The 115,343-nt window shown below is 71.6% G+C and carries 56 protein-coding genes and 1 riboswitch (1 of these 57 running past the window's edge); of the genes, 32 read left to right on the top strand and 24 right to left on the bottom strand.

What is annotated here, in order from left to right:
• Together LXT23_RS47035 and LXT23_RS47030 are read left to right on the top strand one after the other, a co-directional pair.
• Positions 1 to 679, top strand: partial view of a serine hydrolase gene (locus LXT23_RS47035; RefSeq protein ID WP_253987090.1) — the 3' portion only. The gene continues 245 nt to the left of window position 1, outside the view; only the last 679 of its 924 coding nucleotides appear in the window; its start codon lies beyond the left edge, outside the window; it ends in the stop codon at positions 677 to 679.
• 579 nt (positions 680 to 1,258) lie between these two features.
• Positions 1,259 to 1,468, top strand: a complete 210-nt coding sequence (locus LXT23_RS47030) for a hypothetical protein (RefSeq protein ID WP_253987089.1) — start codon at positions 1,259 to 1,261, stop codon at positions 1,466 to 1,468.
• Positions 1,469 to 1,725: 257 nt separating this feature from the next.
• Here the strand turns inward: LXT23_RS47030 and LXT23_RS47025 are convergent, their stop codons facing one another.
• The 4 genes from LXT23_RS47025 to LXT23_RS47010 all read right to left on the bottom strand — a co-directional run bounded on the left by LXT23_RS47025 (position 1,726) and on the right by LXT23_RS47010 (position 6,741).
• Complete coding sequence (locus LXT23_RS47025) at positions 1,726 to 4,512, bottom strand: hypothetical protein (RefSeq protein WP_253987088.1); 2,787 nt, start codon at positions 4,510 to 4,512, stop codon at positions 1,726 to 1,728.
• A 104-nt stretch (positions 4,513 to 4,616) separates the two neighbouring features.
• Positions 4,617 to 5,138, bottom strand: a complete 522-nt coding sequence (locus LXT23_RS47020; protein ID WP_253987087.1) for a gamma-glutamylcyclotransferase — start codon at positions 5,136 to 5,138, stop codon at positions 4,617 to 4,619.
• Between the two features lie 11 nt (positions 5,139 to 5,149).
• Positions 5,150 to 5,746, bottom strand: coding sequence for a GbsR/MarR family transcriptional regulator (locus LXT23_RS47015; RefSeq protein ID WP_256561867.1), 597 nt, complete (start codon positions 5,744 to 5,746; stop codon positions 5,150 to 5,152).
• Positions 5,743 to 6,741, bottom strand: coding sequence for a polyprenyl synthetase family protein (locus tag LXT23_RS47010; protein ID WP_253987085.1), 999 nt, complete (start codon positions 6,739 to 6,741; stop codon positions 5,743 to 5,745). Before LXT23_RS47010 ends, LXT23_RS47015 begins: the two co-directional genes overlap by 4 nt.
• A gap of 215 nt (positions 6,742 to 6,956) precedes the next feature.
• Here LXT23_RS47010 and LXT23_RS47005 point away from each other — a divergent pair, with 215 nt between their 5' ends.
• Complete coding sequence (locus LXT23_RS47005; RefSeq protein WP_253987084.1) at positions 6,957 to 8,474, top strand: MFS transporter; 1,518 nt, start codon at positions 6,957 to 6,959, stop codon at positions 8,472 to 8,474.
• A gap of 3 nt (positions 8,475 to 8,477) precedes the next feature.
• Here LXT23_RS47005 and LXT23_RS47000 read toward each other — a convergent pair whose 3' ends face one another.
• Positions 8,478 to 10,010, bottom strand: a complete 1,533-nt coding sequence (locus LXT23_RS47000) for a methyl-accepting chemotaxis protein (RefSeq protein WP_253987083.1) — start codon at positions 10,008 to 10,010, stop codon at positions 8,478 to 8,480.
• Positions 10,011 to 10,261: 251 nt separating this feature from the next.
• On the opposite strand from LXT23_RS47000, the gene LXT23_RS46995 reads away from it, so the two are divergent.
• Together LXT23_RS46995 and LXT23_RS46990 are read left to right on the top strand one after the other, a co-directional pair.
• Positions 10,262 to 11,257 carry an alpha/beta fold hydrolase gene (locus LXT23_RS46995; RefSeq protein WP_253987082.1) on the top strand — a complete coding sequence of 332 codons (996 nt, stop codon included), beginning with the start codon at positions 10,262 to 10,264 and terminating at the stop codon, positions 11,255 to 11,257.
• 255 nt (positions 11,258 to 11,512) lie between these two features.
• Positions 11,513 to 11,860, top strand: a complete 348-nt coding sequence (locus LXT23_RS46990) for a response regulator (RefSeq protein WP_253987081.1) — start codon at positions 11,513 to 11,515, stop codon at positions 11,858 to 11,860.
• An 11-nt stretch (positions 11,861 to 11,871) separates the two neighbouring features.
• On the opposite strand, the gene LXT23_RS46985 is transcribed toward LXT23_RS46990, so the two are convergent.
• The 4 genes from LXT23_RS46985 to LXT23_RS46970 all read right to left on the bottom strand — a co-directional run bounded on the left by LXT23_RS46985 (position 11,872) and on the right by LXT23_RS46970 (position 14,858).
• Positions 11,872 to 12,189, bottom strand: a complete 318-nt coding sequence (locus LXT23_RS46985) for a hypothetical protein (protein ID WP_253987080.1) — start codon at positions 12,187 to 12,189, stop codon at positions 11,872 to 11,874.
• A 141-nt stretch (positions 12,190 to 12,330) separates the two neighbouring features.
• Positions 12,331 to 12,660, bottom strand: coding sequence for a quaternary ammonium compound efflux SMR transporter SugE (gene sugE, locus LXT23_RS46980; RefSeq protein WP_253987079.1), 330 nt, complete (start codon positions 12,658 to 12,660; stop codon positions 12,331 to 12,333).
• A gap of 17 nt (positions 12,661 to 12,677) precedes the next feature.
• Positions 12,678 to 12,737, bottom strand: a riboswitch (guanidine-III (ykkC-III) riboswitch).
• Between the two features lie 55 nt (positions 12,738 to 12,792).
• On the bottom strand, positions 12,793 to 13,818 hold the full coding sequence (locus LXT23_RS46975; protein ID WP_253987078.1) for a D-alanine--D-alanine ligase family protein: 1,026 nt from the start codon (positions 13,816 to 13,818) through the stop codon (positions 12,793 to 12,795).
• Between the two features lie 2 nt (positions 13,819 to 13,820).
• Entirely contained in the window at positions 13,821 to 14,858 is a 1,038-nt protein-coding gene (locus LXT23_RS46970; protein ID WP_253987077.1) for a putative zinc-binding metallopeptidase, read from the bottom strand.
• 232 nt (positions 14,859 to 15,090) lie between these two features.
• On the opposite strand from LXT23_RS46970, the gene LXT23_RS46965 reads away from it, so the two are divergent.
• On the top strand, positions 15,091 to 16,197 hold the full coding sequence (locus tag LXT23_RS46965; RefSeq protein ID WP_253987076.1) for an ornithine cyclodeaminase family protein: 1,107 nt from the start codon (positions 15,091 to 15,093) through the stop codon (positions 16,195 to 16,197).
• 12 nt (positions 16,198 to 16,209) lie between these two features.
• On the opposite strand, the gene LXT23_RS46960 is transcribed toward LXT23_RS46965, so the two are convergent.
• The 5 genes from LXT23_RS46960 to LXT23_RS46940 are packed head-to-tail and all read right to left on the bottom strand — an operon-like array spanning position 16,210 to position 24,494.
• The gene (locus LXT23_RS46960) at positions 16,210 to 17,211 is read right to left on the bottom strand and encodes an NAD(P)H-quinone oxidoreductase (protein ID WP_253987075.1); all 1,002 of its coding nucleotides are present in this window, start codon (positions 17,209 to 17,211) and stop codon (positions 16,210 to 16,212) included.
• The gene (locus tag LXT23_RS46955; protein WP_253987074.1) at positions 17,198 to 17,725 is read right to left on the bottom strand and encodes a MaoC/PaaZ C-terminal domain-containing protein; all 528 of its coding nucleotides are present in this window, start codon (positions 17,723 to 17,725) and stop codon (positions 17,198 to 17,200) included. Before LXT23_RS46955 ends, LXT23_RS46960 begins: the two co-directional genes overlap by 14 nt.
• A complete protein-coding gene (locus LXT23_RS46950) occupies positions 17,722 to 18,609 on the bottom strand; it encodes an aldolase/citrate lyase family protein (protein WP_253987073.1) in 888 nt (295 codons plus the stop codon). The genes LXT23_RS46955 and LXT23_RS46950 overlap by 4 nt, the downstream gene beginning before the upstream one ends.
• A 16-nt stretch (positions 18,610 to 18,625) precedes the next feature.
• Positions 18,626 to 19,840, bottom strand: a complete 1,215-nt coding sequence (locus tag LXT23_RS46945) for an 8-amino-7-oxononanoate synthase family protein (RefSeq protein ID WP_253987072.1) — start codon at positions 19,838 to 19,840, stop codon at positions 18,626 to 18,628.
• A 34-nt stretch (positions 19,841 to 19,874) separates the two neighbouring features.
• Positions 19,875 to 24,494, bottom strand: coding sequence for a non-ribosomal peptide synthetase (locus LXT23_RS46940; RefSeq protein ID WP_253987071.1), 4,620 nt, complete (start codon positions 24,492 to 24,494; stop codon positions 19,875 to 19,877).
• Positions 24,495 to 25,125: 631 nt separating this feature from the next.
• On the opposite strand from LXT23_RS46940, the gene LXT23_RS46935 reads away from it, so the two are divergent.
• Positions 25,126 to 26,112, top strand: a complete 987-nt coding sequence (locus tag LXT23_RS46935) for a malate dehydrogenase (protein ID WP_253987070.1) — start codon at positions 25,126 to 25,128, stop codon at positions 26,110 to 26,112.
• 70 nt (positions 26,113 to 26,182) lie between these two features.
• Here the strand turns inward: LXT23_RS46935 and LXT23_RS46930 are convergent, their stop codons facing one another.
• Positions 26,183 to 26,716 carry an ankyrin repeat domain-containing protein gene (locus tag LXT23_RS46930; RefSeq protein ID WP_253987069.1) on the bottom strand — a complete coding sequence of 178 codons (534 nt, stop codon included), beginning with the start codon at positions 26,714 to 26,716 and terminating at the stop codon, positions 26,183 to 26,185.
• Positions 26,717 to 26,837: 121 nt separating this feature from the next.
• On the opposite strand from LXT23_RS46930, the gene LXT23_RS46925 reads away from it, so the two are divergent.
• Positions 26,838 to 27,944: a 50S ribosomal protein L11 methyltransferase gene (locus LXT23_RS46925; RefSeq protein WP_253987068.1), complete on the top strand. Its 1,107-nt coding sequence runs from the start codon at positions 26,838 to 26,840 to the stop codon at positions 27,942 to 27,944.
• Positions 27,945 to 27,993: 49 nt separating this feature from the next.
• Here LXT23_RS46925 and LXT23_RS46920 read toward each other — a convergent pair whose 3' ends face one another.
• Positions 27,994 to 29,493, bottom strand: a complete 1,500-nt coding sequence (locus LXT23_RS46920) for a hypothetical protein (protein WP_253987067.1) — start codon at positions 29,491 to 29,493, stop codon at positions 27,994 to 27,996.
• A 332-nt stretch (positions 29,494 to 29,825) separates the two neighbouring features.
• Here LXT23_RS46920 and LXT23_RS50570 point away from each other — a divergent pair, with 332 nt between their 5' ends.
• Genes LXT23_RS50570 through LXT23_RS46905 form a run of 3 tightly spaced genes read left to right on the top strand, consistent with a single transcriptional unit; the run spans position 29,826 to position 32,709 of the window.
• Positions 29,826 to 30,098, top strand: coding sequence for an acyl carrier protein (locus LXT23_RS50570; protein ID WP_253987066.1), 273 nt, complete (start codon positions 29,826 to 29,828; stop codon positions 30,096 to 30,098).
• Entirely contained in the window at positions 30,095 to 31,045 is a 951-nt protein-coding gene (locus LXT23_RS46910; protein WP_253987065.1) for an SAM-dependent methyltransferase, read from the top strand. The genes LXT23_RS50570 and LXT23_RS46910 overlap by 4 nt, the downstream gene beginning before the upstream one ends.
• A complete protein-coding gene (locus tag LXT23_RS46905) occupies positions 31,042 to 32,709 on the top strand; it encodes an AMP-binding protein (RefSeq protein WP_253987064.1) in 1,668 nt (555 codons plus the stop codon). Before LXT23_RS46910 ends, LXT23_RS46905 begins: the two co-directional genes overlap by 4 nt.
• Positions 32,710 to 32,759: 50 nt before the next feature.
• Here LXT23_RS46905 and LXT23_RS46900 read toward each other — a convergent pair whose 3' ends face one another.
• Entirely contained in the window at positions 32,760 to 33,509 is a 750-nt protein-coding gene (locus tag LXT23_RS46900) for a lysophospholipid acyltransferase family protein (protein ID WP_253987063.1), read from the bottom strand.
• 108 nt (positions 33,510 to 33,617) lie between these two features.
• Between LXT23_RS46900 and LXT23_RS46895 the strand changes: the two genes are divergently transcribed.
• On the top strand, positions 33,618 to 34,382 hold the full coding sequence (locus tag LXT23_RS46895) for an MBL fold metallo-hydrolase (RefSeq protein WP_253987062.1): 765 nt from the start codon (positions 33,618 to 33,620) through the stop codon (positions 34,380 to 34,382).
• Positions 34,383 to 34,508: 126 nt separating this feature from the next.
• Here LXT23_RS46895 and LXT23_RS46890 read toward each other — a convergent pair whose 3' ends face one another.
• The 3 genes from LXT23_RS46890 to LXT23_RS46880 form a co-directional block, all read right to left on the bottom strand.
• Entirely contained in the window at positions 34,509 to 36,914 is a 2,406-nt protein-coding gene (locus LXT23_RS46890) for an ABC transporter permease (protein WP_253987061.1), read from the bottom strand.
• A gap of 170 nt (positions 36,915 to 37,084) precedes the next feature.
• Positions 37,085 to 37,702, bottom strand: a complete 618-nt coding sequence (locus LXT23_RS46885) for a hypothetical protein (protein ID WP_253987060.1) — start codon at positions 37,700 to 37,702, stop codon at positions 37,085 to 37,087.
• Positions 37,699 to 38,136 (bottom strand): hypothetical protein, encoded by a 438-nt coding sequence (locus LXT23_RS46880; RefSeq protein WP_253987059.1) that lies wholly within the window; start codon positions 38,134 to 38,136, stop codon positions 37,699 to 37,701. The genes LXT23_RS46885 and LXT23_RS46880 overlap by 4 nt, the downstream gene beginning before the upstream one ends.
• 136 nt (positions 38,137 to 38,272) lie before the next feature.
• Here LXT23_RS46880 and LXT23_RS46875 point away from each other — a divergent pair, with 136 nt between their 5' ends.
• The 3 genes from LXT23_RS46875 (at position 38,273) to LXT23_RS46865 (ending at position 41,678) form a co-directional block, all read left to right on the top strand.
• Positions 38,273 to 38,758, top strand: coding sequence for a PH domain-containing protein (locus LXT23_RS46875; RefSeq protein ID WP_253987058.1), 486 nt, complete (start codon positions 38,273 to 38,275; stop codon positions 38,756 to 38,758).
• Positions 38,748 to 40,355: a PH domain-containing protein gene (locus tag LXT23_RS46870; RefSeq protein WP_253987057.1), complete on the top strand. Its 1,608-nt coding sequence runs from the start codon at positions 38,748 to 38,750 to the stop codon at positions 40,353 to 40,355. Before LXT23_RS46875 ends, LXT23_RS46870 begins: the two co-directional genes overlap by 11 nt.
• A 129-nt stretch (positions 40,356 to 40,484) precedes the next feature.
• Positions 40,485 to 41,678, top strand: coding sequence for an OmpP1/FadL family transporter (locus tag LXT23_RS46865; RefSeq protein WP_253987056.1), 1,194 nt, complete (start codon positions 40,485 to 40,487; stop codon positions 41,676 to 41,678).
• Here the strand turns inward: LXT23_RS46865 and LXT23_RS46860 are convergent.
• The 3 genes from LXT23_RS46860 to LXT23_RS46850 form a co-directional block, all read right to left on the bottom strand.
• Positions 41,666 to 45,037, bottom strand: a complete 3,372-nt coding sequence (locus tag LXT23_RS46860; protein ID WP_256561865.1) for an AAA family ATPase — start codon at positions 45,035 to 45,037, stop codon at positions 41,666 to 41,668. The genes LXT23_RS46865 and LXT23_RS46860 overlap by 13 nt on opposite strands.
• A 140-nt stretch (positions 45,038 to 45,177) precedes the next feature.
• Positions 45,178 to 45,960: a cyclic nucleotide-binding domain-containing protein gene (locus LXT23_RS46855; protein WP_253987054.1), complete on the bottom strand. Its 783-nt coding sequence runs from the start codon at positions 45,958 to 45,960 to the stop codon at positions 45,178 to 45,180.
• A gap of 207 nt (positions 45,961 to 46,167) precedes the next feature.
• Positions 46,168 to 46,848: a Crp/Fnr family transcriptional regulator gene (locus tag LXT23_RS46850; RefSeq protein ID WP_253987053.1), complete on the bottom strand. Its 681-nt coding sequence runs from the start codon at positions 46,846 to 46,848 to the stop codon at positions 46,168 to 46,170.
• Positions 46,849 to 47,077: 229 nt separating this feature from the next.
• On the opposite strand from LXT23_RS46850, the gene LXT23_RS46845 reads away from it, so the two are divergent.
• From LXT23_RS46845 to mxcL, 15 genes are all read left to right on the top strand, one after another.
• Complete coding sequence (locus LXT23_RS46845) at positions 47,078 to 47,482, top strand: hypothetical protein (protein ID WP_253987052.1); 405 nt, start codon at positions 47,078 to 47,080, stop codon at positions 47,480 to 47,482.
• A gap of 93 nt (positions 47,483 to 47,575) precedes the next feature.
• Positions 47,576 to 49,174: an adenylate/guanylate cyclase domain-containing protein gene (locus LXT23_RS46840; RefSeq protein ID WP_323379167.1), complete on the top strand. Its 1,599-nt coding sequence runs from the start codon at positions 47,576 to 47,578 to the stop codon at positions 49,172 to 49,174.
• A gap of 130 nt (positions 49,175 to 49,304) precedes the next feature.
• A complete protein-coding gene (locus LXT23_RS46835; RefSeq protein ID WP_253987051.1) occupies positions 49,305 to 50,078 on the top strand; it encodes a 2,3-dihydro-2,3-dihydroxybenzoate dehydrogenase in 774 nt (257 codons plus the stop codon).
• 87 nt (positions 50,079 to 50,165) lie between these two features.
• Complete coding sequence (gene dhbC / locus LXT23_RS46830) at positions 50,166 to 51,389, top strand: isochorismate synthase DhbC (protein ID WP_253987050.1); 1,224 nt, start codon at positions 50,166 to 50,168, stop codon at positions 51,387 to 51,389.
• Positions 51,386 to 53,023: a (2,3-dihydroxybenzoyl)adenylate synthase gene (locus LXT23_RS46825; protein WP_253987049.1), complete on the top strand. Its 1,638-nt coding sequence runs from the start codon at positions 51,386 to 51,388 to the stop codon at positions 53,021 to 53,023. Before dhbC ends, LXT23_RS46825 begins: the two co-directional genes overlap by 4 nt.
• A gap of 18 nt (positions 53,024 to 53,041) precedes the next feature.
• The gene (locus LXT23_RS46820) at positions 53,042 to 53,923 is read left to right on the top strand and encodes an isochorismatase family protein (RefSeq protein ID WP_253987048.1); all 882 of its coding nucleotides are present in this window, start codon (positions 53,042 to 53,044) and stop codon (positions 53,921 to 53,923) included.
• A 17-nt stretch (positions 53,924 to 53,940) separates the two neighbouring features.
• Positions 53,941 to 58,302: a myxochelin non-ribosomal peptide synthetase MxcG gene (mxcG, locus tag LXT23_RS46815; RefSeq protein WP_253987047.1), complete on the top strand. Its 4,362-nt coding sequence runs from the start codon at positions 53,941 to 53,943 to the stop codon at positions 58,300 to 58,302.
• Positions 58,302 to 59,675, top strand: coding sequence for a class II 3-deoxy-7-phosphoheptulonate synthase (locus LXT23_RS46810; RefSeq protein WP_323379166.1), 1,374 nt, complete (start codon positions 58,302 to 58,304; stop codon positions 59,673 to 59,675). The genes mxcG and LXT23_RS46810 overlap by 1 nt, the downstream gene beginning before the upstream one ends.
• A gap of 203 nt (positions 59,676 to 59,878) precedes the next feature.
• A complete protein-coding gene (gene mxcH / locus LXT23_RS46805) occupies positions 59,879 to 62,383 on the top strand; it encodes a TonB-dependent siderophore myxochelin receptor MxcH (protein ID WP_253987045.1) in 2,505 nt (834 codons plus the stop codon).
• Between the two features lie 59 nt (positions 62,384 to 62,442).
• Positions 62,443 to 63,699, top strand: coding sequence for a hypothetical protein (locus tag LXT23_RS46800; RefSeq protein WP_253987044.1), 1,257 nt, complete (start codon positions 62,443 to 62,445; stop codon positions 63,697 to 63,699).
• A gap of 84 nt (positions 63,700 to 63,783) precedes the next feature.
• Entirely contained in the window at positions 63,784 to 64,494 is a 711-nt protein-coding gene (locus tag LXT23_RS46795; RefSeq protein WP_253987043.1) for a MotA/TolQ/ExbB proton channel family protein, read from the top strand.
• A gap of 2 nt (positions 64,495 to 64,496) precedes the next feature.
• The gene (locus LXT23_RS46790; RefSeq protein WP_253987042.1) at positions 64,497 to 64,955 is read left to right on the top strand and encodes an ExbD/TolR family protein; all 459 of its coding nucleotides are present in this window, start codon (positions 64,497 to 64,499) and stop codon (positions 64,953 to 64,955) included.
• Positions 64,942 to 65,748 (top strand): TonB family protein, encoded by an 807-nt coding sequence (locus LXT23_RS50565; protein WP_253987041.1) that lies wholly within the window; start codon positions 64,942 to 64,944, stop codon positions 65,746 to 65,748. The genes LXT23_RS46790 and LXT23_RS50565 overlap by 14 nt, the downstream gene beginning before the upstream one ends.
• A gap of 149 nt (positions 65,749 to 65,897) precedes the next feature.
• Positions 65,898 to 67,139 carry a myxochelin export MFS transporter MxcK gene (gene mxcK / locus LXT23_RS46780; protein WP_253987040.1) on the top strand — a complete coding sequence of 414 codons (1,242 nt, stop codon included), beginning with the start codon at positions 65,898 to 65,900 and terminating at the stop codon, positions 67,137 to 67,139.
• A 29-nt stretch (positions 67,140 to 67,168) separates the two neighbouring features.
• On the top strand, positions 67,169 to 68,446 hold the full coding sequence (gene mxcL, locus LXT23_RS46775; protein WP_253987039.1) for a myxochelin B biosynthesis transaminase MxcL: 1,278 nt from the start codon (positions 67,169 to 67,171) through the stop codon (positions 68,444 to 68,446).
• 88 nt (positions 68,447 to 68,534) lie between these two features.
• On the opposite strand, the gene LXT23_RS46770 is transcribed toward mxcL, so the two are convergent.
• Positions 68,535 to 69,272 carry a hypothetical protein gene (locus LXT23_RS46770; RefSeq protein WP_253987038.1) on the bottom strand — a complete coding sequence of 246 codons (738 nt, stop codon included), beginning with the start codon at positions 69,270 to 69,272 and terminating at the stop codon, positions 68,535 to 68,537.
• Positions 69,273 to 69,721: 449 nt separating this feature from the next.
• Here LXT23_RS46770 and LXT23_RS46765 point away from each other — a divergent pair, with 449 nt between their 5' ends.
• On the top strand, positions 69,722 to 101,305 hold the full coding sequence (locus tag LXT23_RS46765; protein WP_253987037.1) for a non-ribosomal peptide synthase/polyketide synthase: 31,584 nt from the start codon (positions 69,722 to 69,724) through the stop codon (positions 101,303 to 101,305).
• Positions 101,302 to 115,343: non-ribosomal peptide synthetase (locus LXT23_RS46760; protein WP_253987036.1), on the top strand; the 14,042-nt coding region annotated here is incomplete at its 3' end. The genes LXT23_RS46765 and LXT23_RS46760, both read left to right, overlap by 4 nt.

Raw genomic sequence — 115,343 nt, 5'->3', positions numbered from 1 at the left:
CATGGACCAGCGGGTGACGCTCGTCAATCGGTTCGAGTCCATCGTGGACGGCTCCCCGTACGCGCTCGACGCCGCCGACGACGAGGATGCCGGCCTCTACGAACAGCTCGGCAAGCCGGTGGAGGTGCGCGAGCTCATCCAGCGGATGATTACGCGCTCGAGCAACCTGGCGACCAACTCGGTCATCGCCCTGGTGGGCGCGAAGAAGGTCAATGCGACGCTGCGCTCACTGGGGGCTCGGAAGATGACGGTCCTCCGGGGCGTGGAGGATGGGAAGGCCTACGCGAAGGGCCTCAACAATACGGCCACGGCAAGAGATCTCGCCACGCTGATGGCGGCCATCGAGCAGGGGAAGGCCACGTCCGAGACCTCCACGGCGGCCATGCGGAAGATCCTCCTCGCGCAGGAGCTGAACGACCTCATCCCCGCGGGACTCCCTCCGGGCACTCCTGTCGCGCACAAGACGGGGCAGATCACCGCCGTCCTGCACGATGCGGCCATCGTCTATCCACCCGGCCGGGCACCCTACGTCCTCGTCGTCCTCACGAGCGGCATCCCGGACGAGAAGGTGGCCCGCGCGCTCATCACCGACCTCTCCCGCAGCGTCCACGCCCATGCGACCCGGAAGGCTCCTGGGGCTCCTGCTCGCGCTCCGGACGCGGGCACCGGCTCACCGTGAGCACGGCGGTCGTCGCATGACCGTCTACAGGGCATCACGATGGATGGCTTCACGGGCCCCACCGAGCCGCCTGGATGATATGACAATTGATTTAATGACATATCATCCATGTCTAATTTGATATGTTATTGATTGAGTGGTCACAGAAATGCCTGATAGTTCGTTCATGTAGGCATCGTGGATCAGACACCGGCGATCCACTGAACACCCGGCCATGTGGGCATGGCCGATCAGATCGCGACCTCTTTTCTGTTCAAGTGTTCAGGTAGGCATTGCCCTGCTGTGCTCGTCCCCGTTCGTCGGGTGACACGGCTCGACAGGGGTCCGAAATTGACTGAAGGTCCGTTCAGGTAGTTGTTGCGATCGGAAGCGCCTGACTGGACGCTCGTTCATGTAGGCACGGCAGATCAGATCGCTGCCCGACGCTGCTGCCTGCCAGGCAAGCGAGGCAGCAATCCATCGAGCGCGGCTCTCCCACCAGGCACACCACCAGCAGCGTCCCGTCCGTGGGCCGAGCGGCTTGCTGCCCCCTCCCGCCAGCCCCAGCGTTGGGCTTGGCGCTCAACCAGGAGGCAGGTGATGGCGAAGAAGAAGATCACCGAGGGCTACGGAGGGACGAGCGAGCAACGGCAGCGCCACCTCCAGAACGACAACTTCTCGGAGCGGGCTCCTCACACCCCGGACGAGGCGGAGGCCGTGCGCAGCACTCCCGACAAGGATGGGCGTGAGGTCACCGTGCATCCCCTGGGCTCGGAGGACTCGGACGACCTCTGGACCGGAAAGCCGTAGGGCTGACGCCCGCTCCTCAGCTCAACGCATGAAGAGGAAGTAGAGCACCGCGCTCAGGGCCGCCGAGACGAGGATGCTGCCGAAGCAGCCGAGCTTGTTCGAAAAGAAGAGGAACATGGGCGCGCCGAACCTGCGCACGCCCGGCCCCCGGGAAAACCCCTGACGGCCCCACATGTCTGCTGCCGCACGAACGAACGCGGGCAGGGCGCTACCGGTGCGCCCTGCCCCGCCGCCAGCCGCGCTTCAGGCCCGGTGGGCTACGCCGCGGCCTCCTCGAAGGCGACGCCGTCGATGATGCTGCTGAAGTCGCGGAGGAAGTCCGCCGGCGTTCCCTCGAACTCCGCCAGCTCGCGCGACGAGCGGGTGGAGACGGCCGCCGTCACCTCGAGGGAGCCGAGCCCCGGGACGCTGACGGCCTCGCCATCCACCTCGTTGTTGGCATCGCCGTCGGTCCGCTCGGCCGCACTGCCGATGCCCGCGTCGCTCTGGGTGAAGGCCCGCACACTGCCGCTGATGGTCACGTCCTCAGCCAGCGAGCCCAGCGCGCCGCCCAGGTCTCCACTCAGGGCCTTGCTCAGCGCGCTCGCGATATCCCGCGTGTTCGCCGTCGCATGGAGGTCCACGGCGATGCCCTCGTTCTGGCTGAGGTTCACCCCGCCACCCTCCACGCCGATGCCGCTGGAGAACTCGAAGCCGCCGCTGAGCGTCGTCGTAGCGTTGTCGATGGCGTTCTGTCCCGCGTCTTCCAGCGCCCCGACCGGGTCCGAGATGAGCTCCTCCAGGTCCACGTCGATGGGCACCCGCGTCTCCAGGCCGATGTTGGCGGAGCCCTCGACGTTGCCCGGCGCCAGGTTGCCGCCCCCGGGGAGCGTCACCGGCCCGGTGATGTCCAGGCTCCCTTCGACCTCCAGGGACTGGTTGAGCACCAGGGTGGGCGGGCCCTCGCGGGGAATCTCGATGGCGATGGCATTGGCCGCCGAGGCGTTGGCGGAAGCGCCCGGCAGGCCGAGCTTCTCGCCCAGGTCGGCACCGATGGAGGCACGGGCCTCGATTTGAAGCGTCGTGCCCGTGTACGCATCCGTGATGTCGCCAATCTCGTCTCCCGCCGAGGCGATCATCGCGGCCCCGATGGGTGCCAGCGGCCCGCCCGCGACCGTCGCGGCGGCCCCCACGGCCACGCCGGCCACGGTCTCCGCCGCCTCCGTCACCTGATCCACGCTGTCGAACTCGAACTTCATGGTGGCCGACGCCGTCACCTCGCCCTCGAGCTCCGCATCGGCCAGGCCCGGCAGGTTCAGCTTCGCCGCCAGCCCGGCGCTGCCCTCACCGGACAGCTCCATCGAGTAGCCGTCCTCCGTCTTCGTGATCCTCATCTCCACGCCGGCGCCCACCTGCACGCCCAGGAGGCTGCCCTCGACGTTGGCCGTCGCGGAGAAGCTGTCACCCGGCGACTGGAGCTGGTCGATCTGGCTGTCCAGGTTGAGCGCGTCCGCCGCCGCGTTGCGGACCGCGTCTCCCAGCCGGCCCACCACCTCTTCGGACACGAAGCTGTAGACCTCTTCCACGGCCTTCTCCGCCAGGCCGGTGAAGAACTCGGCGACGTCGCCCACCGCACCGGCCACGTCCTCGAAGCGGTCCTCGATGAAGCCGCCCGGGTCCGACAGCAGACTGCCCGCGCCCTTCTTCAGCAGCTCCTCGGCGGCGTCCTCCTTGCCCTGGTGGGCGAGCGCGCCCGCCAGCAGATCGCGGAACTTCGAGTCGCCGCCATTGTCGATGAACTTGCCGAAGCCGTCGTCCACCTGCTCCTGCTCGTACCCGTCCGGGATCTCCTTGGCGAGGGCGTAGGCGAGCTGTGCGGCGGCTTCAGGAGGCGCCGCGTTGCCGATGCGGCTGAAGTTCTCGGACATCCCCTCCACGTCCGACTCGGAGAGGCCTCCCGTCTGCGTGGCCTCGCCGAGCAGCTCCGCGCTGCGCTGGAGCCGGGGGCCCGCCAGCGTGAGCATCGCCTCCACCGTCGCGGGGTCGTCCTGGTGGGCCTCGACCTGCTCCGCCAGTGCCTCGGTGAAGGCGTTCGCGTCCGCGTGGTTCCACTCGTCCACCGGCTTGGTGACCGCGCCCTCCACCTGCTCGCGGAAGACCGCGACCGCCATGTCCTCCGGCGTCGTGTTCGCGGCATCGAGGGGGTCCTGCCCCGACGAGACGCTCCGCGCGAAGTGCTCGTTGGAGACGGTCGCCGCCGCGTCGCCCTCGAGCGTGTTCCCCGCCGTGCGGATGACCTTCGCGAGCGACGCGCGGTCCTGGATGGACGACATCCCCGAGTCCGTGGAGCTCGGGTCGCCGCCCTGGGCCCGGTCCGCCAGCCGCTGACCAAAGGCTCGCAGATCCTGTCCGTTATAGATGTTGAGCGTCCGCAGCGTCTGGGACGACTTCGGGTCCTGGTAAAGCTTCGCGTACTCGCGATCCGCCTTCAGGGTGGCGGCAATGTCGTTCGTCTGGGTGGAGGGAGCCATCCCCAGCACCCGGGCCAGGTCGGTCTGGCGCGCGCCCGAGCCCTGGAAGGCATCGCGGACCTCGTTGGCCCGGAGGCCGGACCGGGCAATCTGGTTCGCGGTGAACGCGGCCGGCTTGTTCGCCCCCGCGGCGATGACGTTCGCCGACTGCATGTCCGTCTCCGCCACCTTCGACGTGCGGGCGACAGTCTCTTCCGCCTGCTGGAGCTGCGCGTTCGCCGTGGTGCGCTGACGGGTGGCCTGGTCCAGCTCGCGACGCGCCGCGTCCACCCGCTCCTGCGCGGGCTGCTTCTCCGGCCCCTTCGCCTTCTGCAGCGCCTGATTCGCCTGGGTCAGCTTCTGCTGGGCCTGCTGCGCCTGCTGCGCGGCTCTCTCCGCCGCCTGCCGGGCGCGCTCCGCCGCCTGCCGAGCCTGCTCGGCGCGCCGCGCCGCCTCTTCCGCTCGACGGCGAGCTGCCGCCAGGGCCTCCTGCTGCGAGGCGACGCTGGTGGTGCTGACTCCTCCAGACGAACCACTGGTACTCGCGACGACCATGCGGCCTCCCACGTGTGGTGATGACAGGGGAGGTACGCAATCCCCCCTTCACTGGTTACACGGGGATTTATTTGTGAAGGGCGGGGGCGCCCCCAGCGCGCGAGCTACGCGCCGCGCTTCAGCCGCTCCACGTAGTCCGCGGGCAGCCCCGCGGACTGGGCGCCGCGCACCAGCGCCTCGACGAAGCGCGGGCTCACCGGGCCGTCTTGCGCGGCGCGGCGTGGGTTTGTGACGAACGCGGTGGCCTCCAGCTCCTGGCCGTCCACGCGCACGCGCACGGGGCGCTCCACGCACATCCCCGTGACGAAGCCTTCCTTGTGCTGGACGATGGGCCAGTCCTGGCCGCGAATCTCGAACAGGCGCCCGTACACCTTCGCGCCCGGAGCATCCGCCAGCCCCGCCACCCGGCCACCCCACCAGCGCGAGGGGAAGTCGTAGACGAGGTCCACGTCCACCGCCTCCGCCAGCTTCCCCTCGGGCAGCTCGAAGAAGCCGTAGCTGTGCTGCTGCTTCCACTCGTCGAAGGCGGCGCGGTCCAGGATGGTGGAGTACGCGAAGTACAGGCGAGTGGCGGACGGGTCCGCCCCCGCGCGAGCCTTCATCACCTGGTCATAGTGCGAGTCCATGTCGCCCTCTCCTACCGCTTCTCGCGGCGAGACGGTGTGCCTTCGTCCCGGAAGACGGCCAGCACTCCGGACACGTCCAGCCGGGACGTCTTGATGAACAGCCGCAGCGCGCGCTCCACGTGCTCGGCCAGCGTGGTCATCTTCTCCAGCCGGGCCAGCCGCTCGCGCGGGATGTCGCTCATGGCCCCGGCCAGCCGCCGCGCCTCCGCGAGGTCCGCGCGGATGCGCGCCACGAAGCCCGCCTCGCGCTCCTCGATGACGTGCGTCACCATCCGCACCAGGTCCGTCTCCGCGGCGTAGCGCCACGCGGTGTCCTGCGGCAGCCTCACCCGCTGGATGACACCCCAGCGCTCCAGGTCCCGGAGCAGCATGGAGACGCCGCCCTTGGACAGGTCCAGCTCGCGCTCGATTTCTCCAGCGGTCAGGGGCTCACCGCGCAGGTACAGCAGGGCCCAGACGCGCCCCTGGTTGCGCTTGAAGCCCCAGAACTCGATGACGTTGCCCACCGCGTCCACCGCGATGGCCTCCCACGGCGCCAGCCTTCCTTCGACGGCCGGCACTTCGGATGCTGGGCTCCCGGGCCCCCCGGTCCACAGGTAGCCCTTCATGCAGCGCGCCCCTGGACCTGCTCGGCGATGCCGGCGGACAGCTTGCGCGCCCAGCCCACCAGCTCCTGTCCGGCGGGCTCCGTCGCGAAGCGGCCCAGCTTGTCGAGCGCCGCTTCAATCTCCACGTTCATCCGCGCCATGGAGGCCTCCACCGCGCCCGTGGCCTCAATCGCGGCGCCAATCTCCTTGGTGCGCTCGGGCGTGATCGTGGAGAAGGCCCACGCGTCCTTCAGCTTGCGGCGCAGGGACTCCTCCTTGGCCACCGCCAGGAGGATGGGCATGGACGGCGTGCGCGAGTGCACGTCCGCGTAACGCGGCTTGCCCACGTCCGTGCCGAGGATGTCGCGGATGTCGTCGGCAATCTGGAAGGCCACGCCCAGGTGACGGCCGAACCCGTCGAAGCGCTCCACCGCCTCGGGGCTCTCCGCGAGGGTGGCGGCGGCGCTGCCGCACCAGCCGAACAGCGAGCCCGTCTTGCCCTCGGCGATGAAGCGCAGCCGGTTGAGCGGCAGGTCCAGGTCACCCCGGGCCTCCACCTCGGCGATAGCGGCGCGCGTCATCTCCGAGACGACCGACAGCGCGCTGCGCGTCAGCCGCGCATCCAGCATGGAGAGCTGGTGCAGGCCGGTGGAGAGGATGAGGTCGCCGCTCATCACCGCCACGATGTTGCCCCAGCGCGCGTTCACCGTGGGCCGGCCGCGGCGGAACATGCCCGCGTCCACCACGTCGTCGTGCAGGAGGCTGGCGGAGTGGATGAGCTCGGACGCCACCGCCACGTCCACCAGCCGCTCCGCGGGGACGCCCACCGCGCCGCCGAACAGGCGCACCAGCATGGGACGGGCGCGCTTGCCGCCGCTGCCGAGGCAGAGGTGACGGGCCGCCTCCATCAGCGTGTCGCCCTTCACGTCCGGACCGGCATTGCCATCCACCAGGGTGCTGCCAAGCCGCTGCTCCACCGCCCCCAGAAAGTCCGTCAGCTCCCGAGCCAGTTCCATGTGCGCCCTCTCCTCGCCCGTTCATATAGTTCAAGACCGCGTGAACTGCACCTGAATCCAGCGTCCCCCTCCAGGCGGGCGGGCGTGTGGGATAGGCGGGGGGTGCCCGGCCGTGGGGCGGGCGTGCGTGGCGGGTTCACCGGGGGGCGCATTGAGGGCCCCCCGTGCGCCGTGCGACAGACCTGGGGCCCCGTCGCTCCCGAAGAAGGACCGCGTTGCGCCCCGCCGGAATCCGCCGTCACGTCCTGAGCAGCTTCGCCTCGCTCGCCTCCGCCGTCCCGCTGTTCCGCCCGGGCACGTCCCTGCCCGGCTCCTCCGCGCCGCTGCTGGGCGCGCCGCCGGTGGATGGGCCGGGGCCTGGTGCCCTGGCCCCTGGCGCCAGGGCGGCCACGGGCCAGCTGCGGCGGACGCTGGGCACGTCCGTGGTGGAGGGCATGTTCGCGGAGGTCTTCACGGCATGCGCGGGCGCCACGGTGCTCACGGCGTGGGCCATTGCCCTGCAACTGGGGCCCTTCCTGGTGGGAGTGATGACCGCCCTGCCCTTCTTCGCCCAGTTCGTGCAGTTCCCAGCGGCGTGGCTGACGTCCACCTTCGGGCACAGGCGGGTGGCGCTCACCTCGGTGTGCCTGTCGCGCCTGGTGATGCTCCCCCTGGCGGTGCTGCCCTGGCTGGGGCTGTCCTTCCACTCGCAGCAGGTGCTGCTCCTGGCGGTGGCCGGCGCCTCGGCCCTGCTGGGCGTGGTGGGCAACAACGCGTGGGTGGCGTGGATGGGCGAATTGGTGCCGCGCTCCGTGCGGGGCCGCTTCTTCGGCCGGCGCACCGCGCTCACCACGCTGGCGGGCACACTGGCGTCGCTCACCGCGGGGCTGCTGATGGACCGGCTGCGCGCCCCCGCGGGCGTGGGGCTGGGGTTGCCGCTGCTCGCCCTGGGCGCGTGTGCCATGGGCGTGGTGACGACGCTGCTGATGGCCGCGCAGCATGACCCGGCCCCGCCGGGCACCACGCCGCGCCTGGAGCTGAAGGGCGCGCTGATTCCGCTGAAGGACCCGCTGGCCCGGCGCGTGCTGCACTACCAGGTGGCGTGGAACGCGGCGGTGGGCGTGTCCGCGCCCTTCTTCGCGCTGCACAGCCTGCAGAACCTCAAGATGACCTTCGTCATCATGGCGCTGCACGCCGCGGCGGTGGCGGGGATGCGCATCCTCACCGCGCCGCTGTGGGGCCGCGTCATCGACAAGGTGGGCGCACAGCCGGTGCTGATGGCGTGCTCGCTGGGCATCAGCGTCATCCCCGTGCTGTGGCTGCTGCCGTCCGCGGGCACGCTGTGGCCGCTGCTGTTCGACGTGGTGCTGGCCGGCGCCCTGTGGAGCGGCCATGGCCTGGCCATCTTCGCGCTGCCCCTCGCGGTGGCCCCGCGCAAGGGGCGCCCCTTCTACCTCGCCGCCTTCGCGACGGCGGGCGGCCTGGCCTACTCGGCGGCCGCCGCGGTGGGAGGCGCCATCGCCGCCGCGCTGCCCGCGCAGTTCGTGCTGGGCAACCACGTCTGGGTGAACCTGCACGTGCTGTTCGTGCTGTCGTCGGTGGCGCGGCTGGGCGCGGGGCTGCTGGCCGCGCGCGTCCCCGAGCCCGGCGCCCGCCCGGTGCAGTCCGTGGGCGCCCTGGTGTCCCGGCTGCTGCCCCGCCTGCGCCCGGCACCCGCGCTGGCCGAGGCCCGCACGGCGGACACCGAGCGCTGACCGTCAGATGCGGTAGGCCCTCACCACCTGGGACACGCGCTCGGACAGCATCTTCAGGGACACCGCCGAGTCGCTGGTGGTGGAGATGCGCTTCACCGTGTCCCCCATCAGCGAGTTGAGCTCGTTGACGGCGGTGAAGATCTGCTCGATGCCCGTGGCCTGCTGGCTCACCGTCTGCGCAATCTGCCGCGCGGCCACGGTGCTGTCGTTGACGATGGCGGTGAGCTGCTTGAGCGTGTCCCCGGACGTGCGCACCTGCGTCAGCCCCGCCTCCATGCGCTGGGTGCCCGCGGCGGTGATCTCCACCGTGCCGGCGATCGCCTCGCTGATGTCGGAGAGGATCTGCCGCACCTGGTTGGTGGCGCGGATGGACTGGTCCGCCAGCGCGCGAATCTCGCGCGCCACCACCGCGAAGCCCTTGCCGTGCTCTCCCGAGCGCGCCGCTTCGATGGCCGCATTCACCGCCAGCAGGTGGGACTGGTCCGCCAGGTCCTTCACCGTCTCGGTGATGCCGCTGATCTGCTGCGTGCGCTCCCCCAGCGACATGATGCGCTCGGTGATCTGCTCCACCTGGGCGCGCAGGTCCACCAGGCCGTCGATGCTCTCGGCCACCGCCTCCTCGCCGGTGCGGCCCAGGGCCTCGGCGCGCTCGGCGACCTGGATGACGGACTCCGCGGAGTCCGACGCCATCATCGCCGTCTGACGGATCTCCTGCGCCGTCACCTGCGTCTCCTGGAGCGCGACGGCGTGACGGGAGACCATCTGGTTCTGCTGCTCGGCGGACTCGTTGAGCCCCGACACCGAGTCGCTCAGCAGCTCCGTGGACGACTGGAGCTGGTGCAGCAGCTCCTTCAGCTTGCCCACCAGCAACGCGACGGCGCGCGCGAGCTGGCCGACCTCGTCCGTGGTGTCGATGCGCACCGTCTCGCGCAGGTCGCCATGCTCGGCGATGCGCTGCACCGCGCTGGTGAGCTGGTTCAGCGGCGCGACAATCCTGCGGCTGAGCGCGTAGGCCGCCCCCGTGAGCAGCAGCAGCGCGGCGACGAGCACGAGGCGCACTTTGGAGAGCACGCCCTCCACCCGGCCCATGGCCTCCGTGCGGTCGAAGCCCACGTGCACCTGCCCCAGGTCGCCAGGCACCGACGCGCTCATGTCCAGCAGCTCCACACCGGACACCCGCACGACGGAGCCATTCTTCGCCTTCGCCAGCCGGTCGCGCTGGTCCCGCAGGGCCTGCGCATGCTTGCCGGCCACCCCCACCAGCGCGCCCTTCGCATCCAGCACCGCGACGTAGGCCAGCTTCCCGTCGCGCGCCACGGCGTCCAGCGAGGTCTGCACCGCCGAGGCATCACCCCTGCGCAGGAGGTCCGCCAGCGTGGACGCCACCACCGTGGGAACCGCCGAGGTCATCTCGCGGCCCTGCGCCTCGAACGACTGGTGCATCCGGGGAATGATGTACGCGAGCGACAGCACGGTGAAGAACAGCGCCACCAGCAGCGGCGCCAGGGTGATCTTCTGGGTCAGGGAGATTCGCATCCGGGCACGGGGAAGGCCTGGCGGGCCCGCACGCTCGGCGCGAGCCGTCCCATTCCAGGCCAAGAACAGGAAATGAAGACCCCCTGGAGAATCCAGAGAGGTCGCCCATTGTGAACACTCCCGCTCAAGCCACGCAACCCTACATGCCGGAGCCGTGGGAGCCCCCACTTTCGAGTCGTGGCAATCCCTTACACGCGCTGAACGCTCCAGGCCTATCCTCCGCTCTGGCTGCACCGTCCAAGGGAGCGTCCATGGCTCGCAGGCGCAAGGTCCTCGTCGGCATCGCAGTGCTACTACTCGGAGTGGGGGTTGCGCTCGCCGCGGGTGTGCGCGCGGACGTGCCGGCCTCGGAGCTGGAGGCCCGCCATGCGACGCCGCCCTCGCGCTTCGTCGACGTGGACGGTCTGCGCGTCCACTACCGGGACCAGGGCCAGGGCCCGGCGCTGGTGCTGCTGCATGGCTCCAATGCCTCTCTCTTCACGTGGGAGGGCTGGGTGCGTGAGCTGTCTGCCCACCACCGCGTCATCACCCTGGACCTGCCGGGCCATGGCCTCACAGGTCCGGACGCGAAGGGGCGCTACACGTATGAAGGCATGGCAGCGGTGGTGGACGCCTTCCGTGCGCGGTTGGGACTGGAGCGCTTCGCGCTGGCCGGCAACTCCATGGGGGGCGCGGTGGCCTGGCACTACGCCCTGCTCTACCCGGAGCGCGTGGAGCGGCTCGTGCTGGTGGACGCGGCCGGCTACCCGCGCGACGAGCCGTCCCCCTGGGTCTTCCGGCTGGCGCGCACGCCGGTGCTCGGAGAAGTGTTCTCCCTGGTGACGCCCCGCTGGGTCATCGACCGGAACGTGCGTGGCGTGTACGGCGACCCCTCGAAGGTGACGGACGAGAGCGTGGACCGGTACCACGCGCTGCTGCTGCGCGAGGGCAACCGTGCCGCCACGCGCCAGCGCCTGCGGGCCGGCGCGGACAATGGGCTGTGGCGCAGGCTGGGCGAGCTGCGCGTCCCCACTCTCATCCTCTGGGGTGGCAGGGATGCGTGGATCCTCCCGAGGTACGGCGAGCGCTTCGACCGCGACATTCCCGACTCCCGCAGCGTCGTCTATCCGGAGCTGGGCCACGTGCCGATGGAGGAGGACCCCGTGCGCACGGCCGCGGAGGTGCGCCAGTTCCTCGCGGAGGGCCAGCGCCCCGCACAGCCCATCCCCGCGCCTCCCCCACCTGCTTCCGACGACGCCACACCGTGAAGAAGGAAGTGCCCACCGGAAAAGGCGCGTGCCGGGCCTTGCGGGAGCCAGCGGTCATGCACGCGCCGCCGCCTGGCCGTGCTCGTCCGCCTGCCATGCGGCGGGAGGACCGAGGCCGCGTGGCCGTGGCTCGCCTCTTGAAATGCCCTCCCTAAATTCGCGGCAGTCGGGGGCGTCGGGGTGGGGGAGAGGAGATGGGGCGCGGGCCGTGCCGTGCTCCGGCCAATCATGAGTCTCAGGTGCGTTCACATTCTGGTGGTCGAAGACAACGAGGACACGCGGGACAGCCTCACGGAGTACTTGAGGGCGAAGGGACACCAGGTCTCCTCCGCCGCCAACGGGCGCGAGGCCCTGCTGGCGCTCAGCCAGCTGCCACGCCCGTGCGTGGTGCTGCTGGACTGGATGATGCCGGTGATGGGAGGCGAGGAGCTGATGCGCCTCCTGCAGCTGCAGGACGCCCTGGAAGGCGTGACGGTGGTGGCCGTGACGGGCCGCCGCAACCTCCCGGACGGCATGCCCCTCCGGGCGGTGCTTCCCAAGCCGCTGGACCTGGGCCGGCTGATGAACGTCGTGGGAGAGTTCGCCCCACGGCCCGCGGCCTGAGGGCCTGAGCTTCAGCTTCCGCGCGACGTCGGCTCTTCCGTTGCGCTGGAGGTGCTCGCGGGCGGGCGGCTCCGCTCGCGGGAGACCTCCAGCAGCTGGATGAGCCGGCGCCGCGAGTCCACCGCGTAGTGGACGGTCAGCCCCTCCACCTGGAAGCTGGGCGTGTCCGACAGGATGCCCTCCCCGGAGGATTGCGCCTGCGCGGCCACCAGCTCCAGCCGTGCCTGGAGGGCACGGTAGGTGTTCGTCGGAAGGTGTGCGACCTGACCCCAGGCCTCAGCCACGATCTCGACGGTGTACGGCCGGTGGATGTTCCTCGGAGACTTCATTCGCGGTTGCTGCCCAAAGCAGTTCGCGTGCCAATCCGCCTCTGAGAGAAATCGGACTGTTGGAGCCGGGGCTCGTTGCCAGGCAGTAGAAAATGAGGGCTCCCGGGCTGAAAAAACCTCCGGCTCCGGAGGCGACTTCCGTCAGTGCTCCGCGCCGCCGCTGGTGGCCTTCAGGCCGACGATGGCGACGAGGAGCAGCGACAGGAAGAAGATGCGCAGCGGCGTGGCGGGCTCGTGGAAGAGCACCATCCCCAGCACGGCCGCGCCCAGGGCCCCGATGCCGACCCACACCGCATAGGCGGTGCCGATGGGCAGCGTCTTCGCGGCGATGCCCAGCAGCACCATGCTGGCGACGATGGCGCCTCCGGTGAGGAGGCTCGGGATGGGGCGGGTGAAGCCCTCGGTGTACTTCAGCCCGATGGCCCAGCAGACCTCGAGCAGCCCGGCGACAACCAGCAGGACCCACGCCATGACGAACGACTCCCGTGAATGCGTCGTCTTGTCCTGACCGGGTACGGCGCACCTCGTCCGGGCCCGGCGCGCTCGTCATGAACACCCGGACGGGTGCGGCTATAACGCCCTGCCCTGCCCTCTTCAACTTCCTCAGTGCACGGGCACGGGCTGGGGCGCGGGGGTGGCCTTCCCGCCCGAATGCAGGCCGTGACGGCGGGCAGCCACCGCCACGATGCGCTGCACGAGCGCCGCGTAGGACAGGCCCCGCTCGCGCGCGCCCATGGCCACCTCGCACTGCGCCTCCAGGTAGGGGTTCGGGTTCGCCTCCAGGAGGTACGGCTCGTTGGTGTGGCTGGACACGCGGAAGTCGATGCGCGCGTAGTCGCGCAGCTTGAGGGCCCGGAAGGCCGTCACGGCCGCGCGCTCGATGCGGCCGCGCAGCTCGTCGGACAGGTCATGGGGCATCACCAGCCTGGGGCTGCCCGCCGTCTCCGGGCCGAACTTCACCTCCCGGTTGGCGATCTTCATCCGCTTGCGGCTCCACTTCTTCCCGAAGTCCAGCTCCACCGGCGGCAGCACCTCCGGCGCGGCGTGGTCCCCGAGCACGCCCACGTAGATCTCCCGCCCCTCGATGAACTCCTCCGCCAGCGCCTCGTCGTCGTACTCCTCGCGAATCAGCCGCACGCGACGCGCCAGCCCCTCCAGGTCCTTCTCCACGCCCAGGCCCATGGAGGCGTCCGAGCGGGCCGGCTTCACGACGAGCGGGAACTTCAGGTCGCCCTTCGTCTGGAAGGAGTCGCCGTCGAACATCGCGAAGCGCGGCGTGAGCACGGAGTGGAACTGGAGGAGCTGCTTGGCGAGGATCTTGTCCTGCGCGAGCAGCAGGCCGGCGGTGCCCGAGCCCGTGAAGGGCACGCGCGCCAGCTCCAGCACCGCGGCCACGTTGACTTCCAGCCGGTAGTCCTCGGCGAACGTCTCGCAGATGTTGAAGACGAGGTCCGCGCCGCTCGAGGTCACCTTGCGCAGCAGGTCGGTGACGCTCTCGTCCACGGCGAGGTCCACCGTCGTGTGGCCACCCTCCTCGAGGGCGGCGCGCACCTGGCCCACGACGGAGTCGGGCGGCTCGCCCTTGGGCTGGTAGTGGAGGACCGCGATGCGCAGGGAGCCAACCGTCATGGTCATTCCTCGTAGAAGCGGTCTGTGTAGAGGTGGTTCATCGCCAGCGCCGTCACCAGCGAGGCGATGCGGACGGCGGCCTCGCGGCTGTCGTCCGGATGGAGCGTGAGGCCCAGCGTTGCGGCGCGCTCGGCGAGGTGGTCCAGCAGCGCCCGCACCACGCTGCGGCTCACGCCGGTGTAGTCGGCCACCGTCGAGAGCAGGCGCTGGCGCTCGGCGCGGACGAGCGTCTCCGCGCGCGCGGAGGCTTCTCCCGGGCCATAGAAGATGTCCTCCAGCGACTGGTCGAAGGCATCCCGCAGCTCCAGGTCCACCTTCTCGTCCAGCTCGCGCTGGCGGTAGTGGTCCAGGACGGTGCCCTCCATCTCCTCGGTGGTCAGGTCCGGCGTGGAGAGCTGGACGGGCGGCGGCTCGCGGCCCAGCCGCGCGACGATGTCCTCCACGTATTGAAGCTTCTTCAGTGCGCCCCAGCCCTGGTAGCGCTTGCGCCAGTCGCCGCCGGGGGTGAGCCACACGGCGAACGTCTCCGCGAAGTCCTCGTCCGGGTGTTTCTGCGCGTACCAGCCTGAGATGTGGTGGACGTAGCGCCGCGAGAAGGGCCGCGCCTTGTAGTCGTCACGGTAGGGGCGCGAGTAGTCGCCGAAGACCTTCCGCCACTCGTCCGTGTCGTAGAGGCGGTACGCGTAGTTGAAGGCGTGGCCGGCCTCGTGGCGGAGGTACATGAGAATCTCCGCCTCCGTCTCCGCGCCGCCTCCGAGCTCCTCCTCGATGGAGTGCAGGTCGGCGTCCGCCAGGTAGAACGGGACGCCGATGACGGGGACGCCGGAGGGGCAGCCCCACTCGTCGGACAGGTAGCACTGCGGCTTGAAGGAGATGCCGCGCGCCTCCAGCTCCGCGTGCAGCTGGGCAATCTGCCGCTCCAGCTGCGTGCCCGCGAGGCGGAGCGCCAGGTCCTTGATGCGTGCCTGCAGGAGCCGCTCGCGGTGCGGAGGCAGCCGTCCTCGCCCATCTCCCTGCTGGGCGGGATGCTTCTCGCGCATCGGCAAGCCAGGGTGAGAAGGCGGAGTCAGCATGCCGTCTTCTAGATAAGGAGCGCGGCGGCGCGCGGACAGCCCGCTCTGGGATGCGGAGCAGCCAGGCGGGCGGGCCCCCGCCCACCACCCCATACTTGTCCAGATGTTTCAGTCTCACGGTATCAACATGAGTTTCACGCTTCCCGGGGCACCGCGTGATAGTCTCGAAAAAGGCGAATCAACCGGGAGCGACTCCAAAGTGAAGACCGACGCGACGCGGACGCTGCTGGTCACGCAGTCCGACCTGCGCGCCATCGTAGACGCCATGGGTCTGGATGCACTCATGGACGAGCTCATCCACGCACTGGCCGAGGCCCTGCGCACCTACGACGCGAGCACCACCGAGGTGCGCAAGCGCGAGGGCTTCCTGCTGGACCACCCCGTCCAGCCCGGCGTGCTCGAGTGGATGCCCGTCATGCACCGCGGCCACACCGTGACGGTGAAGATGGTGGGCTACAGCCCCCTCAACCCCGACCAGCAGGCGCTCCCCACCATCATCGCCACCAACAGCCTGTATGACGTGCGGACGGGCCACCTGCTGGCCCTGATGGACGGCGTCTTCGCCACGGCGCTGCGCACGGGCGCGGCCTCCGCGGTGGCCACCCGCTGCCTCGCCTCGCCCCGGAGCACCGTGCTGGGCCTGGTGGGCGCCGGAGCCCAGGCCGTCACGCAGCTGCACGCCATCAGCCGCCTCTTCCCGCTGAAGCAGGTGCTGGCCTACGACACCAACCCGGCGGCCCTGCAGTCCTTCGCGAGCCGCGCGGCCTTCCTGGGCCTGGACGTGCGCCCCGCGACGCTGGCCGAGGTGGAAGCCCACTCCGACATCATCTGCACGGCCACCACCGTCGGCGTGGGCGCCGGCCCCGTCATCTCCGGCCATGAGCTGAAGCCCCACGTCCACATCAACGCGGTGGGCTCGGACCTGCCGGGCAAGACGGAGCTGCCCCGCGCCCTCCTGGAGCGCAGCCTCGTGTGCCCCGACTACCTGGAGCAGGCGCGCGTCGAGGGCGAGTGCCAGCAGCTCGCCCCCGAGCTCATCGGTCCGGACCTCGTCACGCTGATGAAGCACCCGGACCGCTACGAGGCCTGGCGCCACAAGAGCACGGTGTTCGACTCCACCGGCTACGCGCTCGAGGACCAGGTCGTCACCGCGCTGCTGCTGAAGCACGCGGAGCACCTGGGCCTGGGCACGCCCGTGGCCCTGGAGACCATCGGCGGCGACGCGCTGGACCCGTACGCGCTCCTGCGCGGCCCCCCTCAGGCGCCGGCGCAGCGGCTCGAAGTCCGCCGCGCCGTCAGCGCCTGACGGCCGCCTCACCTACACCTCCAGGACGATCTTCCCGAAGCTGGCGTTGGACTCCATCCGCCGGTGCGCGTCCGCGACGCGCTCCATCGGGAAGGTGGAGTCGACGACGGCGCGCACGCGTCCGGCCACCAGCTCCGGCAGCCACCGCTCGCGGAAGCGCCGCGTGAGGGCCACCTTCTCCGCCAGCGGCAGCGGCCGGATGGCCATGCCCTTGAGCTGAAGCCGCCGCAGCACCACCTGCCGCATGTCCAGGTCCGCGCTCTGCCCGTCCATCAGCCCCACCAGCAGCTGGCACCCGCCGAACTTCAGGATGGACAGGTTGCGCGCCAGCGCCGCGCCACCGACGAAGTCCTCCACCACGTCCACCCCGGCCCCGTCCGTCAGGGCCCGCAGCTCCGTGGCGAAGTCCCGCTCCGTGCGCAGCACGCCGGCCTCCGCGCCCAGCGCCAGGCACCCGCGCAGCTTCTCCTGGGTGCTCACGGTGAAGAACGCCCGCGCCCCCACCGCGCGCGCAATCTGGATGCACGCGGTGCCGATGCCGCTGCCTCCCGCGTGGATGAGCACCGACTGGCCCGCCCGCAGGCCGCCCAGCTCCAGCAGGGACTCGTGCGCCGTGAAGTAGGCCTCTGGCGTGGCCGCGGCCTCCACGAAGGACCAGCCGTCCGGCATGGGAATGGCCATCCCCTCCTCGATGAGGCACGCCTCCGCGTAGCCCCCGCCGTCCACCAGCCCGAAGACGCGCTGGCCCGGCTCCACGCCCCGCACCTCCTCGCCACAGGCCTCCACCTCTCCCGCCACCTCCACGCCCAGGCTCGGGAAGACGACGCCGGGTGGCAGGGGGAAGCCCCCGCTGCGCAGCACCGTGTCACCCCGGTTGAGGGCGGAGGCGCGCACCCGCACGCGCACCTGCCGGGGCCCCGGCACCGGACGCGGCAGCTCCCGGATGCGCAGCACCTCGGGGCCGCCGAAGGACTCCTGCACCACGGCTCGCATCGGCGCGTCAGTAGTTCGCATCGGCGTCCACGCTGTGCTTGCGCAGCGGCACGAGGAAGGTGCGCTCGAAGGTCATGAAGACGGTGCCGTCCGCCTTCACGCCCTTCGTCTCCACGGAGACCACGCCCTGCGTCTTGCGCGACTTCGACATGCGCTTGGCGAGCACGCGGCTCTCCGCGTAGATGGTGTCACCCACGAAGACCGGGGCGGTGAGGCGGATCTTGTCCCAGCCCAGGTTGGCCACTCCCTTGGCGCTGGTGCTGTTGAGGCTCATGCCCCCCACGATGGCCAGCGTCACCAGGCTGGACATCAGCGGCTGCTTCCACTCCGTCTTGCCCGCGTAGACGGCGTCGATGTGGAGCGGGTGCGTGTTGAGGCTCAGCAGCGACTGCCAGATGTTGTCCACGTCCGTGAGGGTGCGTCCGGGCCGGTGCTCGAACACGTCGCCCACCTCGAAGTCCTCGAAGTACAGGCCGTGCGTCTCGCGGTAGCGCTGCTTGCCCACCTTCTTGTGGGCGGTAACCATCTTCTTCATGTGTCTCCACTCCCGGTCCGCGTCCGCAGGGGGACGGGCGCTGCTTCGAGCTGCACGCTGGCCAGCACGCGCCGCGCCGCGGCGACCAGCGGCGGGCCAATCATGTTGCCGCCCACGACGTGGATGCCGCCCTTGCCGTCATCCGCCTGGGCCAGCACGCGGCGCGCGTGGTCCACCATGAGGGCGCTGGGGCGCAGCGCCTCGTGGATGGTGTCCACCTGGTCCGGGTGGATGACGATCTTCCCGGTGAAGCCCACCGTGCGCGCGCGGCGCGTCTCCTCCTCGAGGCCCGCGAGGTCCTCCAGGTCGAAGAAGGGCGAGTCGATGGCGGACAGCCCGGCGAGGTGCGCCGCCATGGCGATGCGCGAGCGCGCGTACAGCATGGGCTCCCAGGTGAGCGGCACCCCCATCTGTGACGACAGGTCCGCGGCGCCGAAGATGAGGCCGTGGAGCCGCGGCGTCGCGCTGGCGATGCTGTCCACCGCCGACACGCCGCGTGGCGTCTCGATGATGGCCAGCAGCACCGCGTCCGGGATGCGCGTGCCGAGCAGCTCGTCCAGCTGCTGCAGCTCCATGGCGGACTCCACCTTGGGCAGGAGGATGGCGTCGGGTTGGACTCCGGCCTCCAGCAGGGCCAGGACGTCCCGCAGGCCGTGCTCGGTGCGCAGGCTGTTGATGCGCAAGGCCATGGGGCCGTGCAGGCGACGGAACCGGTGGAGGTGTTCAATCGCGAGCTGGCGTGCCTCGGACTTGAGGGCCGCGGGCACGCCGTCCTCCAGGTCGAGCAGCCCGACATCGGCACCGACCGACGCCGCCTTGTCGAAGCGCGACGGGTCCAGCGCGGGCGTCACCAGGAAGGTCCTGCAGGGAATGGGCAACGACATGGCGCCTCCGCTCTCTTCAAACCTGGGGCACGGACACTTCCCGCACGGCGTCACACAGCCGCTGCAGGTCGGACGAAGACAGGTTCGAGCGCAGCATGATGCGCAGGCCCGCCCGGCCTTTCGGGACGATGGGGAAGAACACCGCGGACGAGTAGAAGCCCCGCTCCAGCAGCCGGCGCGAGCGCTCCACCGCGGCGGACTCGGGGCCCACGTCGATGATCTTGATGGGGAAGTCCTCGCCCCGGGTGCGCGTGGGGACGCGCTCGTCGAAGAAGCGGACGTTGGCGCGCAGGGCCTGCTGCCGCTTCGTCAGCTCCGGCGTCCCGTGCAGGCGCGCGGAGGCCAGGCTGGCGCCGATGGCCGGAATGCACAGGCTCTGGGACCAGCCCAGCGGCCCCGCGAAGCGTCCCACCAGGTCCGTGTGGTGCCCGGCACCCAGCATGACGGCGCCGCCCGCGGTGCCGAAGCCCTTGCCCAGCGAGCCGATGATGATGGTGCGCGGGCTCACGTCGCCCGGGATGAGCGTGCGCACGAAGCCCTCGCCCGACTCGCCGTAGACGGAGAAGGAGTGCGAGTCATCGAAGTAGAGGAAGAGGCCGTAGCGGTCCTGCAGCGCGAGCAGGTCCTTCACCACCGCCGCGCCCCCCATGGAGTAGAAGCCGTCCGCGACGTACGCCACGCGGGCGTGCTTGCGGCAGACGTCCTCCAGGAAGTCCAGGTCATTGTGCGGACACGTGAGGACCTCCGTCTCGTCCGCGCAGATGGGCTTGATGAGGTTCATCGAGAAGTGCGCCGACTTGTCGAACACCAGGACCGGCTTGCGGCCCTCGGGCAGCAGGTGGCCGGAGGCGATGAGCGGCAGCAGACCCGCGCTGGCGGCGCTGGCGGAGTTGGTGACGATGACCTTCGTGCGCCAGCGCTGGGACAGCTCCTCCTCCAGCCGGTCCAGGATGGCCACGCGCACGCGGAGCCGGGAGATGGCCATGTCCATCGTCCCCTCGCTCCGGAGGGCCTGGATGGCGCCCTCGAGGATGTCCGGGTGCGAGTCCAGGCCCAGGTACGAGCACGAGCACATGTTGATGAACTCGCGTCCGTCCGGCAGCTCCAGCGTGCCGCGCCCGGTGTTGCGCACCGACAGGTCCAGCAGGCCCGCCTCCTTGGCCGCCTGGAAGGACGGGTTGCCGTGGACGATCATCGACTCCGTGTTGCGGTAGCGGTTCTTCTCTTCCATGGGAGCACCCGTCGCGCGCTGCGGTGGGACCACCTCACTGCTGTTGCTGGAAACCACGGGAAGCCTCCTCCAGCCCTGCGGCCACATCGGGATTCGCGAGGACCCGGTCCAGGAGCGCGACCAACTCATCGCGCAGGCGCTCCATGGTGACGGACTCGAACAGGTCGGTGTTGAACTCGAGCTCGCCGCTGAACCCGTCCTCCCGCTCGAACAGCGAGAGTGCAAGCTCGTAGACGGAGGCGCCGCGGTCCGTGGCCTCCATGGGCAGCGGCTTCAGACCGGGGAGCTCCACCGGGTCCATGGGCGCGTTCTGCAGGGCGAACATGGCCTGGAAGAGCGGCGTCCGGTTGGGCAGGCGCTGGACGCCGATGGCATCCACCACCTGCTCGAAGGGCACCTCCTGGTGGGCATACGCGCCCAGCGTCACGTCACGCACACGCGAGAGGAGCTGACGGAAGGTGGGGCCTCCGCGCAGGTCCACCCGCAGCGCCACGCCATTCACGAACAGGCCGATGAGCGACTCCAGCTCTGGGAGGGTGCGGTTGGCGATGGGCGAGCCGATGACGACCTCCTCCTGGCCCGCGCGGTGGCAGAGCACCGTGCCGAACAGCGCCAGCAGCGCCATGAAGGGCGTCACCCGCTCCTGCTGGCAGAGGGCGTTGAGCGCCTCGCTGCGGGCCCGGCCGAGCACCACCCGGTGGGACGTGCCGTTGAAGGTGCGCGTCGCGGGCCGGGGCTTGTCCGTGGGGAAGTCCAGCAGCGTGGGCGCGCCGGCCAGGGCCACCCGCCAGTAGCCGAGCCGCGTCTCCAGCTCGCGTCCGGTGAGCCAGCCGCGCTGCCAGGCCGCGAAGTCCGGGTACTGCACCTTCAGCGGAGGCAGCGCCGGAGTCGCGCCCGTGGAGAAGGCCGTGTAGAGCAGCCCCACCTCGCGGGTGAGGATGCCCTCGGACCAGCCGTCCGACAGGATGTGGTGCTTGCTGAAGAGCAGCAGGTGCTCGTCGTCCTCCAGGCAGAAGAGCGTGCTGCGGATGAGCGGCCCCCGGGTGAGGTCGAACGGCCGGCGCGCCTCCTCGGCCAGCCGCCGGAGCACCTCGACCCGGCCATCCGCCCGTCCCCGCAGGTCCACCCGTCCCAGGTCGAACCGGAGGGTCGGCGCCACCTTCTGCACCGGACGTCCCGCCTCCTCGGTGAAGGTGGTGCGCAGCGAGTCGTGCCGGTCCACCAGCGCCTGGAGCGCGGCGTGGAGCGCGTCCACGTCCAGCGCCCCCGAGAAGCGGTAGGCCCCCGGCTGGTTGTAGGCCGTGGAGGTGGGGTTCAGCTTGAACAGCTTCCACAGCCGCTCCTGCGAGTACGAGAGCGGGATGGGCGCGTCGCGTGACACCCGCGTCAGCGCGGGCACCGAGCGCGAGGGCTCATGCCGCACCCCCTCGATGCGCCGCGCGAGGTCGGCCACGGTGGGCCCCTCGAAGAGGGCGCGCAGCGGCAGCTCCACGCCCAGCTCGTGGTGGATGCGAGAGAGCAGCTGGGTGGCGAGCAGCGAGTGGCCTCCCAGCTCGAAGAAGCCGTCATGGACGCCCACGCGCTGCACGCGGAGCACCTGGCCCACCAGCACGGCCAGCTGCGCCTCGACGGGCGTACGCGGTGCGACGTGCTCTTCGCGCCGCGCCACGGCGCCCACCGAGTCCGGATGCGGCAGGGCCCGGCGGTCCACCTTCCCGTTGGGGGTGAGGGGCAGCGCGCCCAGCACCACGAAGGCGGAGGGCACCATGTACTCGGGCAGGCTGTCGCGGAGGAAGGCGCGCAGGGCGTGCGGCTCCAGCGAAGCTTCCGAGCGCGAGGACACATAGGCCACCAGCGCCCTGCCCCCGGGCATGTCGTCGCGGGCCAGCACCACCACCTCGCGGACCGCCGGGTGGCGGGAGAGGACGCCCTCCACCTCGCCCGGCTCGATGCGGAAGCCGCGCACCTTCACCTGCGCGTCGCGCCGGCCGAGGAACTGGAGCCTGCCATTTGCCAGCCAGCGGGCCACGTCTCCGGAGCGATACAGCCGGGCGCCGAGTGCGGCGCTGAACGGGTCGGGGATGAAGCGCTCCGCCGTCAGCTCCGGCCGCCCCAGGTAGCCCCAGGCCAGGCCGTCTCCCGCGATGTACAGCTCGCCCGGCACGCCCAGGGGCACCGGCCGCAGGTTCGCGTCCAGCAGGTACACGCGCGTGTTGGCGATGGGCTGACCGATGGAGACCGAGTGGCCCACCTCGGCGGGGTCCGTCATCACGTGACAGCACGTGAAGGTGGTGCCCTCGGTGGGGCCATAGCCGTTCACCAGCCGCCCACCCCGGGCCAGGTGCTCAGGCTCGAGAGCCTGTGCGCGAGCCAGATGCTCGCGCACGCGCTCCGGAGGCAGCACGTCGCCGCCGGCGAGCACCTGCCGCACCCGTCCCAGCGGCTCGGGCTGGCCGGCCACCATCTGCTCGAACAGCGCGGCGGTCAGCCACAGGGTGGTGACGCGGTGCTGGTCCAGGGCGCGGCCCAGTTCCTCCAGCGAGAGCGTCCCGGGCGGCGGCACCACCAGCCGCGCGCCATGGAGCAGGCAGCCCCACAGCTCGAAGGTGGAGGCATCGAAGGCCAGCGGCGCGAGCTGCAGGAAGACCTCGTCCGGCCCGAGCCGCGCGAAGCGGCTGCCCACCACCAGCCGGATGACGGCGCGGTGCGGGACGCAGACGCCCTTGGGCCGGCCGGTGGAGCCGGAGGTGTACATGACGTACGCCAGGTCGGCGCCCGTGACGTCCACGCGCGGCGGGGTGGCGGGCGCGGCGGCGAGGCGTGCGCCCTCCAGGTCCAGCACCAGCCGCGCCGGGCCCTCCGGGGGCAGGTTCCCATCCGCGCCCGCCTGCGTGAGCACGCGCACGGCCCCGGTGTCCTCCAGCATGAAGGCCAGCCGCTCGCGGGGGGCCGCCGGGTCCAGCGGCACGTACGCGGCGCCCGCCTTGAGGATGCCCAGCACCGACACCACACCCTCCAGCGAGCGCTCCACACACAGCGCCACCCGGTCCCCGGCGCGCACGCCCTCCGCGCCCAGGACGTGGGCGAGCTGGTTGGCGCGGCGTTCCAGCTCCGCGTACGTGAGCGACTGGCCGCCGGACTCCACCGCTACGGCGTCCGGAGTGCTCGCGGCGCGGGCCGCGAAGAGCGCGTGCACGGCCGCATCGCGCGGGTAGTCCACGGCGGTGGCGTTCCACTCCACCAGCACCCGGCGGCGCTCGACGGTGGGCTGGAGCGACAGCTCCGCCAGGTGCCGCCCGGGCCACGCGACGGCGCTCGCCAGCAGCGTGCGCAGGTGCTCCATCATCCGCTTCGCGGTGGACGCGTCGAACAGGTCCGTCCGGTACTCCAGCGTGCCGCGGAGGCCCTCGGGCGACTCGGTCAGGGTGAGGGTGAAGTCGAACTTGGACGTGCCGCTGTCCACCGCTCCCAGTGGCGTGAGGCTCAGCCCGCGCACGTCCAGGTCCATGGACGGCGTGTTGACGAGGACGAGCGCGACCTGGAAGAACGGCGTGTGGCCGAGCTGGCGCTCCGGCTTGAGGACCTCCACCAGCTTCTCGAAGGGCATGTCCTGGTGGGAGTACGCCCCCAGCGTGACGGCCTTCACCCGGTTGAGCAGCTCGCGGAAGGTGGGGTTGCCGTCCAGCCGCGTGCGCAGCACCAGCGTGTTGACGAAGAAGCCGATGAGCCCCTCCGTCTCCGCCTGCCGGCGCCCCGCGATGGGCGCGCCCACGGTGATGTCGTGCTGGCCGGAGTAGCGCGACAGCAGCGCCTGGAGCCCCGCCAGCAGCCCCATGAACAGCGTGGCGCCCTCGCCGCGACACAGGTGCGAGAGCGAGCGGGTCAGCTCCCGCGGCAGCTCGACGGCCAGCACCGCGCCGGGGTTGCGCGAGCTGGCGGTGCGCGGCCGGTCCGTCGGCAGCTCCAGCAGCGGCGGCGCTCCGTCGAGCTGGCGCTTCCAGTACGCGAGCTGGCCCGCCAGCACGTCGCCCCGCAGCCACTCGCGCTGCTGGCTGGCGTAGTCCGCGTACTGGATGGGCAGCTCCGGCAGCGGCGAGGGCCGCCCCGCGGAGAAGGCCTCGTACAGCGTGGCCACCTCGCGGATGAGCACCGACAGCGACCAGGCGTCGGAGACGATGTGGTGCATCGTCACCAGCAGCACGTGCTCCTGCTCGCCCAGGCGGAGCAGCCCGGTGCGCAGCAGCGGCCCGCGCACCAGGTCGAAGGGCTGCCGCGCCTCCTCCCGCGCCAGCCGCAGCGCCTCCCCTTCCCGCTCCAGCTCGGGCAGGTGCCGCAGGTCCGTCACCTCCAGCGAGGTGTCCGACGCGGGATGGATGGCCTGGATGGGCCTGCCCTCCAGCGCCCGGAAGGTGGTGCGCAGCGACTGATGGCGGCGCACCAGCTCCGAGAAGGCCCGCTCCAGCGCGGCCACGTCGAGCAGGCCCTTCAGCCGCAGCGCGGCCGGGATGTTGTAGAGCGCGGTGCCCGGATGGAACTGGTCGACCAGCCACAGGCGGAGCTGCGCGAAGGACAGCTCCGCCTCCTCCGTGCGCGCCACCAGCACCGGCGTGCGCGGCCTGTCCATCATGAGAGAGGCCTGATTCGATGAGGTCATGGGTCGATTCCCGTCGATACGGCGGGCCAGGACGGCAGCAGTGGACGACTCGCACGGCGCCCCCGATGTCCGCTCCGCGTCACGGTGCGCGTGACGCTTTGCCCCCCTCGAGGACGCCGGAGAAACCGCAGTGCCGGGTCGCGATTAAACGGTAAGTACCGCCGTTCAAGGCAAGCAGTCCAGACCGGTCAATCCCGACACCCCTGCCAGCTTTTGACACCCCCCGCAGTGCACACGCCCAGTAGAAACTTGGAATTTCAGTGCAGGCTTTGAGGCGCATTCCCTACTGAGGCCTGCCTGACCCGCCATGAAACACGTACGTGGCAGGGCCAGACCCAAAGACAAATCAGTGGCAGGTGTTTTGTTGAAACAATTGTTGAAGGTGTTGCGAGTCACGGGGCGCGCGGACCGGCAGGCCGCCGCGGACGCTCCTCCGGTTCCGCCGGCGGGGTCGATGAGCGCCACGTAGCCCTCCTATTAGAAGGGCTCGGGTCCTCTCGGTGAGATACGCCACGAGCCGAGTGTCCCCTGGTGGAACACTTGAACCGCACCCGGGACTTTGTGGCCGGATTGTCGTAGTTACCACCCCGATCCGGTCGCTGGATCCCCGTTCCAAATCAGGAGCCTCCCGATGAAGACCCCCGTTCGTGTCGCCGTTACCGGTGCTGCCGGTCAGATCGGCTATTCGCTCGTCTTTCGCATCGCCTCTGGCGAGATGCTGGGCAAGGACCAGCCGGTCATCCTGCAGATGCTCGAGCTGCCCGTGGACAAGGCCCAGGCCGCGCTCAAGGGCGTGATGATGGAGCTGGAGGACTGTGCCTTCCCGCTGCTCGCCGGCATGGTCGGCACGGACGACCCGAAGGTCGCGTTCAAGGACGCGGACATCGCCCTGCTGGTCGGCGCGCGGCCCCGCGGTCCGGGCATGGAGCGCAAGGACCTGCTGATGGAGAACGCCAAGATCTTCACCGCCCAGGGCGCCGCGCTGGACGCGGTCGCCAAGCGTGACGTGAAGGTGCTGGTGGTCGGCAACCCGGCCAACACCAACGCGTACATCGCCATGAAGTCGGCGAAGAACCTGGACCCGAAGAACTTCACGGCCATGCTCCGGCTGGACCACAACCGCGCGCTGTCCCAGCTGGCCAAGAAGAGCGGCAAGCCGGTGGGCGACATCCAGAAGCTCGTGGTGTGGGGCAACCACAGCCCGACGATGTACCCGGACTACCGGTTCGCCACCGTCGGCGGCAAGGCGCTCAAGGAGCTCATCAACGACGAGGCGTGGATCCGCGACACGTTCATCCCCACCGTCGCCAAGCGCGGCGCGGCCATCATCGAGGCGCGTGGCCTGTCCTCGGCGGCCTCCGCGGCGAACGCCGCCATCGACCACGTGCGTGACTGGGTGCTCGGCACCAACGGCGCGTGGGTCACCATGGGCATCCCGTCGGACGGCAGCTACGGCATTCCCAAGGACGTGATGTACGGCTTCCCCGTCACCTGCAAGGGCGGCAAGTACGAGATCGTCCAGGGCCTGGACATCGACGAGTTCAGCCGCGAGCGGATGAACAAGACGCTGGCCGAGCTCGAGGAAGAGCGCGCCGCCGTCGCCAGCCTGCTGAGCTGAGCCCCACGCGGCCAGGCGGCGCCCCGGGACGCTTCCGGAGCTGGCGCCGCCCGGCCGTGCGTCGTGGACGCTACTTCCCGCCGGCCGCGAGTGCCTCCAGCCGGGCGGCGGTGCGCTGGGCCCCCATCATCCGCGCGGCCTGCAGCGCCGTGGCCCCGCCCGCGTCCGCGTGGGTGTGTGAGGCGCCGCGCGCCAGGAACAGCTCCACCATCTCCAGCCGGTCGAACATGGCCGCGTACATGAGCGGCGTGCGCCCGTCCGGCCCTGCCCCGTCCACCAGCGCGCCGCGCTCCAGCAGCAGCTCCGCCAGGGGCATGCTGCCCTTGAAGGCCACGCCCGCGAGCGGCGTCTGCCCCTTGTCGTTGGGCTGCTCCGGGTCCGCGCCGCGCTCCAGCAGCAGCCGCGCCGCGTCCTGGTGGCCGTGGTAGCAGGCGAGCATCAGCAGCGTGTCCCCGTTCTCGTTGGAGAGGTTGGGCGACACCCCGGAGTCCAGCAGCGAGGTGAGCGCGGCCACGTCCCCCGTGCGGGCGTGTCCGAAGGCGCTGCGCGCCCGCTCGAGGGCGGACTTGAAGTCGGGGGGAGGCTTCGGAGCGTCGGAGCTCATGTCGGTGACTCCAGCAGGAGGAACGAAGAGAGGGTACGACGCAGGCGCGTGGACGTGCTACCCCAGCGTCATGACCCCTCCCCGCCGACCCGCTGCCCCCCAGGAAGGAGCGCCCCCCGCCATGCCGTCCGGAGTGGCTCCAAGCGCCGCGTTCACCTGGCACTCGGAGAGTGGCGAGCCCCCGCCCGCGCGCCTGGCCCCCGTGGATGACCGGCTCAAGGCCGACACCGCGCTCAAGCGCGTCCGCCGCGGCGAGTTCCTCCTGTACACGGGCGACTTCAACAACGCGAAGCAGCTGCTCAGCGCGATAGGCCGGAGGCTCGCCCACCCCGCGACTGCGCGCTCACCGCTGGAGGCGTTCCGGGCGGAGCGGCGGGCCCGGCAGCTCGAGCACGAGACGCTGTCCCGCATCGTGGTCGCGCTCGACGCCGACTACAAACTCGGCCTCTCTCGGGCGCCGGAAGTGGCCCAGGCCTGCCGTCAGGTGTGGGGCGAGCCCGTGGCCGCCACCACCGTCGTCCCCCTCAAACAGCTCCTCGGCATGCTCGGGGCCGCGGAGTGGCGGCGCAAGGGCCTGGCCGTGCCTGGCCTCACGGGTCAGCTCCATCCGCACTACGGCGTCTACCTGCCGACCCGCACGGACTACGTGGAGCTGCTGCTGGCCGTCCCCGACGTGAAGGGCAAGCGCATCTTCGACGTGGGCACCGGGACGGGAGTGCTGTCGTTCCTCCTCCTGCAGCGCGGCGCGGCCTCCGCGTCGGCCACCGACTGCGACTCGCGGGCCGTGGCCTGTGCGCGGGAGAACGCGGAGCGGCTGGGCCTCGCGAAGCGCTTCCAGGTGACGGAGGCGGACCTCTTCCCGGAGGGGAAGGCGGACCTCGTGGTCTGCAACCCGCCGTGGATTCCCGAGCCGCCCAAGAACCGGGTGGACCGCGCGGTGTTCGACGAGGACAGCCGCTTCCTGCTGCGCTTCCTGGAAGGGCTCCCCGCGGCGCTCGCCCCGGGTGGCGAGGGGCTGCTCATCCTGTCCGACCTCGCGGTGCTGCTGGGCCTGCGCCCGTCCGGGTGGCTGGAGGAGCAGTTCACGCGGTGCGGGCTGAAGGTGAAGTGGGCCCGCTCGACGCCCGCGCGGCACTCGAAGGCCCAGGACAAGTCGGACCCGCTGCACGCCGCCCGCTCGCGGGAGGTCACCACCCTCTACTGCCTGGTGCCAGCCACTTCCACGTAGGCCGCGGGCCCGGCGGCCTCCCCACGCGAGGAGGCCGCCAGCGGCCGGACTACGGGCAGTCCACCGGGCAGACCGACGTCGTCTCCCACGGCTGGCAGATGCTGTCGCCGCACGACGAGTTGAGGAACGTCTCAATCACGGCCTTGCGGTGCGGCAGGAACACGGCGTTGAGCGCGGGCGAGATGCGGAAGCGCGGCCCGAAGGGACCTGGGTCGAGCTGCTCCTCCACGTGGGCGAAGCCCAGGGACGGTGGCCAGATGATGCCGCCGCCCAGGTTGGCGCCGTTGCTGAACTGGTGGCAGCCGGCGCAGGAGAGCGCCAGCGAGCGGGCCACCACCTCGTCGGGCGTCAGCGTGCTGCCGAGGAACGTCAGCTCGGTCTGGATGTTGTTGCGGAAGATGCTGGGGCCGGGGGTGAACTGGAAGAGGTACTGGTTCTCCGGGCCCTGCGCGTTGCTCTGGCCGCTGTTGGACGCGTTCGAGATGGCCATGTTGAACAGGTTGATGTCGTTGACGGCCAGGCTCGGCACCTGCGACGGCAGCTCCACGTTCTGGAAGTTGAACGTCAGCGGGTGGGTGGAGGCGGGGTTGAAGAGCGTCCCGCCCGGGTTGGTCTTCACCGTCACCGGGTTGAAGGTCAGGGCACAGGGCACGGAGCCGCACATGGTGCGCTTCACCTGGAACTCGCGCAGCGTCCACGGCGGCTGCATGAACTGGTTGCTGCGCACCTGTCCGGTGGCCGGCGGGCCCACGCGGTTGCCGTAGTTGTCGATGTGGATGACGGGCATGAAGCCCGTCAGGCCCGTGAAGTAGAAGTTCTGCAGCATCGTCGCGCGGGTGGCGGGGTTGGGTGTGGCGGTCAGCTGCGCCCAGAACTTCGCCACCGCCGTGCAGCCCGCGAGCCCGGCGCCCGGGGTGGGGTTGGGCAGCACCGCCTCGAAGATGATGAGGTTGCGCTGGCCCGGGTTGGTGAAGCCGGAGCGCTTCCCGAAGATGATGCGGTACTCGCCGCAGTCATCACCGGTGAGCGGCGCCAGGTCGAAGCGGTTGATGAGCGCGAGGGCCACGTACTCATCCGGGTTCACCCCCGGGTTGATGAAGGGATTGACGCCGGCCTGGGCGCCCTCGGCGCGCGGACATTGATACGGGAAGCCGTTGAACGTCGGCGTACACGAGGGCGGGTTCGCCGTGCTCCACCACTGGTTGAAGAGCGCCAGCGGCGTGAGCCCCGCGACCGCGGACTGGCTGACGAGCTGGTTCATCACCTTCTGGAACAGGAACGTCTTCACGATGACGTCATCGGTGACGATGAGCGACATCCGCGGGTCCACGGTGACGGCCTGCGCCGAGGGACCTCGCGGCGGCAGCTCCACGGCGCCGATGCCGCGACGCTCGGGGTGCGCCGCGGGCTGCGCGGTCACCACTTCCGGTGGTGCCGCGGGGGAATGGGCCTCGGGGGAGACGTCGCCACAGCCAGCCCCCAGGACCCACGCGATGCCCCCCAGCGCGAGACGCCAGGGGAGGTGCTTCTTCTCGTTCACTCGATTCACGCGTGACCTCTGACCGCGCGGAAGGGCCGCGCCCCCCTGCCGGAGGATGGACGCCCGGACCCACCACCGCCCGAGGCTCGGAATCGGCAGGTAATTCCGCGAATTCAGAACTGTACGATATTCACCACTCGTAAAGCCAGACGCGCGGAGACACTCCTGACACACGAGACACGCTGTCTCGACTCGAAGTTGGTGGCCGCCTACATCGGTCCACCTTCAATCGGGTTGCGCTTGAGCCTAGCGTTGGGGGTCACAACGACACGCGGCTTCGGAGCTGGACGGTGGGCCGGCCGCTCCTCGCTACCGGGGCCCGTGCAACACGGGAGAGCAACGTGTCAAACGAAGTCATCGGTCAGGAGGTCCGCGCCATCATTGCGGGCACCCTCAGACGTCCGCTGGAGCAGGTGCCCCTCACCGCCTCGCTGGAGGGCGGGCTCGGCATCGACTCCATGGCGATGATCGAGATCAACATCGGCCTGGAGGAGCGCTTCCGCTTCGCCATGCCGGAGATGGCGTCCCCCTCCGAGGCCAACCTCAAGACGGTGGAGGACCTGGCGCGCTTCGTCGCCCGGCAGTTGGAGCTCCAGAAGGTGAGCGTTCCATGACTGCGCCCGCCCTGGAGCTGAGACACCCGGACGAGCGCGCCGCCGCACAGCGCACGCCGGAGGAACAGCGGGCCCACGAGGCGCGCGAGGTCGCCCAGCACTACGAGCACCACCCGGAGATCTTCAGCCTGGTGCTCGACCAGCGGCTGGCCTACTCCACCGGCGTCTTCGCGTCCCCGGAGGAGGACCTGGAGACGGGCCAGGCGCGCAAGTTCGCCCGCGTGGCGGCCAAGCTGAACATCCAGCCCGGGGAGAAGGTGCTGGACGTGGGCTGCGGCTGGGGGAGCCTGCTCCTCTACCTCGCGCAGCACACGCAGGGGGACTTCCACGGCATCACCCTGAGCGGGAAGCAGCGCGAGGTGGCGCTCCAGCGCGCGAAGGACTGGGGCGTGGCGGACCGCGTGCGGGTGGACCTGACGCACGTGGAGGAGCTGGCGCCCGCGCCGGAGAGCTACGACGTGGTGCTCTTCTCCGGAAGCATCGTCCACATGCACAACCGGGAGGCCATCCACCAGCTCGTCGCGCGCACGCTGAAGCCGGGCGGCCGGCTGTTCATCTCCGACTGCTACTTCCCGGAGCAGTCGCGAGGAGACCGGGACAGCAGCGCCACGCGCTACATCTTCGTCACCGCGATGGGCTACTGCCGGCTGCTCAGCCTGTCCGAGGAGCTGGGCCTCATCGGGCGCGCGGGGCTGGACATCCTGCACGTGGAGGACCTGTCCAGCTCGTACGTGCAGACGCTGGGGCACTGGATCGACAACGTGCGGAAGAACCGCGACCGCATCGAGGCGCTGGCGCCGGGCTTCGCGCGGGTGCTGCAGGGCTACATGACGGTGGCGAAGCTGTCCTTCGCGCGGCGCACGGCGCTGGAGTACATGCTCCTGGCCACCAAGGGCCCGCCGAAGGTGCACGTGGCCGGCTGGCCCATCCCGGGGGACGCGAAGTGAACGGCGCGAGGACCCTGGCCGGGCTGCTGAGTGCCCGGGCCGAGGCTCGCCCCGACACGCTGGCCCTCCGCTACAAGACGGCGGAGGGCTGGGTGTCGCGCACCTGGAGCGAGACGTGGGAGGAGGCCCGGGCCGTGGCCGCCACGCTCCACTCCCGGGGCGTGCGCCCCGGGGACGGGGTGATGCTGCTGGTGCCGGAGGTGCACGCCGCCGTCAGCACCCTGTTCGGGGTGTGGGCGCTGGGCGCGGTGCCGAGCATCCTGGGCGTGCCCTACCGGCTGTCGGACCTGGACGCGTACCTGGCGCAGCTGCGGAGCACGGCGCGCAAGCTGGACGCGCGCGCGCTGGTGCTGTCCGGCGCGCTGGCGGACCTGGCGGCTCCGGACGGGGACACGCGGCTCATCGTCGCCGACACGCTGGTGGAGGAAGGCCGGGGTGCGCCGTTCCAGCCCGAGCCTGAGGCAGCGCCGGGCCCCTGCCTAGTGCAGCTCACCAGCGGCAGCACCAGCCATCCGCGCGGCGTGGTGCTGTCACATGACCGGGTGATGCTGCACATGGCGGCGATGAGCGAGGCGCTCCCCTCCCCCGCCCACGCGGTGGCGGTGTCCTGGCTGCCGCTGCACCACGACATGGGGCTGCTGGGTGGGTTGCTGTTCCCGCTCTTCAACGACTTCCCGGCGCACCTGATGTCGCCGCTGGACTTCCGGCAGCGGCCCTTCTCGTGGCTGGAGGCGATGAGCGAGACACGGGCCACCATCTGCGCGGCGCCACCTTCCGCGTATGCCCTCTGCCTGCAGCTGGCGAACCGGGCGAGGGAGGCGGGGCTGGACCTGAGCGCCTGGGAGGTGGCGATGATTGGCGCGGAGCCCGTCTCTCCGGAGCTGCTGCGGCGCTTCTCGGACGGCTTCGCGCCGTGCGGGTTCCGGCCGGAGGCCTTCTTCCCCGTGTACGGCCTGGCCGAGGCCACGGTGGCGGTGACCTTCCCGGAGAAGCTGGCGCCCACCGTGGTGGACCGGGTGGACCGGGCCACCCTGGAGCGCGAGGGCCGCGCGGTGCCGTCCGCGGCTGACATGGGGGCGCTGGAGCTGACGGGCGTGGGCCGGCCGATTCCGTACACCGAGGTGCGCCTCGTGGACGCGGAGGACCTGCCCGTCCCTGATCGGACCCAGGGCGAGGTCCTGGTGCGCTCCGCGACGCTGATGCGGGGCTATCACGGCGAGCCGGAGCTGACGGCATCCGTCCTCCACGAGGGCTGGCTGCGCACGGGAGACCTGGGCTACCGGGCGGACGGGACGCTCTTCATCACCGGGCGGAAGAAGGAGCTCATCATCAAGGGGGGGCACAACCTGATTCCGTCCATCCTCGAGGAGCTCGCCTCCGAGGTATACGGCGTCCGGCCCGGCTGCGTGGCGGCGGTCGGCGTGCGCTCCGAGCACCGGCACACGGAGCTGGCGTACGTGCTGGCGGAGACGAAGCTGGAGCCGGCGGAGCACGGCGTGCTGGGTGAGCGCATCCGGGAGCGGCTGCGCGCGCACGGCATCGCCATCGACCACGTGCTGCTCGTGCCGCCGGGCACGCTGCCCAAGACGACCAGCGGGAAGCTGAAGCGCCGGGCCATCTCGCAGGCCATTGCCTCCGGGCAGCTCACCGGCACGCTGGCGTGAGCACCGGGCGCTGAGCACGGCCTCCGGGGACACCGCCCCGGGGGCCGTCGTCAGCCGGTGCGCGGCAGGGCCGCCTCGACGATGCGGTGGCAGGCCACCGCTGCCGCCAGCGCCGCGTCGTGCGTGTCCTCCAGCGGGCCCATGGGCGGGTGGAGGGTGACGTGGACCGCGCCTCCCCGAAACGGAACCGTGCGGTGTGGAGGCAGGATGTCGAACGTGCCGGTGAGGGTGACGGGCACCACGCGCACGCCCCCGCGCGCGGCGATGTGGAAGGCGCTGTTGTAGAACGGCCGCATCCGCCCATCCGGGCTGTAGTCGCCCTCCGGGAAGAAGACGACGGACGCGCGCCGCGCCACCTTCCGCTGGGCCTGCTGGAGCCCGGGCAGCGAGTCGCGGATGCTGTGCCGGTCCACGGAGATGTGACCGAACAGGCGCATGCCCCACCCGATGAGCGGAATCCGGAAGGCGTTGCGCCGGGCGACCATGCGCACGGAGGTGAGCGGCTGGAGCACGGCCACCATCACCGCCGCGTCCAGCAGGCTCTGGTGATTGGCGACGATGACGTAGCGCTCGTCCCGCGAGACGTGCTCCGCGCCCCGCACCACCAGCCGTATCCCGAGCAGCGCCAGGATGCCGCGTGCCCAGAGGATGGAGCACACGTCGTGTACGCGCTGCTGGCGGTCGAACGGCAGCGCCACCAACGCCACGGGGATGAAGACCCCCAGCGAGAGCATGGACCAGCTCGCGGCCAGCGCCGTTCTCAGGAGCTGGACGGCGCGATGGGGAACGCTCTCGGACATGGACGCATCATGCGACGTCCGGCCTCCTACGCTCCACAGGTCCGGGACTTCATTGACTTGCGAAGGTGGAAGCCCCCACGCTCCCGGCTCTTGACGACTCGAGGGCCCATGTCCTTCACGGTGACTCATATCGGCACAGCGACGCTGCTCCTCGAAGTCGGCTCGCTCCGCCTGCTGACCGACCCCGCGTTCGACCCTCCGGGACGCACGTATGGCTTCGGCTGGGGCACGAGTTCGCGGCGCACGTCAGGCCCGGCCCTCCCGGTAGAGCGCCTGGGCCGCATCGACGCGGTGCTCCTCTCGCATGACCACCACGCCGACAACCTCGACGATGCCGGACGCGCGCTCCTGCCCCAGGCACCCCGGGTGGTGACGACCCGTGCGGGAGCGCGCCGGCTGGGCCACCCGGGCGCGGTGGGACTCCGCCCCTTCGAGACGACGACGGTGGGAGACCTGCGCATCACCGCCACGCCCGCGCGCCATGGCCCTCCGGGCTCACTGCCCGTCGCCGGGCATGTGGTGGGCTTCATGCTGGAGGGCGAGGCCCTTCCCGGCCCTGTCTACATCTCCGGCGACACGGTCTGGTTCGACGGAGTCGCGGAGGTGTCCCGGAGGTTCCGCGTCCACACGGCTTTCCTCCATCTGGGGAGCGTCGCGTTCCCGCTCACCGGCCCCCTTCGCTACACCTTCAACGCGAAGGAGGCGGTGCAGGCCGCGCAGGCGCTGGCAGCCCGCTGCATCATCCCGGTGCACTACGACGGGTGGACGCACTTCCGCCAGGGCCCCGACGAAGCCAGGAAGGCGTTCTCCCAGGCAGGGCTCGCGGACCGGGTGACTTGGCTCACTCCCGGTGAACGCACACCGCTCGCCTGATGCGTAGACTCGGGAGGGCCAGGACAAGCCGCGCCAGGCGGTCATCTGCATCCGGGTCATCCGCGAGCTCCAGGTCGGCTGGATGCGCACCGGGCGGACGCGATACCCCCTCCTGAAGTCCCGCGCTCAGCCGTCTCCGCGAAGTGCCTCGTGGGGCGGCACGCGCAGGGCGCGGCGGGCGGGTAGCCAGCTCGCGAGCAGCGCCACCGTCCCCAGCAGCGCGGGCACCACGACGAACGTGAAGGCGTCGAACTCGCCCACGCCGTGGAGCATGCCGGACAGGCTCCGCGCGAGCACCCCAGCGCCCACCAGGCCCAGGGCCACGCCCACCGCCGCGAGCCGCAGGCCCTGTCCCACCACCAGTCGCACCAACTGCGCGTCCGTGGCGCCCAGCGCGATGCGGATGCCCAGCTCCCGGGTGCGCTGGCTCACCGAGTAGGCCAGCACTCCGTACAGCCCGACTCCCGCCAGCACGAGTCCCAGCACGGCCAGGGCCGACAGCAGCAGGCCCAGCACCCGGGTGTTGCCCATGCTCCCCTCCACCACCTCCACCATGGAGCGGACCTGGGTCAGCGGCAGGTCGGGGTCCACCGCCCGGAGCTGCTCGCGCAGCGCGGGCGCCAGCGCGGCCGAGTCACCCTCGGTGCGCACGGTCAGCAGCATGTGCATCGCAGAGAACTGGTGCATGGACATGAACACCTCGGCGTCCGGCGCGTCACCCAGGCTGTCGCGGTGCACGTCGCCCACCACGCCGACAATCTCCCGGAAGGGCTCGCCGTCGAGCACCAACTGCATCCGCTGCCCCACCGCGCTGCGACCCGGGAAGTAGCGGCGGGCGAAGGTCTCGTTGACGACCACCACGGGGACCGAGCCCGTCCGGTCGACCGGCCCGATGATCCTCCCGTCCTTCAGGGGAATGCCCATGGTGGCGAAGTAGTCCTCGCTGATGGCGCGGAAGTTGGTGAGCTCCCGCGTCTCCGCCACCGCGGCGGGCTCCCCCGGCAGCAGCACCGACGTCATGCCATTGCGAGGCCAGAGCGGCACCGTGCTGGCCAGGCCCGCGGACTTCACGCCCGGAAGCGCCTGCACGCGCTCCAGCACCGACGTGAGGACGGAAAGGCGGGCCGCGTCCTCGCGGTACTTGTGGGCTGGCAGGGACAGGTCCGCGACGGTGACGCCGCGCGGCTCGAAGCCCAGTGGCACCGTGTGCAGCGCATGGAGGGTGCGCAGCATCAGCCCGGCGCCCACCAACGGGACGAGCGCCAGCGCAACCTGCGCCACCACCAGCACGGCGCGCGCCCCACCCCGCCCCGTGGCGCCCCGGCCTCCGCGCAGCGCTCCCAGCGCGCCCCGTCCATCGGCTTGAGCCGCCCGCAGCGCCGGCACCAGTCCGAACAGGATGCTGGTGGTCAGGGATAGGCTCAGGGCGATGGCCAGGACATGCGGCTCCAGCCGGACGGCTTCCGGGGCCAGCACCTCGCTCGGCATCAGCACGCGCATCAGGTCCATGCCCCACAGCGCCAGCAGCAGGCCCGACGCGCCTCCCGCAAATGCGAGCAGCCCGCTCTCCACCAGGAACTGCCTCATCAGCTGCGCGCGCCCCGCGCCCAGGGCGGCTCGCACCGACACCTCGCGCTCGCGAGCGCTGGCCCGGGCCAGCAGCAGATTCGCCACGTTGGCGCAGGCCACGAGCAGCACCAAAGCCACCACCCCCGCCAGCAGCCAGAGCCTGTCCCTCGCGCCCTCCACCACCTGTGCATGCAGCGGCAGCAGGCGGATGCCCGCGGGCTCCTTCGCATGGGCGGGCTCATTGACCAGGGCCGCGGCCACGCCCTCCAGCTCCGTCCGCGCCTGCTCCACCGACACGCCGGGCCGCAGGCGCCCCACACCTCGCATGAAGATGGACTGGGGCTCCTCTCCGGCGGCGTGGTTCACCGCCAGCGGCTTCCACAGCTGGGCGTCCGGGGCGAACCGGAAGTCGGAGGGCAGCACGCCCACCACCGTGTGGAGCTGTCCGTTGAGGAGCAGCGTGCGCCCGAGGACGTCCTGGCGCCCGCCGAAGCGGCCCTGCCACATCGCGTGGGAGATGAGGACGACGAGGTCCCGTCCGGCCACCTCCGCCTCGGCCCCGAACGCCTGCCCGAGCACGGGCCGCACGCCAAGCAGCGGCAGCAGCCCCGCCGTCACGCGCGCCGCCGTCACCCGCTCCGCCTGCCCATCGCCGGTGAGCGTGACGTCGCGCAGGGACATGCCCTCCAGCGACTGGAAGGAACGGGTCCGCTCACGCCAGGCCTGGAGGGACAGGTACGACACGCCCAGTCGCTCCCGCTGCGGCGTCGACTGGAACAGGCGCACCAGCTGCTCCGGCTCGGGATACGGGAGCGGTCGCAGCAGCACTTGGTACACCACGCTGAAGACGGCCGTGGTGGCGCCAATGGCCAGCGCCAGCGTGGCCACGACCACCAGCGTGAAGGCGAGCTCGCGCCGCATCCGGCGCAGGGAGAGACGGACGTCCTGGAGGAGCTGGGACATGGGGGGGCCGAAGCGAGTGCAACTCTAGCGCCAGTCGAGGGGCGCGACCCGGTGCCCCGGGCTCGGCCCTGGACGCGCGCCCTGGACGCGGAGTCGTGCTCGGACGTGGTACCGACGTATCCCAGAAGCGGACAGCCTGGCAGGGGGCCGTCTCACCTGCCCCCCACGCCTCAATCCTGAGGCTTCGCAGGTGGAAACGTGCGAGTCGCGAGCACCACGTACGCGTAGGCCAGCTCCGTGCACTTCCACCGATGATCGAAGAACCCCCGGAAGCAGGCGTAGGACAGGACTCCGCACCCGATGGCCTCGAGCGGTCGTCCCGCGACGAGCATGAACGGCACGGCGAGCCCGAACATCACCGTGAGACTCCGGAAGAACTTCGAGCTCGCCTCGAGCTGATCCACCTCGGCTCGTGCCGCCGGGGCCTGGAGCTGAAGCACGCCTTTCGACCATTTGAAGGGGCTGAAGAGAGAGCCCGCCAGCTCTGGGCTGAGCTCTTCCATCATCGTCTTCGCGGCCAGGAAGGTCTTGTCCCCCTCCTTCGGCCTCATCCGTCGGCGCCGGATGTCGTAGAGCGGGTCGAGGCTCGATCCAAGCAGGAAGATGATCTGCCCGAGGAGATAGGCCATGAACGCGATACTGACGTTCTGATGCCAGCCCTCGACTCCATTCACGAGGCTCGTGAGCCAGCCTCCTGTCATGCCGAGCAGAAAGAACGTGGCGACGGCTCCAGGCAGCAGTACCGCGAGGAAGTCGATGATGCCGATAAAGAAATCGCTCGGCTTCACTTTCGTCCTCCAGACCCTTGCGAGTCAGGCGACTTCGCGGATTGAGAAGAGCCCTTGTCTGGTACGAGCTCGCGAAGCGTTCTGAACTCGTTCAGCAGCGCTTCCCGCACGATCTTCGCAGCATCGAGCTCATTCGCTAGCAAGCTGTTCCTGGTTTTGAGGAGCTCGATTTCCTTGCCATCGTTGGAGGCGGACCTACTTCTTTCCCATTGAGTGCTTTCCTCTCTTGCCCTGGCCTCGTCGGAGTACCAGACGAACAGCAGCGGCCCCGCCAGCGCGAGCAATGCGGCTCCGAACAGCCACGGAGCAACGCTCTCTGGTGTGGAAGCGTAGGGGGGGCAGGCTGTGACTGACTTGCAGAACAACACCCAGATCGCGAAAGCGAGCGCGCACCCCGGGACGGCGGCAAGGACACCAGGCCATGCACACTTCATGATTTCTTCCCCCACTCGCGGTGTTCCCGGCGCTTCGGAGACCCGACGGGCAACTGTAGCGCCAGAGAGCTCGAACGGCGAGGACGTAGCGCTGGTGCACCGGTGTACACTCGCGCGCGTCTCTCGGAGGCCATCCATGTCCGACACGCAGCCCACGCTCGAACGCCTGCCTCCCGCCGCGCTGACGCTGTTCCGTCTCGCGGGGCTCATCCGCATCGGCGTGTACGGCCTGCTGACCCTGGTCGCCGGCTTCATCCTGTCGCGGACGGACGTGGGCGCGTGGGCGTGGCTCCTCCCCCTGGTGGCGGTGCTGCTCTGCGCCTTCATGCTCATCTGGTATCCGCCACGCGCGCACCAGCGCTGGGGCTGGGCCCTGCGCGAGCATGACCTGCTCATCGCCCACGGCGTCCTGGTGCAGCAGCTCGTGTCCATCCCCGCGGGCCGCATCCAGCATGTGGACGTCCACCAGGGCCCCATCGAGCGGGCGCTCGGCCTGGCCCGGCTCCAGGTCTACACCGCCTCCGGTGGCGGCGCGGACGGCGAGATTCCCGGCCTCGCCCGCGAAACGGCGGATGCCCTGCGCGAGAAGCTCGTGCGGCGTGAGGCCGAAGATGTCGTCTGAGTCCCCGGCGGCCTCACCCCCGGCGCCGGACGAGGTGCCGTGGAAGTCACTCAGCCCGCGTGCCCCCCTCGCGGCCCTGTTTCCCATCCTCGGGCTGGTGGCACGTCCGCTCCTGGGCGCCATCCTGCCCATGTTCTTCGTGCGGGAGCGGGGCCTGCCGCTCTTCGTCTGGGGCATCATCCTCCTGGTGATGGCGGTCAGCGTCGCCGCGCTGCTCTACGACGTGGCCACCCTGCGCTACCGCATGGTGGGCTCCCAGCTGGAGATCCGCTCCGGCCTCTTCTCCAAGACGTCGCGCTTCATCGACGCGGCGCGAGTGCAGAACACGGAGGTCCTCCAGCCCTTCGTCTCGAAGCTGCTCGGCCTGGTGGAGCTCAAGGTGGAGACGGCCTCCGGGCAGAAGGCCGAGGGCCACCTGCGCGGGCTCACGCCCCAGGACGCCCAGGCCCTCATCGACGCGCTGCACTCGGCGCGGGGACGGAACGCCCCCGCGCTCGCGCCGGTGAGCGCCACGGGCGCGCCCCAGGGAGAGGTGCTGGCCCAGATGCGGCTGGGCGACCTGCTCCGCTACGGCGCGACGGCCACCGGCCTGGGCGTGCTCGCCGTGGTGATGGGCGGCATCGGCGAGCTGATGGAGGCCTTCCACCAGCTGCTGCTGCCCTGGATGCAGGCGCGCTGGGAGGCCCTGGCCCGCCCCGGCATGGGCTGGCTCTCCGCCGTCCTGGCCGGAGTCGCCGGGCTGCTCGCCATCTGGCTGGTCAACGTCGTCCTCGCCATCCTCCGCTTCCATGGCTTCCGCCTCGTCGACACCGGGACGCACTTCCGGGCCGCCGGCGGCCTCATCACCCGGCGCCAGGTGACGGTGCGACGCGAGCGCATCCAGCAGGTGGTGCTGGACGAGCCCCTGCTGCGCCGGGGGCTCGGCTTCGGCTCCGTGGAGGTGGAGACCGCCGGCGTCCGTGCCGGCCGCGAGCCCGCCGAGCGCGCCGAGCTGGTGGTGCCCGTGGTCCCCACCGCCCGCCTGGAGGAGCTCGTGCGGCGGCTCATCCCCGGACTGCCGGCCGCGCTGGAGGACCTGCCCCTGCGCCCCGCCCACCCCAAGGCGCTCCTGCGCGCGCGGATCCGCGCCGTGGTGCTCAGCGTCCTGGTGGCCATTCCGGCGACGGTGTTCCTCTGGCCCTGGGGACTGCTCGCCTGGGCGATGCTCCCGCTGCAGCTCGTGGGCGCCTGGTTCGACTGGCGCTTCCAGGGCTGGCTCGTCACGGACACGCACATCGTCGTCCGCCTGGGCTTCTGGCGCAGGCGCACCACGGTGCTGCACCGCTCGCGCATCCAGTCGGTGAAGGCCGTCCAGGGGCCGCTCGAGCGGGGCTACGGAATCGGCCATGTCCAGGTGGCCGTCGCGGGGGCGCAGACCGTCCTGCCCTGCGTGGCCTGGGAGGAAGCCCGGACGCTCCTCGACGCCATCCCACTTCCGAGACACGCCCGGCAGCCGACACAGGGAGTACGGGCGGAGGAAGCGGTGCCGGAAGAAGGCGACGTGCCCGCTCCTGGGACGGAGTCACCGGCTGCAAGCGGCAGCCCCTTCCGCCTATAGTCGTGCAATCACGGGTGACTCGCGCCCGTACGGATGTACGCTCTCCCGCCGCGACGCCTGGACACCCCGCTTCGGCACCACTGGAACCGTGACGGCGCCGACAGGGCCCGGCAAGACGACATGCACACCATGAAGAAGACGCTCTCCCTTGTGACGCTGCTCGCCGCTGGTGCCAGCCAGGCCGCGGGCTTCCAGATCGACACCCACAGTGCGCGCTCCACGGGCATGGGCAACGCGTCCACCGCCGCGCTGGACGACTCGTCGGCCATCTACTCCAACGCCGCCAACATCCTCGGGGTGGAGAAGCTGGACATCACGGTGGGCGACACCGGCATCCTGCCCAGCCTCCGCTTCACCCCGACGGGCGGCGAGTCCCAGGGCCAGAAGCTGACGCTGTCGCCCCCGCCGCATGCGTTCGTCGTCGTCCGGCCGTTCGAGAAATGGGCCTTCGGCGTGGGTGCGTACACGCCGTACGGCGCGCGCAGCCGCTGGGAGGAGGGCTTCGTGGGCCGCTTCAAGGGCCGCGAGTCCAGCCTGGCCACGTACTACATCAACCCCACCGTCGCGTTTCAGCCCCACGAGTACATCCGGATTGGCGCGGGCGTGGACGTGGTGCGCACCACGGTGGAGCTCAAGCGGGCGCTGAACTTCGTGGAGAGCGAGGGCGCCATCCACCTGGGCGGCGCGGCCTGGGGCGTGGGCTTCAACGCGGGCATCCAGGCGGTGCTGCTGCCCAAGGAGCTCACGGTCGGCTTGCACTACCGCAGCGCCGTGTCCACCACGTTCAAGGGCAGCGCGGACTTCCAGAACGTGCCGCTGGAGTTCGAGCGCCGGCTCATCGACCAGCGGGTGGAGGCGGACGTGAAGTTCCCCGCGACGCTGTCGCTCGGCATGGCGTTGACGCCCATGGAGCGGCTGACGCTCGCGCTGGACATCCAGCTGGTGGACTGGGCCAGCTTCCAGTCGCTGACCATCCGCTTCCCGGACAACCCCTCCCTGGACAACCCGGTGGCCAAGCAGTGGGTGGGGAAGGCGAAGTACCACCTGGGCGCGGAGTACGGCGTGACGCCGGAGCTGCAGGTGCGCGCCGGCTTCGTGGCGGACCTGTCACCCAGCCCGCCGGAGACGCTGACGCCGGACCTGCCGGATGCGGACCGCTACAAGTTCTCCGTGGGCGCGGGCTACCGGTTCGGCAACCTGCGGGCGGATGCGGCGTACCAGCTCGTCCTCCTCGCGGACACGGAGAGCACCGCGCCGGGCATCGACGGCACGTACTCCGGCACCGCGCACGTGCTCGGCGTGACGCTGGGCTACTCGCTGTAGCGTCTGGCGGACTCCAGGCGCTCCAGGAGCCTGCGTGCCTCGCGGTAGTCACGGGTGCGCTCTCCCCCGTGAATCCTGCACAGGGCGCTGGCAATCAGCTCCCGTGCCCGCGCGGTTTCGCCCCGCATCTCCAGCAGGACGGCGAGGCTCTTCGCCGCCTTCAGCTCGAGCCAGGAGGCGCCGGAGTCCCGCGCGTGGGCGACGGCCTTCTCCAGCCACTCCAGGACCTCGACCGTGCGGGCTCCACTCGCCTGGAGCAGCTCCCCCTTCAGTCTGTACAGCTCTGGCAGATAGAAGCGGTCCAGGTTCGTTGCCGCGCAGGCGAGCGCCTGGTCGATGCGGGCCAGTCCCCGCTCGAAGTCACCGGTCGCCAGGTGCACGTCCGCCGGCAGTGACAGGTAGTACGTCAGCGGGAGCTGCTGCTGGATGGCCGTGAAGAAGGACAAGCCTTCCTCTATCTCCCGAACTCCCTCCTGGACCGCGCCCAGCTTCGCGTGCGACCAGCCGCTCATCATCCGGCTGCGTGCCAGCCAGAAGGAGAAGCCCTGCTCGAGGCAGATGGCCTTGGAGCGCTCGGAGAACTCGCGGACCTTCTCCGGCTCGCCCAGCAGCAGGTACAGGACACTGGCGTAGTTGCACGCCAGGGCCTGGGCGAGCGGGTCCTCCAGGTGTTCCGCCAGGACGAGCGTCTGCGTCATGAGCACGCGCGCGCGGTCCACCTGCCCTGTCAGCAGGTGCAGCCATTCCAGGAAGACCTGGGCATAGAGCCCGTGGTCATCACCGTAGGTACGCACCAGGGCGGGGTGTAGCTCCGGCGAGTAGTGCTGCAAGGCGCGGTGGAGCTCGATGCGGGCCTCGTCGAACCGCCCCAGGAAGAAGAGCGTGGTGCCATTCGCGCAGAACACAGGCACCTCCCGCAGCGCGCCGGGGTGGGTGCGGACCGCTTCCAGCAACTTCCGGGCATAGGCCTGCGCGGGCTCCCTCCTGCTGGCCGTCAGGTTGACCAGCCACAGGTTGAAGAGGACGGGCACCCGCTCCGGCGGGTTCCCCAGCCGCTCGCACAGGTCGCGGGCACGCATCACGTTCTGCTCCACCTCGGGCGCGCAGTACCCGTGGGTGACCAGCAGGGCACCGCCCTTCGAGGTGCGAAGCTCCAGCTCCAGCTTGTCCCGGCCCGGCGCGGCCTCGAGCACCGACACCAGGGTGAGCGCATGGTCGAAGGCGGCGAGCGCCTCGGCATAGGCCGCCCGCTCCATTGCCTGCTGGCCGGCCCGATGAAGGTAGCGTGCGGCCTTCTCGCCCTGCCCCGCTTCTTCGAGGTGCCGGGCGAACAGCTCCGGGCGACTCTCCACGACCTCGGGGAACTCAAGCTCCAGGGCCTGGGCAATCCGCTCGTGCATCTCCCTGCGCCGCGTCTTGAGGATGGACTCGTACGCGGCCTCCTGGATGAGCACGTGCTTGAACTTGTAGACCTGCAGGGGGCCGGAGGCTTCCTCCATCAGGACCAGCCCGGCCTCCTGGAGCTGATCCAGGTGCCTGCGCAGGAACAACGGCTCCATGGCGGAGACGGCCGACAGCAGGGCATGCGAGAAGCGCCGCCCGATGGCCGAGGCGAGCTGCGCCAGCTCCTTGACCGGACCGAGCCGGTCCAGCCGTGCCACCAGCGAGTCGCGCAACGTGGCGGGGATGGAGAGGAAGCCGAGCGGCCTGGCCGACTCCAGCGTGGCCCGCGTGAGCTCCTCGAGGAACAGCGGGATGCCATCCGCCTTGTCCAGGATCTGCCGGACCAGCGGCTCCGGAAGCTGGCGGCTCCCCGCCATCTCGCTGATGAGCCTGCGCGCCTCCTCGTCGTCGATTCGAGACAGGGGCAAGGCGGTGAAATAGGGCCGATGCTTCCAGGGGACCTGGAACGTGGGGCGGGCCGTGAGGACCGTCAGGATGGGCGCGGAGGAAGCCGCCTCGACGAGCTCGTCCAGGAAATCCAACGTCGAGGCATCCGCCCAGTGCAGGTCTTCGACCACGAGGACCAGGGGCTTCTTTCGTGCCTGAAGCAAGAGCAGGAGCACGAGCAGCCGTCGGGTCTGCTCGCGCAGCTTCCGCGGAGAGAGGTCCACCGGCTCGTGACCGGCGGGAAGGGGAAGCGAGAAGAACGCGGCCATCAGCGGCACGGCCAGCCCGTCCGCGGTGACCTCATGGGTGAGGAACGCCATGAGCTTCTCGAGCTTCTGCTCCTTCGTCGCCCCACGCTCGAAGCCCACCAATGACTGGAACAGCTCCACCATGGGCAGCAGCGCACGTGTCTGCCCATACGGCAGGCACCGGCCGATGAGCGTCTGCGCCTCGCCGTGGACGCGCTGCTCCAGCGTGCGCACCAGGCGGGACTTCCCCACCCCCGCTTCCGCGACGAGCAGCAGCACCTGCCCGACGCCCCGATGGCTGCGCTCGATGCGCTCATGGATGACCGCCAGCTCTTCCTGGCGCCCGACCAGCGGGGAGACCTTCTGCCGCCGCGCTGCCTCGGAGCGCTCGCGAGGCCCCGCCTCCCGGCTCACCCGCAGGACCTCGATTGGCTTCTCGATGCCCTTGAGCGTCTGCAGCCCCATCGACTCCAGGATGAAGCATCCCTCCACGAGCCTTCGGGTCTCTTCGCTGATGACCAGCGTATCCGGCTCCGCCAGCCCTTGCAGCCTCGCGGCGATGTTCGGAGTGCGGCCAATCACCAGCTGCTCGCGCTTCCCCGGCCCGCCCACATCCCCTGCGACACCGACGCCCGTGTGGATTCCGAGCCGCACGGCCAGCGGCAGCGCCAGCAAGAACCGCCCGTTCAATGCCTTGACGGCTTCAATGATCTCCAATCCGGCGGAGACGGCCCTTCGTGCATCATCCTCGTGCGCTTGCGGATAGCCGAAGTAGATGAGCAGTCCATCTCCCAGATACTGGGCGACGTGGCCGTCGTAGCGCGCGATGACCTCCCCCGCGACGCCCTGGTACTTGCGGACGACCTCCCGCAGCTCCTCCGGATCCAACGTGTCCGACAGCTGGGTGGAGCCGACCAGGTCACAGAACAGGACCGTGACCTGCCGGAGCTCCGCATCGGTGCCACGCTCGACCGAGAGGGAGGGCTCGTGGCCGGTGCGCGAAGTGCCTTCGAGCGGCGCGGCGCATTGGCCACAGAAGCGGAAGCCAGGCGGATTCTCTACGCCGCAGTCAGGACAGCCATTCGACAACGGGCTGCCGCAGCCCCCACAGAAGCGCATCCCTTCTGGATTCCAGAACTCACAACGAGAACAACAACAGGCAGCCCGGGCTTGCAAGCAGACCTCCCCTCGACGGGGGATGGGTAGGACAAAGACACGCATGGGGCCGGCACTCGTTTGACGACGTCCCATGATTCAGGTAACGCGCCACGAGTTGCCAACTTCCCCAAAGACTATCAGGAGCTGAATGGAGCTGCCGGGCGGGGGGCTCCATGTCTCATGACGCGCTTTGTCTCGCTCGCTCAGTCACTGCACATCGAATACGGGGAGCGAACCATGACCTGCAATGTACGGGTCATCCGCTCCAACCCCAGGCGCACCAGCGCGCGACGCAGCGCGGGCTCACCCAGGAAGAACTTCCTGAAGACGTCGCGCTCCACCCGCAGCAGCGTGCAGGGCGTCGCCGCCTTCACCGTCGCGCTAGCGGGCCGGCCGCGCAGCAGGGACACCTCTCCGAAGACGGCCCCCTCCTCGAGGTCCGGATAGGGGGTGGTGTGGCCGTCATTGTGGGTGTGGAACACGGCACATCGCCCTCGCAGCAACACGTACAGCGCGGTGCCTGGCTTGCCCCGGGTGAGGAGGAGCTCGCCCTGTTCGACGGCGCAGGGCACGAAGGCGGAGCCGAGCTCCAGCTTCAGCTCCGGTGACAGCTCGGCGAGCAGCGGGGTGTCACGGAAGGCGTCGGCCAGCAGCCGCTCCTGACACGTCATCCGCACCACCGCCTCCTGGATTCCGTGCCGGGCCCCCGCCTCCTCCAGGCCGGCCCGGGAGAACTCCAGCAGCACCGTCCGCTCCACCGCCACCACGCTCGCCGTGCGCCGGCAGTCCGTCACCAGCGCCAGCTCGCCGAAGAAGTCTCCAGTCGACAGCTCCCGCACCGTCGTCCCGGAGCCGGCGTCGGGCTGACGCATCACCGCCACCCTCCCCTCGACGATGACGAACATCGAGTCGCCGATGTCTCCCTCGCGCACCACCGTCCGGCCCGCCGGGTAGAACCGCGTCCACACAGGCATCGATGCCGCCATGGAAAGCCCTCCTGCCGCGGTGACAGGTCTCTCCCCGGAGGCACGCGGGATGCCAGTCGGGGAAGCCGGTTGGGTTCGGGTGAACAAGGCGCGGAGTTGGCGGGCCAGACGCGACATGACCTCTCCCATGGTGGAGCAGTGATGCAGGATGATCGTACGTCTGCCGTTGCCCGCGCGCAGTGAAGCGCTTCACATGCGTGGCAGGCGTTACTCCGCTTCCCGGAACAGCCGCTCCGGTGAGACGAGGGTGATGCGGCCGCCCTCGTAGGCGAGCAGCCCCTCGCGGACGTAGAAGCGCAGCCACTTGTTGGTGCTCTCGCGGGTGAGTCCGCACAGGTTGGCCAGCTCCGTCTGGGTGAGCCGCTGCGGAATCACCACGCCCTCGGAGCCCGTCTGTCCCAGGCTCCGCGCCAGGTCGAGCAGGACACGCACCAGGCGCGCCCGCGCATCCAGGAACGTGGTGTCATGCACCAGCTGCGTGACGTGCCGCACCATCCGGCTCAGCGTGGCCAGCAACCCGAGCGCCACTTTCGGACGCGCATCCAGGAAGTAGCGGAAGTCCTCACGCTGGATGGACAGCAGGTCCGTCTCCTCCCTCGCGACGGCGTCCGTGGAGCGCGGCTCTCCGTCCAGCAACGCCAGCTCTCCGAAGAAGTCTCCCCGGTCCAGCAGCGCCAGGATGACCTCCTTCCCATCCGGCGAGGCGAGGCGGATGGCCACCTCTCCCTTGCGGATGATGTAGAGCGCCGTGCCCACATCCCCCTGGTGGAAGATGACCTCTCCCTTCGCATAGCGCCGGGTGCGCAGGAGCGCGGAGAGGTGCTCGAGGTCCTCGCTGCCGAGCTGCTCGAAGATGGAGACCTGGGCCAGAAGCTGCGAGTAGGACACGGTGGCACCCTCGAACACGCGCGCCGGAGCGTTCCCGCTCCGGCTGTTCTGTCGTCTTATCCGGGCTGGGCAAGTAGCTGCCAGGGTATGAGAGTAAAACGCAACGGGTTGGAATCCATACATCGCCTGTATTCCGTTTCATTTCCTGAGAGTGAGCTGCTTCACAGCCATCCCCCGTGACAGTCCCTACCGTGGTGGCAGACCCGACGTCAGTGAACGGGACGGCCCCATGCTCCTGCTGACAGACCTCCACGTCACCCCGGACGACGCCCTGCGAGACGCACGGAGGCGCGCCGCCGAGCTGCTTGCATCGGGGTTCCCGGAGAAGGCACTCGCGGCCTTCCAGGGGGTGTTGAAGATGACCCCCGAGGACCTCCCCTGCCGCCAGAAGGTCGCCGAAATCCTGCGGGCCCTGGGCAGGACGCGTGAGGCCGTCCTCGAGTTCGAGACCGCGGCCCGGCTGTCCCTGAGACAGGCCTCGCTGCTGCGCACCATCGCGCTGTGTGAGGACGTCCTCCAGCTGGACCCGGACCATGAGCGCACCCGGGCGCTACTGTCAGAGCTCCGGGCGCATCGCGGGCTGCCCCGCACGGACGCGGCGCCAACGACAGACGTCTCGCGTCACGCCGCGTGACACGCCGGCCCGGCGTCCAGGGCAGCGCTCATGGTAGACAGGGAGGAAGAGGCCGGAGTCCAGCGGCCGCGCAGTCGTCGTGGGGGTGGTGCGGTGCGAGTCCTCCAGGTCGTCATGAATCCGGGGCTGTCCGACGAGCAGGTCTTCCCGCTCCGGGAAGGCGTCACCTTCATCGGGCGCGACATGGAGAACCAGATTGCCGTCCTCCACCGGAGCCTGTCCCGCCAGCACGCCCGGCTCGACACCGCCGACGGCGGCAAGGTCGTCCTGACCGACCTGCAGAGCAAGAATGGCACCTTCGTCGGAGGCGTCCGCATCACCCGCGGGGAGCTCCAGGCCGGGGACACCTTCACCTGCGGCGCGGTCAACTTCCGCCTGCTCGGTGACAACACGGAGGACATCGTCAGCCCCAGCCTCACCCACGACGCGCGGATGCTGTCGCAGGTCTCCATGCAGGAGCTGCTGGCCGCCCCGGACCAGCGGACCTCCGCGCTCAAGCTGGGCCCCTCCTCGGTGGCGGAGCGGGACAGGGACAAGCTGCAGATCCTCCTCAAGGTCAGCCAGTTCCTGTCCTCGCCCGGCACCATCGACAGCCTGATGGAGCGCTCGCTGGAGCTGGTCTTCCAGGTGCTCGAGGTGGACCGCGCCGTCATCCTCCTGGTGGAGCCCGGCTCCGGCGTCCTGCGCCCCCGCGTGGCCCGCACCGCGGATGGCTCCAAGGAGCTGGCCCACATCTACAGCCGGCACATCGCCTCCTACGTGCAGCGGCATGGCGTGGCGGCGCTCTTCTCCGACGCCCGGTTGGATCCGCGCCTGGAGACGGCCGAGTCCGTCGTGCAGCAGTCCATCTACGCGGCCATGTGCGCCCCGCTGAAGGCCCGCGAGGAGCTGCTCGGCGTCCTCTACCTCGACAACCTCCGGCGCCCGGAGCGCTTCTCGCAGGAGGACCTGGAGTTCCTGTCGTCCTTCGCCAACCAGGTGGGCATCGCGCTGGAGAACTCGATGCTGTACCGGCGAATCGAGCAGGAGGCCATCCGCCGCAACAACTACCAGCGCTTCTTCCCGCCCAGCGCCCTGGCGCGGCTGGAGGAGTCGACCTCGGGCATGGACCTGGGCGCCCGTGAAGCCGAGGTGACGACGCTCTTCTCGGACATCTGCGGCTTCACCCAGCTGTCCTCGCGCATGCGGCCCACCGAGGTGGTGGACGTGCTCAACGCGTACTTCCCCATCATGGCGGACATCGTGTTCGAGCAGGAGGGAACCCTGGAGAAGTACATCGGCGATGCGCTGATGGCGACGTGGGGCGCGCCCTTCTCCCACCCGGACGACGCCGACCGCGCGCTGCGCGCGGCCGTGCGGATGCAGCAGGCCCTCCTGAAGCTCAACGAGGCGCTGCGCACGCGCCAGCAGATGGAGCTGCGAATCCACATCGGCCTGAACAGCGGCACCGTGGCGGCGGGCAACATCGGCTCCAAGCGCTTCCTCCAGTACGCCACCATCGGCGACACCACCAACGTCGCCAGCCGCGTGTGCACCGTGGCCGGCCCGGGCGAGGTCCTCATCACCCAGAGCACCCGCGAGCGGCTGACGGACCCGCGCTGGTCTCTGGAGCCGCTGCCGCCCACCCCCGTCAAGGGGAAGGACGCGCCGCTCACCCTCTACCGAGTGGGCTGGAACGCCGCGACGACCTGACGTCGCGCACGTGTCACGACAGCACCGCGAAACATGCAGACCCTTGACACTGCTGCCACCCCATGGCACTTACGTCGCCCTCAGTCTTGATAATGAGAACCATTCTCACTATCGAACACGGAAGGCACCCATGGGAACGACGACCAGAGTGGCGCTGGTGACAGGCGCCGCGCAGGGCATCGGTGCCGCGGTCGCACGGGCGCTGGCGGGCGGCGCCACCATCGCCGCGCTCGACAGGAACGAAGTGGGGCTGGGGTCGCTCGTCTCGGAGCTGCGCGAGCGCGGCTGCCAGGCCGCGGCCTTCCCCGTGGACGTGAGTGACAGCGCCGCGGTGGACGCGGCCGTGGAGAGCATCGAGCGCGAGCTGGGGCCCATCGAAGTCCTCGCCAACGTGGCGGGAGTGCTGCGCATGGCGCCCGCCGTGTCCCTGAGCGACGCGGACTGGGCGGCCACCTTCGCCGTCAACACCCACGGCGTGTTCCATGTCTCGCGCGCCGTCGCGCGGCGCATGGTGCCCCGGAAGAAGGGCGTCATCGTCACTGTCGGCTCCAACGCCGCCAGCATGCCCCGGATGCAGATGGCCGCCTACGCGGCGTCCAAGGCCGCCTCCACCATGTTCACCAAGTGCCTGGGCCTGGAGCTGGCGCAGCACGGCATCCGCTGCAACGTCGTGTCGCCCGGCTCCACGGACACCGCCATGCAGCGCGCGCTCTGGAGCGACGAGCGCGGCGAGCAGGCAGTGATTGCCGGCGCGCCCGAGGCCTTCCGCGTGGGCATCCCGCTGCGCCGGATTGCCTCCCCCGCCGACATCGCGGACGCCGTCGCGTTCCTCGTCTCCGACAAGGCCCGCCACATCACCCTCCACGACCTCTGCGTCGACGGCGGGGCGACGCTGGGCGCGTAGTCCCCTGCCGCCCCCCGTCCCCCGAAACACCTCTGTTCGGATTTTGAGAATGATTTCTAATTCTATTGTCACAGGAGGCTGGCAGTGATGCCCGAGCGCCCCATGGCCCCACAGAAGCTCGCCGCGCGGTTGCTGGAGAGCTACGAGGCGGGTTCTTCGTTCTTCTTCGCGACGCCCCGGCGGACGCTGCTGGCACGCGGCACCTTCGCCACCGTGCCGCACACCGCCGGGCCGGGCGCGCTGGAGCGGCTGCCCCAGCGCGTGGCGGCGGTGCTCGCGGACGCACGCGAGGCCGACCACGACATCCCGGTGGCCGTGGGCGCGGTGCCCTTCGACGGCGCCGTCCCCGCCCAGCTGGTGGTGCCGATGACCATCCAGCGCGCGGGGCCGCTGGTGTTCGACACGGACATCCAGGTGCACCGGCCGCTGGGGGCGCGCTTCACCGTGCGGCCCGTGCCGGAGCCCGCCGCCTACCTGGACGGCGTGGCCCAGGCGCTGACGCTGATGCGCAGCGGGCCGCTGCGCAAGGTGGTGCTGTCCCGCTCGCTGCACCTGAGCGCCGCGGCGCCCATCGACCTCCAGCAGCTGCTGTGCAACCTGGCCTGGCGCAACCCCTCCGGCTACACGTTCGCGGTGGACCTGCCGGCGCGGGACGGCGCGCCCGGCGAGGGCGCCCGCACGCTGATTGGCGCGAGCCCCGAGCTGCTCGTCTCGCGCTCCGGCCTCCAGGTGCTGGCCAATCCGCTGGCGGGCTCGGCCGCGCGCAGCCCGGACCCGCTGGAGGACCAGGCGCGGGCCGCGGCGCTGCTCACGTCGCCCAAGGACCTGCACGAGCACGCGGTGGTGATTGACGCCGTGGCGGAGGCGCTGCGGCCGTTCTGCAAGACGCTGGACGTCCCCGCGAAGCCGTCGCTCGTCAGCACCGCCACCATGTGGCACCTGTCCAGCCGCATCACCGGCGAGCTGGCGGACCCGTCCATCTCCTCGCTCGCGCTGGCCGCCGCGCTGCACCCCACCCCGGCCGTGTGTGGCTACCCGACGCGGCTGGCCCACGAGGCCATCGGCTCCATCGAGCCCTTCGACCGCGGCTACTACACCGGCGCGGTCGGCTGGTGCGACGCGAGCGGCGACGGCCAGTGGGCGGTGACCATCCGCTGCGCCGAGGCCGACGCGCACACGCTGCGGCTGTTCGCGGGCGCGGGCATCGTGGTGGGCTCCACGCCCGAGTCCGAGCTGGCGGAGACCGAGGCGAAGTTCCGCACCATGCTCCAGGCCATGGGCCTGGGCCAGGGCGCCGAGGTGCAGTCGTGAGCACGCTGGCGGGCTGCACCGGATGGCCGGAGGACCTTGCCAGCCGCTACCGGGAGGCGGGCTACTGGCGAGGGGAGACGTTCGGCCAGCTCCTGCGGGAGCGGGCGCAGCGCCACGGTGAGCGCACCGCGCTCGTCTCCGGAGAGCAGCGCTGGAGCTACGCGGAGCTCGACAATCGCGCGGACCGGCTCGCCGCCGGCTTCCACGCGCTGGGCATCCGGGCCGGAGACCGGGTGGTGGTGCAGCTGCCCAACGTCGCCGCCTTCTTCGAGGTCATCTTCGCCCTGTTCCGCCTGGGCGCGCTGCCCGTGTTCGCGCTGCCCGCCCACCGCAGCGCGGAGATCAACTACTTCTGCGAGTTCACCGAGGCCGTCGCCTACGTCATCCCGGACAAGCATGGCGGGTTCGACTACCGCCCCCTGGCCACGCAGGTCCGCGGCGCAGTGCCCTCGCTGCGCCACGTCATCGTCGTCGGCGAGCCGGGCCCCTTCACCCCGCTGAGCGCGCTGCCCGCCACGCCCGTCGTGCTGCCGTCGCCCCGGCCCGGTGACGTGGCGTTCTTCCAGCTCTCCGGCGGCAGCACCGGCGCCCCCAAGCTGATTCCCCGCACGCACGACGACTACATCTACAGCCTGCGCGTCAGCGCGGAGGTCTGCCAGCTCGACGCGTCGAGCGTGTACCTCTGCGCGCTCCCCGCCGCGCACAACTTCCCGATGAGCTCGCCGGGTGTGCTGGGCACCTTCTACGCGGGCGGCACCGCCGTGCTGGCGCTCCACCCCAGCCCCGACGTGGCCTTCCCGCTCATCGAGCGCGAGCGCGTCACCCTCACCGCGCTGGTTCCCCCGCTGGCGATGATCTGGATGGACTCCGCCAAGGCACGCCGGCACGACCTGTCCAGCCTGCGCGTGCTCCAGGTGGGCGGTGCCCGGCTCAGCAACGAGGCCGCCCGCAAGGTGCGCCCCACGCTGGGCTGCATGCTGCAGCAGGTCTTCGGCATGGCCGAGGGCCTGGTCAACTACACCCGGCTAGACGACCCCGAGGAGCTCATCATCTCCACCCAGGGGCGACCCATGTCTCCCGCCGACGAGCTGCGCGTGGTGGACGACGAGGACCACGACGTGGCCCCCGGCGAGACGGGGCATCTGCTGACGCGCGGCCCCTACACCATCCGCGGCTACTACAAGGCCGAGGCCCACAACGCGCGGGCCTTCACGTCAGATGGCTTCTACCGCACTGGCGACCTCGTCCGCATGACGCCCGAGGGCTACCTGGTGGTGGAGGGCCGCGCGAAGGACCAGATCAACCGCGGCGGAGACAAGGTCGCGGCCGAGGAGGTGGAGAACCACCTGCTGGCCCACCCCTCCGTCCATGACGCCGCCGTGGTGGCCCTGCCCGACCCGTTCCTGGGCGAGCGCACCTGCGCGTTCGTCATCCCCCGGGGCACGCCGCCGGCGACCACCGCGCTCACCGCCTTCCTGCGCGAGCGCGGCCTGGCCGCCTTCAAGATTCCCGACCGGGTCGAGTTCGTCGAAGCCTTCCCCCAGACCGGCGTCGGCAAGGTCAGCAAGAAGGCGCTGCGCGAGGCCCTCACCCGCGCGCCCTCCGCCAACGCCTCTCCCCCCTCCTCGCGCTGAGCTGAAAGGAATCCCCCCATGGCGCTCCCCGCCATCGCCCCCTACCCCATGCCCGGCCCGGCAGACCTGCCCAAGAACAAGGTCTCCTGGACGCCCGAGCCCCGCCGCGCGGCGCTGCTGATCCACGACATGCAGCGCTACTTCGTCGACGTCTTCGCGGCCGGCCAGTCTCCGGTGACGGAGCTGGTGGCCAACATCCAGCGGCTCCGGCAGCACTGCCGCGCGCTGGGCATCCCCGTCGTCTACTCGGCCCAGCCCGGAGGGCAGACGCCCGAGCAGCGCGGGCTGCTGCTGGACTTCTGGGGCGCCGGCATCAACGGGGGCACCGAGCAGAAGCAGATCATCGACGCGCTGGCCCCGGCCGAAGACGACATCCGCCTCACCAAGTGGCGCTACAGCGCGTTCCGGAAGACCGAGCTCCACGACCTCATGCGCGAGCGCGGGAGGGATCAGCTGCTCATCTGCGGCATCTACGCCCACATCGGCTGCCTCCAGACGGCCAGCGACGCGTTCATGAGCGACGTGAGGCCGTTCCTCGTCGCGGATGCGCTGGGCGACTTCTCCCTGGCCCACCACCAGCTGGCCCTCAGCTACGCGGCGCAGCTGTGCGCCGTCACCCCCACCACGCAGCAGGTCATCGACGCGCTGGGCCCCGCCCCGGTGCAGGCGGGCCCCAAGCCACTGAGCCGCAACCGCATCCGCGAAGAGGTGGGGGAGCTGCTGCAGGTGCCCCTGGCGGAGCTGGGTGAAGAGGAGAACCTGCTCGAGCGGGGGCTCGACTCCATCCGCATCATGACGCTGGTCGAGCGGTGGCGGAACGCCGGCGCGGAGCTGACCTTCGTGGACCTGGCCGAGCGCCCCACCCTCAAAGAGTGGTTCGCGCTGCTGTCCGACGCCTGACCCTGGAGCCTCCGTCCATGCGCGACCCCATGGCAGCACCCTGGCCGTTGTCCGCGGCCCAGCACGGCATCTGGGTGGGACAGCAGTTCGACCTCAAGAGCCCCGTGTACAACGCCGGTGAGTGCATCGAGATCCGCGGGCCCGTGGACCCGAGCAGCTTCGAGCCCGCGCTGCGCCAGGCGGTGGGCGAGGCGGAGGCGCTGCACTCGCGCTTCGTGTCCGCGGCGGGAGGGCCCGTGCAGTTCATCGAGCCCCGGACGGACTGGCCCCTGCACGTGGTCGACGTCAGCGAGGCGTCCGACCCGTGGGCGGCCGCGCGCGCCTGGATGCAGGAGGACCTGACGCGGACCGTGGAGCTGGCCCGCGGGCCGCTCTTCGCGGAGGCGCTGTTCAAGGCCGCGCCGGACCGCTTCTTCTGGTTCCAGCGCGTGCACCACATCGCCCTGGACGGGTACGGCTTCTCGCTGGTGGCCCGGCGGGTGGCGGACCTCTACACGGCCCGGGTGACGGGGCGTCCCGCCACCGGGGGCTTCGGCTCGCTGCGCGCAGTGCTGGACGAGGACGCGGCCTACCGGGCGGGCCCCCAGCCGGAGCTGGACCGCGCCTTCTGGACGGGGCGCTTCGCCAACGGCCCCACGCCGGTCAGCCTTTCAGAGCCCGCGCCCATGTCGGCCACCTTCGTGCGCCGGACGCAGCACCTGCTCCCCGCCGAGCTGGAGCGGCTGCAGGCGGCCGCGCGTCAGGCGGGGCTGACCTGGCCGGACCTGGTGCTGGCGACCACCGCCGCGTGGCTGCACCGCCTGACGGACGCCCCCGAGGTGGTGCTGGGCCTGCCGGTGATGTCGCGGCTGGGCTCGGCCGCCCTGCGCGTGCCGTGCATGGCGATGAACATCGTGCCGCTGCGCGTGGCGGTGCGGCCGGAGCAGGGGCTGCTCGCGCTCGCCCGTGAAGTGGCGACGGAGCTGCGCGCCATGCGGCCCCACCTGCGCTACCGGTATGAGCAGCTGCGCCGGGACTTGCGGCGGGTGGGCGGACAGCGCCGGCTGTTCGGCCCCGTCGTCAACATCATGCCGTTCGACTACGCCCTGCGCTTCGCCGGGATGCCGGCCGTCGCGCACAACCTCTCCGCAGGTCCCGTGGAGGACCTGTCGATTGGCATGTACGCCCGGTCCGACGGCGGCGGCATCCGCGTCGACTTCGACGCCAATCCCGTGTGCTACGGCGTCGAAACGCTGGGCGCGCATCAGCGCGACTTCCTCCAGTTCCTGGAGACGTCGGTCAACGAGCCCGAGCAGGCGGTGGGCCGGACCTTGCCGCGCCGGAGTCGCGCTCCCTTCGAAGAGGGGCGCACGTCCATGCTCGACGGCGGGCCGCTTCCCGGGCCCGCGCGCTCCGTGCTGGGGCTCTTTCTCGAGCGCGCCCTGGCGCGCCCCGATACCATCGCCCTGGAGCACGGGGCGCATCGGCTGACCTATGGCCAGGTCCTGACGGCAGCCCAGCACCTGGCGGACCGGCTCATCGCCGAGGGCGTGCGGCCCAACACCCCCGTGGCCGTCATGCTCCCCCGGAGCCTGGACGCCATCGTCGCGGCGCTGGGTGTGCTCTTCGCCGGCGCGGGCTACCTGCCCATCGACCCGTTCGGCCCGGCCTCCAGGACGGCGGCCATCCTCGCCGACGCCGCCCCCGACTTGATGATCACCACAGAGGGCGCGGCCCCGGTGCAGGGCGCGGGCCCGACGGCTCCCGGCAACCTCGCGGTGCGGAGGACGGAGCTGCCCCAGGGGCCGACGCCCCCGTCGTCCCGGAGCGAGGACGAGCAGCTCGCGTATGTCATCTACACCTCGGGCTCGACGGGCCAGCCCAACGGCGTGCAGATCGACCGGGGCGCGCTGGCCCACTTCGTCGCGGGCGCCACGCAGCGGTACGGAATCACCGGTGCAGACACCGTGCTGCAGTTCGCCCCGCTGCACTTCGATGCCAGCGTGGAGGAGATCTTCCTCACCCTGTGCGCCGGGGCGCGGCTGGTACTGCGCACCGATGAGATGCTCCAGTCCGTGCCGAGGCTGCTCGAGGCCTGCGCCGAGCACCGCATCACCGTGCTCGACCTGCCCACGGCCTTCTGGCACGAGCTGGCCTACAGCGTGTCGACGGGCTCGGCCCGCCTGCCCTCCACCCTGCGGACGGTCATCATCGGCGGAGAGGCCGCGCTGCCCGAGCGCGTCTCCCGCTGGTGCGCCGCCGTCGGCCCCGCCGTGCAGCTGCTCAACACCTACGGCCCCACCGAGGCCACGGTGGTCGCCACCGTCGCCACGCTCAGCGGCAGCACCGAGGCCACCGACGAGGTCCCCATCGGCCGGCCGCTTCCCGGCGTGTTCGCGGTGCTCGTCGACGCGCAGGGCAACGTCTCCGCACCGGGCGACGAGGGAGAGCTGTACCTGCTGGGCCGGGGCCTGTCCCGTGGCTACCTGCGGCGCCCGGAGCTGGACGCGGCGCGGTTCGTCAGCCTCGACGCGCTGCCCGGCTCGCCTCGCGCCTACCGGACGGGTGACCGGGCCCGGCTGCGCGAGGACGGACAGCTCGTGTTCGTCGGCCGGGTCGACGACGAGTTCAAGATCAGCGGTCACCGCATCGACCCGTCCGAGGTCGAGACCGTGCTGCTCGGCCTGCCACGTGTGCGCGAGGCCGCGGTGGTCGGGCAGGTGCTGCCGGGAGGCTCGCGGCGGCTGTGCGCGTTCCTGGTGGCCGAGGCCCCGGCGCCGTCGGTGGCGGAGCTGCGCGCGCAGCTGCTCACCCGCCTGCCCGCGCCCATGGTGCCCGGCACCTTCGTCTTCTCCGAGCGGCTGCCCCGGACGCCCACCGGGAAGCTCGACCGGTCCTCGCTGCGCCGCACCCTGCCCGCGGAGGAGCCCACGCCGGTGAGCCAGGCGGCCTCGGGGCTGGAAGGCCTGGTGCTGCGCGTCTGGGAGCAGGTGCTCGGCGTGAGCGGCGTGTCGGCCCGGGACGACTTCTTCGACCTGGGCGGCCAGTCGCTCCAGAGCATCCAGGTGGCGAACCGGCTCAGCGTCGAGCTGGGCCGCGAGGTGGCCGTCGCCACGGTGTTCCGTCACCCCACCGCCGCCGGACTGGCGCGGGCCCTGGAGCAGGGCAGCGAAGCAGCACCGGAGGCCGGCGGGCTCACCGCCGCCATGCTCGCGGATGCCGAGCTGCCCGAGGACGTCGTCCCGCAGCTGAAGGCCGCCGAGCCGCACCCGGTGCGCATGCGGCAGGTCGTGCTCACCGGCGCCACGGGCTTCGTCGGCGCCCACCTGCTGCACCAGCTCCTCCGGCAGACGGACGCCCGCGTGGTCTGCCCGGTGCGCGCCCGCGACGAGGCGCATGCGATGGAGCGGATCCGCGAGGCCCTCGCGGGCCAGCAGCTTCCGGTGGTGGACCTCGCCACGCGAGTCGTGGCGCTCCCCGCGGACCTGACCCAGCCGTGGCTGGGCCTCGGCGCCGCGCGCTTCCACGGGCTGGCGTCCGAGTGCGACGCCATCTTCCACAACGCCGCGGTGGTCAGCGTCGTGCGCGAGTACGGCAGCCTCCAGGCGGTGAACGTGCGAGGCACCCGCGAGCTGCTGAAGCTGGCCGCCGCCGTGCGCCCCAAGCCCTTCCACTACGTCTCCACGCTCGCGGTGGCCCCGCAGGCGAACCTCCATCCAGACGTCCCCGAGGACTTCGTGCCGGCCCACACGGGCCTGCGTGACGGCTACCAGCAGAGCAAGTGGGTGGCGGAGAGACTGGTCCAGCAGGCCGGAGAGCGCGGCCTGCCGGTGACGGTGTACCGGCTGGGCCGTGTCGTCGGAGCGCCCGACACCGGCATCGTGAACCCGCAGGACCTGGTCTGGCGCATCCTGCTGGCCGGCATCCCCGTGGGCGCCCTGCCCCACCTGGACGTGGGCGAGACGTGGACGCCGGTGGACTATGTCGCCGGAGCGCTCGTGCGCCTCGCGCGCGAGGCCCATCCCGGCACCGTCTTCAACCTCTCGCCCACGGCGGAGGTGCGGCTCCCCCGGCTGTTCCAGTGGGTCCAGGACTTCGGCTACCCCGTCGAGCTGACGCCCCTCGACGCATGGCGCACGCGCGTCGCGGAGCAGGCCGGCGGTGGAGACACCGGCACCACGCTGGCGTTCTTCGACCTGCGCTCCGGCGCGTCCGAGCCGGTGTTCGGCCTGGGCCCCATCCGATGCGAGCGCGTCCTCCAGGCGCTCGACGGCACCGGCATCTCCTGCCCGCCGACGGACCGCGCCCTCCTCTTCCGTTACCTCGAGTACTGCGTTGCCAAGGGACTGCTGCCTCCCCCGTCAGCATCCCGCCCCCACACCGAAACGGCCCCTCTGTGATGACCCGAGATTGGACCCCTCGTTCCTGGCGGGAAAAACCCGTCAGGTGCATGCCGGATGACTATCCGGACCCGCATACGCTCGCCCGCGTCGAGGGCGAGCTGTCGCGCCTGCCTCCGCTGGTGTTCGCGGCGGAGACACGGCGTCTCACCGCCGGGCTCGCGCAGGTCGCCGAGGGCAAGGCGTTCCTGCTGCAGGGCGGCGACTGCGCGGAGAGCTTCAAGGAGTTCACCTCCGACAACATCCGCGACACCTTCCGCCTCCTCCTCCAGATGGCGGTGGTGCTGACGTTCGCCGGAGGCCGGCCGGTGGTGAAGGTGGGCCGCATCGCCGGCCAGTTCGCCAAGCCGCGCTCCAGCGCCATGGAGACGGTGGGCGGCATCACGCTGCCCAGCTACCGCGGCGACATCATCAACGGCATGGACTTCGATGCCCGCGAGCGCACGCCCGACCCGCGGCGCCTGCTCATGGCCTACCACCAGTCCTCCGCCACCCTGAACCTGCTGCGCTCCTACGCCCAGGGCGGCTACGCGGACCTCTGCAACCTCCACCGGTGGACGCTCGACTTCGTCGCGAGCAGCCCCCAGGGAGACCTCTACCGCGGGCTGGCGGACAAGATCTTCCAGTCGCTGTGCTTCATGCATGCCCTCCACGGCGCCCCCGCGCCGCAGCCCGGCCCCGGCCCGGTGGACTTCTTCACCAGCCACGAGGCCCTGCTCCTCAACTACGAGGAGGCGCTCACCCGCGCCGAGCCCCACACCGGAGGCTGGCTCGACACCTCCGGGCACATGCTCTGGATTGGCGAGCGCACCCGGCAGCTCGACGGCGGCCATGTGGAGTTCATGCGCGGCATCGAGAACCCCATCGGCCTCAAGTGCGGCCCCACCATGGAGCCGGACGAGCTGCTGCGGCTGGTGGATGTCCTGAACCCGAAGGGCATTCCCGGGAGGCTGACGCTCATCGGCAGGTTCGGCGCGGACAAGGTCTCCGAGAGCCTGCCCCGGCTGATGGCCGCCACCCGGAAGGATGGCCGTCCCGTCATCTGGTCCATCGACCCGATGCACGGCAACACCCACAAGGCGAGCAACGGCTACAAGACGCGCTCCTTCGACCGCATCCTCTCGGAGGTGCGCGCCTTCCTGCAGATTGCCTCCGCCGAGGGCGTCTACCCCGGAGGCCTGCACCTGGAGATGACGGGACAGCACGTCACCGAGTGCCTGGGCGGCTCGTTCCCCGTGTCGGAAGACGAGCTGTCCAGCCGCTACCACACGCACTGCGACCCGCGCCTCAACGCGGACCAGGCCCTCCAGCTCGCGTTCATGGTGGCCGAGTCACTCCAGCTCCCACACACGCCACGCGCTCGCGCCGCCTGAAATTCCAGAGCGTTCTTGACAGTGCCGGCCCTGGACAACTACACGTCCATCCCCACGCGATGAAAATGAGAACCATTCTCATAATCATGTCACCGGCCGCTTGCCGGGTACGTGCGTGGGGCCGCGGGCTTTCCGCCACTGCGTTGCTGGGTGGATTGCTGCTCACCGGAGCGGCGCGGGCCGGAAGTGAGGCACCTCCGCCCGTGCAGCAGGAGGCCGGCCCCGCGGCACCGCCGGCCCTGGAGCCGCCGAAGCTCCTGGAGTTCTTCGCGGCGACCTACCCGGCCGAGGCGGAGCGCGCGCGACTGGAGGCGACGGTGCTGCTGCGCCTCACGCTGGACGCGCGAGGCCAGGTCACGGAGGCAGAGGTGCTGGCGCCCGCGGGGCACGGCTTCGACGAGGCCGCCCGCGAGGCCGCGCTCCGCTTCCGCTTCGAGCCCGCGAAGCGCAACGGGACGCCGATGCCTTCGCGCATCGCGTACAGCTACGAGTTCCGGTTACCCACAGCGGAGGCCTCCGTGCAGACGGTGGCCCCTCCAAGGCACACGGAGGCCTCCGCCGGGGTAGCGCCCGCGCCAGAGCGCACCGAGCCCGCAGCCCAGGCGGCGCCCGAGCCCGCGCGCACCGCAGTCCCCGCCGAGGGGAGCGCCGCACCGGCCAGTACCGAGGAGGCCATCGAGGTCACCGTCGAGGGCGAGTCCGAAGCGGAGCGCCGGCGGCAGTCCGCCGAAGCGGTGCAGGTCATCGAGACCGAGAACCTGCAGCGCGAGGCCGTGGACCTGGGACAGGCGCTGGCGCGCACGCAGGGCATCAACGTCCAGCGCGCCGGAGGGCTCGGCAGCCGGGCCCGCTTCTCCCTGGCCGGACTCACGGACGAGCAGGTCCGCTTCTTCATCGACGGCGTCCCCCTGGAGCTGGCCGGCTTCGGGCCCGACTTCGCCAGCGTCCCGGTCAACCTCATCCAGCGCGTGGAGCTCTACCAGGGCGTCGTCCCCATCCGCTTCGGCGCGGATGCGCTGGGAGGCGCGGTCCAGCTCGTCACCATCGACGACATCCAGGGGACGCGGGCCTCCGCGTCCTACGAGCTCGGCTCCTTCGACACGCACCGGCTCACGGTGAGCGGGCGGCACCTGGTCGAGTCCCGGGGCCTCTTCGTCCGCGCCAGCGGCTTCTTCGACTCCAGCCCGAACGACTACCTCATCGACGTGACGGTGGACGACTCGCAGGGCCGGCCCGTTCCCGCCACCCTGCCCCGCTTCCACGATGCCTACCGTGCGCTCGGCGGCGGCGTCGAGGCCGGCTTCGTGGACCGCCCCTGGGCGCGGCGCCTGCTGCTGCGCGCCTTCGCCAGCGACGCCGCGAAGGAGATCCAGCACGACACCGCGATGAAGGCGAAGTACGGCGAAGTGGACTCCGGCAACACCTCCGCGGGCGCCACCCTCCGCTACGAGCACACCTTCGGCGCGTCGCTGCTCGTCGACGCGGTGGGCGGCTACGTGGCGCGCGAGGCGCGCTTCGCGGACCTGGGCCGCTGCGCCTACGACTGGTACGGCCGCTGCATCCGCGAGCTGCCCCAGCAGGGGGAGACGGAGTCGCGCGCCATCGACAGGTCGGTGAACCAGGGCACGGGCTTCGCGCGCCTCAACCTCGCCTGGAACCTCGCCACCGACCACGCGCTGCGCTTCTCGCTCGCGCCCACGCTGGTGACGCGGACGGGTGAGGACCGCCAGCTCAGGGCCCGGGGAGAGCTGGACCCGCTGTCCGGGAAGCGCGCCATCTCCACCCTCGTCGGTGGCGCCGAGTACGAGCTGGACGCCTTCGACGGGCGCCTGGAGAACATCGCGTTCCTCAAGCTGTACGGCCAGCTGCTGCGCGTGGACCGGCTCCTGCCGAGCAACACCTTCGTGCCCTTCAACAAGGACACCTTCGAGCCCGGCTTCGGCGACAGCCTCCGCTTCCGCCTGTCACGCCAGCTGTCCGCCAAGGCCTCCTACGAGTGGGCCACGCGCCTTCCGCGCGCGGACGAGCTGCTGGGCGACGGCATCCTCACCGGCGAGAACCTGGACCTGGAGCGGGAGACCAGCCACAACGTCAACCTCGAGCTGACGCTGGACCTGCCGGAGACCCGCGCGGGCGCGTTCCGGGGCAGCGTGGCGGGGTTCGGCCGGCTCGCGGACCAGCTCATCATCCGCCTGGGCGAGCAGGGCTACTTCACCTACCAGAACGTCATCACCGCGCGCGCCCTGGGCACCACTGGCGCGGCCGGGTGGACGTCTCCGGAGGGGCTCCTCTCGCTCGACGGCAACGTCACCTGGCTGGACCTCCGCAACGTCTCCAGCGACGGCCCCTTCGGCGACTTCGAGGGCCAGCGCATCCCGAACCAGCCGCACGTGCTGGGCAATGGCAGCGCGCGGCTCCAGCTCGACGACGTCCTCAGCCCGCGCGACGCGCTGTCGCTGACCTGGCACACGCGCTACGTCCACTCGTTCTTCCGCGCGTGGGAGAAGCTGGGCCGCGAGGACACCAAGACGGTCATCTCGTCCCAGTTCCTGCACTCGCTGGCCCTCACCTACGTCATCCGCAGCGGGCCCACCACGCTGAGCTGGACGCTCGACGCGCAGAACCTCACCGACGCACGCGCCTTCGACTTCTACGGCGTGCAGCGCCCCGGAAGGACGCTGTCCGCCAAGGTGGTCGCCGAGCTGTGAACGCCTCTGCACCGAACACGCAGCACCGAACACCCCCCGCCAAAAGGAACGCCTTCTTCATGAGACCCTCGCCTCGCTCCCGCGTACCCAGCCTCCTCGTCACCCTGCTCGCCACGTGCTTCCTCGCCGCCTGCAGCGACGACACCGACCCGAACCCGACGCCGGACGCCGGCACGCAGGTCCCGGACGCGGGCGAGCAGAAGCCCATGTACGCCGTCATCACGCAGGTGAACACGTCGGGCGAGTCGCAGAGCTACGTCCAGCTGACGGACACGGTGGAGCTGACCGAGCCGCTGTCGCTGGAGGATGCCATCGAGGTCCCCGGGCGCGCCCTGGGCTCGGGCATCCCGAAGTCGGGCTCGCTGTACGTGAGCAGCAGCGAGGGCGCCCAGGTCACCCGCTACAACCTGACGGCCGGCGGCGAGCTGGAGGAGGCCGGGCGCGTGAGCTTCGAGGGCCGCGGCGTGGCCTCGATTGGCGAGTACCAGAACCAGTTCCAGTTCGTCTCCGCCACCAAGGCCTACTACTTCGACGGCCGCACCGCGCAGGCCATCGTCTGGAACCCGACCGAGATGACGGTCACCAACGCCATCAGCCTGCCCCAGCTCACCGTCGCGGGCGCCATCACCACCTTCGCCACGCACCCGGTGCGCGTGGGCAACCTCGTCATCATGCCCGTGGGCTGGCGCCCGTCCGCCGGTGTGGGCATCACCAAGCAGGCCGGCGTCGTCGTCGTCGACACGACCAACGACTCGGCGGTCGTGGAGACGGACACCCGCTGCGGCTACGTCCGTGACGGCGTGGTGGGCCCGGATGGCATGGTCTACCTGGCCACCGAGGTGTACGGCGCCGCGGTGTTCCGCGTCGCTGGCGGCGAGACGCCCGTGCCCTGCCTGCTCCGGTTCGACCCCACGACGAAGAAGTTCGACGCGAGCTTCCAGCGGGACCTGAGCGCGCTGACGGCCGGCGCCACGACGGGCTCGCTGCTCCCCGGCCCGCAGGGCAGCGCGTACCTGCGCGTGCTGGATGAGACTGTCTACACGGTCGCCCCGGGGACCCACCCCCGCGTGGTGGCGAGCGCCCAGGCGTGGACGTGGTGGCAGCTGAACCTGAGCACGCTGGTGGCCACGAAGGTCGCCGGGCTCCCCGCGAGCACCGGTAGCACGTTCATCCACGAGGTCGCCGGCGGCCGGAGCCTGTTCACCGAGTTCACGAACAGCTCCACCACGACGAACTTCCGCGAGCTGTCGAACGGCCAGGGCCAGGTGCGGTTCTCCACCCAGGGCCTGGCGTTCTCCTTCGTGCAGGTGCGCTGAGCAGGACCTCCCAGGCGCCGGGGGTGGCTCTGGCCCCTCCCGGCGCCGTGACCTTCACGACGACCCTGAGACGGAAACACGCCCATGCCCATCGTGGATGTCATCAAGAACCTCTTCGTGCAGTGGGGGGCCAACTGGGTCCTCTGGCTGCTGTTCGCCCTGTCCCTGGTCAGCATCGGCATCATCGTCGAGCGCTGGGTCGTGTTCCGCGGCAAGCAGGACACCCTGCGTGAGCTGTCCGCCGTGCTGGACCGGACGCTCGCGAGCGGTGACTTTCCCCAGGCGCTCGCGGCGCTGGAGAAGCAAACGTCCGTGGGCGCCATGGTGGCGCGCGCGGGCATCCGGCTGGCGCCCCGGGGCATGACGGCGGCCGAGAAGGGCATGCAGAGCGCGCTCGCCATCGAGCGCTCGACGCTGGAGCACCGCCTCGCGTTCCTCGGCACGCTCGGCAACAACGCGCCGTTCCTCGGGCTGTTCGGCACGGTCATCGGCGTGCTCCTGGCCTTCGAGGAGCTGAGCCAGGGCGCGGGCATGGGGGGCCGCACGAGCCAGGTCGCGTCGAACGCGGTGATGGGCAGCATCGCGGAGGCCCTGGTGGCGACGGCCATCGGCATCGGCGTCGCCCTGCCCGCCGTGGCCGCGTACAACTACTTCCAGCGGCGCATCGCGCAGATCCTCTCGGACACCGAGGCGCTGACGAACCTGGTGCTGGCGTACCTGTCCGTGCGTGAGCGCGGAGACGCCTCGCCTTCCGACACAGCCCGGGGCCATGGGCCGGCCGTGGGAGGGCTCTAGCCATGGCCGGAGGAACCCAGCCCCGAGGCGGGCTCATCGAGGGCATCAACGTCACGCCGCTCGTCGACATCATGCTGGTGCTGCTCATCATCTTCATGGTCACCGCCAGGCTGGTGGACAGCCCCGCCGTGCCGCTCGACCTGCCCCAGGCGTCGCAGAGCGAGGACGTGCAGACCGTCTTTGCTGTCTCCATCACCGCGGACGGCCGGCTCTTCGTGGACGGAGTGCCCATGGACGACGCGGTGCTGAAGGACCGGGCCCGCCAGGCGCGGGCGAAGGACCCCGAGCTGCGCGCCGTCATCCAGGCGGACGGCGCGGTGCCCCACCGCCGGGTCATCGCGGTGCTGGACCAGCTGAAGGAGTCCGGCCTCACGCGGGTGGCCTTCGGCACGGTGCATCCGGAGCCGGCCGCCCCGGCGCCTGGCGAAGCACCCGCGGAGGACGGGCGTGCCACTCCCTGAGCCCGCGAGCCTCGCGGACATCATCCTCCGCGCCGGAGGCCCGAAGAAGTCCGGCGGCGCCGCGTGGGCGGTGCTGGCCACCGTCGCGCTCCATGGCGCCGCGGGGGCGTTTGCCTGGCGGGCCTGGAAGGACAACGCACGCCCCGACGTGGTGACCGCGCCCAAGCGGACCCTCCAGATCGACCACGTGGTGGAGCTGCCTCCGCCGCCCGCGCCAGCGCCAGCGCCAGCGCCGAAGGAGCCGCCGCGCGCGGCCCGGAGCGAGACCGTTCCGAGTCGCCCTCGCGCCTCCCGTCCGTCGAATCGCGAGTCTCCGCCTCCCGCGCCCGCGCAGGCCGCGGAGGTGGTCGCCGCGAAGGAGGCGGAGCCGCTCGACTTCACCGGCTTCGACATCGCCACGGGCAACGCCCCTCGCTATGCCGGTGGCGTGACGGCTTCCAAGGGGACGTCCACCCAGGCCGTGCACGGCCCGGCCGATGTGGCTGGCGAGGCGGAGGGTGAAGGCACGAGCCGCGCACGGCCCGTCCAGCTGCCCGCGCGCAACTGGAGCTGCCCCTGGCCCCGCGAGGCGGACGCGCTCCGCGTGGACGAGCAGACGGTGGTGCTGCGCGTCGTCGTGGACACCGGCGGCCGGGTGACCTCCAGCGAGCTGGTGTCCGACCCGGGCCACGGCTTTGGCGCCGCCGCGCTCGAGTGTGCTCGCAATGCACGCTTCGACCCCGCCCTGGACCGCGGTGGCCAGCCCTACGTGGCCACCTCACCGCCCATCCGCGTCCGCTTCAAGCGGCGCTGAGCGCAGCACCTTCTCTTCCTCGAGGCCCACAGAGGCCCGCCGGTCCCGGAGCCTCTCGTGACGCCCTCATCCCCTCTGCGGCAGCAACGCCTGAGGGTGCCCCCTGCCTCGGTCCCAGCGCTTCTGCCCCTCCGGTCCTGGTGTCTCTCGTGACGTCCTCATCCCCTCCGCGTCAGGAACGCCTGCGTGTGCTGCTGCTGGCCTGCGTGCAGTTCACGCACCTGATGGACTTCATGATCATCATGCCGCTGGGGCCGGAGTTCATCCGGCTGTTCAGCCTGTCCACGGCCCAGTTCGGCGCCCTGGTCTCCGCGTACACGCTGGCCTCGGCGGCCATGGGCGTGCTGGGCGTCTTCTGGGTGGATCGGTTCGACCGCAAGCGCACGCTGCTCGTCATCTACGCGGGGTTCATCGCCGCCACGCTGGCCTGCGGCGCGGCGCAGAGCCACCTCTGGCTGCTGGCGGCGAGGACGCTGGCGGGAGCGTGCGCGGGGCTGATGTCGGCCGTCATCATGGCCATCGTCGCGGACGTGGTGCCGCCGGAGCGCCGGGGCCGGGCCATCGGCACGGTGCTGTCCACCCTGGGCCTGTCCGCGGTCGCGGGCGTACCGCTGGGCCTGGGGCTCGCGAGCGTACTGGGCTGGCGCATGCCCTTCTGGGTCATCTGCGGCCTCGCCGCCATCGCGTGGCTCGGCCTCGCACGCCTCCTGCCCGCGCTCGACCAGCACCTCACCGCCGCGCCCGGGAAGCGTCAGGAGAATCCGCTGGCGGCGCTGGTGTCACCGCAGCTCGTGCTGGGCTGGGCGCTGACGTTCAGCGTGGTGTTCTCCAGCTTCCTGCTGATTCCATACCTGAGCGCGTACATGGTCGGAAACGTCGGCCTCACGCAGACGGACCTGCCCTGGGTGTACCTGGCGGGTGGTGCCGCCACGCTGTTCACGGCGCGCAAGATGGGCCAGCTGGCGGACCGCCACGGCGCGGCCCGGGTGCTCGCGTGGCTGCTCATCGGCACGGTGGGACCCCATCTCGTCTTCACGCACCTGCCGCCGTCACCGCTGCCGGTGGTGATGGGCGTGTTCGTCGTCTTCATGGCCCTGACGTCCACTCGGGCCATTCCCGCCATCGCGCTCATCTCCGCGAAGGTGCCACCGGCGCTGCGCGGACGCTTCATGGCCGTCAACATGGCCGCGAGCGATGCGGCTTCCGGCCTGTCCGCCTGGGTCAGTGGGCTGATGCTCGCCACGGCGCCGGGCGGAGCGCTCATCGGCTTTGGCGCGGCGGGCTGGCTGGCCGTCGCGGTAACCACCCTCTCCCTCTCCATTCTCTGGGCCTTCACCAGGAGCGCCGTTCGAGCGCCGCAAGGCACCGAACCGAGACAGTCCCTGACGTGAAGCGCAGTCCCATCCAAAGGAAACCCCCCATGGATACCCCCGTACGGAAGCACCCCTCCCTTCCCCGCCCCATCCAGGGCGAGCTCCGGCTCGACCGCTCCAACCAACTCCTGGAGGAGGCCAGGCGGCTGGTCCCCGGCGTCACCCAGTCGATGATGAAGAAGCCGGAGCACTTCGCGCCCGGCGCGTTCCCCGTCTTCCTCGTCAAGGGCCAGGGCACGCTGGTGGAGGACGCCGATGGTCAGGAGTACATCGACTTCATCAGCGGCCTGGGCGCCAACATGCTGGGCCACAACCACCCGGCCGTGGTGGACACCATCCGCAAGCACCTGGAGGAAGGCATCCTCCACTCGCTGCCCACGCCCGTGGAGGTCAGCTCGGTGCAGGCGCTGATCGACGTCATCCCCGGCGCGGAGATGGCGCGGTTCTTCAAGACGGGCGCGGATGCCACGTCCGCGGCGGTGCGCCTGGCGCGCCACGTCACCGGCAAGGAGAAGATCATCACCGTCGGCTACAACGGCTGGCACGACCACTTCATGTACGACACGCCGGGAGTGCCCGCGGCGCTGGCGTCGCTGACGACGCGCATGCCCCTGTTCACCCCGCCGGATGAGCCGGCGCTGCTGGCCGCCATCGAGAAGAACGCGAGCCAGCTGGCCGCCGTGCTCCTGTCCGTGCCCTACAACCGGCCGGTGACGCCGGAGTTCATGAAGCAGGTGCGAGAGACCTGCACCGCCCACGGCGTCCTGCTGGTGATGGACGAGGTGGTGACGGGCTTCCGCCTGGCGCTCGGCGGTGGCCAGGAGTTCTTCGGCGTGCGGGCGGACATCGTGTGTCTGTCCAAGAGCATCGCCGCGGGCATGCCGCTGTCCGCCATCGCCGGCCCGGCCCGGCACATGAGCCGGCTGAGCGAGCTGCAGGTGTCCACCACCTTCGGCGGCGAGCTGCTGTCGCTGGCGGTGTGTGAGGCGGTCATCGCGCACTACCGGAAGAGCGACTACATCCAGCACATCGCCAAGCTGGGCCGCAGGCTGCGCGAGGGCATCAACGCCCACGCCGAGCAGCTGGGCTCCACCCTGCGCGTGTCCGGGTACGACGCGATTCCCTTCTTCCTCTTCGCGAAGGACCCGGCGGAGCACGCGAAGAAGATGCTGCCGTTCCAGGCCGGCATGGCCCGGCGCGGCGTGCTGCTGCGCCGCGACGTCAACTTCCTCTGCGCGGTGCACACCGAGGAGCAGATCGAGCACACCATCGAGATGGCCGCCGAGGTGATGCGCTCGCTCCAGGCGGTCAGCAGCGCCGCCTGAGGAGGCGGCGGCGGGCGGGGTGTGACTGGTGGCGCCCCGCCCGACGGCGCTCCGTCTCGAGCATCGCGAGCAGCGCGCGTGGCTGGAGTCAGGAGTGCCCGGCCAGGCTCCCGGTGGAGGTCGAGCCGGGCGGGCCCTGCCGCAGCAGCCACACCAGCACCGCGCCGTGGACGGCGCCCACCGCCGCGCCCGCGAGGCAGAGCAGCACCACCGGCACCGCCAGCTTTGCCGGCGTCAGCGGCCACGGCGTGGAGCCCGCGGCCTGGAACACCAGCACCATCCCCACCGCCCACGCCGCCGAGTTCGCCGGCACCCACCAGCCCGCCCTCGCCACGTAGCGCCGGAGCACGCGCCACTGCGGCACGGCGAGGAAGGGGCCCAGCACCACGCCCATGCTGGCCGCCATCACGACCTGCAGCGCCTCGCTGATGACGGGCGGGGACGCAGCCGGCTGTGCGCCGCCTGAGTCCATCACCAGCTGCATGACGGAGCTGGGAAGCATGCCCAGCGTCCACGCGATGCCCGCCCCCAGCGCGGTGGCCCCCACCCAGGCCTTCACCGGCATCGCCGGCAGGGCGCGCCGCAGCACCCCGCCTTGCAGCAACCCCACCAGCACGCCCTCCAGGAAGGTGCCGATGGCAATCATCGCCAGCGCCATCAGCACGACGCCGGGCACGCCCATCCGGTCGGTGGTGGAGGCCAGCCCCACCGCCACGACGGCCGAGCCTCCCAGGCCCACCAGCTCCGCCACGGTGTTGGCGGCCACCCAGCGCCTCCACAGGGGCCACGGCGACGCCGCCTCGGGTGACGGGCTCGGGATGCTCATGGCCAGGCATCCAAGCACGCACCCGGGTGGAAGTGACGGGCGCCGGTGAAGCGACGGCGCACCTGCTGGCAGGCTCCTGGGGCGCGGGCTGCACGGGGCCGAAGCCGAAGTGCTCCCCTGGCTGCCCTCCTGGCGGGAGGCGAACCGTCGGCCTCCGTCTTCATTGTCAAGAGGATTCGAACGCTCTGCCCCCATATTGCCGTGTGATATGAGGTGGCGGACTTTTCAATCCGACGCTGGGCTTTGAGACTTCAACTTTCGACAGGTTCTGCCCCGTCCATCCGACGGAGCTGTTGTGGGGCGCTGACCGCGGAACCGCGCTGATGCGGTGACCGTCGCCGACTCCGCCTCCCATCCCTGCATCCCATGTCCAGTCTCGCGTCGCGCGCTTCCACTTTCGTCAAAGCATTCCAGGTGGCCTTCCTGGCCGCACACAGAGGTATCAGGTGATGAACCGCCCCTCACCCGCCCCATGGTCCACGCTCGTCGAGCTGCTCGAGGCGAGGGCCTCCGCGGACGCAGCCGCGCGCCTCTACTCCTTCGTCGAGGACGCCGAGAGCGAGGAAGGTGAGCTGAACCGGGGCGCGCTCCAGCAACGCGCGCGCATCATCGGCGGCGCGCTCCAGTCACTCGGAGCCAGGGGCGAGCGCGCCGTCCTGCTGTATCCGCCGGGCCTGGAGTACATCTCCGGCTTCTTCGGCTGCCTCTACGCGGGCGCCGTCGCCGTGCCCGCGTACCCGCCAGACCCGACGCGGCTGGAGCGCACCCTGCCGCGGCTGCTGTCCATCATCCAGGACTCGCAGGCCACCGTGGTGCTCACCACGTCGTGGCTGCTGTCCATGGCCGAGTTCCTGTTCGAGCAGGCGCCGTCCCTCAAGACGCTGCGCTGGGTGGCCACCGACACGCTCACGGAAGACGCCGCCAGCGCGTGGCGGCCTCCGGACGTCGGCGCGGACTCGCTCGCGTTCCTCCAGTACACCTCCGGCTCCACCGGCACCCCCAAGGGGGTGATGCTCAGCCACGGCAACCTGCTGCACAACCTGGGGCTGATCTCCCACGCCTTCCAGGCGGACGCCCACAGCGTGGGCACCATCTGGCTGCCGCCGTACCACGACATGGGGCTCATCGGCGGCATCCTCCAGCCGCTGTACGGGGGCTTCCCCGTGGCGCTGATGTCGCCGCTCACCTTCCTCAAGCGGCCGCTGCTGTGGCTGCAGACGGTGTCCAAGCACAAGGCCAGCATCAGCGGAGGCCCCAACTTCGCGTATGACCTGTGCGTCCGGAAGATCGCGCCCGAGGAGCGCGAGGGCCTGGACCTGAGCCACTGGCGCGTCGCCTTCTCGGGGGCCGAGCCCATCCGCCCGGAGACGCTGGACCGCTTCGTGACGGCCTTTGGCCCCCAGGGCTTCCGGCGCGAGTTCTTCTATCCCTGCTACGGCCTGGCCGAGGGCACCCTCATCGTGTCGGGTGGACTCCCCGCGGAGCCCCCGGTGCTGCGCACGCTGGACTCCGCCGCCCTGGAGCAGAACCGCGCGGTGGAGCCCACCGACGGCGTGACGGCGCGCACGCTCGTGGGCTGCGGCCGCAACCTGCCCGACCAGGAAGTCCTCGTCGTCCACCCCGAGAGCCTGGAGCCGCTCGCGCAAGGGCAGGTGGGCGAGGTGTGGGTGCGTGGCCCCAGCGTGGCCCTGGGCTACTGGCAGCGCGCCGAGGAGACGCGGCACGCGTTCCAGGCACGCCCCGCGAGCGGCGGCGAGCACCGCTACCTGCGCACGGGAGACCTCGGCTTCTTCCAGCAGGGGGAGCTCTTCGTCACCGGCCGCCTCAAGGACCTCATCATCCTTCGTGGCCGCAACCACTACCCGCAGGACCTGGAGCTGACGGCGGACCAGAGCCACCCCGCCATCCGTCCGGGCTGCAGCGCCGCCTTCGCCCTTGAGGTAGAGGGCGAGGAGCGGCTCGCCGTCGTGCTGGAGGTGGATGCACGCCGCATGGCCGACCCCACCGAGGTCATCGGTGCCCTGCGCCAGCGGCTCGCCGAGACGCACGAGGTGCAGCCCCACACGCTGCTGCTCATCGAGCCGGGCGCCCTTCCGAAGACGTCGAGCGGCAAGGTGCAGCGCCGCGCCTGCCGTCAGGCGCTGCTCGACGGCCAGCTGGCCGTGGTGCACGCCTGGTCGGAGTCCGCCGCGTCCGAGCCGGCGTCGACGCCCGGTCAGGCCGTGCCCGCCCCGCTTCCCGCCGTCGAGGAGGAGCGCGTCACCTGGCTGCGCGCCCGCCTCGCACCGCGCCTGCACGTGCGCCCCGAGGAGCTGGACGCGGCGGCGCCCCTCACCCGCTACGGCCTGGACTCGCTCGCGGCCGTGGAGCTGGCGCACTTCTTCGAGAAGGAGCTGGGCGTCGCGGTGCCCATGCAGACGCTGCTCGCCGGCTGCACGCTGGAGGAGCTCGCGCGCGCCCTGCCCACCGCGGCCCCCCAGCCGGCGCGCGTGGAGGAGGTCTCCACCGGCCCCGGCCCCTTCCCGCTCTCTCCCGCGCAGGAGCGACTGTGGTTCCTGGAGCAGCTCCAGCCGGGTGGCGCCGTGTACCACCTGCCGGTGGGCCTGCGCCTGGAGGGCCGTCTCGAGGTCGCCTCGCTCGAGGCCAGCCTCCAGGCGCTCGTCCAGCGTCACGAGTCGCTGCGCACCGTCTTCCAGTCCGACGAGGGCCGGCCGTCGCAGTCCATCCTCCCCGAGGGCCGCACACGGCTGGAGCGAGAGGACCTGACGGGACTGCCCGAGGCCCAGCGCGAGGCCGAGGCGCTGCGCCGCGCCCGCGAGGAAGCGCGGCGTCCCTTCGAGCTGTCCCGTGGCCCCCTGCTGCGCGCGGTGCTGCTGCGCCTGGGCGAGGAGCGCCACGTGCTGGTGCTCACCGTGCACCACCTCGTCTCCGACGGCACGTCCCTGGGTGTGCTCGCGCGTGAGCTGGCAGCGCTGTACGCCGCTCATGCCGCGGGCCGCGAGCCCCGCCTGCCTCCGCCTCCGGCGCGCTACGTGGACCAGGCCGCCGCCCAGCGGGCCCGCCTGGAGCGCGGGGAGCTGGAGGGTCAGCTCGAGTACTGGAAGCACCTGCGCGGCGCGCCGCCGCTGCTGGAGCTGCCCGCCGATGCACCCCGCCCCGCCGTGGAGAGCCACCGGGGCGCCCGCCATGCCTTCCAGCTCGAGGCCGGGCTGTGGCGGCAGGTGCAGGCGCTCGCGCGGCGCGAGGGCACGACGCCCTTCGCCGTGCTGCTCGCCGGCTACCAGGTGCTGCTGTCCCGACTGTCGGGACAGCCGGATGTCTGCGTGGGCACTCCCGTCGCCGGCCGTGGCCGCGCCGGTCAGGCTGACGTCATCGGCCTCTTCGTCAACACGCTCGTGTTCCGGGCCGAGCTCTCCGGCGCGCCGTCCTTCCTCGGCCTGCTGGGTCAGGTGCGTGAGCGGGTGCTCGGCGCGCTCGCCCACCAGGACGTGCCCTTCGAGCGCGTCGTCGAGGCCGTGCAGCCCGTCCGCAGCCAGAGCCACGCTCCGTTGTTCCAGGCCATGCTCGTCCTCCAGGACGACCCGGCCCTGGCGCTGGAGCTGGAGGGCCTGCGCTGGGAGCGCCTGGAGGTGGACACCGGCGCGTCGATGTTCGACCTCACGCTCTTCCTCTTCGAGGGGCAAGAGGGCGGGCTGGACGCGTCCTTCGAGTACGCCACGGACCTCTTCACCGCCTCCACCGTGGAGCGCGTGGCCGGCCACCTCCGCACGCTGCTGCACGCGGCCGTCACCACGCCCGAGCGGAGCATCGCCGAGCTGCCCCTGCTGAGCCCCGAGGAGCGGAACCAGCTCCTGGTGGCGTGGAACGACACGCGCTCCTCCGAGGCGCCCGAGGACAACGTCCCCCTGCTGGTGGAAGCGCAGACACGGCGCACGCCCGGGGCGGTGGCGCTCATCGCCGGGGACGCGCGGTGGACGTACGCGGAGCTGGAGTCGCGGGTGCTCCGGCTGGCGCACCACCTCCGGACGCTGGGGGTGGTCGCCGAGTCGCGCGTCGGCGTGTGCATCGGGCGCTCCGCCGAGCTGGTGGTGGCGCTGATGGCCGTGCAGCGCGCCGGCGGTGCCTACGTGCCGCTGGATCCGAGCTGGCCGCGGGAGCGGCTGGCCCTGGTGGTGGAGGACGCGGCGCCCGGCGTGCTCCTCACGACGCAGGCGCTCTCCGAGCGGCTGGGCACTCCGCGTGGACAGGTGGTGTGTCTGGACACGGCGGCACTCGGCGCGCTTCCGGTGGCGCCACTGCCGTGCCCGGCCTCGCCCGACAACGTCTGCGCCATCCTCTACACGTCCGGCTCCACGGGCCGCCCCAAGGGCGTGGCGCTGACCCATCGCGGCGCCGTGGCCTTCCTGCGCTGGGCGGGCCGGACGTTCTCCGCCGAGCAGCTCTCGCGCGTCCTCTTCGCGACCTCCATCAACTTCGACCTGTCGGTCTTCGAGCTGTTCGCGCCCCTGACTCGCGGCGGCGCCGTGGTGGTGGCCGAGGACGCGCTGGCCCTGCCGTCGCTGCCCGCCGCGAGCGAGGTGACGCTCGTCAACACCGTGCCCTCCGCCATGGCGGAGCTGGTGCGGGCCCGGGCCGTGCCGGCCTCCGTGCGCACCGTCAACCTCGCGGGCGAGGCGCTCCCGCGGCCCCTGGTGGACGCGCTCTACGCCCTGGGCACCGTGGCGGACGTCTTCAACCTCTACGGCCCCACCGAGGACACCACCTACTCCACCCATGCCCGCGTGCCGCCCGGCGCCGAACCGACCATCGGCCGGCCCCTGTCGGACACGGCGGTGTACCTGGTCGATGAGCGCCTGCAGCCCGTGCCCATTGGCGTCGCCGGAGAGCTGTACCTCAGCGGCGAGGGCCTGGCGCGCGGCTACCTGGGCCGGCCGGACCTGACGGCCGAGCGCTTCCTGCCCGATCCCTTCAGCGCCACCCCGGGCGCGCGCATGTACCGCACGGGCGACCTGGCCCGCTACCTGCCGGATGGCCGCATCGCCTACCTGGGCCGCGCCGACTTCCAGGTGAAGGTGCGCGGCTTCCGCATCGAGCTGGGCGAGGTGGAGGCGGCTCTGGCCGCTCATGCCGGCGTGCGCGAGAGCGTGGTGCTGGCCCGTGAGGACTCGCCCGGCCACAAGCGGCTGGTCGCGTACGTGGTGCCCGGCGAGTCGTCTCCCTCCGTGGAGGAGCTGCGCTCGGCGCTCGGTGCGCGGCTGCCGGGGTACATGGTGCCTTCGGCCTTCGTCGTGCTGCCGGCCCTGCCGCGCACGCCGAACGGCAAGGTGGACCGGCGCGCGCTGCCGGCTCCGGACTCTTCCGGGGCCGAGAGGACGCAGGCCTACGTCGCGCCGCGCACGCCCGGTGAGCAGCTACTGGCGGGCCTGTGGCGCGAGGTGCTGGGTGTGGAGCAGGTCGGTGTTCACGACGACTTCTTCGCGCTCGGCGGCCACTCGCTGCTGGCCACCCGGCTCATCTCCCGCGTGCGCAACGCGCTGCACGTGGACCTGCCCCTGCGCACCCTGTTCGAGGCGCCCACCCTGGCGCTCCTGGCCGAGCGACTGGAGGCGGCGGGCAGGCCCGTCGGCGCACCCCGGCCCCCGCTGGTGGCCACGCCGCGCACGGGCGACACCGCGCTGTCCTTCGCGCAGCAGCGCCTGTGGTTCCTCGACAGGCTGCGGCCCGACAGCGCCTTCTACAACCTCCCCGCCGCCGTCCGGCTGGACGGGCCGCTGGACGTGGAGGCCCTGGAGCGCGCCCTGGCAGAGCTGGTCCGCCGGCACGAGGTGCTGCGCGCCACCTTCCATGACAACGGCGGCGAGCCCGTGCAGCGCGTCTCCGCCGACGCGTCCCTCGTGCTGGAGCGCACGGACCTGTCAGGCCCGCCCGAGGAGCGCCGCGAGGCCGAGGCCCGGCGCCTGGCCGACGCGGAGGCCCGGCGTCCCTTCCAGCTGGAGCGCGGCCCGGTGCTGCGCGCGGGACTGCTGAAGCTGGATGCAGGGCACCACGTCCTGTTGCTCACGCTGCACCACATCGTCGCGGACGGCTGGTCCATGGAGGTGCTGGTGCGCGAGGTGGGCGCGCTCTACGGCGCCTTCACCGAGGGCCGGCCCTCGCCGCTGCCGGCGCTGGCGCTCCAGTACTCGGACTACGCGCTGTGGCAGCGCTCGTGGCTGGATGGTGAGGCCCGCGAGTCGCAGCTCGAATACTGGCGCCGACAGCTCGCCGAGCTGCCCGCGTCGCTGGAGCTGCCCACGGACCGGCCGCGTCCGGCCGTGCAGAGCTTCCGGGGTGCCACCTTCACGCGGGTGCTGCCTCGCGCGCTGGCGGACGGCGTGGTGGCGCTGGGTCAGCGTGAGGGCGCGACGCCCTTCATGGTGGTTCTCGCGGCCTTCCAGGCCGTGCTGCACCGCTACACCGGGCAGACGGACCTCGCCATTGGCACGGACATCGCCAACCGGCACCACGTGGAGACCGAGGGCCTCATCGGCTTCTTCGTCAACCAGCTGGTGCTGCGCACGCGCCTGGAGGGACAGCTCTCCTTCCAGGAGCTGCTGGGCCGCGCTCGCGAGACGACCCTGGGCGCGTCCGCGCATCAGGACCTGCCCTTCGAGGAGCTGGTGCGCGCGCTCAACCCCGAGCGCAGCCTCTCCCACGCCCCGCTCTTCCAGCTCAAGCTGACGTATCAGGACGCCGTGGCCCTGGAGGGTGTGGAGCTGCCCGGGGTGAAGTGGAGCCGCCTGCCCGCGGAGGCCGGAGCCGCCAAGTTCGACCTCACGCTGTCCGTGACGCGCACCGCGCGGGGACTGGAGTGCCTGTGCGAGTACAGCACGGACCTCTTCGATGAGCGCACCCTGCAGGGCCTGCTGGGACACCTGTCCACCCTGCTGTCCGCGGCGCTGGAGCGCCCCGAGACGCGCCTTTGCGAGCTGCCTCTGATGGCGCCGGCGGAGCGCCAGCGCGCGCTGGTGGAGTGGAATGACACCGCCGAGCCCCTGCCGGAGCTGGCTCGCGCCCAGGCGCTCTTCGAGGCGCATGCGGCCCAGACGGCGGATGCGTTCGCCGTCACCTTCGAGGGGCAGGCGCTGACCTATGGCGAGCTGGAGCGCCGGGCCAACCAGCTCGCGCACCACCTGCGCGGACTGGGCGTGGGCCCGGAGGTCCGGGTGGCGCTGTGCCTGGACCGGAGCCTGGACCTGGTGGTGGGCCTGCTGGGCGTGCTCAAGGCGGGCGGCGCCTTCGTCCCGCTGGACCCGAGCTACCCGGCTGAGCGACTGGCCTACATGCTCGCGGACTGCGCCGCACCGGTGCTGCTGTCGGTGGAGCGCATCGCCGACGAGCTGCCCTCGCGCGGTGAGCAGGTGGTGTGCCTGGATGCCGACGCCGCGGTGATTGGCGCAAGCCCCGTCGAGCCCCCGCGCCCGCTCGGTGGCGGCGCGCAGGCCGCGTACGTCATCTACACCTCCGGCTCCACGGGCCGGCCCAAGGGCACGGTGCTCACGCATCGCGGCCTCTACAACACGTCGCGCGCGGTGGCGCGGCTGCATGGCTACCGTCCCGAGAGCCGCGTCCTGCAGTTCGCGAGCCTGAGCTTCGACGCGGCGGTCTGCGAGATCTTCGGCACCCTGGCCGCCGGAGCCCGTGTGTGCCTGGCCCCGAGGGAGCGGCTGCTCCCAGACGCGCCGCTGCGCGCGCTCATCGAGGAGCAGGGCATCACCGCGGCCACCCTCACCCCGGCCGTGTTGTCCCGGCTGGAGGCGCACGGACTTGCGTCACTGGAGACGCTCATCTCCGCGGGCGAGGCGTGCCCTCCGGAGCTGGCGGCCCGGTGGAAGGGCCGCGTGGCGCGCTTCATCAACGCCTACGGCCCCACCGAGGTGACCATCTGCGCCACGCTCGATGCGGACGTGGACGTGGAGCAGCCGACCATCGGCCGCCCGCTGCCGAACGTGCGCACCTACGTGCTGGACGCGCGCATGCAGCCGGTGCCCGTGGGCGTGCCGGGTGAGCTGTACGTGGGCGGCGCGGGCGTGGCCCGGGGCTACCATCAGCGTCCCGACCTCACCGCCGAGCGCTTCGTGCCGGATGCCTTCGGCGCCGAGCCCGGAGGCCGGCTGTACCGCACGGGAGACCGCGTGCGGCTGCGCGCGGACGGACGGCTCGAGTTCCTCGGTCGCACGGACAGCCAGCTCAAGCTGCGCGGGTTCCGTATCGAGCCAGGGGAAATAGAGGCCGTGCTCGCCGAGCACCGCTCCGTGCGCGAGGCCGTGGTGGTGCTGCGCGAGGACTCCCCGGGAGCGCGGCGGTTGGTGGCCTACGTGGCCGGCGAGGAGGGCTCGACGGAGGCGCTCCAGGCCTTCATGCGCGAGCGGCTCCCCGAGCACATGGTGCCGGCCGCGTTCGTGGTGCTGGAGAGCCTGCCTCTGACTCCCGCGGGCAAGGTGGACCGCAAGGCCCTGCCCGCGCCGGAGAGCACGCAGTCCGCGCAGGAGCGCGAGTTCGCCGCGCCCCGCACGCCCGTGGAGGAGAAGCTCGCCGCCATCTGGGCGCAGCTGCTGGGTGCGCAGCGCGTGGACATCCACGAGAACTTCTTCGAGCGCGGCGGTGACTCCATCACCGGCATCCAGATGGTGGCCCGCGCCCGGCAGGTCGGACTCGAGTTCACCCCGGCCCAGCTCTTCGAGAACCAGACCATCGCCTCCCTGGCATGCGTGGTGCGCAGCACCACGACCACGGTGGAGGAGCAGGGGCCGGTGAGCGGTGACGCGCCCCTCACGCCCATCCAGCACCTGTTCTTCGAGCGGGAGCTGCCCCAGGCACACCACTACAACCAGTCCCTGCTGCTGGTGCTGCGCCGCCGCCTGGAGCCTTCCGTGCTCCAGCAGGCATTGCTCTCCCTCGTCGTTCATCACGACGCCCTGCGCCTGCGCTTCTCTCGCTCCTCGCAGGGAGCCTGGGAGCAGTCCTTCGCCGCGCCTCCGGACGCCTTCTCGCTGCGCTCGGTGGACCTGGCCTCCGCTTCCCAGGACGCGCTGCCTACTCTCGTCGAGGCCGCCTGCTCCGACGTGCAGCGCAGCCTTCGCCTGGACGAAGGCGTGCTGCTGCGCGCTGCCCTCCTCGACGCCGGGCCCGGACGCCCTCAGCGCCTCTTCCTCGCCGCCCACCACCTCGTCGTGGATGCCGTCTCCTGGCGCATCCTCCTGGAGGACCTGGAGCTGGCCGTCTCCCAGTTGCTGGAGGCGCGTCCCGTCTCCCTTCCTCCCAAGTCTTCCTCCCTGAAGTCCTGGGCCGAGCGGCTTCAGGCCCATGCGCGCTCCAACGAAATGGAGCGGGAGTTGGCGCTTTGGACGAGGCTGGCTTCGCCTCCTCCTCCCGCCTTCCCCACCGACGCTTCCGGGACCAACGCTGTCGCCTCCGCGCGCAGTCTCGCCGTCTCCCTGGAGGCCGACACCACCCGCCTGCTTCTCCAGGACGCCGCCACTTCCTGGCGGGCCCGGCCGGATGAGCTGCTGCTGGCCGCTCTTGGCGTCGCCGTCTCCCGCTGCTTCGGCCTGTCCTCTCTCCTCGTCGATGTGGAAGGCCATGGCCGTGAGGCCGTCTTCCCGGGCATGGACCTGTCTCGCACCGTCGGCTGGTTCACCTCCGTGGCGCCCGTGCGCCTGTCGGTACCGTCTTCCGCTTCGCTGGGCGACCACCTGCGCTCGGCGCGCGACGGCCTGCGCGCACTGCCTCTTCGCGGCATCGGCTTCGGCCTGCTTCGCTACCTGGGCCAGCCCGGGGTGCAGGAGGCGCTTCGTGCGCTGCCCCGGGCTTCCGTGGCCTTCAACTACCTGGGCCAGCTCGACGCCTCCGCCGCTGCTTCGTCCCTGTTTGCGCTTTCCTCCGAGGCCGCCGGCCCCGTCGAGGGCGAGGGCGGCCTGCGCTCGCACCTGCTGGAGCTCAACGCCCTGGTGCTGGAGGGCCGCCTCCAGCTCGACTTCAAGTACTCGCCCCACCTGCACTCCGCCGCTCGCGTCCAGGCCCTCGCCGACGCCTGCCTCGACGTGCTTCGCCAGCTCGTCTCCCTGCGCGCCTCTCCGGACTCGCTGCGCTACACGCCCACCGACTTCCCGCTCGCCTCGCTCGACGCGGACGCCCTCGCGCGACTGGTGCCCCAGGGCACCCCCGTCGAAGACCTCTACCCGCTCTCTCCCACGCAGCAGGGCATGCTCTTCCATGCCCTGATGACGCCGGGCTCGGGCGAGTACTTCGAGCAGCTCACCCTCACCTTCCGCACTCCCCTGGACCTGGTCGCCTTCCGCCGCGCGTGGGAGACCCTGCTGGCCCGTCACCCGGTGCTGCGCTCGCGCTTCCTGTGGGAAGGCCTCACCGAGCCGCTCCAGCTCGTCCAGCCTCGGGTGGACCTGCCCTGGGGGCAGCTCGACTGGCGGGGGCTGTCCGGCGAGGAGCAGCGTGCTCGCGTCGACGCGTTCCTCGCCGAGGACCGGGCCCAGGGCTTCGACCTTTCCCGCGCGCCGCTGATGCGCGTGACGCTCATCCAGCTGGATGGGGTGCAGCGGCTCGTCTGGAGCCATCACCACCTGCTGATGGACGGCTGGAGCCAGGGCCGCCTCTTCCAGGAGCTGTTCGTCCTCTACGACGCCTTCCTCCAGGGCCGCGCGCCGCGCCTCGAGGAAGCGCCGCCCTACCGCAACTACATCGCCTGGCTGCGCCGCCAGGACTACACCCAGGCCGAGCGCTTCTGGCGTGAGCGGCTGGCCGGCTTCTCCACGCCGACGCCCCTGCCCGGAGACCGCGAGCCCGGCTCCAAGCAGGCGCTGTCCTCGCTGGAGATTCGCAAGGTGCTCCTGTCGCCCCAGGCCACGTCGGCGCTGGGCGCGCTGAGCCGTGCGCACTCCGTCACCTTGAGCACCCTGGTGCAGGCGGCGTGGGCGCTGGTGCTGGGACGCTCCTCCGACGAGAGCGACGTCGTCTTCGGTGCCACCGTCTCCGGCCGTCCCCCCGCGCTGCCTGGCGTGGAGGAGATGGTGGGCCTCTTCATCGGCTCGCTGCCGGTGCGCGTGCGGCTGGCCGAGCGCGACTCCGTCCTGTCGTGGCTGAAGGGACTCCAGGAGCAGCAGCACGCGCTCCGCCAGTTCGAGCACAGCCCGCTGGCACAGGTGCAGGGCTGGAGCGCCGTGCCGCGCGGCACGTCCCTCTTCCAGAGCCTGCTCGTCTTCGAGAACTACCCCATCGATGCCTCGGTCCGCGAGCGGGCCAGCGGGCTCGAGGTGCGCGACATCGAGGTCTTCGAGCGCTCCAACTACCCGCTCACGGCCACCATCGTCCCCGGCGAGCAGCTGCTGCTGAAGTTCTCCTATGACACCGGGCGCTTCGACGCGGCCACGGTGGAGCGGCTGCTGCGGCAGTGGAGCACCGTGCTGGAGTCCTTCGCCTCCGCGCCCGAGCGGCCGGTGGCCGAGGTCAGCCTGCTCGACGCGCAGGAGCGGCACCGCGTGCTGGTGGAGTGGAACGCCACCCGCGTGGACTTCCCTGGCGAGTCCACCCTCCACGCGCTCTTCGCGGAGCACGTGGCGCTGCGCCCGGACGCCGTGGCGCTCGAGTCCGCCACCGAGAAGCTCACCTACCTCCAGCTCGACGCGCGCGCCAACCAGCTGGCGCACGCGCTGCGGCGCATGGGCGTGGGACCGGATGCTCGCGTGGCGCTCTGCCTGGAGCGCTCGGTGGAGCTCGTCGTCGCCGTGCTCGGCATCCTCAAGGCCGGCGGCGCCTACGTGCCGCTGGATGCGTCGTACCCTCGGGAGCGCCTGGCCCTCATGGTCGAGGACGCCCGGCCCGAGGTGCTGGTGACGACGCGCGAGCTGCTCGCGCGGCTGCCCGCTGGCTCCATGCAGGTGCTGCTGCTGGAAGAGGCTCGCGCCTCACTGGAGCGTGAGCCCACGTCCGCGCCGCGCGACGGCGCCACCGCGCGTGGCCTCGCGTACATCGACTTCACCTCCGGCTCCACAGGCCGGCCCAAGGGCGTCTGCATCGAGCACCGCTCCGTGGCCCGACTGGTCAAGGGCGTCGACTACGCGGAGCTGGGCCCCCAGCACACCTTCCTGCTCATCGCCCCCATCTCCTTCGACGCGTCCACGGTGGAGATCTGGGGCTGCCTCCTCAATGGCGGCCGGCTGGTGGTCTACCCGCCCCAGGCCCCCAGTGACGTGCGCGAGCTGCGGGAGGTCCTCACCCGCCACGCCGTCACCACGCTGCACCTGACGGCGGGCCTCTTCAGCCAGATGGTCGACGCCGACATCCAGGGCCTGGCCTCCGTGCGCCAGCTCCTCACGGGTGGCGACGTCGTGTCCGCGCCCCACGTGCGCCGCGTGCTCACCGAGCTGAAGATTCCGGTGACGGCCTGCTACGGCCCCACCGAGAGCACCACCTTCACGAGCTGCTTCCGGATGACGGAGCCCTCGCAGCCGGGCGACTCCGTGCCCATTGGGCGGCCCATCGCGAACACGCAGGTGTACCTGCTGGACGGCAACGGCCAGCCCGTTCCCGCCGGTGTGCCCGGGGAGCTGTTCGTCGGCGGCGACGGCCTGGCGCGCGGCTACCTGGACGCGGCGCTGACGGCGGAGCGCTTCGTGCCGGACCCGTTCGGCACCGAGCCCGGAGGCCGGCTGTACCGCACCGGAGACCTGGCGCGGTGGCGGCCGGACGGCGTGCTGGAGTTCCTCGGCCGCCGCGACACGCAGGTGAAGGTGCGTGGCTACCGCATCGAGGTCGGTGAGCTCGAAGCCGTGCTGCTGCGCGCGCCCCAGGTGCGCGAGGCCGTAGTGGTGGCCCGCGAGGACGTGCCGGGCGTGAAGCGCCTGGTGGCCTACGTCGTGACGGCACCGGGTGAGACCGTGGATACCGGTGCCCTGCGCGAGGCCGTGAAGGACGCGCTGCCCGAGTACATGGTGCCGGCCGCCTTCGTGGTGCTGGACGCGCTGCCCCTCACGCCCAATGGCAAGGTGGACCGCAAGGCGCTGCCGGCGCCCACGGGCGAGCGGCCCACGCTGGAGCACGCGTTCGTCGCTCCTCGCAACTCCGTGGAGGAGAAGCTCGCGGCCCTGTGGACGCGCGCCCTGGGCGTGCAGCAGGTCGGCATCCACGACAACTTCTTCGAGCTGGGGGGTGACTCCATCATCATCCTCCAGGTGGTGGCCCGCGCCCGGCAGGTCGGGCTGCAGCTCTCACCGAGGCAGCTCTTCGAGCAGCAGACCATCGCGAAGCTGGCCGCGGTGCTCGCTCCCGATTCCGCTGCCGTGTCCGTGGAGGAGCAGGGGCCGGTGACCGGTGAGGCGCCCCTCACGCCCATCCAGCACCTGTTCTTCGAGCGGGAGCTGCCCCAGGCCCACCACTTCAATCAGTCCCTGCTGCTGGTGCTGCGCCGCCGTCTGGAGCCCTCCGTGCTCCAGCAGGCACTGCTCTCCCTTGTCGTCCATCACGACGCCCTGCGCCTGCGCTTCTCTCGCGCCTCGCACGGGGCCTGGGAGCAGTCCTTCGCTGCTCCTCCGGACGCTTTCTCGCTTCGCTCCGTGGACCTGGCCTCCGCTTCCCAGGACGCGCTGCCTTCTCTCGTCGAGGCCGCCTGCGCCGACGTGCAGCGCAGCCTCCGCCTGGATGAGGGCGTGCTGCTGCGCGCCGCACTCCTCGACGCCGGGCCCGGACGCCCTCAGCGCCTCTTCCTCGCCGCCCACCACCTCGTCGTGGATGCCGTCTCCTGGCGCATCCTCCTGGAGGACCTGGAGCTGGCCGTCTCCCAGTTGCTGGAGGCGCGTCCCGTCTCCCTTCCTCCCAAGTCCTCCTCCCTGAAGTCCTGGGCCGAGCGCCTCCAGGCCCATGCCCGCTCCAACGAAATGGAGCGGGAGTTGGCGCTTTGGACAGGGCTGGCTTCGCCTCCTCCTCCCGCCTTCCCCACTGATTCTTCCGGCACCAACTCCGTTGCTTCCGCGCGCAGTCTCGCCGTCTCCCTGGAGGCCGACACCACACGCCTGCTTCTCCAGGACGCCGCGACTGCATGGCGTGCCCGGCCGGATGAGCTGCTGCTGGCCTCGCTCGGCGTCGCCGTCTCCCGCTGCTTCGGCCTGTCCTCCCTCCTCGTCGATGTGGAAGGCCATGGCCGTGAGGCCGTCTTCCCGGACGTGGACCTGTCCCGCACCGTCGGCTGGTTCACCTCCGTGGCGCCCGTGCGCTTGTCGGTACCGTCTTCCGCTTCGCTGGGTGACCACCTGCGCTCGGCGCGTGACGGCCTGCGCGCGCTGCCTCTTCGTGGCATCGGCTTCGGCCTGCTTCGCTACCTGGGCAACTCGCACGCCGTGGAGGCGCTTCGCGCGCTGCCCCAGGCCCCTGTGGCCTTCAACTACCTGGGCCAGCTCGACGCTTCCGCCGCGGCTTCGTCCCTGTTCGCGCTCTCCTCCGAGGCCGCTGGCCCCGCCGAGGGTGAGGGCGGCCTGCGCTCGCACCTGCTGGAGCTCAACGCCCTCGTGCTGGAGGGCCGCCTCCAGCTCGACTTCAAGTACTCGCCTCACCTGCACTCCGCCGCTCGCGTCCAGGCCCTCGCTGACGCCTGCCTCGACGTGCTTCGCCAGCTCGTCTCCCTGCGCGCCTCTCCGGACTCGCTGCGCTACACGCCCACCGACTTCCCGCTCGCCTCGCTGGATGCGGACTCCCTCGCGCGGCTGGTGCCCCAGGGCACTCCCGTCGAAGACCTCTACCCGCTCTCTTCCATGCAGCAGGGCATGCTCTTCCACGCCCTGCACGACCCATCGGAGAGCGAGTACTTCGAGCAGCTCACGTGGCATGTCGGCACGTCGCTGGACCTGTCCGCCTTCCGCCGTGCGTGGGAGGGGCTGGTGGCACGCCACGCAGTGCTCCGCACCGGCTTCTTCTGGGAAGGCCTCACCGAGCCGCTCCAGCGCGTCCAGCCTCGGGCCGATCTGCCCTGGCAGGAGCTGGACTGGCGCGAGGTTCCCTCTCATGAGCTGACCGCGCGGCTCGAGGAGTTCCTGCGCGCGGACCGTGCTCGCGGCTTCGACCTGTCACGCCCGCCACTCGCGCGCGTGACGGCCATGCGCCTGGGCGACGGCACCTGGCGCTTCGTCTTCAGCCACCACCACCTGCTGCTCGACGGCTGGAGCCAGGGCCGCCTCTTCCAGGAGCTCTTCGCCCTCTACGACGCCTTCTCCCAGGGCGAGAGCCCCCGGCTGCCTCCGGCACCGCACTACCGCGACGCCATCGCGTGGCTGCGCAAGCAGGACGCGGGGCGCACCGAGCGCTTCTGGCGCGAGGCCCTGGCCGGCGTGGACTCGCCGACTCCGCTCCCCGCCGCGAGCCCCGCCTCCACGCGGACCGGCGCGCGCGTGCTGCATGAGCGCGAGGTCCACCTCTCCCGCGCGTCCACCACCGGCCTCCAGGCGCTCGTCCGTCAGCACCAGCTCACCCTGGGCACCGTGCTGCAAGGCGCCTGGGCCCTGCTGCTCAACCGCTACGCGGGCCAGGACGACGTCGTCTTCGGCGCCACCGTGTCCGGCCGCCCGGCCGAGCTGCCCGGCGTGGAGGAGATGGTCGGCCTCTTCATCAACACCCTCCCGGTGCGCATCCACGTGCCCGGCCACCAGTCCGTCCTCCCCTGGCTGAAGCACCTCCAGGCCCGGCAGACCGAGCTGCGCCAGCAGGAGCACAGCCCCCTGTCCCAGGTGCAGGGCTGGAGCGGCGTCCCGCGCGGCACGCCGCTCTTCGAGACCCTCCTCGTCGTCGAGAACTACCCCGTGGACGCCGCCGTCCGCGAGCGCGCGAAGCGCGTGGAGGTGGGCGACGTCCGTGCCCTCGAGCGCACCACCTATCCGCTCACCGCCGTCGTGGTCCCCGGCGCCGAGCTGCTGCTGCGCCTGTCCGGTGACGCCCACCGCTTCGAGCCCTCCGCCCTGGAGCGCCTGCTGGGCCACTGGCGCACCCTGCTCGAGGGGCTCGCTGCCCGCCCCGAGCAGAAGCTCGCCGACCTCGCCTGCCTCAGCGCTGGGGAGCGCCACCAGCTCCTCGTCGAGTGGAACGCCACCCGCACCGAGACGCCTCGCGTGGCCGGCCTCCACGCGCTCGTCGAAGCCCAGGCCGCGCGCACTCCCGACGCGCTCGCCGTCGTCTCCCAGCAGGGGCAGCTCACCTACCGCGAGCTGATGCAGCGCTCCGGCCGGCTTGCCCGGCAGCTGCGGACGCTTGGCGTGGGCCCCGACGTCCGGGTGGGCCTGTTCCTGGAGCGCTCCACCGATACCGCCGTGGCGCTGCTCGCCATCCTGCGCTCCGGTGGCGCGTACGTGCCGTTGGACCCGTCCTACCCGCGTGAGCGCCTGGGCCACATCCTGGAGGACGCCAGCCCGCGCATCCTCCTCACCCACAGTGCCCTGCGCTCGCGCCTGCCTCGACAGGCGCCCACCACCCTGTGCCTCGACGTGGCGGAGGACCTGGGGCCCGACACGGACGCTCCGCTGTCCCCCGCGGCCGTGCTGCCCGAGCACCTGGCGTACGTCCTCTACACGTCCGGATCCACCGGCCGCCCCAAGGGCGTGGCCGTCTCCCACGGCGCCATCGTCAATCACATGGCGTGGATCGTCTCCGCCTTCGGACTCGGCGCGGAGGACAGGCTGCTGCAGAAGACGTCGCTCGGCTTCGATGCCTCCGTGTGGGAGTGCTGGGCGCCGCTCATGACGGGCGGCTGCCTGGTCATGGCCTCGCCCACGGCCCACCAGGACGCGGACATCCTGCTGGACGAGCTGCTCCAGCACCGCATCACCTTGCTGCAGGTGGTGCCCTCGATGCTGGGGGCCCTGGTGGACCTCGCGCGGGGCCGGCGGGTGGACAGCGTCCGCTGGCTCTTCTGCGGCGGCGAGGCGCTGCCCGTGGAGCTGGCGCGGCGCGCCGGGGCGCTCTTCCCCGAAGCTCGCGTGGTCAACCTCTACGGCCCCACCGAGACGACCATCGACGCCACCTTCGCGGTGTACCCGTCGGAGGGCTCCGGCGTCACCGTGCCCATCGGCCGCCCCGTGTCCAACATGCGCGCCTACGTGCTGGACGCGCACCTGGCGCCCGTGCCCGTCGGCGTTGCGGGCGAGCTGTACCTCTCCGGTGACGGCCTGGCGCGCGGCTACCTCGCGCGGCCGGACCTCACGGCGGAGCGCTTCCTGGCGGACCCGTTCTCCCCGGCGCCGGGCGGGCGCATGTACCGGACCGGAGACCGCGCGCGGTACCTCGCGGATGGACGGCTGGAGTACCTCGGCCGCGCCGACTTCCAGGTGAAGCTGCGCGGCTTCCGCATCGAACTGGAGGAGATCGAGGCCGTGCTGGCCCGTCACCCGGCGCTGTCGCGCGCGGTGGTGGTGCCTCGCGAAGAGGGTGGACGCACGCACCTGGTGGCGTACGTGGTGCCGCGCGAGGGACAGGCCGCGGATGCGGGCGAGCTGCGCGGCATGCTGCGCGACGTGCTGCCCGAGTACATGGTGCCGGCGGCCTTCGTGGTGCTCGACACGCTGCCGCTCACGCCGAGCGGCAAGGTGGACCGCAAGGCGCTCCCGGCGCCGCGCACGCGCAAGCAGGACGAGGACCGCGCGTATGCCGCCCCGAGGACGGCGCTGGAGACGCAGCTCGCGGCCATCTGGGCGCAGGTCCTCGGCGTGGAGCGCGTCGGCCTGCACGATGACTTCTTCGAGCTGGGCGGCGACTCCATCGTCAGCCTCCAGGTGGTGGCGCGCGCGCGGCAGGCCGGGCTCGCGCTCAGCCCGCGGCAGCTCTTCGAGCGCCCGACGGTGGCCGCCCTGGCCGAGGTCGTCGGCGCGCTGGAGGGACGGCAGGCCCCCCAGGGCCCCGTGAGCGGCCCCGTGCCGCTGACGCCCATCCAGCACGACTTCCTCGCGCGCGGGCTGGCCGCTCCCGAGCGCTTCACGCAGACGGTGCTGCTGGAGCTGGACGGGGCGACGTCCCCCGAGCACCTGGAGCAGGCGCTGCGGGCGCTCGTCGAGCACCACGATGCGCTGCGGCTGCGGCTGGTGCGTGGCGACGCGGGCTGGGAGCAGACGAACGCGGCCCCGGAGGCGCCGGTGTACCTGCGCCGGGAGTCGCTGGCCACGTTGGCGCCCGAGCAGCATGCGTCCGCCCTGGCGGCGCTGGCCCATGAGCTGGAGGCCAGCCTGCGCCTGGACGAGGGCCTGTTGCTGCGCGCCGCATGGGTGGAGCGCGGCGCGGGACGCAGCGGTCGCCTGTTGATTGCCGTGCATCACCTGGGCGTGGACGCGGTGTCGTGGCGCGCGCTGCTGGAGGACCTGGAGACGACGCTCGGCCGGCTCGCGCGTGGTGAGGCCGTGGCGCTGCCTCCGAAGACGACCTCCTTCCAGGAGTGGGCGCGGCGGATGGCGGAGCGCGCGCTCACGCCCGAGGTGGAAGCAGAGCTGCCCGTGTGGAAGGAGCTGGCCCTGCGCCCGGTGCCCGCGCTGCCCACCGCGGGCGCGGCGACCGGAGCCGCCCACGAGGTGCGGGTGGGGCTGGACGCGGGTGAGACGGCCCTGCTGCTGGCCGAGGTGCCCACGGCTTACCGGGCCCGTATCGACGAGGTGCTGCTGGCCGCGGTGGCGCAGGCGCTGTCGCGCTGGAGCGGCCATGGCCGGCTGCGCGTGGACCTGGAGGGGCATGGACGCGAGGACGTCTTCGCGGACGTGGACCTCTCCCGCACGGTGGGCTGGTTCACCGCCCTGCACCCGCTGGTGCTGGAGGTGTCCTCCGGGGCGAGCCCTGGCGAGGCCGTGCGCGCGGTGCGTGATGCCCGGCGCGACGTGCCAGGACAGGGCCTGGGCTACGGGCTGCTGCGCTACCTGGGACGCCCGGAGGCGCGCGCGGCGCTGAAGGCCGCGCCGGGGGCCTCCGTCCTCTTCAACTACGTGGGCACGGTGGACGCGTCGGCCGTCCGCTCGCAGCTCCTGCGCCTGGCGCCCGAGCCGCTGCCGCCCTCCGAGGACAGCTCCGCCCGGGCGCACCTGCTCGAGGTGAATGGCCAGGTGCGCGGAGGCCAGCTCGAGGTGGCATGGACGTACCGCGAGGGCGCACTCTCGCGCGCCACCGTGGAGGCCATCGCGCGTGGCACCCTGGAGGCGCTGCGGGCCGTCATCGCCTCGCGGGCCAGTGACGATGCGCGCCGCCGGTCGACGGGGGACTTCCCGCTGGCCCGACTGGAGGCGCCCGTCCTCCAGGCACTGCTCTCCGACGCGGGTGACGTGGAGGAGCTCTACCCGCTGGCCCCGTTGCAGCAGGGCATGCTCTTCCACACGCTGCTCGCCACGGGCTCGGGTGAGTACCTGCAGCAGCTCACCTGGACGGTGCACTCGCCGCTGGAGCTGCCCGTGCTGCGACGGGCCTGGGAGTGGGTCGTGGCGCGACACTCCGCGCTGCGCTCCTCCTTCCGCTGGCAGGGGCTGCCGAAGGCGCTCCAGGTGGTGCACGCGCGCCCCGACGTCCCCTGGAGCGAGCAGGACTGGAGCGCGCTGCCGGCCGATGCCGTGCAGCAGCGACTGGACGCGTTCTTCGAGGAGGACCGGACGCGCGGCTTCGACGTGTCGCGGCCTCCGCTCATGCGGGTGATGGCGCTGAAGCTGGAGGGCGGTGTCCACCGCTTCGTCTGGAGCTTCCACCACATGCTGCTCGACGGGTGGAGCCTGGGCCTCTTCTTCCGGGACCTCTTCTCCGCCTACGACGCCCTGCACCGCGGCCACGCACCCCAGGCCCCCCCGGCGCCTCGCTACGGGGAGTACATCTCCTGGCTGGCGAAGCAGGAGCTGCCTCGCTCCGAGTCCTTCTGGCGGAAGACGCTGGCCGGCATCCAGGCGCCCACGCCGCTTCCCGGGCGGCGGACGGCGACGCGCGCGCAGCAGGCGCTGCCTCGCGGCGAGCACGTCCTGGTGCTGTCGGCGACCACGTCCTCGGCCCTGCAGGAGCTGGCGCGCGAGCACCAGCTCACCCTCAACACGCTGCTGCAGGGCACCTTCGCCCTGCTGCTGGGCCGCCACGCGGGGGTGGACGACGTCGTCTTCGGCGCCACCGTCTCGGGCCGTCCGCCGGAGCTGCCGGGCATCGAAGCGATGATGGGGTTGTTCATCAACTCGCTGCCCGTGCGCGTGCGCCTGCCGGCCGACGCGCCGGCGATGACGTGGCTGCGCGGACTCCAGTCCTCGCAGGTGGAGGTGCGCCAGCACGAGCACAGCCCGCTGGTGGAGGTGCAGGGCTGGAGCCAGGTGCCTCGCGGACAGCCGCTCTTCGAGAGCCTGCTCGTCTTCGAGAACTACCCGGTGGACGCCTGGGTGCAGGAGCGGGCCAGCGGCGTGGACGTGCGCGGCGTGCGCTTCATCGAGCGCACCACGTACCCGCTCAGCGTCAACGTCATCCCCACCGCGCAGCTCACCTTCCAGGTGTCCTACGAGCAGCCGCGGCTGGACGCGGGCACCGTGGAGCGCCTGCTGGGGCACTGGCGCAACCTGCTGGAGGGCCTGCTGGCCCGGCCCGACGCGCGCGTGGGTGAGCTGCCGCTGCTGGGCGCGGAGGAGCGCCGGCAGCTCGTGGTGGAGTGGAACCGCACCGAGGCGCCGTACTCCGAGGAGGCGACGGTCCACTCCCTGTTCAGTCAGGCGGCGGCGCGGACTCCCGAGGCCGTTGCGGTGGTGGCGGGAGAGCGCACCCTCACCTTCGGTGAGCTGGAGCGGCGCGCCAACCAGCTCGCGTGGCACCTGCGCACGCTGGGCGTGGGGCCCGAGGTCCGGGTGGGCCTGTTCCTGGAGCGCTCCGTGGAGCTGGTGGTGGGCCTGCTGGGCATCCTCAAGGCCGGCGGCGCCTATGTGCCCATGGATGCGACCTATCCGGCGGAGCGGCTCGCCTTCCTCGCGAGGGACGCGGGCGTGCCCGTGCTGGTGACGCGCGAGGCGCTGGCGGACCTGCTGCCGTCGCAGGGTGAGCTGCTGGTGTGCCTGGACTCCGAGGAGGCGGCGCTGTCGAAGCTGCCCACGCACGCGCCGGAGACAGGCGTGCACGGCGAGTGCCTGGCCTACGTCATCTACACGTCCGGCTCCACCGGCCGTCCCAAGGGCGCGATGCTGCCGCACCGGGGCGTGGTGAACTACCTGGCGTGGTGCCTGGAGGCGTACCGCGTCGCGGAGGGCCAGGGCGCTCCGGTGCACTCGTCCGTGTCGTTCGACCTGACGGTGACGAGCTTGCTGGCGCCGCTGGTGGCGGGCCGGCCGGTGGTGCTGGCCCGTGAGGACGACGCGGTGTCGGCGCTCGCGGAGGCGCTGCGAGCGGGCAGGGACTTCAGCCTGGTGAAGCTGACGCCCACGCACTTGAAGCTGCTGGCCGAGCAGCTGCGGCCCGAGGAGCTGGCGGGCCGGGCCCGGGCGCTCGTCATTGGCGGTGAGGCGCTCACGGCGGAGGCGATCCGCCCGTGGCGCGAGCATGCGCCCGCCACGCGCCTCATCAACGAGTACGGCCCCACCGAGACGGTGGTGGGCTGCTGCATCCACGAGGTGGGTGCGGAGGAGAGCATCGACGGCGCGGTGTCCATCGGCCGGCCCATCGCCAACACGCGGCTGTACGTGCTGGACGCGCGTGGCGAGCCGGTGCCCGTGGGCGTACCGGGCGAGCTGTACGTCGGCGGCGATGGCGTGGGCCGGGGCTACCTGGGCCGTCCGGAGCTGACGGCGGAGCGCTTCGTGCCGGATGCGTTCAGCCCGAAGCCGGGAGCCCGCCTGTACCGCACGGGTGACCGCGCGGTGTACGGGGCGGACGGACGGCTGGACTACCTGGGCCGCCTGGATGAGCAGGTGAAGATCCGCGGCTTCCGCATCGAGCCGGGTGAGGTGGAGGCCGAGCTGCTGCGCTTCCCCGCCGTCGCCGAGGCCGTGGTGGTGGCGCGCGAGGACGTGGCGGGCGACAAGCGCCTGGTGGCCTACGTCGTGGCCCGCTCCGAGCAGGCCACGGTGGCGGAGCTGCGCCGTCACCTGGAGAAGTCGCTGCCCGAGCACCTGGTGCCGTCGGCCTTCGTCCTGCTGGACGCGCTGCCGCTGACGCCCAACGGCAAGGTGGACAAGCAGGCCCTGCCCGCGCCGGAGGCCGGGGCGGACGAGGCGTCCTTCGTCGCGCCTCGCACTCCGAACGAGGAGCTGCTGGCCGGCATCTGGGCGGACATCCTCCACGTGGAGCGCGTGGGGCTGCGCGATGACTTCTTCGAGCTGGGAGGCCATTCACTGCTGGCCACGCAGCTCGTGTCGCGGCTCCGCTCCGTCTTCGGCGTGGAGCTGCCGCTGGCGGACATCTTCGACGCCCCCACGGTGGAGAAGATGGCGGAGCGGCTGGCGCGCGCGTCGGCCGAGCGCGGCGTGGTGGCTCCGCCGCTCGTCGCGGCGAACCGCTCCGAGCGACTGCCGCTGTCCTTCGCGCAGCAGCGCCTGTGGTTCCTGGATCAGCTCGAGCCGGGCAATGCGACGTACAACGTCCCCACGGCCCTGCGGCTGGAAGGGGCTCTGGATGCCTCCGCCCTGGAGAGGGCGTTCGCCGAGCTGGTGCGCCGTCACGAGTCGCTGCGCACCACCTTCCCCGCCGAGGCCGGCCAGGCCGTGCAGCGCATCGCTGCTCCGGGCCCGCTGCCGCTGCCGTGCGTGGACCTGTCCTCGCTGCCCGCGCCCGAGCGTGAGGTCGAGGCGCGACGGCTCGCCGCCGAGGAGGCTCGCAAGCCCTTCTCACTCGTCGAGGGCCCGCTGCTCCGCACCTCGCTGGTTCGCCTGGGTGACGAGGAGCACGTCCTGCTGCTGACGATGCACCACATCGTCTCCGACGGCTGGTCCGTGGGCGTGCTGGTGCGAGAGATGGCGGCCCTCTACGCGGCCTTCCGCGAGGGTCAGGACTCTCCGCTGCCCGAGCTGGCGGTGCAGTACGCCGACTACGCGGCCTGGCAGCAGCAGTGGCTGCAGGGTGAGGTGCTCGAGTCCCAGCTCGACTGGTGGAGAGAGCAGCTCACCGGGGCTCCGGCGGTGCTGGAGCTGCCCACGGACTTCCCGCGTCCGGCCGTGCGCTCCTTCAAGGGCGCTTCGCTCACCACTACCTTCCCGCCCGAAGTCGCCGCCGCTGTGCGTGCCTTCAGCCAGCGCGAGGGTGTCACTCCTTTCATGACGCTGCTGGCCGCCTTCCAGCTGCTCATGGCCCGCTACTCCGGCCAGGACGACATCGTCGTCGGCACCGACATCGCCAACCGCAACCGCTCCGAGACGGAGGGCCTCATCGGCTTCTTCGTCAACCAGCTGGTGCTGCGCTCGCGCTTGAGTGAAGCCTCCAGCTTCCGTGCCCTGCTGGCCCAGGTGCGCCGCACCACCCTGGGCGCCTACGCACGGCAGGATTTGCCCTTCGAGGAGCTGGTCAAGGCCCTCAACCCCGAGCGCAGCCTGGGCCATGCGCCCCTCTTCCAGGTGAAGCTGGTGCTGCAGAACGCGCCCACCTCTCGCCTGGAAGTGCCCGGCCTGGCCCTCAGCGGATTGGAGGGCAGCACCGGCGTCGCCCGCTTCGACATGACGCTCGCCGTCTCCGAGGCCCCCGAGGGACTCGCCTGGCTTTGCGAGTACAGCACCGAGCTCTTCGAGGCCGAGACGATTGGCCGCATGTTCGGCCACCTGCGCACCCTGCTGGAGGCCGCGGTGGCGCGGCCTGACGCGTCTCTGCACTCGCTGCCCCTGCTCACCGAGGCGGAGCAGCAGGCCGTGCTGCGCGAGTGGAGCACCGGGCCCGTGGCGCCTGAAGCTGCTGTCGCCCATGTCCTCTTCGCGGCCCAGGCCTCGCGCACTCCGGACGCTGTCGCCGTCTCCTTCGGTGACTCGCACCTCACCTACCGGCAGCTCGACTCGCGCGCCAACCAGCTTGCCCGTTACCTCCAGGCTCGTGGCGTCGGCCCGGACATGCGCGTGGCGCTGTGCCTGGGACGCTCGCTCGACTTCGTCGTCTCGTTGCTGGGTGTCCTCAAGGCCGGTGGCGCGTGGCTGCCGTTGGACCCGGCGCTGCCTCGCGAGCGACTGGCCTTCATGCTCCAGGATGCGGCGCCTCCCGTGCTGCTCACCTGGGAGCACTTGGCTGACGAGCTGCCCTCGCGTGGCGAGCTGCTGGTGTGCGTCGACTCCGAGGCCGAGGCCATTGCCCGTGAATCCACGGAGGCTCCGCGTGTGGCAGTGGGTCCCGAGCATCTGGCGTACGTCATCTACACGTCCGGCTCCACGGGCCGGCCCAAGGGCACGCTGCTGACGCACCGCGGCCTGTGCAACACCGCTCGCGCCGCCTCCGAGTTGCTGCACCTGGGCCCCGGCCGCACTGCCCTGCAGTTCGCCGCTCCTGGCTTCGACGCCTCCGTGTGGGAAGCCTTCTCCGCCCTGCTCTCCGGCGCTCGCCTCCTGCTGGCCGACTCCGACTCGCTGCTGCCGGGCGAGCCGCTGCACTCGCTGCTGTCGCGTGAGGCCGTCACCACCGTCACCCTCACGCCCTCCACCCTCGCGCGCCTCGCCCCCGAGGGCCTGCCTTCCCTCCAGACGGTGGCCGCCGCCGGTGAGGCCGTCTCGCCCGAGCTGGTCCGCCGCTGGAGTCCGGGCCGTCGCTTCCTCAACGCCTACGGCCCCACCGAAGTCGCCGTCTGCGCCACCGTCAGCGACGCCGTCTCCGCAGAGCGTCCCTCCATCGGCCGGCCCCTTCCCGGCGTCCAGGTGTACGTCCTCGACTCGCGCCTGCTTCCCGTCCCCGTCGGCATTCCTGGTGAGTTGCTCGTCGGTGGCCCCGGCCTCGCCCGCGCCTACCTCGGCCGCCCGGAGCTCACCGCCGAGCGCTTCGTCCCCAATGCCTTCAGTACCACCCCTGGCGCTCGCCTCTACCGCACCGGCGACCGCGTCCGCTGGCTCAAGGACGGCACCCTCGAGTTCCTCGGCCGCGCTGACTCCCAGGTGAAGCTGCGTGGCTTCCGCATCGAGCTGGGCGAAGTCGAGTCTCTCCTCGACTCCCACCCCGCCGTCTCCCAGTCCGTCGCCATGCTGCGCGAGGACGTCGCGGGCGAGCCGCGTCTCGTTGCGTACCTCGTCCCTCACGAGGGCCAGTCCGTCGACGCGCCCACCCTGCGCACCTTCCTGCAGCAGCGGCTGCCGGACTACATGGTGCCTTCCGCATTCGTCTCCATGGAGCGCTTCCCCCTCTCCTCCAGCGACAAGGTCGACCGCAAGGCCCTCCCAGTCCCCGAGCGCTCCGTCTCCGAGGATGGAGATTCCTCCACGCTCCTCAGCCCGACCGAAGAGCTCCTCACCGGCATCTGGTCCGAGGTGCTCCATGTGGAGCGCGTCGGCCTGCACGAGGACTTCTTCGACCTGGGTGGTCACTCGCTGCTGGCCACGCAGTTGCTCTCACGCGTCCGCGCTGCCTTCGGCGTGGAGCTGGCCCTGCGTGAGCTCTTCGAGGCGCCGACGCTCGCGGCACTGGCCTCTCGCGTGGACGCCGCTGTCCAGGAGGGGAACGGACTCCAGCTCCCGCCCATCACCGTGGCGGACCGCTCCGGGTCACTGCCCCTGTCCTTCGCCCAGCAGCGACTCTGGTTCCTCGATCAACTCGAGCCGGGCAGCTCGACCTACAATGTTCCCGTCGCGCTTCGGCTGCATGGCGAGGTGGATGCCTCCGCCCTGGAGAGGGCCTTCGCCGAGCTGGTGCGCCGCCACGAATCGCTGCGCACCACCTTCCCCTCCGTGGCAGGCCAGGCCGTTCAGCGCATCGCTGCTCCGGGTCCGCTGCCGTTGCCGTGCATCGACCTGTCCTCGCTGCCCGCGCCCGAGCGTGAGACAGAGGCCCACCGCTTCGCCGCCGAGGAGGCTCGCAAGTCCTTCTCGCTGGCCGAGGGCCCTCTGCTCCGCACCACCCTGCTCCGCCTGGACGCGGGAGACCACGTCCTGCTGCTGACGATGCACCACATCGTCTCCGACGGCTGGTCCACCGGTGTCCTCGTGCGCGAGCTCGTCGCCCTCTACGCGGCCTTCCGTGAGGGCCGTCCCTCGCCGCTGCCCGAGCTGGCGCTCCAGTACGCCGACTACGCCGTGTGGCAGCAGCGCTGGCTCGCTGGCGAGCCCATGAAGCAGCAGCTCGACTGGTGGAGAGAGCAGCTCACCGGGGCTCCGGCCGTGCTGGAGCTGCCCACGGACTTCCCGCGTCCGGCTGTGCGCTCCTTCAAGGGTGCTTCGCTCACCACCACCTTCCCGCCCGAAGTCGCTGCCGCCGTGCGTGCCTTCAGCCAGCGCGAGGGTGTCACTCCTTTCATGACGCTGCTGGCCGCCTTCCAGCTGCTCATGGCCCGCTACTCCGGCCAGGACGACATCGTCGTCGGCACCGACATCGCCAACCGCAACCGCTCCGAGACCGAAGGCCTCATCGGCTTCTTCGTCAACCAGCTGGTGCTGCGCTCGCGCTTGAGTGAAGCCTCCAGCTTCCGTGCCCTGCTGGCCCAGGTGCGCCGCACCACCCTGGGCGCCTACGCACGGCAGGACTTGCCCTTCGAGGAGCTGGTCAAGGCTCTCAACCCCGAGCGCAGCCTGGGCCACGCGCCCCTCTTCCAGGTGAAGCTGGTGCTGCAGAACGCGCCTACTTCCCGGCTGGAAGTGCCCGGACTCGCTCTCAGCGGATTGGAGGGCAGCACCGGCGTCGCCCGCTTCGACATGACGCTCGCCGTCTCCGAAGCCCCCGAGGGACTCGCCTGGCTCTGCGAGTACAGCACCGAGCTCTTCGAGGCCGAAACCGTGGGCCGCATGTTCGGCCACCTGCGCACCCTGCTGGAGGCCGCCGTTGCGCGGCCTGACGCGTCCCTGCACTCGCTGCCCCTGCTCACCGAGGCGGAGCAGCAGGCTGTGCTTCGCGAGTGGAGCACCGGGCCCGTGGCTCCGGAGGCCGCTGTCGCCCACGTTCTCTTCGAGGCCCAGGCCTCGCGCACTCCGGACGCTGTCGCTGTCTCCTTCGGTGATGCGCACCTGACCTACCGGCAGCTCGACTCGCGCGCCAACCAGCTGGCCCGCTACCTCCAGGCTCGCGGCGTGGGCCCCGACATGCGCGTGGCGCTGTGCCTGGGCCGCTCGCTCGACTTCGTCGTCTCGCTGCTGGGTGTCCTCAAGGCCGGCGGCGCGTGGCTGCCGCTGGACCCGTCGCTGCCTCGTGAGCGGCTGGCCTTCATGCTCCAGGATGCGACGCCTCCCGTGCTGCTCACCTGGGAGCACCTTGCCGACGAGCTGCCCTCGCGCGGTGAGCTGCTGGTGTGCGTGGATTCCGAAGCTGCCGCCATCGCGCAGCAGAGCGAAGAGCCACTGCCTGTCACCGTCGGCCCCGAGCATCTGGCGTACGTCATCTACACGTCCGGCTCCACCGGCCGGCCCAAGGGCACGCTGCTGACGCATCGGGGCCTGTGCAACACCGCTCGCGCCGCCTCCGAGTTGCTGCACCTGGGCCCCGGCCGCACCGCCCTCCAGTTCGCCGCTCCCGGTTTCGACGCCTCCGTGTGGGAAGCCTTCTCCGCCCTCCTCTCCGGTGCTCGCCTCCTGCTGGCTGACTCCGACTCCCTGCTTCCCGGCGAGCCGCTGCACTCGCTGCTGGCCCGTGAGGCCGTCACCACCGTCACCCTCACTCCCTCTACGCTTGCGCGCCTTGCCCCCGAGGGCCTGCCTTCCCTCCAGACGGTAGCCGCCGCTGGTGAGGCCGTCTCCCCTGAGCTGGTCCGCCGCTGGAGTCCGGGCCGTCGCTTCCTCAACGCCTACGGCCCCACCGAAGTCGCCGTCTGCGCCACCGTCAGTACCTCCGTCTCCGCAGAGCGTCCCTCCATCGGCCGGCCCCTTCCCGGCGTCCAGGTGTACGTCCTCGACTCGCTGCTGCGGCCCCTTCCCGTTGGCATCCCCGGTGAGCTGCTCGTCGGTGGCCCCGGCCTCGCCCGCGCCTACCTCGGCCGCCCCGAGCTCACCGCCGAGCGCTTCGTTCCCGACGCCTTCAGCACCACCCCCGGCGCTCGCCTCTACCGCACCGGTGACCGCGTCCGCTGGCTCAAGGACGGCACCCTCGAGTTCCTCGGCCGCGCCGACTCCCAGGTGAAGCTGCGCGGCTTCCGCATCGAGCTGGGCGAAGTCGAGTCTCTCCTCGACTCCCACCCCGCCGTCTCCCAGTCCGTCGCCATGCTGCGCGAGGACGTCGCGGGTGAGCCGCGTCTCGTCGCCTACCTCGTCCCGCACGAGGGCCAGTCCATCGACGCGCCCACCCTGCGCACCTTCCTCCAGCAGCGACTGCCGGACTACATGGTGCCTTCCGCCTTCGTCGCCATGGAGCGCTTCCCCCTCTCCTCCAGCGACAAGGTCGACCGCAAGGCTCTTCCCGTCCCCGAGCGCTCCGTCTCCGAGCCAGGGGCCGAATCGTCGCCGCGCACGCCCACCGAGGAGGTCCTCGCCGGAATCTGGTGCGACATCCTGCACCTCGACTCCGTCTCCACCCGAGAGGACTTCTTCGACCTGGGCGGGCACTCGCTGCTGGCCACGCAGCTGCTCTCACGCGTCCGCGCCGCCTTTGGCGTGGAGCTGGCCCTGCGCGAGCTCTTCGAGTCCCCGACCATCGCCGCGCTCGCCTCCCGCGTGGACTCCGCGGTCAAGACGGGTCACGGCGTCCAGCTCCCGCCCATCACCGCGGCGGACCGCTCCGGGCCGCTGCCCCTGTCCTTCGCCCAGCAGCGACTGTGGTTCCTCGACCAGCTCGCGCCCGGTGGAACGGGCTTCAACATCCTCACCGCCCTGCGCCTGGGCGGCCCCCTCGACACGGACGCGCTCCAGCGCGCCTTCGCGGAGCTGGTGCGCCGGCACGAGTCGCTGCGCACCACCTTCCCCACCGTGGCCGGCCAGGCCATGCAGCACATCGCGCCTCCGGGCCCACTGCCCCTGCCGTGCATCGACCTGTCCTCGCTGCCCGCGCCCGAGCGCGAGGCCGAGGCTCGTCGCCTCGCCGCCGAGGACGCCCGCAAGCCCTTCTCGCTCGCCGAGGGCCCGCTGCTCCGCACCGCCCTGCTGCGCCTGGACGCGGGTGACCACGTCCTGCTGCTGACCATGCACCACGTCGTCACCGACGGCTGGTCCAGCAGCATCCTCGTGCGCGAGCTCGTCGCCCTCTACAGCGCGTTCCGCCAAGGCCAGCCGTCGCCGCTGCCCGAGCTGACGCTGCAGTACGCGGACTACGCCGTGTGGCAGCAGCGCTGGCTCGCCGGTGAGCCCATGAAGCAGCAGCTCGACTGGTGGAGAGAGCAGCTCGCCGACGCGCCCGCCTACCTCGAAATCCCCACGGACAGGCCCCGCCCGGCGCAGGCCTCATTCCGCGGCGACTACATCAACGTCTCCCTTCCGGCGGAGCTGACCCAGGCCCTCAACGCGCTCTGTCGCCGTGAGGGCACCACGCTCTTCTCCGTCCTCCTCGCCGCCTTCCAGGCGTGGCTGGGGCGCTACACCGGACAGCAGGACATCGTCATCGGCACCGTCATCGCCAACCGCAATCGCGCCGAGACGGAGGGCCTCATCGGCTTCTTCGTCAACCAGCTCGCCCTGCGCGGCCGGTTCCACGACGACCCGTCCGTCCGGGAGATGGTGACGCGGAGCCACCAGACGGTGCTCGCGGCGCATGCCCACCAGGACCTGCCCTTCGAGGAGCTGGTCAAGGCCCTCAACCCCCAGCGCAGCCGCGCGCACGCGGCCTTCGGCCAGGTACACCTCATCCTGCAGAACCTCCCGGCCGTCGAGCTCACCGCCGACAACCTCACAGTCAATCCGCTCAAGCTCGACACGGGCAGCACCCAGACGGACCTGCGCATCTCCACCACGCAGTCCGAGCACGGCCTGAGCAGCCAGTGGGAGTACAGCGTCGACCTCTTCGACGCCGACACCGTGGTCCGCATGGCCGCGTCCTTCCAGCGCGTGCTAGAGGCCTTCGTCGCTCACCCGGACCTGCCGTTCTCCCGCCTCCAGCTCCTGCCCGACGCGGAGCGGAACCGCGTGCTGGTGGAGTGGAACGACACCGCCCGGCCCCTGGCGCCCGAGGGCTGCCTGCACCAGCTCTTCGAGTCCCAGGCCGCGCGGACGCCGGACGCCCTCGCGCTCGTCTCCGGCGACCAGCAGCTCACCTACCGGCAGCTCGACGCGCGCGCCAACCAGCTCGCCCGCTACCTCCAGGCCCGCGGCGCCCGCCAGGAGACCTGCGTCGCGCTCTGCGTGGGTCGCTCCCTCGAGTACGTGGTCGGTCTGCTCGCCATCCTCAAGACGGGCGCCGCGTGGATGCCGCTCGACGTGGGCCTGCCCCGCGAGCGCCTGGGCGCCATGCTCCAGACGGCGGCGCCTTCGCTGCTCGTCACCCTGGAGCACCTGACCAGGGACCTGCCGTCCACGGGCGCGGCGCGGGTGTGCCTCGATACCGAAGCCGCCAGCATCGCCCTGGAGAGCGCGGAGCCACCGCGCGTCTCCGTCGACCCCGCGAACCTCGCCTACTTCATCTTCACCTCGGGCTCGTCCGGTGAGCCCAAGGGCATCATGGCGGAGCACCGCGGCGCGGTGAACACAGTGCAGCAGTCGGCGCGGGAGCTGGGCATTGGCCCGGGCCGCCGCGTCCTCCAGGTCGTCTCCATGGCGTTCGACGTCTCGGTGCTGGAGATCTTCTCCACCCTGGGCTTCGGAGGCACCCTGGTCGTCGCGCCCCAGGACCAGCTCCTGCCCGGGCTGCAGCTCCAGGCGCTGCTGCGCGACTCGCACATCCACGTCGCGACGCTCGTCCCCGCGACGCTCGCGGTGCTCCCGCCGGACGGGCTGCCGGACCTCCAGACGGTGCTCACCGGTGGTGAGTCCTGCGCGCCGGAGCTGGCGGACCGCTGGGCCACGGGCCGTCGGCTCGTGAACCAGTACGGCCCCACCGAGACGAGCATCGCCGCCACCAGCGTAGAGTACGTGCCGGGCCAGGGCCGCATGACGATTGGCCGGCCCTACCCCAACACCCGCGTCTACGTGCTCGACGCGGGGCTGGAGCCGGTGCCCGTGGGCGTCCCGGGCGAGCTCTATATCGGCGGCGCGGGCGTCACCCGGGGCTACCTGCGCCGGCCGGCGCTCACCGCCGAGCGCTTCGTGCCGGATCCGTTCTCCGCCACGCCGGGCGCCCGCCTCTACCGCACGGGTGACCGCGTGCGGTACCGCCCGGACGGCGAGCTGGAGTTCCTGGGCCGCTTCGACTTCCAGGTGAAGCTGCGCGGCTTCCGCATCGAGCTGGGCGAAATCGAAGCCGCGCTCGGCCTGCACCCCGCCGTGGAGCAGGCGGTGGTGGTGCTGCGCGAGGACCTGCCCGGCGAGCCCCGGCTGGTGGCCTACGCCCGGCTGCGCGAAGGAACGCCGGCGGATGCCACGCTGCTCCGCGGCTTCCTGAAGGAGCGGCTGCCCGGCTACATGGTCCCCGCGGCCTTCGTCCTGCTCGACGTCCTGCCGCTCACGTCCACGGGCAAGGTGGACCGCGCGGCCCTGCCCGCGCCGGAAGCAGGCGCCGTTCCCGCCAGCACCTTCGTGGCCCCTCGCAATGAGACGGAGCGGCAGCTCGCCTCCCTGCTCTCCGAGCTGCTCGGCACTCCCCAGGTGGGAGTGCACGACGACTTCTTCGACCTTGGCGGACACTCCCTCCTCGCGACCCGGGCCGTGGCCCGCATCCGAACGCTCCTGGAAGTGGACCTGCCCGTACAAGACCTCTTCGAGCACTCCACCGTGGAGCGCCTCGCGCTCCGCATCCTCCAGCTCCAGGCCGAGCAGCTCGATCTCGGCCGCCTGGAAGAGCTGCTCGCCAACCTTGACGAGGACGACACGTCCTCCTCTCTTTCGCCGCCCTCGGACGACGACACCTTATGAGCAACGACCTGTACAAGCGGCTGCAGTCCCTCCCCCCCGAGAAGCGCGAGCAGCTGCTGCGCCAGCTCCGGAAGGAGGCGCCCAACACGGTCCGCACCGCCATCGCCCGCGTGCCCCGTACCGGCGGCCCGCTGCCCACCTCGTTCGCGCAGCAGCGCCTGTGGTTCCTCGACCAGCTCGAGCCCGGCAGCGCCGCCTACAACGTGCCCACCGTCGTCCGCCTCCGCGGGCGCATGGATGCCGCCGTCCTGGAGCGAAGCCTGGGGCTGCTCGTCGAGCGGCATGAGGCCCTGCGCACGCGCTTCCACGTCGAGGAAGGTGTCCCCGTCCAGGTCATCGCGCCGACGGCCGACGTCCCCCTCACCCGCGTGGACATCAGCGCGGTGCCCGAGGCAAGCCGCGAGGACGAGGCGAAGCGCCTGGCGCGCGAGGAGATCCGCCGCCCCTTCAACCTGGCCCAGGGCCCGCTCCTTCGCGCCACCCTGCTGCGGCTGGGTGACACGGACCACGTGCTGTTGATGACGATGCACCACATCGTCACCGACGGCTGGTCCATGGGCGTGCTGCTGCGCGAGCTGGTGATGCTGTACGCGACGCTGGGCGCCGGGAAGACTCCCGTGCTGCCGGAGCTGTCGGTGCAGTACGCGGACCACGCCGCGTGGCAGCGGGAGCGACTGTCGGGCGAGGCACTGGAGAAGGAGCTGGGCTGGTGGCGCGAGCGGCTGGCCGGCGCGCCCGCCGTGCTGGAGCTGCCGACGGACCGGCCCCGGCCCGCGGTGCAGACGTATCGGGGCACGCAGCGGCTGCTGCCCTTCTCCAAGGAGCTGTGGGAGTCCTTCAGCGCGCTCTGCCAGCGCGAAGGCGTCACCCGTTTCATGGCGTTGATGGCGGCCTTCCAGTCGCTGCTCGCCCGCTACACCGGCCAGGATGAGATCTGCGTCGGCGTGCCCATCGCCGGCCGCACCCGCTCGGAGCTGGAGGGCGTGGTCGGCTACTTCGTCAACACGCTCGTCATCCGCACGAGGCTGGACGGCAACCCCACCTTCCGCGAGCTGCTGGCCCGCGTGAAGGAGGCGGCCGTGGGCGCGTTCGCCCACCAGGAGCTGCCCTTCGAGCGACTGGTGGAGGCGCTCCAGCCCGAGCGCAGCATGAGCCACCCGCCGCTCTTCCAGGTGATGCTGGTGCATCAGGAAGGCACCACCCAGCCCATGGAGATTCCCGGCCTCCGCTTGGAGTCGCTGGAGTCCGACCTGGGCGTGGCGAAGTTCGACTGGACGCTCACCGTCCAGGACACGCCGGGCGGCTTCGCCGGAGCGCTCGAGTACAACACCGACCTCTTCGAGCCGGAGACCATCGACAGGGCGCTCGGCCACCTGCGCATGCTGATGGAGGCGGCCACGGCCAACCCCGAGCAGCGCCTGCACGACCTGCCGCTGCTGACGTCCGGGGAGCGCCACCGCCTGGTGGCCGAGTGGAACGCCACCCGCACGGAGCAGGGCGCCCCCGCCTGCGTGCACCACCTCATGGAGGCCCAGGCGGCGCGCACGCCGGACGCCGTGGCGCTGGTGTACGAGGAGCAGGCGCTCACCTACCGCGAGCTGGACGCGCGGGCCAACCAGCTCGCGTGGCACCTGCGCGCGCTGGGCGTGGGCCCCGAGACGCGCGTGGGCGTGTGCCTGGAGCGCTCGGTGGAGCTGGTGGTGTCGCTGCTGGCCGTACTGAAGGCGGGCGGCGCCTACGTGCCGTTCGACCCGGGCTACCCGCGTGAGCGGCTCGCCGCCATGCTCGAGGACGCCGCGCCGCGCGTGCTGCTCACGCAGGAGTCCCTGCGCGAGCGCCTCCCGCCGAACGACGTTCCCGCCGTCATCCTGGACGCGGAGGCCGCGCGGCTCGCGGCCCTGCCGGCCACGCCTCCGCCCTCGGGCGTGGGCCCCGAGCACCTCGCCTACGTCATCTTCACCTCCGGCTCCACCGGCCGCCCCAAGGGGGCGATGAATGCCCATGCGGCCGTGGTCAACCGCCTGAGGTGGATGCAGGCGGCGTACGGGCTGGATGGGACGGACAGCGTCCTCCAGAAGACGCCGTTCAGCTTCGACGTCTCCGTCTGGGAGTTCTTCTGGCCGCTGATGACCGGCGCGCGGCTGGTCGTCGCGCGGCCCGGCGGGCACCAGGACACGACGTACCTGTCTCGCCTCATCCAGTCCCAGGGCATCACCACGCTGCACTTCGTGCCCTCCATGCTGGCCGCCTTCCTGGAGGAGCCGGAGCTGGAGGAGCGCTGCCGCGCCGTGCGTCGCATCGTCTGCAGCGGCGAGGCGCTGCCGGTGGACGTGGCCGAGCGCTGCCTGGAGCGGCTGGGCGCGGAGCTGCACAACCTCTACGGCCCGACCGAGGCCGCGGTGGACGTCACGGCCTGGCAGTGCCGCCGGGGCGACAACCGGCGGAGCATCCCCATTGGCCGGCCCATCGCGAACACGCGCATCCACCTGCTGGACCGGGCCCTGCGCCCGGTGCCGGTGGGCGTGGCCGGTGAGCTGTACATCGGCGGCGTGCAGGTGGGCCGGGGCTACCTGGGCCGTCCGGAGCTGACGGCCGAGCGCTTCGTGCCGGACGCGTTCTCCGAGACGCCCGGCGCGCGGCTGTACCGCACCGGCGACCTGGCCCGCTACCTGCCCGACGGCGCCATCGAGTACCTGGGCCGCGTGGACTTCCAGGTGAAGGTCCGCGGCTTCCGTATCGAGCTGGGAGAGATTGAGGCCGTCCTCGGCCAGCACCCGGCGGTGCGCGAGGCGGTGGTGGTGGCCCGCGAGTCCGGAGGCGACCGCACGCTGGTGGCCTACGTCTCCGCGCGCCAGGAGCAGGTGCTGGACGTGGGCGCGTTGCGGGAGCTCGCCCGTGCGCGGCTGCCCGAGTACATGGTGCCCCCGCACATTGTCGTGCTGGACACGCTGCCCCTCACGCCCAGCGGCAAGGTGGACCGGCGGGCGCTCCCCGCGCCCGAGGCGACCGCGGCCGTGGCGGCGCGTGTGTACGAGCCGCCCCGCACGCCGGTGGAGGAGCTGCTGGCCGGCGCCTTCGCCCGGGCCCTCAAGCTGGAGCGCGTGGGCCTGCACGAGGACTTCTTCGAGCTGGGCGGCCACTCGCTGCTCGCCACCCAGGTCGTCTCGCGCATCCGGGGCGCGCTCCAGGTGGAGCTGTCCCTGCGCGACTTCTTCGCCGCCCGCACGGTGGCCGCGCTCGCCGCGCGCGTGGAGGCCGCCTCCCAGGCCGTGGCCGAGGGCACCGCGCCCCCGCCGCTGGTGCCCGTGCCGCGTGGCGACGACCTGCCCCTGTCCTTCGCGCAGCAGCGCCTGTGGTTCATCGACCAGCTCGAGCCCGGCAACTCCGCCTACAACATCCCCCTGGCGCTGCGCCTGGACGGGCCGCTGGACGTGGACGTCCTGGAGCGCGCCTTCGCCGAGCTGGTGCGGCGGCACGAGTCGCTGCGCACCACCTTCCAGGTCCGTGGCGAGCGCGCCGCGCAGTGCATCGCCTCCGAGGCCCGCTTCACGCTCCGCCGCGTCGACCTGAGCGCGCAGCCCGACGAGGCGCGTGAGGAGACGCTGCACCGGCTGGCGCGCGAGGAGACGCTGACGCCCTTCTCCCTCAGCCAGGGCCCCCTGCTGCGCGCCACCGTCCTGCACCTGGGCGAGCGGCAGGCCGCGCTCCTCGTGACGATGCACCACATCGTCTCCGACGGCTGGTCCCTGGGCGTGCTGGCCCGGGAGATGTCGGTCCTCTACGAGGCCTTCCTCAAGGGAACGCTCTCGCCGCTGCCGGAGCTGGCCGTGCAGTACGCGGACTTCTCCGCGTGGCAGCGCGGGTGGCTGCAAGGCGACGTGCTGGAGGCGCAGCTGTCCTGGTGGCGCAAGCAGCTCGCCGACGCGCCGCGCGCGCTGGAGCTGCCGACGGACTTCCCCCGCCCGGCGGTGCAGACGTCTCGCGGGAGCAGCGTGGGGACGACGTTCGCCCCCGCCCTGACGAAGGCCCTGAAGGAGCTGTGCCAGCGCGAGGGCGTGACGCCCTTCATGGTGCTGCTGGCGGCCACGCAGGCGCTGCTGGCGCGCTACTCGGGCCAGGAGGACATCGTCGTCGGCTCGCCCATCGCGGGCCGCAACCGCGCGGAGACGGAGGGCCTCATCGGCTTCTTCGTCAACACGCTGGTGCTCCGCGGCCAGCCGCGGCGCCACCTCTCCTTCCGCGAGCTGCTGCACCGCGCGCGCGAGGTGACGCTGGGCGCGTACGCCCACCAGGAAGTGCCCTTCGAGAAGCTGGTGGAGGAGCTGCAGCCGGAGCGCGACCTCAGCCGCACGCCGCTCTTCCAGGTGATGGTGGTGCTGCAGAACAACGAGGCACCCGCCCTCGACCTGCCCGGCCTCACGTCCCGCCCGGTGGCGCTGGGCCACACCGCGTCCAAGTTCGACCTCACCCTCTACTTCGCGGAGACGCCGCAGGGACTCGGCGCCGTGGCCGAGTACAGCGCGGACCTGTTCGAGCCCGCCACCCTCCAGCGGCTGCTCGGCCACCTGGGCATGCTGCTCCAGGGCGCGCTCGCGGACCCCTCCCAGCGCCTGTCGCGCCTGCCGCTGCTGTCCGAGCCCGAGCGGCGCCAGCTGCTCGTGGACTGGACGGCCACGCGCCAGGACTTCCGTGAGCGCGACTGCTTCCAGGTCCTCTTCGAGGAGCAGGCGGAGCGCACGCCGGACGTCATCGCCGTCCGGTACCAGGACGTCGCGCTCAGCTACCGCGAGCTGAACCTGCGGGCCAACCGGCTCGCCCACTACCTCATGGACAAGGGCGTGGGCCCGGAGACGGTGGTGGCGCTGCTCGCCGAGCGCGGCAGTGACTTCCTCGTCTCCATGCTGGGCATCTTCAAGGCCGGCGGCGCGTACGTGCCGCTGGACCCGAAGCACCCGCCCCACCGCATCTCCCAGGTGATGGGTCAGAGCGGCGCCTCCCTGGCGCTGTGCGGGCGCGAGCTGCTGCCCCTGCTGGCCACGTCCCCCTCGGCCGAGGGCCACACCTACGTGCTGGAGGAGGCCCTGGCCGCCGTCGCGCCCGAGGTGAATCCGCCCCCGCGCGCCACGCCCGCCAACCTGGCCTACGTCATCTTCACCTCCGGCTCCACCGGCCTGCCCAAGGGCGCCATGGTCGAGCACCGGGGCATGCTCAACCACCTCTACGCCAAGGTGAAGGACCTGGGCCTGACGTCCTCGGACGTGGTGGCGCAGACGGCCTCGCAGTGCTTCGACATCTCCGTCTGGCAGTTCCTCAACGCGCTGGTGGTGGGCGGCTGCACCCACGTCTTCGGTGACGAGGTGGCGCACGACCCGGCCCTGCTGACGCGGGCGCTGGAAGAGCACGCCATCACCATCGTCGAGACGGTGCCCTCGCTGCTGAGGGCCATGGTGGAAGGCGTGGAGGCGCCCGACGCGTGGCGGCCGAAGCTGGCGCGCCTGCGGTGGATGGTGCCCACCGGCGAGGCCCTGCCGCCCGCCGTGTGCCGGCGCTGGTTCGCGCTGTGGCCGGAAATCCCCCTGCTCAACGCGTACGGCCCCACCGAGTGCTCGGATGACGTCACGCACCACCCGATGCGCGCGACGCCCACCACCGTCAACACGCCCATTGGCCGGGCGGTGGCCAACATGCGCCTGCACCTGCTGGACGCCGAGGGCCAGCCCGTGCCCGTGGGCGTGCCCGGCGAGGTGTACGTCGGCGGCATCGGCGTGGGTCGCGGCTACCTGATGGACGCGGTGCGCACGGCCGAGGTCTTCCTCCCGGACGTCTTCTCCGACGTGCCGGGCGCCCGCATGTACCGCACGGGCGACCTGGCCCGCTGGCTGCCGGGGGGCGACATCGAGTTCCTGGGCCGCGTGGACTTCCAGGTGAAGGTCCGCGGCTTCCGCATCGAGCTGGGGGAAATCGAGTCCGCGCTGCTCGCGTACCCGGACGTGCGCGAGGCGGTGGTGGTGGCGCGTGAGGACGTGCCGGGCCAGAAGCGGCTGGTGGCCTACGTCTCCGCGAAGCCCGGCCACACGCTGGAAGTCGCGCGGGTGCGCACGGCCCTCAAGGAGAAGCTGCCCGAGTACATGGTGCCGGCCGCCTTCGTCGTCCTGGAGGCGCTGCCCCTCACCTCCAACGGCAAGGTGGACCGCAAGGCGCTGCCCGCGCCGGAGGCCGCCACCGAGGAGGCGCGTCCCTACACTGCGCCCCGCGACGACGTGGAGGCGGCGCTGGCGGACATCTGGGCACGCGTGCTCGGCCGCGAGCGCGTGGGCATCCACGACAACTTCTTCGATCTGGGCGGCGACTCCATCGTCAGCATCCAGGTGGTGACGCGGGCGCGGCAGGCGGGCCTGCGGCTCACCCCCCGGCAGCTCTTCCAGCACCAGACGGTGGCCGAGCTGGCGCCGCAGGTGAAGACGGCGCGGCAGGGACACGACGAGCAGGGCTTCGTCGAGGGGCCGGTGCCCCTCACGCCCGTGCAGCGGGCCTTCTTCGAGGAGGCGTCGGCCGAGCCCCAACACTTCAACCAGTCCGTCATGCTGGAGGCGCTGGAGCCGGTGGATGCCACCGCGCTGGAGCAGGCGCTCCAGAAGCTGGTGGAGCACCACGACGCGCTGCGCCTGCGCTTCGTCCGTGAGGGCGGCGAGTGGCGGCAGGACGCGGTGGCGCCCGGGCAGCCGGTGCGGCTGCGCCGCGTGGACCTGTCCGGCGTGCCGGAGGCGGAGCTGGCGGCGGCGGTGACGCGCGCGGCGGACGAGGTGCAGCGGAGCCTGGACCTCTCCGAGGGCCTGCTGCTGCGGGCCGCGCTGCTGGAGCGCGGAGCGGGCCGGACGCAGCGCGTGCTGGTGGTGCTGCACCACCTGTCCGTGGACGGCGTCTCCTGGCGCGTGCTGCTGGAGGACCTGGAGTCCGCGTACAGGCAGCTGCGGCGCGGCGAGCCGGTGACGCTGCCGCCGAAGACGACGTCGTACAAGGCCTGGGCCGAGTGGCTCCAGGCCCATGCGCGCTCGGAGGCCGTGGAGGCGGAGCTGCCCCACTGGCTGCAGGCGGCGCGCGCCCAGGTGGCACCGCTCCCGGTGGATATAAAGGAGGGGGCCAACACGGTGGCGTCGGAGCGCTCGGTGCAGGTGAGCCTGAGCGCGGAAGAGACGCGGCTGCTGCTGCAGGAGACGCCGGGTGCGTACCGCGCCCACATCGACGACGTGCTGCTGGCCGCGCTGGGCCGCGCCGTGGCGGAGTGGACGGGCGGCACGCGCGTGCGGGTGGAGCAGGAGCTGCACGGCCGCGAGGTGCCGTCCGACGAGGTGGACGTCTCACGCACCGTGGGCTGGTTCACCGCCACGTGGCCGCTGCTGCTCGAGGTGTCGCGCGGGGGCTCCCCGGGAGACACCCTGCGCAACGTGCGCGAGTCGCGGCGCCAGCGGCCCGGCAGCGGGCTGGGCCATGGGCTGCTGCGCCACCTGGGGCGCCCGGAGGCCGCGGAGGCCCTGCGCGCGCAGCCGCGTCCCGGCATCCTCTTCAACTACCTGGGCCAGCTCGACGCGCTGGCGCAGGCGTCCCAGCTCTTCCGCCCCGCCCCCGAGTCCCAGGGCTCCGCCCAGAGCGGCCTCGCGGTGCGCAGCCACCTGCTGGAGGTGGACGCCCTCGTCGCTGGCGGGCAGCTCCGCGTCTCGTGGAAGTACAGCGAGGGCGTGCACCAGCACGCCACCGTGGAGTCCGTGGCCCAGGGCTTCGTGGAGGCGCTGCGGGCGCTCATCCGCGGACGGGACTCGGCGGACGCGCGGCACTACCTCCCGTCGGACTTCCCCCTCGCCCGGCTGGAGGCGCCCACGCTGGCGCGCGTGCTGGAGGGCGACATCACGGTGGAGGACCTGTACCCGCTGTCTCCCATGCAGCAGGGCATGCTCTTCCACGCCCTGCTGACGCCGGGGCGGGACGACTACTTCGAGCAGGTGACGTGGGTCTTCCAGACGCCGCTGGAGCTGGGCGCCTTCCGCCGCGCCTGGGAGGCGCTGCTGGAGCGCCACACCTCGCTGCGCACCTCCTTTATATGGAAGGGCCTCGCCTCGCCGCTGCAGCGCGTACACACGCGCGTGGAGCTGCCCTGGACGCAGCAGGACTGGCGCGACCTGACGCATGCGCAGCAGCAGTCGCGCCTGGACGCCTTCCTGGAGGAGGACAAGGCGAAGGGCTTCGACCTGACGCGCCCGCCGCTGATGCGCATGGCGGTGATGCGGCTGGATGAGCAGGCGCACCAGTTCGTCTGGAGCCTGCACCACCTGCTGATGGACGGCTGGAGCCTGGGCGTGCTCATGCGCGAGCTGTTCGCGCTGTACGACGCCTTCTCGCGCGGCCAGGCGCCGCGGACGGAGCGCGCGACGCCCTACCGCGAGTACATCGCCTGGCTGCAGCGGCAGGACCTGGCGGGAGCGGAGGCCTTCTGGCGGCCCGCGCTGGAGGGCTTCACGGCCCCCACGCCGCTGCCGGGGGGCAAGGCAACGGTGCGCGTGGAGCACGGGGTGGCGCAGCCCGTGGAGCGCCGCTTCGACGTGCCCACGCCGACGATGGCGGCGCTGCAGGGCTTCGCGCGCCAGCACCAGCTCACCCTCAACACGCTGGTGCAGGCGAGCTGGGCCGTGCTGCTGGCGCGCCACAGCGGCGAGCAGGACGTCGTCTTCGGCACCACCGTGGCCGGACGGCCCACGGACCTGCCGGGCGTGGAGCAGATGCTGGGGCAGTTCATCAACTCGCTGCCCATGCGCGTGCGCCTGCCGCCTGACGCCGCGCTGGTGCCCTGGCTCAAGCAGCTCCAGGAGAACAACCTGGAGATGCGCCAGTACGAGTACAGCCCGCTGGTGCAGGTGCAGGGCTGGAGCCAGGTGCCCCGCGGCACCCCGCTCTTCGAGAGCCTGCTCGTCTTCGAGAACTTCCCCGTCGACGCCTCGGTGAAGGACCAGGCCGGCGCGGCCGTGCGGGACGTGCGCTTCCTGGAGCGCAAGACGTTCCCCATGGACGTCACCATCGCCCCGGGCCCCACGCTGCGCATCGTCTTCACGTATGACGCCGCGCGCTTCGAGTCCGCCGCGTGCGAGCGCCTGCTGGGGCAGTGGCTCCACCTGCTGGAGTCGCTGCCGGCCTCCGCCGGAGTGAAGGTCGGCGAGCTGTCGCTGCTGTCCGCCGCGGAGCGCCGCCAGGTCCTCGTGGAGTGGAACGACACCCACGCCGACTTCCCGCGCGACGCCTGCGCGCACGAGCTGTTCTCCGCCCAGGCCGCCCGCACGCCGGAGGCGACCGCCGTCTCCTTCGAGGGCCAGGCGCTCACCTACGCCGAGTTGGAGCGGCGGTCCAACCAGCTCGCGTGGCACCTGCGCTCGCTGGGCGTGGGCCCCGAGACGCGCGTCGGCGTGTGCATGGAGCGCTCGCTGGAGCTGGTGGTGGGCGCGCTGGGCATCCTCAAGGCCGGTGGCGTCTACGTGCCGTTGGATCCGTCGTACCCCATGGACCGCCTGGGCTACATGGCGCGCGACGCCGCGGTGCCCGTGCTCCTCACCCAGGAGGCGCTGGCGGACGTGTTGCCCTCGCAGGGCGAGCTCATGGTGTGCCTGGACACGGAGTGGGCCCAGGTGGCCACCCGGCCCGAGCACGCGCCGCCGTCCGTCGTCACGGCAGACAACCTGGCCTACGTCATCTACACGTCCGGCTCCACGGGGCGCCCCAAGGGCACCCTGCTGGCGCACCGGGGCCTGTGCAACACGGCCCTGGCGGCGGTGAAGGCGCACGGCTTCCGGCCCGACAGCCGGGTGCTGCAGTTCGCCGCCATCGGCTTCGACGCCTCGGTGTGCGAGATGTTCGCCACCCTGTTGGCGGGGGCCCGGCTGTGCCTGGCGCCTCGGGAGGCCATGCTGCCGGGCACGTCGCTGGCGGCCGTGCTGCGCGAGCAGCGAATCACGGCGGTGACGCTGACGCCGTCGGTGCTGGCCCTGCAGTCCGAGGAGGGCCTGCCGGACCTGGAGACGGTCATCTCCGCCGGCGAGGCGTGCACACCGGAGCTGGCGAGCCGCTGGGGGCGTGGGCGCACGCTGCTCAACGCCTACGGCCCCACCGAGGTGACGGTGTGCGCCACCATCACTCCGGGGAGTGTCGCGCCGGAGCGGCTGACCATCGGCCGTCCCTTCCCCAACGTGCGGCTGTACGTGCTGGACGCCACCCTGCGCCCGGTGCCCGTGGGCGCGCCGGGCGAGCTGTTCGTGGGCGGGCCTGGCCTGGCGCGTGGCTACCTGGGCCAGCCCGGGCTCACCGCCGAGCGCTTCGTGCCGGACGCGTTCGGCTCGGAGCCGGGCGCGCGGCTGTACCGCACGGGCGACCGGGTGCGCTTCCTGGCGGACGGACAGCTCGAGTACCAGGGCCGCCTGGACGAGCAGGTGAAGCTGCGCGGCTTCCGCATCGAGACGGGAGAAATCGAGTCCGTGCTCCGCCAGCAGCCGGCGGTGCGCGAGGCGACGGTGGTGGTGCGCGAGGACGTGCCCGGCGACAAGCGCCTGGTGGCCTACGTCGTCGCGGAGGAGGGGCTGGAGGCGGCGGTGGAGCCGCTGCGCAAGGCGCTGGAGGCGGTGCTGCCCGGGTACATGGTGCCCTCGGCCTTCGTCACCCTGCCGGCGCTTCCGCTGAGCCCCAGCGGCAAGGTGGACCGCAAGGCCCTGCCCGCCCCCGAGGGCGCGCGCTCCACGGAGCGGGAGTTCGTCCCGCCGGCCACGCCCATGGAGGAGCTGGTCGCCGGCATCTGGGCGGACGTGCTGCACGTGCCGCGAGTCGGGCGGCATGACGACTTTTTCGAGCTGGGCGGCCACTCGCTGATGGCCACGCAGGTGGCGGCGCGCGTGCGCGCGGTGCTGGGCGTGGAGCTGCCCGTGCGCGACCTGTTCGACGCGTCCACGGTGGAGAAGCTGGTGGCGCGGCTCCAGACGGCGGCGAAGGTGGAGCACGCGGCGCCGGAGCTGGTGCCCGTGCCGCGCGCGGCGGACGGCATGCCGCTGTCCTTCGCGCAGCAGCGGCTGTGGTTCCTGCACCAGCTGGACCCGCGGTCCAGCTCGTACCACCTCAGCCTGCCGGTGCGGCTGGAGGGTGCGCTGGACGCGGCGGTGCTGCGGCGGAGCCTGGATGCGCTGGTGGCGCGGCACGAGACGCTGCGCACCACCTTCGTGGACCGTGGCGGCGAGCCGGCGCAGGTGATTGCGCCCGCGGCCCCCGTGGTGCTGGAGGAGTGGGACCTGAGCGGCCTGCCGTCCGAGGCCCGCGAGGCGGAGGCCCTGCGGCGCGCGGAGGTGGAGGCGGGGCGTCCGTTCGACCTGGAGCGCGGCCCGCTGGTGCGGCCCGTGCTGGTGCGCCTGGACGCGAAGGACCACGTGCTGCTGGTGACGATGCACCACATCATCACCGACGGCTGGAGCCTGGGCGTGCTGGTGCGCGAGGTGGCGGCGCTCTACGAGGCGTTCCTGGAGGGGCGGCCGTCGCCGCTGCCGGAGCTGCCGGTGCAGTACGCGGACTTCGCCTCCTGGCAGCGCGGCTGGCTGCGGGGCGACGCGCTGGAGGCGCAGCTCGGCTGGTGGCGCAACCAGCTCGGCGGCGTGCCACACGCGCTGGAGCTGCCCACGGACCGGCCGCGTCCGGCCGTGCAGGGCTTCCGGGGCGCGAGCCTGGAGGTGCGCCTGCCCAAGGAGCTGTCCGACGCCGTGCTGGCGCTCTGCCAGCGCGAGGGCGCCACGCCCTTCATGGCGCTGCTGGCGGCCTTCCACGTGCTGCTGTGGCGCTACTCGGGGCAGCGCGACTTCGCCATCGGCACGCCCATCGCGGGCCGGGGCCGCGCGGAGACGGAGGGCCTCATCGGCTTCTTCGTCAACACGCTGGCGCTGGGGCTGCGGCCCGAGCCTCGGATGGGCTTCAAGGCGCTGCTGGCCCGGGCGCGCGAAGTCACGCTGGGGGCGTACGCGCACCAGGACGTGCCCTTCGAGAAGCTGGTGGACGCGCTGCAGCCGGCGCGTGACCTGGGGCGCTCGCCGCTCTTCCAGGTGATGTTGCTGATGCAGAACGCGCCGGTGCCCCAGGTGGGCATGGGCGGGCTTGTGCTGCGCTCGTTCGAGGTGCCCAACCGGGCGGCGAAGTTCGACCTGAGCCTGTCCCTGGCGGAGACGCCGTCGGGCATCGCGGGCACGTTCGACTACAGCACGGACCTCTTCGACGAGGAGACGGTGGCCCGAATGGCGGGGCACCTGCGCACGCTGCTGGAGGCGGCGGTGGCCGCGCCCGACGCGCCCGTGGTGGAGCTGGGCCTGATGCCGGAGCCGGAGCGCCGCCAGGTGCTGCGCGAGTGGAATGACACGGCGGCGCCCTACCCCTCCGAGGCCACGGTGCACGGCCTCTTCGAGGAGCAGGTGACGCTGAGGCCGGACGCGGTGGCGCTGGAAGCCACCACGGGCGAGCGCCTCACGTACCGCGAGCTGGAGGCCCGCGCCAACCGCCTGGCCTGGCTGCTGCGGGAGCGCGGCGTGGGCCCCGACGTGCGAGTGGGCCTGTGCCTGGAGCGCTCGGTGGACCTCATCGTCACCGTGCTGGCCATCCTCAAGGCCGGCGGCGCCTACGTGCCGCTGGACTCGAACTACCCGCGCGCGCGCCTGTCCACCATGCTGGAGGACTCGCGCCCGCGCGTGCTGGTGACGACGCGAGCCCTGCTGGAGCTGCTGCCGGCGGAGGGCGTGGAGTGCCTGCTGCTGGACGAGGCGGCCGAGGCCCTGGCCCTCGCGCCCACGACGGCGCCGCGGAGCGGAGCGACGTCACGCCACCTGGCCTACATCGACTTCACCTCCGGCTCCACGGGCCGGCCGAAGGGTGTCTGCATCGAGCACCGCTCGGTGGCGAGGCTGGTGCGGGGCGTGGACTACGCCGACCTCGGCGCCAGCCAGACGTTCCTGCTCATCGCGCCCATCTCCTTCGACGCGTCGACGCTGGAGGTGTGGGGCTGCCTGCTCAACGGCGGGCGGCTGGTGCTCTACCCGCCGCACGCGCCGAATGACGTGCGCGAGCTGGCGGGGGTGCTGGAGCAGCACGGCGTCACCACGCTGCACCTGACGGCGGGCCTCTTCACGCAGATGGTGGAGGCGGACCTGGAGGCGCTGCGGCCGGTGCGCCAGCTCCTCACGGGCGGAGACGTGGTCTCCGCGCCGCACGTGCGCCGCGTGCTGGAGACGCTGCGCATCCCCGTGACGGCCTGCTACGGCCCCACGGAGAGCACCACCTTCGCGAGCTGCTTCCGAATGACGGAGCCGGCGATGGTGGGGAGCGCCGTGCCCATTGGCCGGCCCATCGGCAACACGCGGGTGTACCTGCTGGACGGCAGCGGCCAGCCGGTGCCGGCCGGCGTGGCGGGAGAGCTGTACATCGGCGGAGACGGCCTGGCGCGCGGCTACCTGGAGCAGCCGGACCTGACGGCGGAGCGCTTCGTGCCGGACGCCTTCGGTGGCGAGCCGGGGGAACGGCTGTACCGCACGGGCGACCTGGCGCGCTGGCGGCGGGACGGGGTGCTGGAGTTCCTGGGCCGCATGGACGTGCAGGTGAAGGTCCGTGGCTACCGCGTGGAGCCGGGCGAGGTCGAGGCGGCGCTGCTCGGCCACCCCGAGGTCCGCGAGGCGGTGGTGGTGGCGCGGCCGGACGCGGCGGGTGGCAAGCGGCTGGTGGCGTACGTGGCCGGCGGCGTGGAGGTGGGGGCGGTGCGGGACTGGCTGCGTGAGCGGCTGCCCGAGTACATGGTGCCCTCCGCCTTCATGCTGCTGGAGGCGCTGCCGCTGACGCCCAACGGCAAGGTGGACCGTGGCGCGCTGCCCGAGCCCGAGCAGCAGCGGGCCCAGGGGAACGGGCGTTTCTCCGTCGCCCCGAGCGCCGGCTGCATGCAGGGCTGGCGTGCGTGGCGCACCTGCTTCATCCCACCCCCACCGGCTCCCCT

The sequence above is a fragment of the Pyxidicoccus xibeiensis genome, assembly GCF_024198175.1.
GTDB classification, from domain to species: Bacteria; Myxococcota; Myxococcia; order Myxococcales; family Myxococcaceae; genus Myxococcus; species Myxococcus xibeiensis.
The sequence above is the reverse complement of the archived record's forward strand: the minus strand, read 5'-3'. Positions and strand labels throughout refer to the sequence as shown.

Coding starts and splice junctions, on each gene's coding strand:
- LXT23_RS47030 (WP_253987089.1), top strand. CDS start 1,259: ATGGCGAAGAAGAAGATCACCGAGGGCTACGGAGGGACGAGCGAGCAA.
- LXT23_RS47025 (WP_253987088.1), bottom strand. CDS start 4,512: ATGGTCGTCGCGAGTACCAGTGGTTCGTCTGGAGGAGTCAGCACCACC.
- LXT23_RS47020 (WP_253987087.1), bottom strand. CDS start 5,138: ATGGACTCGCACTATGACCAGGTGATGAAGGCTCGCGCGGGGGCGGAC.
- LXT23_RS47015 (WP_256561867.1), bottom strand. CDS start 5,746: ATGAAGGGCTACCTGTGGACCGGGGGGCCCGGGAGCCCAGCATCCGAA.
- LXT23_RS47010 (WP_253987085.1), bottom strand. CDS start 6,741: ATGGAACTGGCTCGGGAGCTGACGGACTTTCTGGGGGCGGTGGAGCAG.
- LXT23_RS47000 (WP_253987083.1), bottom strand. CDS start 10,010: ATGCGAATCTCCCTGACCCAGAAGATCACCCTGGCGCCGCTGCTGGTG.
- LXT23_RS46995 (WP_253987082.1), top strand. CDS start 10,262: ATGGCTCGCAGGCGCAAGGTCCTCGTCGGCATCGCAGTGCTACTACTC.
- LXT23_RS46985 (WP_253987080.1), bottom strand. CDS start 12,189: ATGAAGTCTCCGAGGAACATCCACCGGCCGTACACCGTCGAGATCGTG.
- sugE (WP_253987079.1), bottom strand. CDS start 12,660: ATGGCGTGGGTCCTGCTGGTTGTCGCCGGGCTGCTCGAGGTCTGCTGG.
- LXT23_RS46975 (WP_253987078.1), bottom strand. CDS start 13,818: ATGACGGTTGGCTCCCTGCGCATCGCGGTCCTCCACTACCAGCCCAAG.
- LXT23_RS46970 (WP_253987077.1), bottom strand. CDS start 14,858: ATGCGCGAGAAGCATCCCGCCCAGCAGGGAGATGGGCGAGGACGGCTG.
- LXT23_RS46960 (WP_253987075.1), bottom strand. CDS start 17,211: ATGCGAACTACTGACGCGCCGATGCGAGCCGTGGTGCAGGAGTCCTTC.
- LXT23_RS46955 (WP_253987074.1), bottom strand. CDS start 17,725: ATGAAGAAGATGGTTACCGCCCACAAGAAGGTGGGCAAGCAGCGCTAC.
- LXT23_RS46950 (WP_253987073.1), bottom strand. CDS start 18,609: ATGTCGTTGCCCATTCCCTGCAGGACCTTCCTGGTGACGCCCGCGCTG.
- LXT23_RS46945 (WP_253987072.1), bottom strand. CDS start 19,840: ATGGAAGAGAAGAACCGCTACCGCAACACGGAGTCGATGATCGTCCAC.
- LXT23_RS46940 (WP_253987071.1), bottom strand. CDS start 24,494: ATGACCTCATCGAATCAGGCCTCTCTCATGATGGACAGGCCGCGCACG.
- LXT23_RS46935 (WP_253987070.1), top strand. CDS start 25,126: ATGAAGACCCCCGTTCGTGTCGCCGTTACCGGTGCTGCCGGTCAGATC.
- LXT23_RS46930 (WP_253987069.1), bottom strand. CDS start 26,716: ATGAGCTCCGACGCTCCGAAGCCTCCCCCCGACTTCAAGTCCGCCCTC.
- LXT23_RS46925 (WP_253987068.1), top strand. CDS start 26,838: ATGCCGTCCGGAGTGGCTCCAAGCGCCGCGTTCACCTGGCACTCGGAG.
- LXT23_RS46910 (WP_253987065.1), top strand. CDS start 30,095: ATGACTGCGCCCGCCCTGGAGCTGAGACACCCGGACGAGCGCGCCGCC.
- LXT23_RS46900 (WP_253987063.1), bottom strand. CDS start 33,509: ATGTCCGAGAGCGTTCCCCATCGCGCCGTCCAGCTCCTGAGAACGGCG.
- LXT23_RS46895 (WP_253987062.1), top strand. CDS start 33,618: ATGTCCTTCACGGTGACTCATATCGGCACAGCGACGCTGCTCCTCGAA.
- LXT23_RS46890 (WP_253987061.1), bottom strand. CDS start 36,914: ATGTCCCAGCTCCTCCAGGACGTCCGTCTCTCCCTGCGCCGGATGCGG.
- LXT23_RS46880 (WP_253987059.1), bottom strand. CDS start 38,136: ATGAAGTGTGCATGGCCTGGTGTCCTTGCCGCCGTCCCGGGGTGCGCG.
- LXT23_RS46875 (WP_253987058.1), top strand. CDS start 38,273: ATGTCCGACACGCAGCCCACGCTCGAACGCCTGCCTCCCGCCGCGCTG.
- LXT23_RS46870 (WP_253987057.1), top strand. CDS start 38,748: ATGTCGTCTGAGTCCCCGGCGGCCTCACCCCCGGCGCCGGACGAGGTG.
- LXT23_RS46865 (WP_253987056.1), top strand. CDS start 40,485: ATGAAGAAGACGCTCTCCCTTGTGACGCTGCTCGCCGCTGGTGCCAGC.
- LXT23_RS46860 (WP_256561865.1), bottom strand. CDS start 45,037: ATGCGTGTCTTTGTCCTACCCATCCCCCGTCGAGGGGAGGTCTGCTTG.
- LXT23_RS46855 (WP_253987054.1), bottom strand. CDS start 45,960: ATGGCGGCATCGATGCCTGTGTGGACGCGGTTCTACCCGGCGGGCCGG.
- LXT23_RS46845 (WP_253987052.1), top strand. CDS start 47,078: ATGCTCCTGCTGACAGACCTCCACGTCACCCCGGACGACGCCCTGCGA.
- LXT23_RS46835 (WP_253987051.1), top strand. CDS start 49,305: ATGGGAACGACGACCAGAGTGGCGCTGGTGACAGGCGCCGCGCAGGGC.
- dhbC (WP_253987050.1), top strand. CDS start 50,166: ATGCCCGAGCGCCCCATGGCCCCACAGAAGCTCGCCGCGCGGTTGCTG.
- LXT23_RS46820 (WP_253987048.1), top strand. CDS start 53,042: ATGGCGCTCCCCGCCATCGCCCCCTACCCCATGCCCGGCCCGGCAGAC.
- mxcG (WP_253987047.1), top strand. CDS start 53,941: ATGCGCGACCCCATGGCAGCACCCTGGCCGTTGTCCGCGGCCCAGCAC.
- LXT23_RS46810 (WP_323379166.1), top strand. CDS start 58,302: ATGACCCGAGATTGGACCCCTCGTTCCTGGCGGGAAAAACCCGTCAGG.
- LXT23_RS46800 (WP_253987044.1), top strand. CDS start 62,443: ATGAGACCCTCGCCTCGCTCCCGCGTACCCAGCCTCCTCGTCACCCTG.
- LXT23_RS46795 (WP_253987043.1), top strand. CDS start 63,784: ATGCCCATCGTGGATGTCATCAAGAACCTCTTCGTGCAGTGGGGGGCC.
- LXT23_RS46790 (WP_253987042.1), top strand. CDS start 64,497: ATGGCCGGAGGAACCCAGCCCCGAGGCGGGCTCATCGAGGGCATCAAC.
- mxcL (WP_253987039.1), top strand. CDS start 67,169: ATGGATACCCCCGTACGGAAGCACCCCTCCCTTCCCCGCCCCATCCAG.
- LXT23_RS46770 (WP_253987038.1), bottom strand. CDS start 69,272: ATGAGCATCCCGAGCCCGTCACCCGAGGCGGCGTCGCCGTGGCCCCTG.
- LXT23_RS46765 (WP_253987037.1), top strand. CDS start 69,722: ATGAACCGCCCCTCACCCGCCCCATGGTCCACGCTCGTCGAGCTGCTC.